At 67.6% G+C, this 112,735-nt stretch carries 108 protein-coding genes and 2 pseudogenes (1 of these 110 cut by a window edge); 55 read left to right on the top strand and 55 right to left on the bottom strand.

Annotation, left to right across the window (positions count from 1 at the left end; all coding sequences use genetic code 11):
* From A3ES_RS0125440 to A3ES_RS0125430, 3 genes are all read left to right on the top strand, one after another.
* Positions 1-1,641, top strand: the 3' portion of a protein-coding gene (locus A3ES_RS0125440) for a heavy metal translocating P-type ATPase (RefSeq protein ID WP_020389665.1). Its footprint begins 636 nt before the window's first position; the window shows 1,641 of its 2,277 coding nt (coding positions 637-2,277); its start codon lies beyond the left edge, outside the window; its stop codon occupies positions 1,639-1,641.
* A gap of 36 nt (positions 1,642-1,677) precedes the next feature.
* Positions 1,678-1,926: an SHOCT domain-containing protein gene (locus A3ES_RS0125435; RefSeq protein ID WP_020389664.1), complete on the top strand. Its 249-nt coding sequence runs from the start codon at positions 1,678-1,680 to the stop codon at positions 1,924-1,926.
* Between the two features lie 104 nt (positions 1,927-2,030).
* The gene (locus A3ES_RS0125430; protein ID WP_020389663.1) at positions 2,031-3,263 is read left to right on the top strand and encodes an MFS transporter; all 1,233 of its coding nucleotides are present in this window, start codon (positions 2,031-2,033) and stop codon (positions 3,261-3,263) included.
* 213 nt (positions 3,264-3,476) lie between these two features.
* On the opposite strand, the gene A3ES_RS48370 is transcribed toward A3ES_RS0125430, so the two are convergent.
* From A3ES_RS48370 to A3ES_RS0125405, 4 genes are read right to left on the bottom strand one after another with little or no spacing between them, the layout of a single operon-like run.
* On the bottom strand, positions 3,477-3,818 hold the full coding sequence (locus A3ES_RS48370; RefSeq protein WP_020389661.1) for a hypothetical protein: 342 nt from the start codon (positions 3,816-3,818) through the stop codon (positions 3,477-3,479).
* Positions 3,815-4,351, bottom strand: a complete 537-nt coding sequence (locus tag A3ES_RS0125415; protein WP_020389660.1) for a signal peptidase II — start codon at positions 4,349-4,351, stop codon at positions 3,815-3,817. Before A3ES_RS0125415 ends, A3ES_RS48370 begins: the two co-directional genes overlap by 4 nt.
* Positions 4,351-6,312 carry a heavy metal translocating P-type ATPase gene (locus tag A3ES_RS0125410; RefSeq protein WP_020389659.1) on the bottom strand — a complete coding sequence of 654 codons (1,962 nt, stop codon included), beginning with the start codon at positions 6,310-6,312 and terminating at the stop codon, positions 4,351-4,353. Before A3ES_RS0125410 ends, A3ES_RS0125415 begins: the two co-directional genes overlap by 1 nt.
* Positions 6,309-6,713 (bottom strand): ArsR/SmtB family transcription factor, encoded by a 405-nt coding sequence (locus A3ES_RS0125405; RefSeq protein ID WP_051084804.1) that lies wholly within the window; start codon positions 6,711-6,713, stop codon positions 6,309-6,311. The genes A3ES_RS0125410 and A3ES_RS0125405 overlap by 4 nt, the downstream gene beginning before the upstream one ends.
* A 150-nt stretch (positions 6,714-6,863) precedes the next feature.
* On the opposite strand from A3ES_RS0125405, the gene A3ES_RS48365 reads away from it, so the two are divergent.
* Positions 6,864-8,114 (top strand): heavy-metal-associated domain-containing protein, encoded by a 1,251-nt coding sequence (locus A3ES_RS48365; protein WP_157630743.1) that lies wholly within the window; start codon positions 6,864-6,866, stop codon positions 8,112-8,114.
* Between the two features lie 239 nt (positions 8,115-8,353).
* Positions 8,354-9,202, top strand: coding sequence for a VldE C-terminal domain-containing protein (locus tag A3ES_RS0125395; protein WP_083933681.1), 849 nt, complete (start codon positions 8,354-8,356; stop codon positions 9,200-9,202).
* An 80-nt stretch (positions 9,203-9,282) separates the two neighbouring features.
* Here the strand turns inward: A3ES_RS0125395 and A3ES_RS0125390 are convergent, their stop codons facing one another.
* The 16 genes from A3ES_RS0125390 to A3ES_RS55115 all read right to left on the bottom strand — a co-directional run bounded on the left by A3ES_RS0125390 (position 9,283) and on the right by A3ES_RS55115 (position 19,821).
* A complete protein-coding gene (locus A3ES_RS0125390; RefSeq protein WP_020389655.1) occupies positions 9,283-9,513 on the bottom strand; it encodes an MMPL family transporter in 231 nt (76 codons plus the stop codon).
* Positions 9,510-10,115, bottom strand: a complete 606-nt coding sequence (locus A3ES_RS0125385) for a methyltransferase family protein (RefSeq protein WP_020389654.1) — start codon at positions 10,113-10,115, stop codon at positions 9,510-9,512. The genes A3ES_RS0125390 and A3ES_RS0125385 overlap by 4 nt, the downstream gene beginning before the upstream one ends.
* A gap of 28 nt (positions 10,116-10,143) precedes the next feature.
* Positions 10,144-11,061, bottom strand: coding sequence for a cation diffusion facilitator family transporter (locus tag A3ES_RS0125380; RefSeq protein WP_020389653.1), 918 nt, complete (start codon positions 11,059-11,061; stop codon positions 10,144-10,146).
* Positions 11,058-11,384 carry an ArsR/SmtB family transcription factor gene (locus tag A3ES_RS0125375; protein ID WP_020389652.1) on the bottom strand — a complete coding sequence of 109 codons (327 nt, stop codon included), beginning with the start codon at positions 11,382-11,384 and terminating at the stop codon, positions 11,058-11,060. Before A3ES_RS0125375 ends, A3ES_RS0125380 begins: the two co-directional genes overlap by 4 nt.
* Positions 11,385-11,537: 153 nt before the next feature.
* A complete protein-coding gene (locus A3ES_RS0125370) occupies positions 11,538-12,365 on the bottom strand; it encodes a cytochrome c biogenesis CcdA family protein (RefSeq protein WP_020389651.1) in 828 nt (275 codons plus the stop codon).
* A complete protein-coding gene (locus A3ES_RS48360) occupies positions 12,362-13,039 on the bottom strand; it encodes a TlpA family protein disulfide reductase (protein WP_020389650.1) in 678 nt (225 codons plus the stop codon). The genes A3ES_RS0125370 and A3ES_RS48360 overlap by 4 nt, the downstream gene beginning before the upstream one ends.
* A complete protein-coding gene (locus tag A3ES_RS0125360; protein WP_020389649.1) occupies positions 13,036-13,689 on the bottom strand; it encodes a vitamin K epoxide reductase family protein in 654 nt (217 codons plus the stop codon). The genes A3ES_RS48360 and A3ES_RS0125360 overlap by 4 nt, the downstream gene beginning before the upstream one ends.
* Positions 13,673-14,347, bottom strand: a complete 675-nt coding sequence (locus A3ES_RS0125355) for a DsbA family protein (protein WP_020389648.1) — start codon at positions 14,345-14,347, stop codon at positions 13,673-13,675. The genes A3ES_RS0125360 and A3ES_RS0125355 overlap by 17 nt, the downstream gene beginning before the upstream one ends.
* A 43-nt stretch (positions 14,348-14,390) precedes the next feature.
* Positions 14,391-15,731: a hypothetical protein gene (locus A3ES_RS0125350; RefSeq protein ID WP_020389647.1), complete on the bottom strand. Its 1,341-nt coding sequence runs from the start codon at positions 15,729-15,731 to the stop codon at positions 14,391-14,393.
* Entirely contained in the window at positions 15,728-16,222 is a 495-nt protein-coding gene (locus A3ES_RS0125345) for a cupredoxin domain-containing protein (RefSeq protein ID WP_020389646.1), read from the bottom strand. The genes A3ES_RS0125350 and A3ES_RS0125345 overlap by 4 nt, the downstream gene beginning before the upstream one ends.
* 109 nt (positions 16,223-16,331) lie before the next feature.
* Positions 16,332-16,997, bottom strand: coding sequence for a DUF305 domain-containing protein (locus A3ES_RS0125340; RefSeq protein ID WP_040455445.1), 666 nt, complete (start codon positions 16,995-16,997; stop codon positions 16,332-16,334).
* An 86-nt stretch (positions 16,998-17,083) separates the two neighbouring features.
* Positions 17,084-17,557, bottom strand: coding sequence for a hypothetical protein (locus A3ES_RS0125335; protein WP_020389644.1), 474 nt, complete (start codon positions 17,555-17,557; stop codon positions 17,084-17,086).
* A 58-nt stretch (positions 17,558-17,615) separates the two neighbouring features.
* A complete protein-coding gene (locus A3ES_RS54275; protein ID WP_020389643.1) occupies positions 17,616-17,768 on the bottom strand; it encodes a hypothetical protein in 153 nt (50 codons plus the stop codon).
* A 58-nt stretch (positions 17,769-17,826) separates the two neighbouring features.
* Entirely contained in the window at positions 17,827-18,354 is a 528-nt protein-coding gene (locus tag A3ES_RS51530; RefSeq protein ID WP_157630741.1) for a hypothetical protein, read from the bottom strand.
* Between the two features lie 10 nt (positions 18,355-18,364).
* Positions 18,365-19,084, bottom strand: a complete 720-nt coding sequence (locus A3ES_RS0125320; protein ID WP_020389641.1) for a DUF3105 domain-containing protein — start codon at positions 19,082-19,084, stop codon at positions 18,365-18,367.
* Positions 19,085-19,506: 422 nt separating this feature from the next.
* Positions 19,507-19,821 carry a hypothetical protein gene (locus A3ES_RS55115; RefSeq protein WP_020389640.1) on the bottom strand — a complete coding sequence of 105 codons (315 nt, stop codon included), beginning with the start codon at positions 19,819-19,821 and terminating at the stop codon, positions 19,507-19,509.
* 388 nt (positions 19,822-20,209) lie between these two features.
* Between A3ES_RS55115 and A3ES_RS0125310 the strand changes: the two genes are divergently transcribed.
* Positions 20,210-20,464 carry a hypothetical protein gene (locus A3ES_RS0125310; RefSeq protein WP_202806586.1) on the top strand — a complete coding sequence of 85 codons (255 nt, stop codon included), beginning with the start codon at positions 20,210-20,212 and terminating at the stop codon, positions 20,462-20,464.
* 89 nt (positions 20,465-20,553) lie between these two features.
* On the opposite strand, the gene A3ES_RS0125305 is transcribed toward A3ES_RS0125310, so the two are convergent.
* Entirely contained in the window at positions 20,554-20,766 is a 213-nt protein-coding gene (locus A3ES_RS0125305; RefSeq protein ID WP_157630740.1) for a hypothetical protein, read from the bottom strand.
* Between the two features lie 289 nt (positions 20,767-21,055).
* Here A3ES_RS0125305 and A3ES_RS0125300 point away from each other — a divergent pair, with 289 nt between their 5' ends.
* Together A3ES_RS0125300 and merB are read left to right on the top strand one after the other, a co-directional pair.
* Positions 21,056-22,642: a M20/M25/M40 family metallo-hydrolase gene (locus A3ES_RS0125300; RefSeq protein ID WP_020389637.1), complete on the top strand. Its 1,587-nt coding sequence runs from the start codon at positions 21,056-21,058 to the stop codon at positions 22,640-22,642.
* 13 nt (positions 22,643-22,655) lie between these two features.
* Complete coding sequence (gene merB, locus A3ES_RS56235) at positions 22,656-23,039, top strand: organomercurial lyase (RefSeq protein ID WP_083933679.1); 384 nt, start codon at positions 22,656-22,658, stop codon at positions 23,037-23,039.
* A 553-nt stretch (positions 23,040-23,592) separates the two neighbouring features.
* Here the strand turns inward: merB and A3ES_RS48345 are convergent.
* Complete coding sequence (locus A3ES_RS48345) at positions 23,593-24,135, bottom strand: type IV toxin-antitoxin system AbiEi family antitoxin domain-containing protein (protein WP_020389633.1); 543 nt, start codon at positions 24,133-24,135, stop codon at positions 23,593-23,595.
* 567 nt (positions 24,136-24,702) lie between these two features.
* A complete protein-coding gene (locus A3ES_RS0125270; protein ID WP_020389631.1) occupies positions 24,703-25,104 on the bottom strand; it encodes a proton-conducting transporter transmembrane domain-containing protein in 402 nt (133 codons plus the stop codon).
* Between the two features lie 626 nt (positions 25,105-25,730).
* On the opposite strand from A3ES_RS0125270, the gene A3ES_RS48340 reads away from it, so the two are divergent.
* The 3 genes from A3ES_RS48340 to A3ES_RS51525 all read left to right on the top strand — a co-directional run bounded on the left by A3ES_RS48340 (position 25,731) and on the right by A3ES_RS51525 (position 32,926).
* Positions 25,731-28,964, top strand: a complete 3,234-nt coding sequence (locus tag A3ES_RS48340) for an ATP-binding protein (protein ID WP_169501803.1) — start codon at positions 25,731-25,733, stop codon at positions 28,962-28,964.
* A 228-nt stretch (positions 28,965-29,192) separates the two neighbouring features.
* On the top strand, positions 29,193-29,456 hold the full coding sequence (locus A3ES_RS0125260) for a hypothetical protein (RefSeq protein WP_157630739.1): 264 nt from the start codon (positions 29,193-29,195) through the stop codon (positions 29,454-29,456).
* Positions 29,453-32,926 (top strand): S8 family peptidase, encoded by a 3,474-nt coding sequence (locus A3ES_RS51525; protein ID WP_020389629.1) that lies wholly within the window; start codon positions 29,453-29,455, stop codon positions 32,924-32,926. Before A3ES_RS0125260 ends, A3ES_RS51525 begins: the two co-directional genes overlap by 4 nt.
* Before the next feature lie 96 nt (positions 32,927-33,022).
* Here A3ES_RS51525 and A3ES_RS0125250 read toward each other — a convergent pair whose 3' ends face one another.
* Entirely contained in the window at positions 33,023-33,334 is a 312-nt protein-coding gene (locus A3ES_RS0125250) for a hypothetical protein (RefSeq protein ID WP_202806585.1), read from the bottom strand.
* A 247-nt stretch (positions 33,335-33,581) separates the two neighbouring features.
* On the opposite strand from A3ES_RS0125250, the gene A3ES_RS0125245 reads away from it, so the two are divergent.
* Genes A3ES_RS0125245 through A3ES_RS0125155 form a run of 19 tightly spaced genes read left to right on the top strand, consistent with a single transcriptional unit; the run spans position 33,582 to position 51,169 of the window.
* Positions 33,582-34,268: an HD domain-containing protein gene (locus A3ES_RS0125245; protein ID WP_157630738.1), complete on the top strand. Its 687-nt coding sequence runs from the start codon at positions 33,582-33,584 to the stop codon at positions 34,266-34,268.
* 13 nt (positions 34,269-34,281) lie between these two features.
* The gene (locus tag A3ES_RS0125240) at positions 34,282-35,055 is read left to right on the top strand and encodes an IclR family transcriptional regulator (RefSeq protein WP_040455443.1); all 774 of its coding nucleotides are present in this window, start codon (positions 34,282-34,284) and stop codon (positions 35,053-35,055) included.
* A gap of 50 nt (positions 35,056-35,105) precedes the next feature.
* A complete protein-coding gene (locus A3ES_RS0125235; RefSeq protein WP_020389625.1) occupies positions 35,106-36,368 on the top strand; it encodes a cytochrome P450 in 1,263 nt (420 codons plus the stop codon).
* Between the two features lie 3 nt (positions 36,369-36,371).
* Complete coding sequence (locus tag A3ES_RS0125230) at positions 36,372-37,457, top strand: PEP/pyruvate-binding domain-containing protein (RefSeq protein WP_020389624.1); 1,086 nt, start codon at positions 36,372-36,374, stop codon at positions 37,455-37,457.
* On the top strand, positions 37,454-39,283 hold the full coding sequence (locus A3ES_RS0125225; protein ID WP_020389623.1) for a PEP-utilizing enzyme: 1,830 nt from the start codon (positions 37,454-37,456) through the stop codon (positions 39,281-39,283). Before A3ES_RS0125230 ends, A3ES_RS0125225 begins: the two co-directional genes overlap by 4 nt.
* A 5-nt stretch (positions 39,284-39,288) precedes the next feature.
* The gene (locus tag A3ES_RS0125220; RefSeq protein ID WP_020389622.1) at positions 39,289-40,065 is read left to right on the top strand and encodes an SDR family NAD(P)-dependent oxidoreductase; all 777 of its coding nucleotides are present in this window, start codon (positions 39,289-39,291) and stop codon (positions 40,063-40,065) included.
* Positions 40,066-40,078: 13 nt separating this feature from the next.
* On the top strand, positions 40,079-40,399 hold the full coding sequence (locus A3ES_RS0125215) for a 2Fe-2S iron-sulfur cluster-binding protein (RefSeq protein WP_020389621.1): 321 nt from the start codon (positions 40,079-40,081) through the stop codon (positions 40,397-40,399).
* Position 40,400: 1 nt separating this feature from the next.
* Positions 40,401-41,654 (top strand): NAD(P)/FAD-dependent oxidoreductase, encoded by a 1,254-nt coding sequence (locus A3ES_RS0125210; RefSeq protein ID WP_020389620.1) that lies wholly within the window; start codon positions 40,401-40,403, stop codon positions 41,652-41,654.
* The gene (locus tag A3ES_RS0125205) at positions 41,651-42,319 is read left to right on the top strand and encodes an HD domain-containing protein (protein WP_020389619.1); all 669 of its coding nucleotides are present in this window, start codon (positions 41,651-41,653) and stop codon (positions 42,317-42,319) included. The genes A3ES_RS0125210 and A3ES_RS0125205 overlap by 4 nt, the downstream gene beginning before the upstream one ends.
* Positions 42,316-43,791 carry an aldehyde dehydrogenase family protein gene (locus tag A3ES_RS0125200; protein ID WP_020389618.1) on the top strand — a complete coding sequence of 492 codons (1,476 nt, stop codon included), beginning with the start codon at positions 42,316-42,318 and terminating at the stop codon, positions 43,789-43,791. Before A3ES_RS0125205 ends, A3ES_RS0125200 begins: the two co-directional genes overlap by 4 nt.
* Positions 43,791-44,537: a protocatechuate 3,4-dioxygenase subunit beta gene (pcaH, locus tag A3ES_RS0125195; protein WP_020389617.1), complete on the top strand. Its 747-nt coding sequence runs from the start codon at positions 43,791-43,793 to the stop codon at positions 44,535-44,537. Before A3ES_RS0125200 ends, pcaH begins: the two co-directional genes overlap by 1 nt.
* Positions 44,530-45,093, top strand: coding sequence for a protocatechuate 3,4-dioxygenase subunit alpha (gene pcaG / locus A3ES_RS0125190; protein WP_020389616.1), 564 nt, complete (start codon positions 44,530-44,532; stop codon positions 45,091-45,093). The genes pcaH and pcaG overlap by 8 nt, the downstream gene beginning before the upstream one ends.
* The gene (locus A3ES_RS0125185) at positions 45,090-46,277 is read left to right on the top strand and encodes a lyase family protein (RefSeq protein ID WP_020389615.1); all 1,188 of its coding nucleotides are present in this window, start codon (positions 45,090-45,092) and stop codon (positions 46,275-46,277) included. The genes pcaG and A3ES_RS0125185 overlap by 4 nt, the downstream gene beginning before the upstream one ends.
* Complete coding sequence (locus A3ES_RS48330; protein ID WP_020389614.1) at positions 46,270-47,058, top strand: alpha/beta fold hydrolase; 789 nt, start codon at positions 46,270-46,272, stop codon at positions 47,056-47,058. The genes A3ES_RS0125185 and A3ES_RS48330 overlap by 8 nt, the downstream gene beginning before the upstream one ends.
* On the top strand, positions 47,055-47,441 hold the full coding sequence (gene pcaC / locus A3ES_RS56230; protein WP_020389613.1) for a 4-carboxymuconolactone decarboxylase: 387 nt from the start codon (positions 47,055-47,057) through the stop codon (positions 47,439-47,441). Before A3ES_RS48330 ends, pcaC begins: the two co-directional genes overlap by 4 nt.
* Positions 47,434-48,609 (top strand): thiolase family protein, encoded by a 1,176-nt coding sequence (locus tag A3ES_RS0125170; RefSeq protein WP_020389612.1) that lies wholly within the window; start codon positions 47,434-47,436, stop codon positions 48,607-48,609. Before pcaC ends, A3ES_RS0125170 begins: the two co-directional genes overlap by 8 nt.
* Position 48,610: 1 nt before the next feature.
* Positions 48,611-49,303, top strand: a complete 693-nt coding sequence (locus A3ES_RS0125165) for a 3-oxoacid CoA-transferase subunit A (RefSeq protein ID WP_020389611.1) — start codon at positions 48,611-48,613, stop codon at positions 49,301-49,303.
* Complete coding sequence (locus A3ES_RS0125160; RefSeq protein ID WP_020389610.1) at positions 49,300-49,956, top strand: 3-oxoacid CoA-transferase subunit B; 657 nt, start codon at positions 49,300-49,302, stop codon at positions 49,954-49,956. Before A3ES_RS0125165 ends, A3ES_RS0125160 begins: the two co-directional genes overlap by 4 nt.
* 16 nt (positions 49,957-49,972) lie before the next feature.
* Positions 49,973-51,169 (top strand): 4-hydroxybenzoate 3-monooxygenase, encoded by a 1,197-nt coding sequence (locus A3ES_RS0125155; protein WP_020389609.1) that lies wholly within the window; start codon positions 49,973-49,975, stop codon positions 51,167-51,169.
* Positions 51,170-51,315: 146 nt separating this feature from the next.
* Here A3ES_RS0125155 and A3ES_RS57165 read toward each other — a convergent pair whose 3' ends face one another.
* Positions 51,316-51,579 carry a GNAT family N-acetyltransferase gene (locus A3ES_RS57165; RefSeq protein WP_420323152.1) on the bottom strand — a complete coding sequence of 88 codons (264 nt, stop codon included), beginning with the start codon at positions 51,577-51,579 and terminating at the stop codon, positions 51,316-51,318.
* A gap of 125 nt (positions 51,580-51,704) precedes the next feature.
* On the opposite strand from A3ES_RS57165, the gene A3ES_RS0125145 reads away from it, so the two are divergent.
* Genes A3ES_RS0125145 through A3ES_RS0125135 form a run of 3 tightly spaced genes read left to right on the top strand, consistent with a single transcriptional unit; the run spans position 51,705 to position 53,321 of the window.
* On the top strand, positions 51,705-51,980 hold the full coding sequence (locus A3ES_RS0125145) for a YggT family protein (RefSeq protein WP_020389607.1): 276 nt from the start codon (positions 51,705-51,707) through the stop codon (positions 51,978-51,980).
* A 50-nt stretch (positions 51,981-52,030) separates the two neighbouring features.
* The gene (locus A3ES_RS0125140) at positions 52,031-52,528 is read left to right on the top strand and encodes a VOC family protein (RefSeq protein WP_020389606.1); all 498 of its coding nucleotides are present in this window, start codon (positions 52,031-52,033) and stop codon (positions 52,526-52,528) included.
* Between the two features lie 4 nt (positions 52,529-52,532).
* Positions 52,533-53,321 (top strand): MerR family transcriptional regulator, encoded by a 789-nt coding sequence (locus tag A3ES_RS0125135; protein WP_202806583.1) that lies wholly within the window; start codon positions 52,533-52,535, stop codon positions 53,319-53,321.
* Here the strand turns inward: A3ES_RS0125135 and A3ES_RS0125130 are convergent.
* The gene (locus tag A3ES_RS0125130) at positions 53,304-54,089 is read right to left on the bottom strand and encodes an endonuclease/exonuclease/phosphatase family protein (protein WP_020389604.1); all 786 of its coding nucleotides are present in this window, start codon (positions 54,087-54,089) and stop codon (positions 53,304-53,306) included. The genes A3ES_RS0125135 and A3ES_RS0125130 overlap by 18 nt on opposite strands.
* A 103-nt stretch (positions 54,090-54,192) precedes the next feature.
* On the opposite strand from A3ES_RS0125130, the gene A3ES_RS55110 reads away from it, so the two are divergent.
* Positions 54,193-54,366, top strand: coding sequence for a hypothetical protein (locus A3ES_RS55110; RefSeq protein WP_020389603.1), 174 nt, complete (start codon positions 54,193-54,195; stop codon positions 54,364-54,366).
* Between the two features lie 4 nt (positions 54,367-54,370).
* On the opposite strand, the gene A3ES_RS54270 is transcribed toward A3ES_RS55110, so the two are convergent.
* From A3ES_RS54270 to A3ES_RS0125110, 3 genes are all read right to left on the bottom strand, one after another.
* Positions 54,371-54,748 (bottom strand): DUF1304 family protein, encoded by a 378-nt coding sequence (locus A3ES_RS54270; RefSeq protein ID WP_157630737.1) that lies wholly within the window; start codon positions 54,746-54,748, stop codon positions 54,371-54,373.
* A 46-nt stretch (positions 54,749-54,794) separates the two neighbouring features.
* On the bottom strand, positions 54,795-57,236 hold the full coding sequence (locus A3ES_RS0125115) for an FUSC family protein (protein WP_020389601.1): 2,442 nt from the start codon (positions 57,234-57,236) through the stop codon (positions 54,795-54,797).
* A gap of 648 nt (positions 57,237-57,884) precedes the next feature.
* Positions 57,885-58,385 carry a P-loop nucleotide/nucleoside kinase family protein gene (locus A3ES_RS0125110; RefSeq protein ID WP_020389600.1) on the bottom strand — a complete coding sequence of 167 codons (501 nt, stop codon included), beginning with the start codon at positions 58,383-58,385 and terminating at the stop codon, positions 57,885-57,887.
* Positions 58,386-58,468: 83 nt separating this feature from the next.
* Between A3ES_RS0125110 and A3ES_RS54265 the strand changes: the two genes are divergently transcribed.
* From A3ES_RS54265 to A3ES_RS55560, 3 genes are all read left to right on the top strand, one after another.
* Positions 58,469-59,005: a hypothetical protein gene (locus A3ES_RS54265; RefSeq protein WP_040455440.1), complete on the top strand. Its 537-nt coding sequence runs from the start codon at positions 58,469-58,471 to the stop codon at positions 59,003-59,005.
* Positions 59,006-59,039: 34 nt separating this feature from the next.
* Positions 59,040-59,465 (top strand): SgcJ/EcaC family oxidoreductase, encoded by a 426-nt coding sequence (locus tag A3ES_RS0125100; RefSeq protein WP_020389599.1) that lies wholly within the window; start codon positions 59,040-59,042, stop codon positions 59,463-59,465.
* Between the two features lie 167 nt (positions 59,466-59,632).
* Positions 59,633-60,088 (top strand): excalibur calcium-binding domain-containing protein, encoded by a 456-nt coding sequence (locus tag A3ES_RS55560; protein WP_020389598.1) that lies wholly within the window; start codon positions 59,633-59,635, stop codon positions 60,086-60,088.
* A 66-nt stretch (positions 60,089-60,154) separates the two neighbouring features.
* On the opposite strand, the gene A3ES_RS0125090 is transcribed toward A3ES_RS55560, so the two are convergent.
* The 4 genes from A3ES_RS0125090 to A3ES_RS0125075 all read right to left on the bottom strand — a co-directional run bounded on the left by A3ES_RS0125090 (position 60,155) and on the right by A3ES_RS0125075 (position 63,081).
* Positions 60,155-60,484, bottom strand: a complete 330-nt coding sequence (locus A3ES_RS0125090; protein ID WP_020389597.1) for a putative quinol monooxygenase — start codon at positions 60,482-60,484, stop codon at positions 60,155-60,157.
* 131 nt (positions 60,485-60,615) lie between these two features.
* Positions 60,616-61,611, bottom strand: coding sequence for a proline racemase family protein (locus tag A3ES_RS0125085; RefSeq protein WP_020389596.1), 996 nt, complete (start codon positions 61,609-61,611; stop codon positions 60,616-60,618).
* Positions 61,611-62,498 (bottom strand): MurR/RpiR family transcriptional regulator, encoded by an 888-nt coding sequence (locus A3ES_RS0125080; RefSeq protein ID WP_020389595.1) that lies wholly within the window; start codon positions 62,496-62,498, stop codon positions 61,611-61,613. Before A3ES_RS0125080 ends, A3ES_RS0125085 begins: the two co-directional genes overlap by 1 nt.
* A 388-nt stretch (positions 62,499-62,886) precedes the next feature.
* Positions 62,887-63,081 carry a hypothetical protein gene (locus tag A3ES_RS0125075; RefSeq protein ID WP_020389594.1) on the bottom strand — a complete coding sequence of 65 codons (195 nt, stop codon included), beginning with the start codon at positions 63,079-63,081 and terminating at the stop codon, positions 62,887-62,889.
* Between the two features lie 111 nt (positions 63,082-63,192).
* Here A3ES_RS0125075 and A3ES_RS0125070 point away from each other — a divergent pair, with 111 nt between their 5' ends.
* Entirely contained in the window at positions 63,193-64,359 is a 1,167-nt protein-coding gene (locus A3ES_RS0125070) for a cytochrome P450 family protein (protein WP_040455469.1), read from the top strand.
* A 246-nt stretch (positions 64,360-64,605) separates the two neighbouring features.
* Here A3ES_RS0125070 and A3ES_RS0125065 read toward each other — a convergent pair whose 3' ends face one another.
* On the bottom strand, positions 64,606-65,382 hold the full coding sequence (locus A3ES_RS0125065; RefSeq protein WP_020389592.1) for an ABC transporter permease: 777 nt from the start codon (positions 65,380-65,382) through the stop codon (positions 64,606-64,608).
* A gap of 11 nt (positions 65,383-65,393) precedes the next feature.
* Positions 65,394-66,446, bottom strand: a complete 1,053-nt coding sequence (locus A3ES_RS0125060) for an ATP-binding cassette domain-containing protein (protein WP_020389591.1) — start codon at positions 66,444-66,446, stop codon at positions 65,394-65,396.
* Between the two features lie 80 nt (positions 66,447-66,526).
* Here A3ES_RS0125060 and A3ES_RS0125055 point away from each other — a divergent pair, with 80 nt between their 5' ends.
* The gene (locus A3ES_RS0125055) at positions 66,527-67,282 is read left to right on the top strand and encodes a TetR/AcrR family transcriptional regulator (RefSeq protein WP_020389590.1); all 756 of its coding nucleotides are present in this window, start codon (positions 66,527-66,529) and stop codon (positions 67,280-67,282) included.
* Between the two features lie 113 nt (positions 67,283-67,395).
* On the opposite strand, the gene A3ES_RS0125050 is transcribed toward A3ES_RS0125055, so the two are convergent.
* The 9 genes from A3ES_RS0125050 to A3ES_RS54260 all read right to left on the bottom strand — a co-directional run bounded on the left by A3ES_RS0125050 (position 67,396) and on the right by A3ES_RS54260 (position 74,969).
* Positions 67,396-68,025, bottom strand: a complete 630-nt coding sequence (locus A3ES_RS0125050; RefSeq protein ID WP_020389589.1) for a nucleoside/nucleotide kinase family protein — start codon at positions 68,023-68,025, stop codon at positions 67,396-67,398.
* Entirely contained in the window at positions 68,016-69,242 is a 1,227-nt protein-coding gene (locus A3ES_RS51520) for an urease accessory protein UreD (RefSeq protein ID WP_020389588.1), read from the bottom strand. The genes A3ES_RS0125050 and A3ES_RS51520 overlap by 10 nt, the downstream gene beginning before the upstream one ends.
* Positions 69,226-69,942 carry an urease accessory protein UreG gene (ureG, locus tag A3ES_RS0125040; protein ID WP_020389587.1) on the bottom strand — a complete coding sequence of 239 codons (717 nt, stop codon included), beginning with the start codon at positions 69,940-69,942 and terminating at the stop codon, positions 69,226-69,228. Before ureG ends, A3ES_RS51520 begins: the two co-directional genes overlap by 17 nt.
* Entirely contained in the window at positions 69,935-70,609 is a 675-nt protein-coding gene (locus tag A3ES_RS0125035) for an urease accessory protein UreF (RefSeq protein WP_020389586.1), read from the bottom strand. Before A3ES_RS0125035 ends, ureG begins: the two co-directional genes overlap by 8 nt.
* A complete protein-coding gene (locus A3ES_RS0125030) occupies positions 70,609-72,312 on the bottom strand; it encodes an urease subunit alpha (protein ID WP_020389585.1) in 1,704 nt (567 codons plus the stop codon). The genes A3ES_RS0125035 and A3ES_RS0125030 overlap by 1 nt, the downstream gene beginning before the upstream one ends.
* Complete coding sequence (ureB, locus tag A3ES_RS0125025) at positions 72,305-72,583, bottom strand: urease subunit beta (RefSeq protein ID WP_020389584.1); 279 nt, start codon at positions 72,581-72,583, stop codon at positions 72,305-72,307. Before ureB ends, A3ES_RS0125030 begins: the two co-directional genes overlap by 8 nt.
* A 101-nt stretch (positions 72,584-72,684) precedes the next feature.
* Positions 72,685-72,987, bottom strand: coding sequence for an urease subunit gamma (locus tag A3ES_RS0125020; protein ID WP_020389583.1), 303 nt, complete (start codon positions 72,985-72,987; stop codon positions 72,685-72,687).
* Positions 72,984-74,636, bottom strand: a complete 1,653-nt coding sequence (locus tag A3ES_RS0125015) for a purine-cytosine permease family protein (RefSeq protein WP_020389582.1) — start codon at positions 74,634-74,636, stop codon at positions 72,984-72,986. The genes A3ES_RS0125020 and A3ES_RS0125015 overlap by 4 nt, the downstream gene beginning before the upstream one ends.
* Before the next feature lie 180 nt (positions 74,637-74,816).
* The gene (locus A3ES_RS54260; RefSeq protein WP_157630736.1) at positions 74,817-74,969 is read right to left on the bottom strand and encodes a hypothetical protein; all 153 of its coding nucleotides are present in this window, start codon (positions 74,967-74,969) and stop codon (positions 74,817-74,819) included.
* Positions 74,970-75,104: 135 nt separating this feature from the next.
* On the opposite strand from A3ES_RS54260, the gene A3ES_RS0125010 reads away from it, so the two are divergent.
* Complete coding sequence (locus A3ES_RS0125010; RefSeq protein ID WP_051084801.1) at positions 75,105-78,404, top strand: S8 family serine peptidase; 3,300 nt, start codon at positions 75,105-75,107, stop codon at positions 78,402-78,404.
* 90 nt (positions 78,405-78,494) lie between these two features.
* Here A3ES_RS0125010 and A3ES_RS48310 read toward each other — a convergent pair whose 3' ends face one another.
* Positions 78,495-78,902 (bottom strand): MarR family winged helix-turn-helix transcriptional regulator, encoded by a 408-nt coding sequence (locus tag A3ES_RS48310; protein ID WP_020389580.1) that lies wholly within the window; start codon positions 78,900-78,902, stop codon positions 78,495-78,497.
* Between the two features lie 77 nt (positions 78,903-78,979).
* On the opposite strand from A3ES_RS48310, the gene A3ES_RS0125000 reads away from it, so the two are divergent.
* The 3 genes from A3ES_RS0125000 (at position 78,980) to A3ES_RS48305 (ending at position 81,299) form a co-directional block, all read left to right on the top strand.
* A complete protein-coding gene (locus A3ES_RS0125000) occupies positions 78,980-80,056 on the top strand; it encodes a substrate-binding domain-containing protein (RefSeq protein WP_040455438.1) in 1,077 nt (358 codons plus the stop codon).
* A gap of 41 nt (positions 80,057-80,097) precedes the next feature.
* Positions 80,098-80,484: a hypothetical protein gene (locus tag A3ES_RS0124995; RefSeq protein ID WP_020389578.1), complete on the top strand. Its 387-nt coding sequence runs from the start codon at positions 80,098-80,100 to the stop codon at positions 80,482-80,484.
* A gap of 215 nt (positions 80,485-80,699) precedes the next feature.
* Entirely contained in the window at positions 80,700-81,299 is a 600-nt protein-coding gene (locus A3ES_RS48305) for a DNA gyrase subunit B family protein (RefSeq protein WP_020389577.1), read from the top strand.
* Positions 81,300-81,620: 321 nt separating this feature from the next.
* Here A3ES_RS48305 and ligD read toward each other — a convergent pair whose 3' ends face one another.
* From ligD to A3ES_RS0124975, 3 genes are all read right to left on the bottom strand, one after another.
* Entirely contained in the window at positions 81,621-82,592 is a 972-nt protein-coding gene (gene ligD, locus A3ES_RS0124985; protein WP_020389576.1) for a non-homologous end-joining DNA ligase, read from the bottom strand.
* Positions 82,593-82,743: 151 nt separating this feature from the next.
* On the bottom strand, positions 82,744-84,120 hold the full coding sequence (locus A3ES_RS0124980) for a hypothetical protein (protein WP_026163176.1): 1,377 nt from the start codon (positions 84,118-84,120) through the stop codon (positions 82,744-82,746).
* Positions 84,121-84,377: 257 nt separating this feature from the next.
* Positions 84,378-85,118 (bottom strand): IclR family transcriptional regulator, encoded by a 741-nt coding sequence (locus A3ES_RS0124975; RefSeq protein WP_020389574.1) that lies wholly within the window; start codon positions 85,116-85,118, stop codon positions 84,378-84,380.
* A 158-nt stretch (positions 85,119-85,276) separates the two neighbouring features.
* Here A3ES_RS0124975 and A3ES_RS0124970 point away from each other — a divergent pair, with 158 nt between their 5' ends.
* Genes A3ES_RS0124970 through A3ES_RS0124955 form a run of 4 tightly spaced genes read left to right on the top strand, consistent with a single transcriptional unit; the run spans position 85,277 to position 90,573 of the window.
* Positions 85,277-86,620 carry an alkaline phosphatase family protein gene (locus A3ES_RS0124970; protein ID WP_020389573.1) on the top strand — a complete coding sequence of 448 codons (1,344 nt, stop codon included), beginning with the start codon at positions 85,277-85,279 and terminating at the stop codon, positions 86,618-86,620.
* A gap of 46 nt (positions 86,621-86,666) precedes the next feature.
* The gene (locus tag A3ES_RS0124965) at positions 86,667-87,968 is read left to right on the top strand and encodes an MFS transporter (protein ID WP_020389572.1); all 1,302 of its coding nucleotides are present in this window, start codon (positions 86,667-86,669) and stop codon (positions 87,966-87,968) included.
* Positions 87,969-88,004: 36 nt separating this feature from the next.
* Positions 88,005-89,084: a zinc-binding dehydrogenase gene (locus A3ES_RS0124960; RefSeq protein ID WP_020389571.1), complete on the top strand. Its 1,080-nt coding sequence runs from the start codon at positions 88,005-88,007 to the stop codon at positions 89,082-89,084.
* Positions 89,085-89,118: 34 nt separating this feature from the next.
* Positions 89,119-90,573 carry an aldehyde dehydrogenase family protein gene (locus A3ES_RS0124955; RefSeq protein WP_020389570.1) on the top strand — a complete coding sequence of 485 codons (1,455 nt, stop codon included), beginning with the start codon at positions 89,119-89,121 and terminating at the stop codon, positions 90,571-90,573.
* A 15-nt stretch (positions 90,574-90,588) separates the two neighbouring features.
* Here A3ES_RS0124955 and A3ES_RS0124950 read toward each other — a convergent pair whose 3' ends face one another.
* A complete protein-coding gene (locus A3ES_RS0124950) occupies positions 90,589-91,482 on the bottom strand; it encodes a LysR family transcriptional regulator (protein WP_020389569.1) in 894 nt (297 codons plus the stop codon).
* 115 nt (positions 91,483-91,597) lie between these two features.
* Here A3ES_RS0124950 and A3ES_RS54255 point away from each other — a divergent pair, with 115 nt between their 5' ends.
* From A3ES_RS54255 to A3ES_RS0124935, 3 genes are all read left to right on the top strand, one after another.
* Complete coding sequence (locus tag A3ES_RS54255) at positions 91,598-91,753, top strand: hypothetical protein (protein WP_020389568.1); 156 nt, start codon at positions 91,598-91,600, stop codon at positions 91,751-91,753.
* 163 nt (positions 91,754-91,916) lie between these two features.
* On the top strand, positions 91,917-94,055 hold the full coding sequence (locus A3ES_RS0124940; RefSeq protein WP_157630735.1) for a hypothetical protein: 2,139 nt from the start codon (positions 91,917-91,919) through the stop codon (positions 94,053-94,055).
* 69 nt (positions 94,056-94,124) lie between these two features.
* Positions 94,125-94,331, top strand: a complete 207-nt coding sequence (locus tag A3ES_RS0124935; RefSeq protein ID WP_020389567.1) for a LacI family DNA-binding transcriptional regulator — start codon at positions 94,125-94,127, stop codon at positions 94,329-94,331.
* 318 nt (positions 94,332-94,649) lie between these two features.
* On the opposite strand, the pseudogene A3ES_RS57160 reads toward A3ES_RS0124935, so the two are convergent.
* The 4 genes and pseudogenes from A3ES_RS57160 to A3ES_RS48295 form a co-directional block, all read right to left on the bottom strand.
* Positions 94,650-94,874 (bottom strand): annotated as a pseudogene (locus A3ES_RS57160) (LysR substrate-binding domain-containing protein); the annotation flags it as partial.
* Between the two features lie 169 nt (positions 94,875-95,043).
* A pseudogene (locus A3ES_RS57155) lies at positions 95,044-95,328 on the bottom strand (helix-turn-helix domain-containing protein); the annotation flags it as partial.
* A complete protein-coding gene (locus A3ES_RS48300) occupies positions 95,240-99,073 on the bottom strand; it encodes an endo-alpha-N-acetylgalactosaminidase family protein (RefSeq protein WP_020389565.1) in 3,834 nt (1,277 codons plus the stop codon). The gene A3ES_RS48300 and the pseudogene A3ES_RS57155, both read right to left, overlap by 89 nt.
* A 250-nt stretch (positions 99,074-99,323) precedes the next feature.
* The gene (locus A3ES_RS48295) at positions 99,324-100,616 is read right to left on the bottom strand and encodes a phosphodiester glycosidase family protein (RefSeq protein WP_020389564.1); all 1,293 of its coding nucleotides are present in this window, start codon (positions 100,614-100,616) and stop codon (positions 99,324-99,326) included.
* Between the two features lie 269 nt (positions 100,617-100,885).
* On the opposite strand from A3ES_RS48295, the gene A3ES_RS51515 reads away from it, so the two are divergent.
* Positions 100,886-103,726 (top strand): family 20 glycosylhydrolase, encoded by a 2,841-nt coding sequence (locus tag A3ES_RS51515; RefSeq protein ID WP_020389563.1) that lies wholly within the window; start codon positions 100,886-100,888, stop codon positions 103,724-103,726.
* 21 nt (positions 103,727-103,747) lie between these two features.
* Here the strand turns inward: A3ES_RS51515 and A3ES_RS48285 are convergent, their stop codons facing one another.
* Positions 103,748-104,968, bottom strand: coding sequence for an ROK family transcriptional regulator (locus tag A3ES_RS48285; protein ID WP_020389562.1), 1,221 nt, complete (start codon positions 104,966-104,968; stop codon positions 103,748-103,750).
* A gap of 196 nt (positions 104,969-105,164) precedes the next feature.
* Here A3ES_RS48285 and A3ES_RS0124905 point away from each other — a divergent pair, with 196 nt between their 5' ends.
* From A3ES_RS0124905 to A3ES_RS0124895, 3 genes are all read left to right on the top strand, one after another.
* Positions 105,165-106,673: a hypothetical protein gene (locus tag A3ES_RS0124905; protein WP_020389561.1), complete on the top strand. Its 1,509-nt coding sequence runs from the start codon at positions 105,165-105,167 to the stop codon at positions 106,671-106,673.
* A gap of 2 nt (positions 106,674-106,675) precedes the next feature.
* The gene (locus A3ES_RS0124900) at positions 106,676-108,109 is read left to right on the top strand and encodes a sulfatase family protein (RefSeq protein ID WP_020389560.1); all 1,434 of its coding nucleotides are present in this window, start codon (positions 106,676-106,678) and stop codon (positions 108,107-108,109) included.
* A 278-nt stretch (positions 108,110-108,387) separates the two neighbouring features.
* On the top strand, positions 108,388-110,490 hold the full coding sequence (locus A3ES_RS0124895; RefSeq protein WP_020389559.1) for an alkaline phosphatase D family protein: 2,103 nt from the start codon (positions 108,388-108,390) through the stop codon (positions 110,488-110,490).
* A gap of 147 nt (positions 110,491-110,637) precedes the next feature.
* On the opposite strand, the gene A3ES_RS0124890 is transcribed toward A3ES_RS0124895, so the two are convergent.
* Entirely contained in the window at positions 110,638-111,816 is a 1,179-nt protein-coding gene (locus A3ES_RS0124890; protein ID WP_020389558.1) for an ROK family protein, read from the bottom strand.
* 232 nt (positions 111,817-112,048) lie between these two features.
* Between A3ES_RS0124890 and A3ES_RS0124885 the strand changes: the two genes are divergently transcribed.
* On the top strand, positions 112,049-112,735 hold a 687-nt coding region (locus A3ES_RS0124885; RefSeq protein ID WP_020389557.1), incomplete at its 3' end, for an alpha-L-fucosidase.

Here is a 112,735-nt window from a genome sequence, read left to right as displayed (position 1 = left end):
AACATCTACCTCGAGGTGGCCACCGGTCTGACCGCGGCCATCCTGTCCGGGAGATTCTTCGAGGCCCGCTCGAAGCGCCGTGCCGGCGCCGCACTGAGGGCGCTGCTGGAACTCGGCGCCAAGGACGTCGCCGTACTGCGCGACGGTCGCGAGCAGCGGATCCCGGTAGAGGAGCTGGCCGTGGGCGACCTGTTCGTCGTCCGCCCGGGCGAGAAGATCGCCACCGACGGCGTCATCGAACAGGGAACATCCGCCATCGACGCCAGCATGCTCACCGGCGAACCGGTCCCGGTCGAGGTCGAGGCAGGCGACGCGGTAGCCGGCGCCTGCGTCAACGCCGGCGGCCGGCTGATAGTGCGCGCCACCCGGATCGGCTCCGACACCCAGCTGGCCCAGATGGCCCAGCTGGTCGAGGAGGCCCAGAGCGGCAAGGCCGAGATCCAGCGCCTGGCCGACCGGGTCTCGGCCGTATTCGTGCCGATCGTCATCGTGCTGGCCGTGGTGACACTCGGGTTCTGGCTGGGAGCAGGCGCCGGGGCGGCCGCTGCCTTCAGCTCAGCCGTAGCGGTGCTCATCATCGCCTGCCCCTGCGGGCTCGGCCTCGCAACCCCGACAGCGCTACTGGTCGGCACCGGCCGCGGCGCCCAGCTCGGCATCCTGATCAAGGGCCCGGAAGTGCTGGAGTCCACCCGCCGGGTCGACACCGTCGTACTGGACAAGACCGGCACCGTCACCACCGGCAAGATGAGCCTGATCAGCGTGCACCCCAGTCAGGGCATCGACGAGACCGAGGTGCTGCGCGTCGCCGGCGCCCTTGAGCACGCCTCCGAACACCCCATCGCGAAGGCCATCGCGACCACCGCCCAGGACCGCGTCGGCGAGCTCCCTCCCGTCGAGCACTTCGCAAATCTCGAAGGCCTCGGGGTACAGGGGACGGTCGAAGGCCACGCGGTGCTGGTCGGGCGCACGACGCTGCTGAACAATGCGGATCTCCCTCTGCCAGAAGAGCTGCAGCTCGCCACCAAGGAAGCCGAGTCGCAAGGCCGGACCGTCGTCGGTGTGGCCTGGGACGGCCGCTCCCGCGGCGTGCTCGTGGTCGCCGACACGGTCAAATCCAGCTCGGCCGAGGCGATCCGGGGGCTGCGGTCGCTCGGGCTGCGGCCCGTACTGCTCACCGGCGACAACGAAACGGCCGCGCGTGCGGTGGCCGCCGAGGTCGGCATCGACGAGGTGTACGCCGAGGTGCTGCCAAAAGACAAGGTCGACGTGGTCAAGCGGCTGCAGGACGAGGGTCGAGTGGTGGCGATGGTCGGCGATGGCGTCAACGACGCCGCCGCGCTCGCGCAGGCCGACCTCGGACTGGCGATGGGCACCGGTACCGACGTGGCCATCGAGGCCAGCGACCTCACCCTGGTCCGTGGCGATCTGCGCGCCGCGGTCGACGCGATCCGGCTCGCGCGGCGCACGCTGCACACCATCAAGGGCAATCTGTTCTGGGCGTTCGCCTACAACATCGCCGCATTGCCCCTGGCTGCGCTGGGCCTGCTCAACCCGCTCATCGCCGGAGCGGCAATGGCCTTCTCCAGCGTCTTCGTCGTCTCCAACAGCCTGCGCCTGCGCCGCTTCCGCAGCGAACCCTAAAACGGAATGCCAGCTATGGAACGGAGCTGTACAGAAATGATGGACATGATGAACGGCGGCATGGCGGCCTGGATGCTTGTCTGGATCCTCCTCGCCATTGGCCTGCTGGCGCTCGGAGTCGGCCTACTGGTACGACGCGGACTCGAACCCGCGAAGAACCATCAGCAGTCTGCGCCAGCGAGCACAGCACACGACGCGCCCCTGGAACTCTTGCGCCACCGCTACGCCGCCGGCGAGATCGACGAGGACGAGTACCTGATCCGCCGATCGGGCCTGTCCCAATAGTGAGGAACCACCCCACCACGAACTGGGATGCCTGAATGACAAGCGGCGGCACCAGCCTGGGCCTGGGGCAACATTTCGGCTGCCTTCGCCAGCCAAGCTGATGGGTGCCCAAGTTGGATGATGTCGCCGATGCCCGGCCCTCCCTCCGCGGACTGCTGCGCCAACCGTCGTACCGGCGGCTGTGGGCCGCGCGGACCGTGTCGCAGTGGGGCGATGCGTTCAACACCGTGGCGCTGGCGCTCCTGGTCTACTCACTGACCGGGTCCGCCCTCGGAGTATCGGGCATCGTGGTCGCCGAGATCATCCCCGTGTTGCTGCTGGCGCCATTCGCCGGCGCCTTGGCGGACCGGCTGCCACGGGTGCGGGTGATGATCAGCGCCGACCTGGCCCGCGCCGCGCTCGCGTTCGCGTTGGCGTTGCCGTTCGTGGACAGCTCGGTCGCAGCCGTGTACGCGGTGGCGGTGGGCCTGTCCGCCGGAGCGGTCTTCTTCAACCCCGCAGCCCAATCCGTCCTTCCGGCGATCGTGCGGGAACGCGACCTGGTCGCGGCCAACAGCGGGCTGTGGACGGCGGCGGTGGTCTCCCAGGTCGCCTTGGCGCCGCTGGCCGGCGTGGTGGTCGCCGCATCTGGGTATCGCTGGGCGTTCTGGATCAACGCCGCCAGCTATCTGATTTCGGCGGCAATCCTGCACCGACTGGTAGTGCCGACGGTCCCAAGAGAGGGCGATAGGCGGTCGTCGTGGCCCGCCGACCTGCGCGAGGGCATCGCCGTCCTGACCCGAGACCGCCTGCTGCGGGCACTCGCGACAGGGCAGTTCCTCGCCGCGCTGTCGGCCGGCGCCACCGGAGCCCTGCTCGTCGTCCTCGCCCGCGAACACCTCCAACTCGGTGCCAGTGACTACGGGCTGATGCTCGGCGCCATCGGCCTCGGCGCCGCCACCGGACCTCTCCTGTTGACCAGGCTCACCGACAACCCGCGGCAACCCGGGTACGTCTTCGGACCCTTTGTTCTACGTGCCGCCGTCGACGCCGTGCTCGCCACAGTCACCGGACTCGTCTCCTCGCTGGCCGCCCTCATCGCCTACGGGATCGGCACCTCCACCGGCGCAGTCACCTTCAACTCCCTGCTCCAAGCCGAGACACCCGAACGGCTCCGCGGCCGGATCTTCGCCAGCTTCGACATGCTCTGGCAGACCGGGCGACTCCTGTCCCTGCTCCTCGGTGGGCTACTCGCCGACACCCTCGGCATCCGCGCCGTCTACTACCTCGGCGCCGGGCTACTCCTCGCCGCAGCCGCCGTCGGCTGGTCCGGGATCCGCGCCAACCGCCATAGGTGAGGCGAAGGTGGCCTTGTTATCGGGCGCGGTACCGAGCTTGTGGCTGCGGGACCGCACCAGCCGTTCATGCCTGTCGCTGTCAGTGGCCGCTGCGCCGCCCGCCGCCGAAGGCTCAGAGTCGTTGCCGGCTTCGTTGACGGGCCAGCAAGATCGCGACCACTACGGCGAAGGCCGCGGCGATCCCGATCGAGATCTGGGCGTTGGCGTTGAGCTTCATCTGTTACGTACCTCGCGACTTGTTCGGATGTGCGCCGGCGTTGGGACCAGGTCACGGATCGCCTCGAAGGTGACGTAGGCGGCCAGTACGAAGAATGTGCCCGAGATCGCCTTCAGCGCGGGGCGTTGCCGTGCGGTCGATCCACCGCGCAGCTGCCAGATGACGACGGAGGCGGCGAAGACCTCGATCGCCGAGTCGATGCCGAATCCGACCAGGGCGATGGAGCCGGACGCGAGCCCGGCGGTGACGGCCACGGCGCCCTCGATGACGTCCCACACGACGATGAGCCACGCCAGCTGCAGGCCGCGCCGGGTCAGTGCGGCCCGGTCGGTGCTCACCACGGGTTCAATAGTCGTGGCTCGTCGGCGGCCTTGCCGGAGTCCGCACCAGGTTCCGGCGCTGATGGTTTGGCTGGACGCTGGTCGCGGAAGGTGGTGAGGGTGAAGATGAGCAGGCCGACGACGGGGAAGGTGTCGGCCAGGTTGAAGGTGGGCCACCAGCCGGTATGGAGGTAGTCGGTGACGACACCGTCCGGCAGCCGGTCGATCACATTGGCCGCTGCGCCACCGATCACAGCACCACCGGCCAGCCGCTGCACCCAGCCGGCACCAGGCGCGTGCCGCCAGCCATACACGATCATCGCGACGGTGACCGCTGCGGTGAACGCCACCACAACCCAGGACGGCAGCGCGTCACCGAGCCCGAACGCGACCCCGTCGTTGAACAACAGCCGCAGCTGCAGCACCCCGAGATCGACCGACGCGTCGCCCAGGCGGGTTTCGGCGAGGGCCTTCGCGGCCAGGTCCACTCCTGCGAACCCGGCCGCGGTCAACAACAGCCCGCGGCGACGGCCGGCTCCGACGCTGCTCATCAGGCACCGGCCGTGGCGGTGGCTGGCGCGGTCGCAGGCTGGGACGCCGGGGCGGGAGGCAGGGGCCGGGCGCGGCCGGCGCGGACGCCGTTGCCGATGACGATGATCTCGGCGAGCTCGTGCACCAGTACTACCGCGGCCAGACCCAGCACACCGAACGCGGCCAGCGGGATCAGTACGGTGATCAGACCCAGGGACAACCCGACGTTTTGCAGCATGATCGTCCTGGAACGGCGCGCGTGGTTCATCGTGTGCGGCAGGTGCCGCAGGTCTTCACCCATCAGCGCGACGTCGGCCGTCTCGATCGCGACATCGGTGCCCATGGCACCCATTGCGATCCCGACGTCTGCGGTCGCCAGTGCAGGGGCGTCGTTGACGCCGTCACCGACCATCGCGGTCGGTGACTTCTCCCGCAGCCGGGTGATGATGGCTGACTTGTCCTCGGGAAGCAGGTCGGCGTACACGTCGGTGATGCCGGCCTGGGCGGCGAGCGCGGACGCGGTGCGCTGATTGTCACCGGTCAGCATCGCCACGGTGTAGCCGTCGGCGCGCAGCCGGGCGACCACCTCGACCGCTTCGGGTCGCAGGTCGTCGCGAACCGCGACCGCACCGATCAGCTGGCCGTCGTGCTCGACCAGGACCGCGGTGGCACCGGCCTCCTGCATCCCGGTCACCCGATCGGCCAGGTCACCTGCCTCGATCCAGCCCGGACGACCCAGGCGGGCCGGGCGGCCGTTGACGGTGCCGCTCAGACCGGCGCCGGTGATCGCCTCGACACCGGTCGCGGAACTGTGGCCGTCGACGGCGGCCAGGATGGCCCGGGCGAGGGGGTGCTCGCTTTGCGATTCCAGCGCGGCGGCGATGTCGAGTACCTCGTCGCGGGTGTGCCCGTCGGTGGTGGCGACGTCGACCACGGTCGGCTGGTTGCGGGTCAGGGTGCCGGTCTTGTCCAGCGCGACTGCGCGGATCCGGCCCAGTGCTTCGAGCGCGGCGCCGCCCTTGACCAGGGCGCCGATGCGGCTGGCCGCGCCGATCGCGGCGACGACGGTGACCGGCACCGCGATCGCCAAGGCACACGGCGACGCGGCGACCAGGACAACAAGAGCACGCTCGATCCAGACGCGCGGATCGTCCAGCAGGCTGCCGGCGATGGCGATCGCGGCGGCCAGGATCATGATGCCGGGCACCAGTGGTTTCGCGATCCGGTCGGCCAGCCGCTGGGCGTTGCCCTTGCGGGACTGTTCGGCCTCGACGATCTTCACGATCCTTGCGAGGGAGTTGTCCTGGGCGGTGGTGGTGACCTCGATCTCGAGAACACCGGTTCCGTTGATCGACCCCGCATACACCGCATCACCGGGGCTGCTCTCGACCGGCAGCGATTCACCGGTCAGCGCCGACACGTCCAGCGCGGACCGGCCGGTGCGGATCACGCCGTCGGTCGCGACCCGCTCACCAGGACGCACCAACAGCAGGTCCCCGACCCGCAGCTGAGCGGGCTCGACGGTGACCTGCCGACCGTCGCGCAGCACGGTGGCCTCGGTCGGCACCAGCGACAGCAGCGCCCGCAGTCCGCGGCGGGTCCGCGCGACGGCGTACTCCTCCAGGCCCTCGCTGATCGAGTAGAGGAACGCCAGCATCGCGGCCTCGGCGACCTCGCCCAGAATCACCGCGCCCACGGCGGCGATCGTCATCAGCGTCCCGACGCCGATCTTGCCCTTGACCAGCCGCTTCAAAGTGCCCGGAACGAAGGTCCACGCGCCCAGCAGCAACGCCACCGAGTTCAGGGCGGTGACCACCGACCCGGCCGCGCCTTGCAGGTCGGCGATCCAGGCGGCCAGCAAGAAAACGCCCGCGGCGGCGGCGAGACGCAGTTCGCTGACCTCCCACAGCCGTTCCGGTTCGTGCTCTTCCAGTTCCTCGCCGCGGGGCTCGTCGTCCCCGCAGCCGCAGGCGTCCGTCACTTCGCGCCGCGCTTCTGTGCGGCAGGCGCCACGTCGAGCGAGGAGTCAGTGTCGGTGTCGCAGCCGTAATTGGGGCACAGCGCGACCGCATCACCGGTCAGCGCGAGCAGCTGCTCCGCGGCGGCGAGCAGGTCCATCAACTCGGGGTGGGCCAGCGAGTAGAACATCTGTCGTCCCTCGGGCCGGGCAACGACCAGGCCGCAGTCGCGCAGGCAGGCCAGGTGTCCCGACACTGTGCCCTGGGCCAGTCCGAGGGTGTTGGTCAGGTCGACCACGCGCCGCTCGCCTCCGGCCAGCTGCGCCACGATCGCCAGCCGGGTCCGATCCGCCAACCCATGGAACAAGGCGGCCCCGCGCAAGAGGTCGGCCGCCGACGGAGTATCCACCGCTATCATCGCCATACGCCGATGATAGCGGCCCGAATCGGTTGGCGTCGAGCCGACTCTGGTGACGCGCTGTAGCGCGCCAACTGCAGCAGGTCTTCCTAGACTTGAGCTGCTCGGTTGGGCGGTCCGGCTGTGGTCGTGTACGTCGTTCAGGAGGTCAGCCGAGTGTCTGTCGATGCGAATGCTCCTACGGATCGGTACGACCGTGCGGCGGCTGCGGCAGTGCTGGCCGCCGTCGCCGGTCCCGGTTTGTTCGGTTCGGGTGTCGACGAGCGATTCCTGGGCGGTCCTCGGCGGATCGACCCTGAGCTGGTGCCGATGGTCAGCGAGCCCGGCAGTCATCTGAACGCGGCGCAGCTGGACTATCTGCGTTCACGGATGCGGCCCTGCGGGCCCGAGATGGTGACGAGTGCCACCCACCGCGTGAGGTGGCATGACAGCGATGGCATCGTGAATGTGGCGCACTGCGGTCCGAGCGACCTTGGACCGGTGGTGCTAGTGGTGGCCCGGGAGACGACCTTGGCGTTGTGGCGGGCGTTGGCCGCTGACAAGCGCCTGGTGGCTGGGGTGGCTGCGGTCAGCACTGAGGGCCGTGTGGCGATGACGTCGACAACCACGGATCGGGAGCCGGTGGAGATTCTCCGGGTGGGGCTCGACACCACGGCACGTGCTCTGGTGCAGCACGCCTGGCTGGCTGACCAGACGCCGTACCGCGACGCCGCGGTTTTCGCTCGTGGGCTGCGGGATTCCGGGATCTTCGCGATGGTTGCGAACACCTGGTTCTGGGGTTTGCAGTCGTCCACGTTTCGTCGCGGCATGATCCCGGCCTCGTTGATGAGCCACGCCGACAGCACGGTCCGCTACACCAGCGACTCTGCCGCGATGTTGAGGGCGATGAAGGACGCCGCGATCTCTGACGCGAAGGCTGTGATGCGTCGCGCCACGGCCGAGGAAGGTCTGTCGATCGAGCAAGCGCTGCGTAAGTACGACCGCGAACTTGGCGTGATCTCGAAGCAGTACGCGCTGTTACCGACAGGGGAGCATCCGCGCTGCCTCGCCAACATGACGGCCGTAGTCGACGGGCGGCGGTTCACTGTCTTGCCCGGCGTGGTCGACACCTTCGTCGAGACCTTCGTTCGTTTGCTCGAGCTGGTGGAAGTAGTTGGCGCCCCGGATCAACGAGAGGAAACCGGTATGGACACGACAGACCAGGTCTTCGAGGTGCCCGATATGACGTGCTCGCACTGCACGAACACCACCACTGCTGTGCTCGAGTCACACGGCATCGTCGTGAACGGCATAGATCTGGACACGAAGCAGGTGGTGGCCGCTTTCCCCAACGCCGAAGTCCGCGACCAGTGCTTCGAGGCCATCCGTGGCCGCGGCTACACCGTGATTCCGCCCGACGGCTGCTAAGCCGCCCAGAGCACATGCTGTGCGTGATGTTCGTACTTCGTTAAAACTCCTGGTCAGGTCGGGGACCTGCCAGGAAGTGTGCTTGACTCCACCGGTCGACAGCGTCTCGATCGCGTCAGATGGGCGGAGCTTCAGTGGCTGAAGGACGGCACAGGCAGGCGCAGCACCGTCAACCGCGCCCGAAGGTGATCCGCCCCAGCATTGTGAAGGTTGCTGTCCCGGGTGCGGCGGTGGCTCTGATGGCCACTGGTTCGGCGGTCGCCTTCATCGACCTGGCTCCCTCGGCGACGGATGCGGTTGCCGCCAGCTCGCCCCTGCAGTTGAAGCGTGAGGCGCCGACGAGCCGCGATGCTCTCCGCCCCCCACCGGACATCACCACCCAGGCGCAGAAGGCTTCGCCGGTCGCGAAGCACCTGAAGAAGCAAGCTCCGATTCCCAAGCCCGCCGGGGCGAAGATCAGGGCGGCCGACGGCGTAAAGAACCTTCCGCCGGCGAAGATCGCGGGCAGCAAGTACACCACCACCGATGTGAACGTCTGGTCCGCGGCCGCTGGTACCGGCAGCCTGCTGACTGTTCTGGAGAAAGGCAGCAAGGTCGCAGTCACGGGCGAGGTCGATGGCGTCTGGGCCCAGATCGTCCGCGATGGCGTGGTCCGCTGGGTCAAGGCGCAGTACCTGTCCGCCACCAAGCCGGTGGCCGGTGGTATCTCCCAGGAAGCCTGCAAGTCGGGGTCCTCGGTCGAGAACGGCCTCACAGCCGATGCTGTCCGTGTCCACCGGGCGATCTGCAACAAGTTCCCCAACATCACCTCCTACGGTGGTCTGCGCTCGGGCGACTCCGGCAGCGAGCACTCCAGCGGCCGAGGGCTGGATGTGATGGTCAGCGGTTCCGAAGGCCAAAGAGTTGCCGACTGGCTGCGCGCCAACCGCAAGAAGCTCGGCATCAGCGAACTGATCTACAGCCGGCAGATCTGGACGGTCCAGCGCAGTAGCGATGGCTGGCGCTCGATGGAGGACCGCGGCGGCGCCACGGCCAACCACGAGGATCACGTCCACGTCTCCGTGTACGGCAACTCCGGCACCGCCTGAGCAGCGATTCGACGTACGGACGAAAGCAAACGGCCGCGATCCCTTCTGTGCCGGTGATCGCCGCGCCGCTCTAGGTGTGCTCAATCGTTGAGTCCAAGTCTCTGATGAAGTCGCCGCAGCGGGGCGGGAGCCCACCAGTTGGCCTGGCCGGCCAGTCGCATGACCGCGGGCACGAGAAGACTGCGGATGATGGTCGCGTCGAGTATGACCGCGAGGGTGAGGCCGACGCCGATCACCTTCAGAGCAGTCAGGTTGGACGCCGCCAGAGCGAGGAGACGCCCAGGCGCCCGCCCGGCCCAGCGGCCAGTCAATTGCTGATCCGGCCGACCGCTGGGACGAAGCGGCCGACCTGGGCCGCGTAGCGGCTGTAGGCGTCGCCATGAACCTTTGACAGGTACGGTTCCTCAACCACGCGGACCTGCAGCTGAATGGCGATGATCAACGCAGCCACCCCCACGAGGCCGACCGCGTTCGATGCCATCAGCGCCAGTCCGGAGGCGGTGAGGATCATGGCAGTGAAGACAGGGTTGCGTACCCACGCGAACGCGCCGGAGGTCACCAGTCCGGTTCGTTCGGCGGCGTCGACACCGACACGCCACGATGCGCCCATGGCGACCTGGCTGGCGCTCGTGGCCCCCATCCCAGCTAGGGCAACAACCAGGCCGGTGAGCTGTACCCATTGGGCGTTGAGGCCCGGTACCGGCTCGAGGCCGAGCAGTGCCGCGATAGGGGCACACAGCCCGGTGAGAATCGCTAGCGCGAACAGAACCCCGGCCAACCATGGCGCGGAGCCAGGCCGGCCGGACAGGCCGCGGAAGCCGGTGTCGCCGGTACGGCGCCGCTGCATGATCGAGCGGACGCCGAAGGCGATGGTGAACCATCCGACGTACAGCACCAGTGCGGTGACAGCCACTTTGCAGTCCTTCCTTGCCTCAGGTGCCTCAGGTGTGGGTGGGGTGTTCATGGTCGGTGTGGCCGACGGGTTCGAGTTGGAAGGTGGAGTGTTCGACGTCGAAGTGGCCGGCTAGGCAGGTTTGCAGCTTGTCGAGGAGCTGGGGTGCGTGGCCGTCGTGGAAGCAGTCGGGGTCGACGACGACATGTGCGGTGAGGACTGGCAGGCCGGAGGTGACGGTGTAGACGTGCAGGTCGTGGACGTCTTGGATGTGATCGAGTTCGAGGATGTGTTCACGGATATTGTCCAGGTCGACGTCATCTGGTGCGGCCTCGAGCAGGATGTTGGCGGCCTCGCGGAGCAGTTTGAGGGCGCGGGGAATGATGATCGCACCGATGAGCAGGGACACGATGGCGTCGGCGCGGGTGAACCCGGTCAGCGCGATCACCAATGCGGCGACCAGGACGCCTACCGAGGTGGCGGAGTCGGTGGCGACTTCCAGGAAGGCGCCGCGCATGTTGAGGCTGGCGGTCCGGGCGCGGTAGAGCAGCGCGACGCCGATCAGATTGCCGATCAGGCCGATGGCGCCGAAGATCGCCATGCCGCCGGCTTCGATCTCGCCAGGCTCGATCAGGCGGCGGATGCCCTGAATCAGGATGTAGCCGCCCATGCCCGTCAGGATCAGGCCGTTGATCGCGGCCGCGAGGATCTCGGCCCGGGCCCAGCCGAAGGTGCGGCGTCCGGCGGCTGGCCGGGCCGCGAGCAGGGTGGCGCCGAGTGCCATGGCGACGCCGCCGGAGTCAGCCAGGACATGGCCTGCATCGGCGAGTAGTGCGAGGCTGCCGGTGATGACGGCGCCGAAGATCTGGACGGCCGCGATGGTCAGTGAGATCGCGAGTGTGCCGGCGAGGATGCCGCGGTGCTGGCCGGTGGCAGTCGCATGCCCGTGTCCGTGGCCTGCGCTCATCGGGCTGTCTCCGTGTGGTGTTCGGGGTGGATGGCGTCGGTGTGTTCGGTGTGGGCCACCGCGAGATCGACGAGCATGCGGACGTGGGCGTCGTCGAGGCGGTAGTAGGCCATCCGCCCGTCGCGCCGTACCGACACGACCCGGTGAGCGCGCAGCAGCCGCAAGGCGTGCGAGGTGGCCGACTCCGTCATGCCGGTGACCGCGGCGAGGTCGCAGACACACAGTTCGCCGTCGAGCAGCGCAACCAGGAGCTTCAATCGACGAGGGTCGCCGAGGAGCCCGAACACGTCCGCGGTGTCGACGACGTCGTCTTCGGATGGCATGCGCGCATTGACCGCTGCGACCCGGTCCGGGTCGACCAGCCGGAGATTGCAACTATCAAAAGCCGCAATCTTATGCACATCTGAAGAACTGTTCATATGTCTACCGTAGGGCCTGAGGCCAGCCTTGTCGAGCCGGCGTTTGGATCGGGTGGGTCATAGCGGTGGTTGCCAGTTGGCGATCAGGACTTGGAGCCGGGCGATCAGCTGACCCCAGATGCCGGTCACCTGGAGAAGTCCGACGGCGATCAGCAGTACGCCCCCAAGGCGCATGACGGTCTGGGCGTGCCGACGGGCGGCTGCATAGGCGCGGAAGGCGTGCTGGATGCCGAGCGCGGCCAGAATGAAGGGAATGCCGAGGCCGAGGCTGTAGGCGAACGACAGCAGGGCGCCGCGCTGGGCGCCGCCGGTGCTGACCGACAAGGTGAGTACGGCGGCCAGGGTCGGCCCGATGCACGGTGTCCAGCCGATGCCGAACAGCACTCCGAGCAGGGGTGCACCGGCGAGGCCAGCCCTGGGCCGGTAGCGGGGGCGCAGGGTCCAGCCGGTGAACGGGATCCGGGACAGTGTGCCGGCGAAGATCAGCCCGAGCACGATGGTGACGGCGCCGAGGATCCGGATGACGGTGTCCTGGTGGGTCAGCAGAGTTGTACCGGCAGCACCGAAAGCGGCTCCGTAGCTGGTGAAGACCGCGGCGAAACCGAGGACGAACAAGACGGTACCTGCCACGGTGCGTCCCTTGGCGGGGGCCTGGGTCGCCTCCACGGTGCGGGTTGTGATGGTGGCGGGCTCGGCCGGTGAAGCGGGGGAGTTGGTGGCGGCGTCGGCGCCAGCGCTGCCCGTGACGTAGGCGAGGTAGCCGGGCAGCAACGGCAGGCAGCAAGGGCTGAGGAACGACACCAGCCCGGCGGCCGCTGCTATCGGGAGGGCCAGCAGCAGCGGACCGGAGATGATGAGGTCGCCGGGACTGGCCGCAGCGATCATCGTTGCCCGCTCGGCTTGGTACCGAGAGATGTGGCGGCTGTTTCGGCTTGGAGGTCAGCGATGAGCCCGGTCAGGGTGGTGTAGTCGATCCGGCCGATGACGCGGGCGGCGATCGCGCCAGAGCGGTCGACCACGACGGTGCTGGGCACCGCACTGAACGGCACGATGCCGTTGAACCCGAGCAAGACCTGCCCATCCCGGTCGATGATGCTCGGATACGGCATCTTGAACGCCTTGACGAACGCGCGGGCAGCGGCGAGGTTGTCGCGGGTGTCGATACCGACGAAGGCGACACCCTGCCCGCTGGTCTCGGTGGCGGCTTTGACGAGCTCGGGGGTTTCGGCGCGGCAGGGGTTGCACCACGATCCCCAGACGTTGATGACGACGATCTTTCCGCTCAGCTCGGTCAGATCGAGTTGGCTGCCGGTGAGGGTTTCGCCGCGAACGACCGGCGGCGCGGGCCGTTCACCGGGTGGGTATCGCGTCAGGCCGGTGGGGTTGTCGCCGGTCTGCTGCCCGGCACGCGACTCCGGGGAGGTCTCGAAGACGCCGCCGGCCCACAGCCCGATCAGGACGATCGCCGTGACTGTGGCCGCGGCGACGATCAGCCGTCGACGGCGTGGGACTCCCGGTGGACGGCCGGTTTCGAATGAGGGAGTGGCAGGTTGGGTCATGGCAGCGTTCTCCAGTAGGACCAGAATTGCTCCGTGATCAAGGTCAGGATGAGCACGGCCCAGGCCGTGAGGACGATTGCGTGGTAGGGGGTTGCCGCAGCCGCGCCGCGCTGGGCGATCCGCGGCAGGTGCAGGTCTGGCCGGTTGAGGTTGTGCAAGGTGACGTACCAGAAGATCGGGATGGTCACCGCCCACACGGCCATGCAGTAGGGACACAGCGCCTGGATCCGGTACAGGCTCTGGAAGATCAGCCAGTGCACGAACACGACACCGAAGAGGGCGCCGGCCTGCAGGCCGAGCCAGAACCAGCGGTGGAACCCGGCGCCGGCCAGCAGGGCCGCGCCGATGGTGGCGACGATGGCAAACCCGGCGATGCCGAGCAGCGGGTTAGGGAACCCGAACGCCTCGGCCTGGGGTTTGGTCATCACCGACCCGCACGACAGCACCGGGTTGATGCTGCAGGACGGGACGTAGGCCGGATCGCGCAGGATGGCGATCTTCTCCACCGTCAGCACCGCCGCCGCGAGCAGGCCGATGGCGCCGCCGATCAGCAGCAGCCAAGGCAGCAGCCGCGGGAACGGCCCAGCCGCGGCTGAGGGCTGGGCGCTGGATCGTTCCGTCTGGGTTGGGGACTTACTTGAGGGCGGCATCGATGCTCGCCGTCAGGTCTTGCAGCGACTCGGGCTGGATCTTCTGGCCGTTGAGGAAGAACGTCGGGGTTCCGCTCACGCCGAGCGCTTCACCGTCGGCGACGTCTCGCTTGATGCGCTCCAGGGTCGCGGGGTCGTTGTAGGCCTTGTCCCAGGCGGCGAGGTTCAGACCCAGGTCTTTGGCGAAGCCACGGAACCGGTCGTCGGCGGGGACCTTCTTCTCGCCCCACTCGGTCTGGGTTTCGTACATCTTCTGGTACATCTGCTCGAATTTGCCCTGCTGGGAGGCGGCCTCGACGGCGCGGGCGGCGCGTTCGGCGTTGAAGTGCGACGGGATCGGGAAGTACCGCACGACGAAGGTGACCTTGCCGGCGTAGTCCTTGCGCAGTTGTTCGATCGCGGGGAACGCGGCGCGGCAGGACTCGCATTCGAAGTCGAGGAACTCGACGAAGGTGGCCTTGCCGTCGGGTGCGACGTTGAGTTTGTGGCTGTCGGGCCGCACCAGACGTTCATGCCGGTCGACATCGGCTGATGCTCCGGCCGCCGGGGCCGGGTCGGGATCGTTGCCTGCGGCATTGACTGCCAGCAGGATCGCGACCACGAGGGCGAAGGCTGCCGCGATCCCGATGGAGATCCGGGCATTGGTGTTGAGCTTCATCTATCTACCTCGTAACTGATCGGTTCTGGTTTTGGTAAGCAGGTCAGGCGGAGAACAGCAGCAGGAGACCTCCGACGGTGTAGGCGACCATGACCACTAGCAGTGGGATCTGCCCGACGAGTGCTCGCCCGCGGGGGAACAGGGCAACGGCCCGGTCGTGTGCAGACACCACGCCCAGCAGGTGACCGGCGACCACGGCGCCGACCTGCACCGTCGACACGGCCGTGGAGTGGTTGGTGATGCCGGCGTTCACTCCGAGCAGGCCGGTGCCGAAAACGTTCCAGCCGTTGCTGAGCGGATCGCTCAGCAAGATCAACGTGCGCTGCCCTTCTAGTACCAGCAGGGTGAAGTAGTGCGCGATGACGTAACCGAGCACGATCGGCACCACCGAGTGCGCGAACAGGCCAGGTAGCGCGGTACGGGAGCTGTCCGACAGTCGCCCGGCCAGCACGGTCGCGGCCGAGTACGTGATCAGTACGAACAGCACGAAAGCTGCCAGCGCGAGTGTGCCGAGCAACGCCTCGGAGTACCCGGTGTTCTGTGCCCAGGTGATCCAGTAGCTCGATCGGGAGAATCCGTCGTAGGCCGTCGACCCGAGCAGCGCCGCGACCAGACCGACCAGCCCAGGCCTCGGGGTGAGGCTGTCGAGGTTTTCCAACGGTCGCCGGACGACGATCGCACCGTCGCTGCGGCGGCCCCACGGTGACAGCTTGGCCATCAAGGTCGCGTAGGCCTCGAACGGGTCCGCGGCGGCGAACCACCGCTGACCGAACAGCAACGCACCGAACAGGCCGAACACCACATACAACGATAGCCACGCCTGCAACACCGTGAGCGTCGCCCGGTCCGGGGCGACCAGTTCCAGCCAGGCGAACGCGAAGATCCCTGCCGCTGCCGGCCACAACCCGACGCGCGGAGACAGTTGCAGTAGTCCTACGTCCGGGTTGTGCCGCAACACGCGGCAGGCAAGCAGGTGCAGCGTGCGTAGTGGGTTCAGTGTCCGCCACACCGGGCCGAGCAGCAGCGACAACGGCACCAGACCGACCCAGACCAAGATGTAGACGAACCCGAAGATCGGGTTCGTCAGCCGGTCAGCCCCGGCCAGTAGCGCCATCCCTGTATAGAAGAACACCGCCAATCCGAACAGCCGCACCGTCCACCGTAGCCACGCAGAATCCAGCGCCGCGGTCACAGGCGGAGGCAGCGTCCTGCCCGAGGCGGCACCGCGGTACTTCGGTGAGCGCCACGCCAGGCCCAGGATGACGAACGACAACGCGATCGCCACCGCCGCGCCGGTGACCGCGAATTCCAGCGGTACCGGTAGGTCCTGGCGGCCGCCGATCCCATGCAGCGGAAGCACGGCCGGGATGCTCTGGGCGGTCACGACACCTGCAGCTTGAACACGAGCTTGCCGCTCTCATGGCTCTCGACCTCGAAGGTGCCCTTGGCATCGGTCTTGAATTCCAGGGACGCCGGCTTGCCCGGCTTCAGCTCAACGGTCTTGTCATAGCCGTGTACGTGCAGCGATTCGGCGACATCGCTGACGCCATTGATGCGGACGGTCTGGCCGCTGTTGGCCTTGATCACGGTCTTTCCGCCGGCCGAAATCTTCCCGCCGGCGATCGAGACGTCCACCGTCACGTCGGCCGTACTCGCCGGGGTACTCGAGGCCGGCTTCGACGGCGGCGATGGTGGAGCCGTCGGGGTGGACGGGACGGCCGTCGGCGTGGCACTAGGGGTGTTGGAGGTGACGGGCGTGGACGTGGCGTCGCCGCCGGCCGGTGTGTCGTCGCTGCCGCACCCGCTCAAGGCCAGCGTGCCGACCGCGGCGAGGACGGTGACAGCAAGACCACCGGTTCTGGGGAGGTTTCTCACGGACTTTCCCTTCGGACATTCACAAACTGGTAGCAGGATGCGGGGCTACACCAAGCGGTGATGCTCCACGCACCATCGCGGAGGACGACATTTCTGAAGGACGGCTGGGTCAGGACCCGGTCAGCTTCGCCAAAGCCAACTTCAGCGTTGTGAGTTCACGCGCATGCGTGGTGCTCACTGTCGCGGCTAGCGCCTTCACCGACGGGTTGCGGCCAGTTCTCTGTTCGTCGCTTGCGAGAGCGAGGACGCCTCGGTGGTGCGTGATCACCGTCGACAGCCACTGGCGGTCGAACAGGGTCGCGCTCACCTCGGCCAGATTCGCCAGCTGCGGTGCCGGAATCATTCCTGGCCGGTTGTGCGGGTCGCCTTCATCCCACTGCGCCCGACCGGGCACCGGTTGGTCCCAGCCGCGCAACCACTTCGCCATCGCCAGCGACTGCTCCTTGCGCCCGCTGAGAATCGCCGCCGCCTGCTGGCGTATCTCGGCGCTGCCTGAACGCCTAGAGGCCAATTCCACGAGCATCACCATCTGCTGATGGTGCTGCAGCAACTGGGTGACGAACGCGATGTCGCGGGCAGTGTGCGCTCCCGGCGGAGCGCTAGGCGAGACCGATGGCTGCGGGATAGCCGGGCTGGCTGACCTCGCCGTCGCCGGTACTGGAGACGGCGCCGGTGTTGCGGCCTCGCCGGTACAGCCAGACAGCAGCAGTACGGCTGCCACGGTCACCGCGTGGGTGGCCTTGGACAGTGGCATGCGGCCATCAGCGCGGATCATGAGGACAGTCCCTCTCGAAGCCTCAGCCGATGCGACACCGCGACCGGCACAGCCGGAGCGGCGAGAACTGGAGCGTCAGGCGCTGATCACGTTCGCAGCACGCACAGCTGTGCCAGCTGAGGAGCAGCCATTGCCGATCGATGCAATCGACGGCTGGTTGGCCGAGCGGTGGTCTGTGGCTGATCGCCGAAACGTTGGCGGCGGAGGCCAGCCCAAGCCGACAACAGCAGCAGCAGAGAACCGGACAGGAACGCCAGGCAGGGCAACAACTGGTGGCGATGGTCCGTGGTGCCCGGTGCCAGCACGCTCGGTGCCAGCATCGTGGCCTGTTCCAGTCTCTCGATCACCTTGTGCGGATCGACGTACAGGGGGAACGCCTGCGTCAACGACGCCGACGAGACCACGGACGCGGGAGCCGGCAGCGGGTCATGATCAGCGCTCAAGCTGTGGAGCGCGAACACGCCAAGGAGAGCGCCCAGGATCACCAGGGAGCGAATTAGCCTCGACCGGCCGGTCCAGCGCGCAAGCCTCGACCGGCCGATCCGCCGTGACGTGTTCATCAGCAACAGGATAGCGGGCCGTCACATCCTGCTCGGTCGGGTCTTCCGGACGCCGGCATCATGTCCGTCCGTACCGGAAGATCAGCATCAGGATGGTGAGCCCGGCGCCCAGGATGATGCCCGTCGGCAGCAGGAATTCGCTGCCGAGCAAGCGATCGAGTCCGAATCCGAGACCGCCGTAGACGAGAATCCCGCCGATCAAGTAAGACATGACCCGCCAGCCGTCGCCCGAGGTATCACGCGGCGGCTTCGGAGGAGGCACGGGCCTGTCAGTGCGCATCGGTCACCACAAGTTTGGCGACCAGCTTGCGATTGGTGTGGGTCTCGATCTCGAACGTGCCTTTCGTATCAGCGGTGAAAACGAGGTCGGCTGGGATGCCTGGCTTCATCTCGACGGTCTTGTCGTAGCCGTGGAGATGTAAGGACTCGTTCGCGTCACTGATGCCCTCGAGCCTGACTTGCTGCCCGACGGTTGCGTACACAGGCAGCGCGTTGGGCTCAACAGTGCCGCCTGCAATGCGTACCCAGAGCCCTACCTCGGTCAGATCATCGGCCTTGTGCGTCGGAGCGGCCTTCGTTCTGCCAGGGCCGGTGGCTGCACGGGGCGGGGCGGTGGCCGCCGGCGTGGTGGCAGGACCGTTCGTCGATGCCGCTGCCGGGCTCTTCGGACGTTCGGTTGCAACGTCGTTCGGGCCGCCACACGCGTTCAGCGCCAACAGCGCGACCGCGGCAAGGGCGCACCTCAAGGTGAAGGTATGCATTGACCAGGGGTTTTCATGTGAGATCAACCGAAGCACGCGTCGATCCTCATCCGGCGTTCGGTTCGGGAGAGTCGCTGGCGGGATACCGGTCAGTGAAGTCCTTGACCGCCGCACCGCTGATATCGCCGCAGAACTGCCGATAACCCTTCTGGGTGGCTGGTTCCCCACCACCCCAATGCGACAGCGCGAAGTTCTTCCCTTCTGGCCAGGCCGGTCCGCCGTCGTCAGCCTTGTAGGGCGCGGCGACGAACTTTCCGGTCAGATCGGACGCGCTGTAGGTCTTGGCGATCCGCTCGATCGTGTCGATCTTCGCCTTGTCGCCGGCCACCGATTCGCGGTACCACAAGATGGTGTAGCCGTGCTCCAGGTTGTGTACGAGGTTCCCCATATTCGGCCGGTCCTCAGCGGTGTAGAACTTTCTCTGGAACGGTGCCGGGACCTGGTAGTGCGGGCCTGACGACGGTGGCGACACAGCAAACTTCAGCGGCGTACCGTCGGGTTTGTGATCGAGGTTGCCTGCCGTCTTGTCCTCGATCACCGGATCGCAGGATGCCGCCTGCGCCGCGACGCCAAGGTCAGCGGCCGAGGCGTCTTTTGCCCGGCTCTCCTGGATGATGCGGATCGCCGGATACGCGATGATCGCCAGTCCGACGACCACGGAGGCCACCACGACCATGATGGTCCGGCGACGGTCGGCCTGTGCCTGGCTGCGCTGCATCTGCTCAATGAGTTGCCGCCGGTCGCGGCTGCTTTTGGATTTGCTCATGATGCCTTCCGGGGTGATCGCCGTTCAGCGCAATGCCTTGGGGTGTGTGCGCTGAACGGCGTGCTTAGTGGGGCGTTGTCAGTAAGAGGTGTGGCGGGGTAACCAGCCGCCGTGAGGGCGGCGACAACCTCAGACACGGTGGTGTAGGTCAGGTCGATCTCTACCACCGTCCGTCCCTCGGAGCCGGTGCGGCTGCTCAGAACGCCCGGGACGTCGCGAAGCGCGGCGTCAACTCGGGTGGTGAGTTCCTCGTGGTATACGTTGATCTTCAGAATGTGAACGCTGATGGCCAAGGCCATCACCGCGCAGCAAGAAGCGTGGAATGCATGGCGCTCTCCGGAGTCGAGCAGGGATAGGGCGAGCTTGAACTCGTCGAAGCCCTCACAGCAGGCGTAGATCCTGGCGTGAGAGCCGCGTAGGCCCTATATGCGGGAGACGCTGAGGAGACCTGGATCCAGTCCAGGCAGATGACTCGGCAGTGGCGCGGCCAAAACTGGGCGCGGCTCTGTCGCTGAGCGGGGTATCCGCACGAACCGCACCCGCAAAACAGCCACGGTCGTGAGGACAGTGGCGATCACGAACGAAACGCAGACGAGCAACAGGCCATGGTCGCTGTCGTCGTCGTGATCGCCGACTGGCACGTTGCTGACGGAAATGGTCACCCATTCGGGTGCAGCCACCTGTTTGGCCGACGTCACCACGTCCGCCTGCTCGCCACTCGGCTGGATGCTCGCCATAGAGTTTCCAGCCCGAGGGGACGCAAGAGAAACTGCTTGGGCTTCCGCGCAATGCGGGCCCAGCACCACCACCGCCGCTGTGAGAAGCGCACCAACGAGCCGCGCGAGGGACTGCCGCGCTGGAGCTCGCCGGACGTAGATCACGCTCAAAGAGTACGGCTTCTTGAATTCGGAGCACGGAACACGCAGCGATCAAGGACATCCCCAACACCGGCGGCATACCCCTTGCCGGGTCAAGGTATCCACGATGCAGTGTCAGCGCCGCAGCAGTCCGCAGCCACGCCGACCCGACTTACGGACATCAACCCCATCTGCACCCGACTGCTCAGCTCGGCGCTGCCAGCGCGGCGGGCAGCTGACTTACCGCCTCCGCACTTTGCTGCCGCAGGTGTCACTGGCCCGGGCAAAGCGCCGCGTCGGCGAACAACTCGGCGGCGAGAAGCTGATCCTGGCCGATGCCGCCGAGACCAAGATCTGCGTGTTGCTGTCCATCTCCACTCTGGCCGGCCTAGCCCTCTTCAGCCTTACCGGCGCAGCCTGGCTCGACCCGGCCGCCGGTTCGTCATCGCCGTCTTCGCGATTCCACGAAGGCCGAGAGGCATGGGAGGCGAACTCGTCGAAGACAACGAGCGACGAGGGATAAGCGCACGACCAAGAATGACCCCCGACAGGAACCACGGAGTGGGTTCCACTCGCGGCTATTGACCGTGGCTTGCTGGGGTATCGCGGCGCTCAGTGCGGCGGTGCCGCATCGGATCGGGGCTGGTCCTGGAACCTCCCGCCCCAGCGACGGATAGCCCGGCGAATTCTGCTGATCAGCTCCTTCATCTGCCAGGCCAGCAGCGCCAACATCGGTAGGGCAGCTGCGACACCGGCGAGAAGGAGTTCCTCGATCGGGAGCCCTGCAATGTGCTGCGCGACGAGCCCGGCAAGCATCGGGCTCATGGCCGCCTCCCTTCTCGAGCAGGCTGCCATGTCGCCTCCACCAATGATCGGCGATCTAACAAGCCGCACACCTAGCGTAATTGCGGCGATGCGCGGCGTGCATCGCTAGCGGTGTCGCGGTGCCGGATCTGCCGATCGTTTAATACCACCCTGCTCAGTGGTCTATGCGCCAGCGAGGGGCGGCACTACGGTGATTGCATCGGTCATCCGTTGATGCGCAGTCATCCACGAGGTGACCTGGTCGCGGCTGTGGGGGGCCGAACCGTGTTGCGGGAGGGGAGTTCTGAAGATGCGCAAATCTCATCGAATCACCACGCTCGCGGTGGCGGTCGCCACCGCATTGGCCACCGTCGGCGGAGCCGCTAGCGCCGCGGTGCCCACCGACACCTCGGGGCTGCGGAACGCTGTCAGCGCCGAAGGTGCCCTCAAACACGCCCAGGTCTTCCAGGACATCGCCGACGCCAACGGGGACACCCGCGCCAGCGGCACCCCCGGCTACGACGCGTCGGCCGACTACGTCGCCGACGCTCTCGCCGACGCCGGGTACCTGGTCAGGCGTCAGACGTTCGCCTACGAGCTGTTCATCGAGACCGCGGATCCGGTCCTGGACATCACCAGCCCCGACCAGCCGGCCTACACCCCGGGCGAGGACTTCCTCACCATGGAGTACTCCGGCGCCGGGGACGTCACCGCGGCGGTGACCGCGGTCGACATCACCATCCCGCCGGCGGCGACGCCATCGTCGACCAGCGGTTGCGAGGCCGCCGACTTCGCCGGCTTCCCCGCGGGCAATATCGCACTGATCCAGCGCGGCACCTGCACCTTCCGCGAGAAGGTGGACAACGCCGCGGCCGCCGGCGCGGTCGGCGTCATCATCTTCAATGAGGGTCAGCCGGGACGTACCGACGTCTTGTCCGGAACGTTGGGCCCGCCCCAGGCTGCGATTCCGGCGGTCGGGACAAGCTTCGCGGTCGGTCAGGAGTTCTACACGCTGCTGCAGTCCGGGCCGGTGACCGCGCGGCTCGCGGTGTCGGCGGAGGTCCAGCTGAAGGACACCGAGAACATCATCGCCGACACCACCTCGGGGCGCACCGACCGCACAGTGGTAGCGGGCGCGCACCTGGACTCGGTGCTGGAAGGGCCCGGCATCAACGACAACGGCTCCGGCTCCGCGACGGTCCTCGAGATCGCGTTGCAGATGGCAGCCCTCGATGTGCAGCCGACCAACCGTGTGCGGTTCACGTTCTGGGGAGCGGAGGAGTCCGGGCTGATCGGGTCGCAGTTCTACGTCGACTCGTTGACCCAGCGGGAGCGCAAGGACATCGCTCTCTACCTGAACTTCGACATGGTCGGTTCGCCGAACTACGTACGGTTCGTCTACGACGGTGACGGGTCGGCATTCGGGATCAAAGGCCCAACCGGGTCGGCGCGCATCGAGCAGGTCTTCACCCAGCACTTCGCTTCGGAGGGCCTGGCGTCTGCGCCAACGGCGTTCGACGGGCGTTCGGACTACGACGCATTCATCAGCGTCGGCATCCCCGCCGGCGGGCTGTTCACCGGGGCCGAAGGCATCAAGACCCCAGCCCAGGCCGCCGTCTACGGCGGTGTCGCCGGCGCGGCCTACGACCCGTGCTACCACCAGGCCTGCGACAGCATGACCCCGGTCGCCGACGGTGCCGACGCCGCGCTCTACGCGCAGTTGGCCGCTGCCTACGACCTCGAAGGCAACCTCAACATGGAAGCCCTCGAAGAGATGGCCGACGCTGCCGCCCACGCCACGCTGACATTCGCGATGACCACCTCCGCGGTCAGCGGCACCGCACGGTCGTCCAGCGAATCCACCAGCCTGTTCAAGGGAACACACCTACAGCGCTAGCCAATCCACCCCGATCGCGAGGGGGCCAACCGGACCGGAATACGGCCCCCTCACCCGACACCACAGGAACGCGGACTCGTTCTCACAACCGATAGGAGATCGAGGTTGCTGCTCGATCACCGTCACCACCACCAGCGGCCACCCCCACTGGGAACCCGCAGCAGCTGTGGTGTTCATCGGCGCCGACGCCGGCGACGGCCCGTCAGCCGACTGCTGCTGCGACTACCGCAACTTGTTCGCCGACCACGCTGCCGCCATGTCGTGGATGGCGGCGCACCCCCAGGTTCCGGGCCAGTTGCTCGACCAGGCCGAAGCCGAACAGCTCGGCGCCAGCTTGTTCGGGCCGATCCTGGCTCTCACGACTGTTCCGTTGGCTGCCCAGCGGGGCCTAGCGTGAGGGAATCCCACCAAGGAGGTTGGTCATCGTGTTGACACGAGCAACACGCCTACGCCTCTCGGGGCATGGCGAGCGACTCCGGCTCCGACTCCACGACCGTCGGCAGCCAGTACCGCTGGAGACCCTGCGCGAGTGCTGTCGAGCATCGACCGCCGTCGACAAGGCAATCGGCGAAGCAATCCGCGGCGCCCGCGCGGCAGGCGCCTCATGGCAAGACATCGGCCGCGCTCTCGGTGCCACCGAGACTGCCCAGACACAACAAGAAGTCATCGATGCGCTCGCGGATCAGAAGCGCTCAGTCTGGCGACGATTCTGGACCTAGCGGCGCTTCCGCTCGACCTCGTCCGCTACGGCGTACTCGACCCCCACACCGCAAACCAGGAAGGAACTGAGCATGCCCAGCCGGCAGGCACGCCAGCGACCAAACAAGCAGCCACGCCGCGGGCTACCGCGTCGGATGCCCATCACCTCGCCGCGCTGATCCGGGACCAATTCAAGCTCCACGAACTAGTGCTTCACTGAACCAGCCAAGTCGGGTCGAGAACTTCGGCTGCTACTGGCCATGGTTGGCGGAGAGTAGACCTAGCGGGGTGAGATTCCCGACCCCGTCCGGCCCACTGGTCCGCAGATAGCGGCCGAGCGCCGCCAGGGCCAGTGTGTGGCCGATGCGGTTGCGGTGGCGCATGGCGTCGACCACGCGCCGGGCTGCGTCGTAGATCGGCACGAACTCGCCTGGTGCCGCCTCGTACTGCACGATGTTGAGGTCGAAGGTCTTGGCCGCGTACTGCGCGACGAAGATGGGTGGGTAGGAGATCGCCGGACGGCGGGTGCCACGTGGGACGGCGATGTGTACGGCGGCTGGTATGTCGTCGATCAGATCGTAAAGTGCGAGTGCGGACTCGCCGCAGACGACTGCGTGGGGTGCTCGTGTGTGTACGGCCAGCAGATCGAGGTGTGCAGTCTCGGGGGCGTCGGACCGCCGGTAGACACCGCGCGAAAGTTCAAGTGCTGCCCCTTCGCTGACCAGCGTGGCCAGATCTCGCGATGGCAGGCCAACGCTGCGCGCCTGCGCCGTGGTGAAAGTGAATGGAAGCATCGTCAGCCGTTAACGCGCACGAGCCGGCTCCACAGAGGACATGTATCGAATCGCACCCTCTGAGGATCCTGGTGGGTGCGATTTGATACTCGTGGATCGCTGTCCCAACTCTGTCGTGACGCCCCGGGCCCTTGCTTGTCATTCGAGCACGAAAGCGACTTCCGCGCCGACGTCCGTTATGAGTGCTGGCCCAGGTCGGACTTCGTCAGTGCCGGCCCGGGATGTATGTCAGCGTCGTTCAACCGGTTGCGTGCTCCTGCTTCGAAGAAGCGCATTTGACTGCACCGCCGGAGTTGAGTTCGAATCCACGGCTAAGGCTACGGTCTAGAGCGGGAATTTCGGCCACGAGCGGGTGAACCGCTGAGCATGAAAACTGCCTGTGACCAGGCGAAACGTGGTCCACCGCAGGCAGCGGATTTCACCCTAGATCCCCCAGAGGTCGCAGGTTCAAATCCTGCCCCCGCTACCAAAGAAGGCCCTCTGACCAGGTGCAACACCGGTCAGAGGGCCTTCGTGATTCGCGGCAAATCCGAGTGGCTACGGTCTAGGCTACGGTCAGCGATCGCATTACTGGTCCTCACTGGGGCTGGTCTCCGGTGACATGCTCGCCGTTGCTCCGCTCCGATCGGTCGCGAAGCCGAGCACGAGCAACGCGTACGCCGCATCACGGGTGCCGCTCGACGGCAGTGAGGCGAAAGCCAGCAGCGCGAAGCTGTCGGCCTTGGCTGCAAGGAGCAGCATGCCGATGAGCAGCGCCGCTCCGCTGATCTTGCCGAACATGACCGTGACGATCGCGGCCTCGGTGCGGCCGCCGTGGGCGGTGAGAAGGTAGAACCCGATCGTCAGTCCTTCCCAGGCAAGCAGGAAGCTGAACACATTGTCCGCCGCGAGGATGGCCGCAACCGGGGCCAGCGTCAACCCGTACGCCGGGATCCGCGCGCGAGCCCCGGTTCCCGCATCCAGCTCCACGCCACGCGGCGCAACCGAGTGAGACCGGAACGGCGACCCCGAAACAGACCACCAGGAACAAAGCGGACAGGCGATCGACGACCAGCTTGCTGCGCTCGAATCCGAGGAACTCGTCGAGCCCGATGCGGGCCTCGTGGCCAGGCGGACGGGTCGGGCGCCGATCGGTGGTTCTGTCTCGGCGAGCGAAGTCCCTGGACGTGAATGCCGGCGGGATGGATCCTGCTCGGCGAAAGCGTGTACCGGCGACGCATATCCAGCCAGCCCGTGCCGATGCGTTGGCGGCATCCGGCGCTGTCTGCCGACAATCCGATCACCTGCGAGAAGTCACTATCTCCGGGCTCAGGAACGGGCCGCTTCCTTCAGGCGCGTGCCCGCATACGCGAACACCCCGGCCGTGCGGCCGCGACTGCGTCGCGGACCTGCCGGTCGACGGCCAGTCCGGCACGATCAGGACGAAGCACTCCGCCATCCAGGCGCACAGCAGCAACGTCCCCCGCGGCACTAGAATTCTGCCTACCATGCCCAGCGAGCAACGACTCAACCGAGCTCCAGCGGAGGTCGCCGCACCGATACTCACCATCCGGCTCCTCGGCGGCTTCTCGGTCGTTCGAGAGCACCCAGGAGCGGTGTCTGACAAGTGGCGTCGTCCGAGTGCGCGCACCATCGTCAAGCTGCTCGCGCTCGCCCGTGGGCACCGGATGACCCGGGACGAGGTCATGCACATCTGCTGGCCGGACGTTGACCCCGAGGCGGCCCGCAGCAGCTTGCGCGTCGCGCTGCACGCGGTACGGCATGCCCTGGAGCCGGAGCGGCGTCCGCGGGCCCCGTCGTCGTACCTGCTCGGTGACGGTGACCTGCTCCTGCTGAGCCCGGACACGGTCGAGGTCGACGTCGAGTGCGTGGAGCGGGAGGCCGCGGCCGCCCTCGATGCCGAGGACGCCGACGGGTTGTCACGGGTGTCGGAAGCCCTGACGGCAGAACTGCTACCCGAGGATCGGTACACCGAGTGGGTCGAGCCACACCGTCGCGAGCTGGCCCGGTTACGCCGCCAGCTCGGACTGAAGCTTGCCGAGGTGCAGATGGCGTCCGGCCAGCCCGGCGCCGCGACCATACCGCTGGAACGGCTGCTCGCCGGAGACGAGAGCGACGAGGAGCTGAGCCGCGCCCTGATCGGCGCGTACGCAGCGGCGGGGCAACCGCGACGTGCCGCCGAGCGCTACCGGCGCCTGCGCACGGTCCTGAGCGAGGAGCTCGGGACGACGCCGGCCGCTGAGACGGACGAGCTGTACCGAACGCTGCTGGGGGAGGGCCGCAGTGGTGTCTCTGGCCTGGTCGCCGGTGGCCCGGCACCGAGTCCGGCCCTGCCCGTCTCGATCCGCCGTGCCCCTGACACCCCGCTGCGCGGTCGGGATCGGGCACTCGCCGATCTCCTGGAGGGTCTGCCCGGCGAGGATGCCGACCTCGGGGCGGAGTCGTCGGGGCTGCTGACGCTCGTGAGCGGAGAGATCGGCATCGGCAAGACGCGTCTGGTCGCCGAGGCTGCACGCAAGGTCGCGGCCGGGGGGTCCGTTATCTTGTGGGGCGCCGCCTATGAAGCCGAGGGGCCGCTCCCGTACGGGCCTTTCGCAGATGCCCTTGCGAGCTGGTTTGCCGGCCGAGATCCCGGGGAGCGCGCCGCCGCGGTCGCCAGCCATCCCGAGCTCGCTGACCTGTTGCCGGGCTCTGGCGCGGCACCTGCTGTCTCTCCGGCCACTGACGAGGAGCGGGCGAGGCTCTTCCGCGCTTTTCGCTCGCTGCTGATCGACATCGCCGGGCCTTTCCCGATGCTCGTTGTCCTCGACGACCTGCATTTCGCGGACCTCGGGACCCTGCGGCTGTTGCACCATCTTGTCCGCACGGCCCACGACGCACGGGTGCAGTTCGTCGCGACCTACCGCGAGGACGACGTTGCCACCACCGGTGTGCCGGAGTGGCGTACTCTGCTGGCTGCCCTCACCCGGCAAGGCAGGTCACGCCGGGTCGAGCTGATGCGGCTGCCCCGCGCCGACTGTGACCGAGTGGTCTTGGACATCGCGCGAACCGAGGCATACCGCTCTCATGGTGGCCCGCGCCCGTTCAAGCAAGAGACACTCACGAACGTCTATGAGTTGTCGCGTGGAAACCCCTTGTTCGCTGTGGAGATCGTCCGATCGCTCCAGCAGCAGAGCCCGGACCTGCGCGAACACGAGATCGCCCCACCTGAGACGGTCCGTGAGCTGGTCGCCGCCCGACTCGCCCTGGCATCGCCCCCCGCTCAGGGCCTGCTCGGGGTGCTCGCCGCGGCGGGCGGCGCCATCTCGACGGTGGAGGTGGCCGATGTCGCGGCAGACGGACTGAATCCAGGGCTGAGGGAGCCCGCGCTGAGCGACGAGATCGATGATCTCGTGGCGAGCCATGACGTCGAGGAGTGCGACGTCGTGCTGGCCGGCCGCCGCGTTCCCGGCCTCACGTTCCGGCACCCAGTCATCGGGTTGGCCGTGTACGACCAGCTCGGGAGCTCCCGGCGGCGTCGACTCCATCAGGCCTTGGCGGGCGCCGTGCGACAGCACCGTCCGGAGGCGGTGGATGCATTGGCGCACCACCTGGACCGTGCCGGTGACCCCGCGGCTGCGCTCTGGCTGCGCCGCGCCGCGGAGCGGGCGGCCGCTCTGCACGCGGATGACAGTGCCGATCGGTACTACGCCGCGCTTGTGTCCCGGCTCGACGCCGATGGGGTCGGTTTCGAGCAGACGGTGACGCCGCGCATCGCCTGGGCGCAGGTGCTCATCCGCAGAACGAGGTATGCCGCTGCCGACCGGCTGCTCCGGCAGGTTCTCGACCAGGTGCACGTCGACCATCCTGATCGTGGCCGCGCTGCCATCGTGCTCGCGGAGGTGCTCGGTCGCGAGGGGCATCCCCAGGAGGGCATCGACCTGCTGGACGCGGAGGTCGAACTGGCCGACGCTCCGGTGTCGGTGCTCGCGGCCGACGGGTACCTAGCCCGAGCCGTGCTGCGTTTCGCGCTCGGCCAGTACGACGAGGGTCTTGGCGCGGCCGACAAGGCGATCGCGGCTGCGGCGGGAATCGATGAGGCCGCGCGTGTCGGTGTGGTCGGTCAGGCTGAGCAGGTGCGCGCAGCTTGCCTGCTGCTTGGTCACCGGCACGCGGACGCGCGGCTGGCAGCAGAGCGGGCACTCGACGCCGGCGAGCAGTCGGGCGACCTGGCGTTGCAGACCAAGGCCCTGTCGACCCTCCGTGAGATCGCCATGCTCGCGGGACGACTCGCAGATGCCATGGTCTTTGCCCGCCGCTCACACGCGGTTGCGGAGCATCTCGGCGACCCGGCTGGGCTCTCCTTCGAGCGCGCGAACCTCGGGATGTTGCAGCTGACCCTCGGCGACTCCGAGAGTGCTCGGCGGACCGCTCGCTCAGCCCTGGCGACCGCGCGAGCGTACGACGCCGCCTGGTGTCTGCCCTACGCGTTGCTCTGTCTCGGCGAGGTCGAGCTGTGGACCGGATCCCTCGAGCGGCCCGACCTGGCCGAGCGCCTACTCACCGAGGCTGAGGAGGTCGCGGCGGGACAGGGCAACACCCCTGCTGCGGCGGCGGCCCGGATCCTGTTAGCCAGGCTCGACGTGCAGCGCGGACACCCCCGGGTCGCCCTCGCCCGGCTGTCCGATCCACCGGGACTCGAGCAGGAGGCACCCTCGACGGTTCCCGCGGTCCGCGCGAGCGCCCTTCTGGCGACGGTGAGGCCGCGGCCGCCCGCGAGGTCGCCCGAACCGCGCTGTCGGCGGCTCGCGCCGCTGAAGACCGGCCGCGCGAAACCGAGGCTCGGCTGATCCTTGCGTTGGCACTGGCGAAGACCGGCGATCGGCACGACGCGCAGCGACAGCTGGCTGAGTCCTTGCGAATGGCGAGAGCGATGGGTGATGTCCTGGCCGAGCAGCACGCGGTGGCGGCACAGCCTCGGGTGGCCCGACCGGCAGGGAACGTTGTGGTCACACCTCGGTAACGGGCGCCGCCTAACGTCCCCGACGAATGCCGCTGCCGTCGTGAGGAGACACCTGATGAAACACCGACCGCATCCACCGATGGTGATGGTGGAGGCCGGCGCCGAGCCGTGGTCGCGGGTTGAACCGCTCCTGGACCGCCGCGTCAACGAGATCGCCGGGAGCGGTGAGATCGAGATCATCAGCGCGGATCCGGACGTGCTCCGGGCACTGCCTGACTGGTGCGCCAGCCGACAGATCCGCATCGAGTCGATGCCCGAGCAGAACGGCGCCCGCGGCTTTCGCCTGCACTGCACCCGCACCTCATCGGAGGAACTGTGAAAACCATCCCACGCGTCGCCTTGTCGGCGCTGTCCGCGGCGGCACTCGCGTTGACACTTCCCGCGGCCCCGGCTGCGTTGGCGGACAGCAGCGGTTCCGCTGCCGACACCGCCTTCGTACGATCGTCGGCTGCGGCCGGAGCGCAGAGTACGCCGAAGAGCGCAGTCGTCACTCTGATCACCGGCGACCGGGTGACCGTCCAATCGGCGGTCAAGGGCCCGCCGGCGTACACGGTCACGCCGGCTCCCGGCGCGGAACGCACCGGCATCACGTTCAGCATCTCCACCGAGGGCGGCGCGACGTACATCGTCCCGTCCGACGTCGCCGACCTGGTGGGGGCGGAGTCGGTGCTGGACCGTGAGCTCTTCAATGTCACGCGTCTGGTGGCAGAACGGCTGGACGACTCCCACAGCGCGAGTCTGCCGCTCATCGTGCAACGCATCGACGCACAGCGAGTCCGGGGCGTGGAGGGCCTGGTGCAGGGCCCGGCCCTCAAGGTGCTCGGGGCGCACGCGGTCGACATCGCGAAGAACGCGACCGACTCGCTCGGCGACGAGATCACCGACGCCACAGCCATGGCCGTCCCAGCGTCCGCTGTCCGCGCCGCCGAGGCCCGCGGGTCCGTCCCGCCGCATCGCCAGCTAGACGCGCGAGCCGGCGAACTCGCGGGGGTCAGCCGGATCTGGCTCGACCGCACCATGACCGCGGCGGACTGGGACGTCAACCTGACCCAGGTCGGCGCGCCTGCCTCCTGGGACTCCGGCGTCACTGGTCAAGGCGTCAAGGTCGCCGTTCTGGACACCGGAATCGACACCCAGCACCCCGACCTGCTCGGTCAGGTGGTGGGGAGCGCCAACTTCACCCCGTCGCCAACGCTGATGGACAAGGTCGGCCACGGCACCCATGTTGCCGGCACGATCGCCGGCACCGGCGCAAAGGCGCCAGGCGCTCGTCGCGGCGTGGCATTCGACGCGGACCTGCTGATCGGCAAGGTGCTCGGCGACGACGGCCGGGGCGACATGTCCGCGGCCATCGAGGGCATGGAGTGGGCAGTCGAGAACGGAGCGGACATCGTCAACATGTCGCTCGGGTCCGGACCGACCGACGGCACCGACCCGGCGAGCCGGGCGCTCAACCAGCTCAGCGAAGAGCACGGGACCCTCTTCGTCGTCTCCGCCGGCAACTCCGGTCCTGGGGCGAACACAGTCAGTGCCCCCTCGACGGCCGACGCGGCCCTGTCGGTGGCGGCCGTGGACTCCGCGGGCACCGTCGCCGGGTTCTCCAGTCGCGGCCCACGAGTGGGCGACAGCGCCCTCAAGCCGGAGATCGCAGCCCCAGGTGTCGCGATCGCTGCACCGCGGTCCTCGGCGATGCCGGGTACGCCGGCCGACCCGTACTACGCGACCTTCAGCGGCACGTCGATGGCGGCCCCCCATGTGGCTGGTGTCGCGGCGCTGCTGGCGCAGCGTCACCCGGACTGGACCGGGGAGCGGCTCAAGGCGGTCCTGATGGGCACCGCCGCAAGCGCCAAGGGCGACATCTTCGCGGTAGGAGCCGGTCAGGCGAACGCCCCTGCGGCGCTGGGTGCCGAGCTGGTGCCGTCGGTTGGCAAGCTCGGGTACGCGCTCACCGAGGCAGATAGCCTGGTGGACCGCCAGATCAGCTTCACCAATACCGGGACGAGCCCGATCTCGGCGAACCTGGAGACTGCGTCGAACAACCCGTCAGATCCGGCCGGCGTGATCACCGTCAGCCCGGCCACGCTTGACATCGCGCCGGGCGAAACGGCCACCGCAACCGTGACCGCCGACGCGTCGAAGGTCAGCCGCGCCGCCGCCTTCACCGGCGCGGTCACGATCACTCCCGACCGCGGCACCGCACTCCGTCTGCCCGTGACCGCCACCCGCGTGCGTTGGCTCACCGTCACACCGATCCGGAACGACGGCAAGCCTGCGGTGGGTGCGTTCGTCACGGTGCTGAACCACGAAGACGGGTCGTACGCCTCCGGCACCGTCGGCGGCTCCGGAACCCTGCGGCTGCAGGTGTTGCCCGGCCCCCTCGCGGTGGGCGCGACGATCCAGGAATGGGCCCCCGATGGCTCGCCGATCGCCAGCCTGCTCACCACTGAGGTGCCGTCCGACGCCGCCGCGGTGACCCTCGACGCCGCAACCGCGGTGCCGGTGGGTGCCCAGGTGCGGAACTCGACGCGCGAGGAGATGGCCCTGGTCAGGCTGACCCGGGTCAACGAGGACGCCAAGACGATCACCTCCCACGGCATCCTTGCCGGTGGAGCGTATGGCCCGATCGTGCGTGGCCAGCTACGTATCTCCCCCAGCACGGCAGCCACCCCCGAAGGCACACTGCGGCTGGACGAGCACTGGGTGCTGGCCAACAAGGGCAGCGACAACCGCCTGGGCGATGCGACCACGCTCTACGACCTGGTGTACTCCGGCGACTCGGTGCCGCCGGTTCCTGTGCATCAGGTCAGCCGTCACGAGGAACGGAACCTCGCAAGGATCGAGCACAACTACTACGCGCCTGGAACGCCGCACCTGAGTCAGGACGCCAGCACCGCAATCGGTGAGGCCTACCTCGGACTGAATGTCGCGACTCCGTCGTTCGTGCAGACGCCGCTGAAAACCGTTCGGTACGCCACCGCGGATGGCGTTATCTGGGGCCGGAGCCTGTTCCGCAACATGACCGTTCCGAACGGCTCGCTGTCGATGAATCTACGGTTCGTCTTTCGCGAGTACCTGAACGGCCAACGCTACGAGGAGAGTTACTGGGGCGGACCCCTCGGCGGCGGGGCCACCGGGACCCTGCGTGCCGGTTCGAACGGGGCCACCATGGCCGTGACCTTCGATGACTCGGTCGACAGCGACGGACACATCGGACGATATGCCGAATTCACCAACCCGCAGCGTGGCAGCGGAGGCAGCGCCCTCTACCGCAACGACAAGCTGGTGAGAACCGGCGGCTCGACGTTGACAGCCACCGTCGACCCCTCGACGGCCAACTACCGACTGGAGCGCTCGTACGACGGAAAGGACATCTTCCCGATCGGCGGCCAGATCTCCACGGTCTGGGTCACCGAGCCGGTCGCGGCCACCGAAGCCGAGCCGCTCTCGCTGCCGTTGGCAAGCCTGCGGTGGAGCGGCAAGGACCTCGACCTGTCGAACAGGGCTCGTGCCCAGCGCGACACGACGATCCAGGTACAGGCCACGAGTGCCGCCCTGGACCAGCACGACCGCCGGTTCAGCTCGGCCTCGGCGTGGTACACCACCGACGGAGGCCAGACCTGGCAGCCGGCCGAGGCGCAGTCCAAGCGCGACGGCACGGGAGACTACCGGTTCACCGTCCCTGGGCGCTCGCTGGACACCGGCGACTGGGTCGGCCTGCGGTTCGCGGCCGTTGACAAGGCCGGGAACAGCGTCCAGCAGACTCTCCTCAGGGCGTTTCCCGTCGGCTGATCCGGCACGGTTCCAACCGCCACCGTGAAGGGGAGGCGACCGCAGCAAGCCTGCCGCGGTCGCCTCCCCAGCACGCGGTTGCGATTTGAGCCCCAGTCAGGCCCAGATGTACTCTTCGGCGATCGCGCCGTCGCGCCATTTGGCCACCGTGACCATGCGGCTGCCGTCCTCGAACTCGCCGATGACACATGTCCACTCGCCGGACCCGAACCCGATGGGGTGGGACGTGATCCGCGGCGGCGTGCCGCCCACCGAATCGACGTAGGCCTTCATGGCGTCGATGTGCTCCTGGATCCCGTGAGTCGGTTCCTGACCCTTCCAGTCCACCAGCACGTCCTCGGTGTGGTGGTGGGCGAAGACGCCGTTCCAGTCGGCGTTGTTCCAGCCCGTGAAGTCAAGGTCATCCATACCCTTGAGGTTCCTGTCGACCTGCATGGGATCCCTCTTTCCGGAGACGAATGGGTTCGTCCGGGCGCGGGAGCCTGGTGCGGGCTGGCGCCCTGGCGCGTCGATTTTAGCAGCGGGACGGCGCTGACTCCATCGTGGCTTGGTCATCACGAGCGTGACCGCGTTGGCTTGGGCGGGGGCGACGCCGACTTCCGTTCAGCGGAAGTTATGGATTGCCAATTCTCGCGTTCGGCGCTGCAATGGAGTGGTGCTACCTCTCTTGACGCCGACGCGGAACGACTACGGGTATGACGTGACAGGACTCGTCCCGGGCTGGGAATCCGTGCTCGGCGCGGGCGACCTCGGCTCGGAGCAGCAGGCGATCTGGGACCGAGCCGTGGGCTACCTGAAGGTCCGCAGCAACGACGTCCACACGATCTACTCCTACGGCATCGCCCAGGCGCTTGCCGACCTGCACCCGGAGGCCCACCCCGAGGTCGTGCTGCCGGCGATCCTCCTCCACGACATCGGCTGGTCTCAGGCGCCGGAGGGCGAGATCCTCGATGCGATCGCACCCGGCGGCGACCGCCGGGATCTCATCGTCCTTCACGAGAAGGAGGGTGCGCGGCTGGCACGGGGCATTCTGCAGGAGCTCGGGGTCGAGCCCAGCCGGGTCGAGGCGATCCTGGCGATCATCGACGGGCACGACACGAGGCGGGAGGCGATCTCGCTCGACGACGCGCTGGTGAAGGACGCCGACAAGCTCTGGCGGCTGACACCGCACGGCATCGACACGGTGATGGGCTGGTTCGGGCTCACGCGGGACGAGGCGCACCGGCTGATCGGCAGCCGGGTGCACCACCACCTGCTGACCGACGCCGGGCGCACGATGGCGCGCGCCCTGGCGGCCGTCGCGTGGGTCGACTCCAGCCCCCAGCGCGTGGCGCTCGGCTAGGTTCGGCGGCGCGGTGGCGGGTAGGGAAGGCGGGCGCTCGGTCACCTCGAAGGTGCTCCTGCTGCTCGAGGCGTTCGAGTCGAGTGGGTCGCCGATGACGCTCACCCAGATCGCCGCGCACGCGGACGTTCCGTTGCCGACGGCCCATCGGCTCGTCGGGGAGCTGGTCGACTGGGGAGCCTTGGAGCGTGACGAGAACGGCAGGTACGTCGTCGGCCTGCGGCTCTGGGAGGTGGCGCAGAACGCTGGCCGCCAGCTGAGGGAGACCGCCCGGCCCTACCTCCAGGATTTGTTCTCCCTGACCCAGGAGACCTCCCACCTGGCTATCCGGGAGGGGCACGAGGCCCTTTACATCGACCGGGTGTACAGCTCGAAGCGGGTGCCCCGGGCTTCTCGGGTGGGAGGCCGGCTCCCCTTGCACGCCACCGCCGTGGGAAAGATCCTGCTCGCCTTCGAGGATCCTTGGCTGCGCGAAGCGTACGTCGCACGCGACCTCGAGGCACCGACCCGGCACACCCACGTCAACCCGGCCCGGTTGCTGCTCGAGCTGGACTCGATTCGCGAGCAGGGCTATGCCACCACGTACGAAGAGGTGCGCCCGGGGTCGTGCTCGATCGCGGTGCCGGTGCAGCGCGAGCCCGGCCATGCGGTGGCTGCCATCGGCCTGGTGATGCTCTCCACACAGGCAGCTCAGATGGAGCGGTATCTGCCGGCGCTCCAGGGCATCGCCCGGCGCATCGAGCCTGCCGTCGCCCGCTGGCCGCTGCCGGGAAGTCACTTCCGCTGAATGGAAGTCGGGCGTTGTGGGCCAGGTCTCCCTGATCGCAAGATGGGGCCATGGCGAACGCGACTGAAGCTAAAGCAGCAGGGCTGGGGGGTTGCCCGGTCCACCACGGTTTCGAACCCTTCTCGCAGGCCGACCCGTTCCCGTCGTACGCCGAGCTGCGCGCCGAGGAACCGGTCATGTACGACGAGCGCATCGGTTACTGGGTCGTCACCCGGTACGACGACGTCAAGGCGGTCTTCGACGACTGGGAGACCTTCAGCAGCGAGAACGCGCAGGCCCCGGTGCGTGAGCGGGGACCCCAGGCCACGCGGATCATGGCCGACGGCGGGTTCACGGCGTACTCCGGGTTGTCCGCCCGCATCCCGCCCGACCACACCCGGATCCGCAAGGTGGTCGCCAAGGCCTTCACCCCCCGGCGCTACAAGGCATTGGAACCCGCCATCAGGGCAAACGTCGTCGCCCAACTCGAGGGCCTGCTGGCGAACCCCGGTCGGCGCGGCGACCTCGTCAAGGAGCTCGCGTACCAGGTCCCGACGATCACGATCCTCACCCTGATCGGTGCGGACACGTCCCAGGTCGACACCTACAAGCGTTGGTCGGACTCTCGTGCGGCGATGACGTGGGGCGATCTGACCGACGAGGAGCAGGTGCCGCACGCGCACAACCTGGTGGAGTACTGGACCGAGTGCCGGCGTCTCGTCGCGGAGGCGCACGAGACCGACCCGGACAGTCTGGTGGGTGACCTGGTGCGGGCTCAGCGCGACGGCGACCCGATCACCGACCACGAGATCGCCTCGGTCTGCTACAGCCTGTTGTTCGCCGGCCACGAGACCACCACCACCTTGATTTCCAACACGCTGCGCGTCCTGCTCGCGCACCCGGACCAGTGGCGGCACATCGTCGACGACCCGACGAAGATCGCCGGTGCGGTCGACGAGGTGCTGCGGTTCAGCCCGTCGATCGTGGCCTGGCGACGCAGGGCCACCAAGGACGCGAGTATCGGTGGCGTCTCGGTCCCCGCTGGTGCGGACGTGCTGCTGGTGATGGGTTCGGCGAACCGCGACGACGCGAAGTTCGACGACCCGGACACGTTCGATATCGAGCGGCCCAACGCCCGCGAGCACCTCGCGTTCGGGTTCGGGATCCACTACTGCCTGGGCAACCTGCTCGCCAAGCTGCAGGCCAAGATCGCCGTCGAGGAGGTGGCCCGCCGCGCTCCCGGTCTCGAGCTCGTCGACGGCGACGCCATCGAGTTCGGCGACAACCTCTCGTTCCGCGGCCCGGTCGCGGTTCCCGTCACGTGGGAGGGCTGAGCCGTGGACAACAAGCCTTACGTCCAGTTCTTCGACAGCGGCAGCGCATCGGAGCATGACCTTCTCGGCGGCAAATGTGCCTCCCTGGTCACGATGACCGCCGCGGGCATGCCTGTACCCCCCGGGTTCGCGGTCACCACAGCGGCGTACGACGCGTTCGTCGACGCCGCCGGGCTACGCGACGAGATCAGTGCGAAGCTGGGCACGCTCGACCCGGACGACCTGGTCGCCGTCGACTCGGTGTCGGCCGGCATTCGCGACGCGATCTGCTCGCGGCCCGTTCCGGATGCGGTCAGGTCGGAGGTGGTCGCGGCGTACGACGCGTTCCAGGCCAGGTTCGCCACCGAGGTCCCGGTCGCGGTGCGCTCTTCGGCGACAGCCGAGGACCTGCCAGGTGCGAGCTTCGCCGGCCAGCAGGACACCTACCTCTGGCTGATCGGCCTCGACAGCGTGCTCAAGCACGTGCGCGCCTGCTGGGCGTCGCTCTACACCAGCCGCGCGATCCTGTACCGCCTCAAGAACGCCATCCCCGACGAGGGGCTGTCGATGGCGGTCGCGGTGCAGAAGATGGTCAACTCCCGGGTCTCCGGGGTGGCGATCACGATGAACCCGACGAACGGCGACCGGTCCAAGATCGCCATCGACGCGTCGTACGGCGTGGGTGAGATGGTCGTGTCGGGGCAGGTCACCCCCGACAACCTGCTGCTCGACAAGGTGATGCTCACTGTCGTGTCGCAGACCATCGGCGCCAAGCACGCCGAACTGGTCCCCGACTTCGGCGAAGGCCGCCTGGTCGAGCGGGAGGTACCCCCTGAGCGCCGAGTCGTGTGCAGCCTGTCCGCCGACGAGGTCACCGAGGTCGCCTCGATGGCCAAGCGGGCGGAGAAGCACTACGGCTGCCCGCAGGACGTCGAGTGGGCACTGGACTCCGACCTTCCCGCAGGGGAGAGCCTGCTTCTTCTCCAGTCCCGCCCCGAGACCGTCCACTCGGGCAAGGCAGCGCCGCCGGCCAAGTCGGCAACTCCCACCACTCCGGGCTTCAGCATGGCCGGCATCACAGCCACTCTCACGAACAGGAAACCGTCATGACCGTCACGTCCTCCGCGATGAAGTCGTTCCCGAAGCCGTCGGCCTTGACTGTGCCGCCTGGTGCCGAGGGGTGGGAGAAGCTGTACCCGTACAACCTGGTCTTCCAGAACCTCAGCGGCGCCGAGGACGAGAAGTTCTGGTTCTGCGACAGCCAGCACTGGCCGACGGTGTTCAAGCCTTTCGAGACCATCGGCGGCGAGTTCGCAGTCAAGTGCCTGGGGCAGTACAACACCCGCCATCTGTTGATCCCGCCGGCCAACGGCATCGAGTTCAAGATCCACCTGGGCTACCTCTACATGAGCCCGGTACCGGTTCCCGAGGCCGAGATCCCCGCGCGGGTCCCCGAGTTCGAGCGACGCGCCGGGCACTACTTCCAGAACTGGGACACGCTGCTGGAGTCCTGGCGGACGAAGGTCCGCGCCACCATCGACGAGATGGAGGCGTTGTCGTTCGACGCGCTGCCAGAGATGGTGCCGTTCGAGGACATCGTGTCGGGGAAGGCCAAGGACGGCTCCGAGAAGCTGATGGAGAACTACGATCGGCTGATCCAGTTGCTGTACCAGAACTGGCAGTACCACTTCGAGTTCCTCAACCTCGGCTACGTCGCGTACCTCGACTTCTTCGGCTACTGCAAGGAACTCTTCCCGGGCATCCCCGACCAGTCCATCGCCAAGATGGTGCAGGGCGTGGACATGGAGCTGTTCCGTCCCGACGACGAGCTGAAGAAGCTGGCGTCGCTGGCCGTCGAGCTCGGGCTGCAGACCGCGTTCGAGGACACCGACGACGTGGCAGGGACCCTGGAGCGCGTCGGCGCCCGCGAGGGCGGCGGGCAGTGGGTCGACGCGTACACCGCGGCGCAGGACCCCTGGTTCAACTTCACCGTCGGGAACGGCTTCTACGGTCATGACAAGTACTGGATCGAGCACCAGGAGCTCCCGCTCGGCTACATCAAGGACTACATCCGCCGAATCGACGAGGGCCACCAGATCATGCGCCCGGTCGACGAGCTGGTAGCCGAGCGTGATCGCGTCATCGCGGAGTACCGCGAACTCGTCGACGGTGACAACCTGGCCCTCTTCGACGCCAAGCGCGGGCTGGCCGCGACGGCGTATCCGTATGTCGAGAACCACAACTTCTACATCGAGCACTGGACGATGGGCGTCTTCTGGCGCAAGGTGCGGGCGCTCGGACAGGTCTTCGCCGACGCCGGCTTCTGGCCGCACCGCGACGACATGCTGTACCTGACCCGTGGCGAGGTACGGGACGCGATCTTCGATCTCGTCACTGGGTGGGCCGTCGGCAGCGAGGCGACCGGTCCGCACTACTGGCCGGCCGAGATCGACCGCCGCCGCGGCATCGTCGAGGCGCTGTCCAGCGCCCGTCCACAGCCGGCCCTCAACACTCCTCCCGCCGAGATCACCGAGCCGTTCACGATGATGCTCTACGGCATCACCACGGAGCAGGTGCAGCAGTGGCTGGCGGGCGACGAGTCCGGCGCCGATGGCGTCATCACCGGCATGGCGGCCTCACCCGGCGTGGTCGAGGGCATTGCCCGTGTCGTGCACAGCGCAGACCAGCTCGGCGAGGTCCAAGAGGGCGACATCCTGGTGGCGACCATCACCGCTCCGTCGTGGGGGCCGATCTTCGGCAAGATCAAGGCAACCGTCACCGACATCGGCGGGATGATGAGTCACGCCGCGATCGTGTGCCGTGAGTACGGCCTGCCGGCGGTCACCGGCACCGGGAGCGGGTCCACCACGATCAAGAGCGGCCAGCTCGTGCGCGTCGACGGCAACACCGGCCGCGTCGAGATCCTCAAGGGCTGAGTCCGATGAGCACTCCGTCCGACACGTACATCCCGGAGGGCGCCGACCGCACCGTGCTGGTCACGGGAGCGGCCGGCGGGCTCGGCCGCAGCTTCGCCATCGGCTTCGCCCGGCGCGGCTACCGAGTCGCCGTTGCTGACATCGATGCGAACGGCGCCGAGGAGACCGCGCGGCTGGTCAAGGACACCGGGGCAGCGGCGTGGCACGGCGCGGTCGACGTGACGTCGGGTGAGTCCACCGCGGCCATGGCCGCGGCGGTCGCGGAGTTCGGGGCCGGGCGCATTGAGGTGCTGGTCAACAACGCGGCGATCTACGGGACTGTGACCCGATCAGCTCTGGAGGATATCGACCCGGCCGAGTGGGACCGCGTGATGGAGGTCAACCTCAAGGGCCCCTGGCTCGTCGTCCGTGCCTGCAGCCCGCACCTCCCCGAGGGCGCACGCATCGTCAACCTGTCCTCGGCCACCGTCTACAGCGGATCCGAGAACTGGCTGCACTACGTGGCCTCCAAGGGCGGCGTCATCGCCCTGACCAGGGTGATGGCCAAGGAGTTGGGCCGCCGGTCGATCACGGTCAACGCGATCGCGCCGGGCTTCACGCTCACCGAGGCCAGCTACGGACTCATCGACAACGCGGCGGAGTACGGCGTGGAGCGCGGCGCACTGCGCCGCGCCGGCCGACCCGAGGACATCGTCGGGGCCGCGCTCTTCCTCGCCGGACCCGACAGCGCCTACGTCACCGGTCAGACCCTCGTGGTCGACGGCGGCCGCCAGTTCAACTGAGTTGGAGAACGAGATGCCCACGATCACCTACACCGACGCCGAGGGCGAGAGCCGGTCGGTCGAGGCCAACGTCGGGGACTCCGTCATGGAGACCGCCGTACGCAACGGCGTACCTGGAATCGTCGCCGAGTGTGGTGGCTCGCTCTCGTGCGCCACCTGTCATGTCTTCGTCGACCCGAGCGACTTCGCGTCGCTTCCGCCGATGGAGGAGATGGAGGACGAGATGCTCTACGGCGCAGCCGTGGACCGTGAGGAGTTCTCCAGGCTCTGCTGCCAGATCAAGGTCACCGACGGCATGGACCTGCAGGTGACCACGCCGAAGACGCAGGTGTGATGTGAGCGCCAACGGGCTCCTCATCATCGGCTCCTCACAGGCCGGTGTGCAGCTCGCGGTCTCGCTCCGCGCACTCGGCCATGCGGGTGGCATCACCCTGCTCGGCGACGAGAACCACCGCCCCTACCAGCGGCCGGCGCTCTCCAAGGAGTTCCTGCAGGGCATCATCACCAAGGAGTCCCTGATCTACCGGACCCAGGCGTACTGGGACGAGCACCGCATCAAGGTCGTGAAGAACGAGCGCGTCGTGCGCATCGACAAGCACTCCGACGGATCGGGAGTGGCGCACGCCCGGTCAGGCGAGGTCTTCGGTTTCGACCGGCTGGCGCTCGCCCTCGGAGCGCGGGCCCGCAGGCTCCAGGTCGAGGGTGCCGATCTTCCTGGAGTGCTGTACCTGCGGAACGCCGATGACGCGCTGGAGCTCAAGGCGCGCGTGCCCGTCGTCCACGACGTGGTCGTCATCGGCGGCGGCTTCATCGGGATCGAGGCGGCGACGAGTCTGCGCAAGCTGGGCAAGAACGTCACGCTCGTCGAAGCCGGGCCCCGCCTGGTCGCCCGCGCCGTGGGACCCGAGACCTCGGAGTACCTCGCCAAGCACCACGCCGAGAATGGGATCGAGATCGTGGTCGGCGCCCAGGTCACGCGCATTGTCGCGAACGGTGACGCGGTGGGTGGGGTCGAGGTCAACGGCCGGGTCGTGCCTGCCGACCTCGTGCTCATCGGGGTCGGGGTGGTGCCCAACACCGAGCTCGCCCAATCCATCGGGCTTGCGTGTGAGAACGGCATTCGGGTGGACAGGTACGCGGTCGCGTCCGACGGCATGACGATCGCCGTCGGCGACGTGGCCAACCTGCCCAACCCCGTGCCGGGTGCGCCCGAGGGAGACCGGGTCCGTTTCGAAAGCGTGAACAACGCGATCGAGCAGGCCAAGGTCGCGGCCTATGCGATCACCGGTCGGCGGGAGGAGTACGCCGGCATCCCGTGGTTCTGGTCCAACCAAGGCGACCTCAAGCTCCAGATCGCAGGCCTCTCCACAGGGCACGACCGCACCCTGGTGCGCCGCGACGAGGAGAAGGGGAGGTTCTCCGTCCTCTACTACCGAGGCGATCGCATCATCGCGGCCGACTGCGTCAACACACCGCTCGACTTCATGGCGGTCAAGGCCGCACTCGCACAACGTGCGTCGATCCCGTACGACGAGGCCACTGATCCCTCGATTCCACTGAAGTCCATCACCAGGAGTGAGACCGCATGACCACCCCGCTGCCGGCGACCCCGGTCCCGACGCCGTACGACGTCGATACGTCGCCGATTTCGCTGACCCCGTCGTCGGGTGCCGACGTCGACCCGATCTGGGCAGCCGTTGTCCGCGAGACCCGGACCCGGGGCAACGACATCCACCTGCCGATCTCCCTCGCGTACGCCGAGCGGTTGTGTCACGCGTACCCCGCGGCCGAGCGGCTGCTGGTTCGGGTGGCGATCCTGCTGCACGACACGGGCTGGGCCCGGGTCGACGAGGACCGGATCATCTCCGAGGGTTTCAGCGGTGACTGGCGTACGTCGGCGATCAGGTACGAGCACGAGAAGCAGGGGTGCCTGATCGCCCGCGAGGTGCTGCCGCCCCTCGGCTTCGCCGATGCGTTCGTCGACGACGTGTGCGCGATCGTCGACGGCCACGACACGCGCGAGGAGGCCAAGTCCCTGGAGGATGCGTTGGTGCGGGACGCCGACCGGTTGTGGCGGTTCGACCACGCCGGGATCGCACTGGCCTCCGGCTGGTTCCGGATGGACCCGGCGACCTACACCGACCGGCTCGAGCACGAGATCGTGCCGGAGTTGCTCACCGAGGCAGGTATCGCGATCGCGACCGCCGAGCTGGAGCGCTCGAGGGCGCTGCTGAAGACGGCGGTGCTCCGATGACCGTGCGCGACCGAATCGACCTGCGGTGGACCCACGTCGACGACCTGTACGTCGACGGGGCCTGGGTACCGTCCACGGGTAGCGCTCGGATCGACGTGGTCGACCCCGCCACGGAGGAGGTCTGGGGATCGGTTCCCGACGCGACGGCTGAGGACATCGAGGCGGCGATGGCCGCCGCCGACCGCGCGTTCCGCACCGGGCCATGGCCCCGGCTGAGCCCCTCGGAGCGCGCGGACTATCTCCTGCGGATCGCCGACGAGGTCGAGAAGCGCGCCGACGAGCTGGCCTGGACGAACTCGCGGGAGAACGGCACTCCGATCTTGGAGACGATGGGTGCCGCGGCCAACGCTGCCGGGATCTTCCGCTACTTCGCCGGCTTGGCCGGCTACCTCGAGTCGGACGACGTGCGGGCCTTTCCGTCCGGGGCCGCCGAGTCCGTTGTACGCCGTGACCCTGTCGGTGTCTGCGTGCTCATCGCGCCCTGGAACTTCCCCATCAACCTCGTCGTGATCAAGCTGGCCCCGGCCCTGCTCGCCGGCTGCCCAGCCGTCGTCAAGCCTGCTTCGCCGACGCCACTCTCGATCCGCTTTGTGCTCGACGCTGTCGAGGCCGCCGGGGTGCCGGCCGGTGTGGTCAACCTCGTGACCGGCTCGGGCGCGGTGGGTGATGCGCTGGTGCGGCACCCACTGACCGCGAAGGTGGCATTCACTGGCTCCACGCCGGTGGGTCGCAAGATCGCGGGAGCGTGCGGTGAGTTGCTCCGGCCGGTCACGCTCGAGCTCGGCGGCAAGTCGTCCGCGATCGTGCTGCCCGACGCTGACCTGGAGCAGATGGCGTCGGTGCTGATCCGGTCGAGTATGCGCAACACAGGGCAGACCTGCTACATCTCCACCCGCATCCTCGCGCCCGCGGAGAGGTACGACGAGGTGGTCGAGATGGTGACCGACACCGTCGCGGCAGCCAAGCAGGGCGATCCGTTCGACCCCGAGAGCGTCTTCGGGCCCGTCGCGACCAGGGCGCAGTACGACACCGTGCTCGGCTACCTGCGGTCGGCCGAGGAGGAGGGCGCTCGCGCCACCACGGGTGGCCGCGCCAGGGACGGGGTCGGCTACTTCGTCGAGCCGACCGTGCTGGCCGACGTCACGCCGGACATGCGGGTCTCACGTGAGGAGATCTTCGGTCCGGTGATCACGATCCTGCGCTACGACACCGTCGACGAAGCCGTCGAGCTCGCCAACAACACCGAGTTCGGTCTCGGCGGCCTGGTCTTCTCCGCCGACCAGACCGCTGCCCAGGCAGTCGCGGAGCGGATGGACACGGGCTCGGTGGGTCTCAACTTCTTCGCGTCCAACCACAGCGCGCCGTTCGGAGGCCGGCACGACTCCGGCCTGGGCGTCGAGTACGGCGTCGAAGGGCTAGCTGCCTACCTCACCTACAAGTCGATCCACCGCCGCCCGAAGGGTTCGGAATGATGAGCAACCTGGACAGCCAGGAGGTGGTCTCCAAGGAGATCGCGGACCTGCACGCCGGCGCCGAGGGGGAGACTCAGCCGCGGTTGGACTTCGCGCCGTACCGCAGTTCGCTGCTGCGCCATCCGACCAAGGACCTGCGCCACGCCGACCCGGAAGGCGCGGAGCTGGTGGCCCCGGTGTTCGGCCATTCCGACATCGACCCCGTCGAGGCCGACCTGACCATCCAGGCCGGTGGCGAGCCGATCGGAGAACGCATCGTCGTGCGCGGACGCGTGCTCGACGGTGACGGCCGACCAGTGCGAGGTCAGCTCGTCGAGATCTGGCAGGCCAACGCCGCCGGTCGCTACATCCACAAGGGCGACCAGCACCCGGCGCCGATTGACCGGCACTTCACCGGCGTCGGACGCTGCTTGACCGGCGACGACGGCAGCTACGCGTTCACCACGATCAAGCCCGGGCCCTACCCCTGGCGCAACCACCACAACGCCTGGCGACCGGCGCACATCCACTTCTCGCTGTTCGGCACCGAGTTCACCCAGCGGATGATCACCCAGATGTACTTCCCGGGCGATCCGTTGTTCGCCCTCGACCCGATCTACCAGGCGATCACCGACCAGAAGGCGCGCGACCGGCTCGTGGCGACGTACGACCACGATCTGTCCGAGCACGAGTGGCTCCTCGGATATCGCTGGGACATAGTGCTGACCGGCACCCACGGGACCTGGATGGAGGCCGACGATGCCTGATCTCGTCGCGACCCCCGGACAGACGATCGGTCCGTTCTTCCACTATGCGCTGCCCTTCGACCGCGACCGCGAGCTGGTGCCGCCCGGCCGTCCGGACGCCGTTCGGCTGCACGGAACTGTGTACGACGGTGCAGGCAAACCGATTCCCGACGCACTGCTCGAGATCCGCCAGGCCGACGCAACCGGACAGGTGCCCGCTGTCGAAGGGTCGCTGCGGCGCGACGGGACCGTCTTCACTGGCTGGGGGCGATGCGCAGTCGACTCCGTAGGGCGGTACTCCTTTACGACCGTGGTCCCCGGCCCGTCGAGTCCCGGCGGCGCGGCCTTCTACGCCGTCACGGTCTTCGCCCGAGGGCTGCTCAACCGGCTGTTCACTCGCGCCTATATCCCCGGCGACGCCGACGCGCTCGAGGCCGACCCACTCCTCGCCGGCCTCGACCCCGAGGCGCGCGATGGCCTGGTGGCGGTTCGCGAGGAAGACGGCAGCCTGCGCTTCGACGTGCACCTGCAAGGTGGTCGAGAGACAGTCTTTCTCGCCTTCCCGAGGCACGCATGAGCAGCCTGCTCGAACCCGGCTCCTACCGCGGGGAGCGACTCGTCGACGATCAGGCGCTCGTGCGGGCCATGCTGCGCGTGGAGGTGGCCTGGCTTCAGGTCCTCGCTGACGCGGGCGCCGCCAAGGCCGATCACGTCGACGCCGTCTCCGTCGCGGCGACCGGCCTGTCGGCCGACCTCGATCCGGTCGAGGTCGAAGCGGCGGGTAATCCGGTGCTGCCGTTGGTGCGAGCCCTGCAGCAGGCCGTCGGCGACGAGGAAGCGATGACCGTCGTCCACTGTGGGCTTACCAGCCAGGACGTTCTCGATACCGCACTGATGCTCCTGGCGCGGGACACCCTCGACCACGTCGACGGGTCGCTCGTCGCGGCGGCTGGTCACCTGGCCCGTCTCGCCGCCGTGCACCGCGGAGCGGTGATGGTGGGCCGCACGCTCACGCAGTACGCCGTCCCGGTCACGTTCGGCCTCAAGGCCGCGCAGTGGCTGGAGGGTGTTCTCGACGCGGCCGAAGCCGCCCGCGACGTACGCCGGTCGCTGCCCGTGCAGCTCGGCGGCGCGGCCGGGACGCTGGCCCTGGCGGGCGAGTTGGTCGCCGACGCGCTGGCGGTGGGGCCGATGCTGGCCGACCAGCTCGGTCTCTCCGCCCCGACCCTGCCCTGGCACACGCGGCGCACCCCGGTGACGCGGGTGGCTGACGCGCTCGTCCAGGCCTGCGACGCGGTCGGGGTGCTCGCCGCGGACGTAGCCCTGCTCGGGCGACCCGAGATCGCGGAGGTCCGTGAGGGCAGAGCAGCGGGGAGGGGTGTTTCGTCGACGATGCCGCACAAACGCAACCCGGTGCTCGCCGTACTCATCAAGAGTGCGGCGCTACAGGCTCCGCAGCTCGGCGCCCAGCTGCACCTGTCGGCCGGTCAGGCTGTGGACGAGCGCCCGGACGGCGCCTGGCACGCCGAGTGGCCGGCGTACCGCCGACTCCTCGGGCTCGCGGCGACCGCCACGTCCCAGGCCGCCGAGCTGGTCAGCGGTCTCGAGGTCGATGTCGCGGCGATGGCCGCGCGAGTGCGTGTCGCTGGTGGTGACCTCCTCGCCGAACGAGGTGGCGGCACCGACCCGGCCGGCTACCTCGGTGCCTCCACCGCACTGGTCGACCGGGTCCTGGCCCGCTGGGAGGCAACGCATGCTTGACCTCACCGCCACCCGGCTGGCCGGCACCTCCGGTGACCTCCTCGTCGTGGGCCCGTCGCTCGGCACGTCGGTCGAGGCCCTCTGGGGTCGCTGCTCGCGGCTGCTCGGTCACCGATTCGAGGTGGTCGGCTGGGACCTGCCCGGGCACGGGCGCAGCAGACCCGCGGCCGTGTTCGGCGTCTCCGACCTGGCCGACGGGGTGCGGGGCATCGCCAGCCGGCTGGCCGACGGACGGAGGGCCTGGTATGCCGGTGACTCCCTCGGCGGTGCCGTCGGCCTGGCGCTCGCGGTCGACCCCGGTCCGTTCGCGGGCGTGGTGGTCATCGCCGGCGCGGCGAGGATCGGCGAAGCGTGGGCCTGGCGCGAGCGCGCCGAGCTCGTCCGCAGCGCCGGCACAGCGGTGATGGTGGCGGGATCCGCGGTGCGTTGGTTCGCTCCCGGCTTCGTCGACCGCGAACCCGAGGTCGCGGCGGCGCTGCTCGACGCGCTGGCCGACACCGACACGACGTCGTACGCGGGCGCCTGCGATGCGCTGGCCGGCTTCGACCTGCGCAGCCGGCTCGGGGAGACGAGCGTGCCCGTGCTGGTCGCCGCCGGTGAGTACGACGACGTCGTCACCCCCGCGCTGGCCGACCTGACAGCCGAGGCGATCCCCGACGTACGGCGGCACCTGTTCCGCGGGTGCGGGCACCTGCCGCCCGCCGAGGACCCGGTCGCGGTGGCCGAGGTCCTGACCGTCTTCCTGGCCGACCTCGTGGCCCGGCAGGAGGCGACGCGATGACCGGCGACCCGGCCTACGACGCAGGCATGGTGGTGCGCCGCGAGGTCCTCGGTGATGCCCACGTCAATCGTGCCGAGGCCGGCAAAACGGCGTTCACCGAGGACTTCCAAGCGCTGATCACGCGCTACGCGTGGGGCTCGGTGTGGACCCGGCCCGGCCTCGACCGCCGGATTCGCAGCGCGATCACCTTGACCGCGCTCACCGCCGGCGGACACTGGGACGAGTTCGCTCTGCACGTCCGCGCCGCGGTCCGCAACGGCCTCAGCGCCGACGAGATCGGCGAGATCGTCCTGCAGTGCGCGATCTACTGCGGCGTGCCGGCAGCCAACCACGCCTTCGCCCTCGCGGATGCCGTCCTCTCGAAAGCAGAATCCGATGACTGACGTTTTCGTCTACGACGCGGTCCGCACTCCCTTCGGTAGGTACGGCGGTGCGCTCGCCGGCTGCCGTCCCGACGACCTGGCCGCGCTCGTCGTACGCGCCGTGGTCGAGCGCGCCGCCGGCCTCGATCCCGCGTCGGTCGACGAGATCGTGCTCGGCAACGCCAACGGCGCCGGTGAGGACAACCGCAACGTCGCGCGGATGGCCGGACTGCTGGCCGGTCTTCCGCCGTCCGTCCCTGCCGTCACCATCAACCGACTGTGCGGGTCCAGCCTCGACGCGGTCATGGTCGCGTCGCGGCTGATCGCACTCGGCGAGGCGGACGTCGTCGTCGCCGGAGGTGTCGAGTCGATGAGCCGTTCCCCTTGGGTGCTGCCCAAGGCAGAGAAGCCCTACCCGCCGGGCGACGTCACGCTGGTATCGACCGCCCTGGGCTGGAGGCTGGTCAACCCGGCCATGCCGGCCGCGTGGACGGTCTCGCTCGGTGAGGCCACCGAGCTGCTGCGTGAGCGAGAGGGTGTCACCCGCGACGAGCAGGACGAGTTCGCGCTCCGGTCGCACCGGGCAGCGGCCGCCGCCTGGGACAGCGGCTTCTACGACGACCTCGTGGTCGCCGTACCGGGCGTGGAGCTGGTTCGCGACGAGTCGATCCGCCCGGACACGACGCTGGAGCGGCTGGCCGGGCTCAAGCCCGTGTTCCGCGTCGGCGGCACGGTGACCGCCGGCAACGCGTCGCCGCTCAACGACGGTGCTTCGGCGGTGCTGCTGGGCAACGCGTCGTCGGGACTCGGTGAGCCGGTCGCTCGCATCGCAGGACGGGGTGTGGCCGCGAACGAGCCGCAGTTCTTCGGCTTCGCTCCGGTCGAGGCCGCCAACCTCGCCCTCAAGCGGGCCGGGATCGGCTGGGGTGACGTGGGTGCGGTCGAACTCAACGAGGCGTTCGCCGCCCAGTCGGTAGCCTGCGTCAAGGCGTGGGACGTCGACCCGGCGATCGTCAACCAGTACGGCGGCGCCCTCGCGATCGGACACCCGCTCGGCGCCTCGGGCACCCGGATCCTGGGCACCTTGGCCCGGACGCTCCAGACCACTGGTAAGCGCTGGGGCGTGGCGGCTATCTGCATCGGCGTCGGTCAGGGCCTCGCCGTCGTACTCGAGAACGCGCAGGTCTGAGATGGCGCAGGTCTTCCAGACCCCGGCTGAGGCGGTGGCAGGCATCGCGGACGGGGCCACGGTCATGATCGGAGGCTTCGGTTCGGCGGGGCAGCCGGTCGAGCTCATCGAGGCCCTGATCGAAGGTGGGGCGAGCGAACTGACCGTGGTGAACAACAACGCCGGCAACGGCGACCGGGGGCTCGCCGCCCTCATCCGCGAGGGCCGCGTACGCCGGATCGTCTGCTCGTTCCCGCGTCAGTCCGACTCTTGGTGCTTCGACGAGAAGTACCGCGCGGGCGAGATCGAGCTGGAGCTCGTGGCGCAGGGCAACCTCGCCGAACGCATCAGAGCCGCCGGCGCTGGCATCGGTGCTTTCTTCACGCCGACCGGCTACGGCACCCCCCTTGCCGAGGGCAAGGAGGTGCGCGAGATCGACGGCCGCCACTACGTGCTGGAATATCCGATCCGAGCGGACTTCGCGCTGGTCTCGGCCGACGTTGCCGACGAGCTGGGGAACCTGGTCTATCGCAAGACGGCGCGCAACTTCGGGCCGATCATGGCGGCCGCCGCGACGACGACCGTCGTACAGGTGAGGCGGATCGTCGCGGTGGGTGGCCTCGACCCTGAGCACATCGTGACACCTTGCCTCTACGTCAACCGGGTCGTGCGGGTCGAGGCGCGCACACCTGCACTCGCAGGGGAGAGGCAGTGACCGCCATCGCCACCGGTCTCGACCGCGATGCCCTCGCCGCGCTGGTCGCCCGAGACGTCCCTGCCGGCTCCGTCGTCAACCTCGGCATCGGGCTCCCCACGAAGGTTTCCAACCACCTCGACCCAGCAACCGGCGTAATGCTGCACACCGAAAACGGAATGCTCGGTATGGGCCCGGAGGCCCACGGCGACGAGGTGGACCCCGACCTCATCAACGCCGGCAAGGTGCCGGTGACCGAGCTGCCCGGGGCGTCGTACTTCCACCACGCCGACTCGTTCGCGATGATGCGGGGCGGGCACCTGGACATCTGCGTGCTCGGCGCATACCAGGTGTCGGCCACCGGCGATCTGGCCAACTGGCACACCGGCAGACCGGAGGACATCCCGGCCGTCGGCGGTGCCATGGATCTGGCCCTCGGGGCCAAGCAGACCTTCGTGATGATGAGCCTGTTCTCCCGAGACGGGGCCGCCAAGATCGTCCCGTCCTGCACCTACCCGCTCACCGGCGTCGCCTGCGTGAGCCGCGTCTACACAGACCTCGGTGTCTTCCTCATCGACGAGGAGGGCGTCGTCGTACGAGAACTCTTCGGTCTCGACTTCGCCCAGGTCTGCGATCTCGTCGAAGTGCCACTCATCGACGGCACCCATCACTGACGCCCAGGAGCCGACCATGCCCCAGCGCAACCTCACCACCACGACGGTCGGCATCGTCGGCGGCGGACCCGCCGGACTGATGCTGTCGCACCTGCTGTCGGCAGCCGGGATCGACTCCGCTGTCGTCGACAACCGCACTCGCACGGAGATCGAGAACACCGTGCGGGCCGGCATCCTCGAGGCAGACAGCGTGCGGCTGCTCGTCGACACCGGGGTGTCGGACCGCGTCCTGCGCGACGGGCACGCCCACGACGGCATCGAGCTCAGGTTCGGCGGGGTCAGCCATCGCGTCGACTTCAAGGGGCTCGTCGGCGAGTCCGCCTGGCTCTACCCGCAGACCGACGTTTTCATCGACCTCGCGAACGCGCGTCAGCGCGACGCGGCCGACGTGCGCTTCGGTGTCACGGACACCGCCGTCGTCGACATCACCTCCGACCGCCCCGGGATCCTGTTCACCGACGCCGACGGAGCTCTTCAGGAGATCCGCTGCGACTACCTGGTCGGCGCAGACGGCTCACGGAGTATGTGCCGCCACGAGATCCCCGAGGCACAGCGGCGGCAGTTCTTCCGGGAGTACCCGTTCGCCTGGTTCGGCATCCTGTGCGAGGCCCCGCACAGCGCGCCGGAGCTCGTCTACAACCATTCCGCGCGTGGCTTCGCACTCATCAGCCAGCGGACCGAGACGATGCAGCGGATGTACTTCCAGTGCGACCCCGACGAGGACGTCGGCGCATGGTCGGAGGGCCGCATCTGGGACGAGCTGCAGACGCGCGTAGCCGGCGAGGACGGATTCACCCTCAAGGAGGGCCGGATCACCGACAAGACCGTACTGCGCTTCCGGAGCTTCGTCTGCGAGCCGATGCGCTACGGCAACCTCTTCCTCGCGGGCGACGCCGCACACACCGTGCCGCCCACCGGCGCCAAGGGGCTCAACCTCGCGCTGGCCGACGTACGTGTTCTGGCCGAGGTGCTCGAGCGCGCCGTGCTCGGCCACGATCGCGCCGCGCTCGACGAGTACAGCCCCCGTGCGCAGCAGCGGATCTGGAGAGCCCAGCACTTCTCGTACTGGATGACCAGCATGCTGCACCGTCTTCCCGGCGCGAGCGACTTCGACGTACGACGTCAGCTCGGCGAGCTCGACCTGGTGGTGAGTTCGGCTGCCGGGTCGACCTACCTGGCCGAGGCCTACACCGGCTGGCCACGACCCCGCTAGGACTTCGGTCAGCTAGCTAGGTCCGGGCCTTCGCATCTGCCTTCCAGGCTGCAACGGCAAGACGTCTTCGCTTGCCAAGTACGGGAAGTGTTGAACTTCTGACCGCCTCGTAAATGCGGCTGGCCCAGCGGCGCGGTGTTACTTCCTCAACTGCTGAGCTGGATCCAATACCGCAGTACAGAGCTGTGGTCGGGCTGTCCGGCTTCCTCAAGGACGCCGCCATTGTGTTCGATGGTCTTGGCGGAGGCTGGGTTGTCGGCTGCGCACACGAGCATAACGCGGTCGAGGTGCAGAGCGCGGGCCTCCAAGAGGATCTGCGCCAGCACCCACGTCGCCAGGCCTTGGTCGCGAGCGGAGGGGCGGATGCCATAGCCGATGTGGCCGGTTTGCTCGTTGTACTGGTGTCGCAGCGCGATGGCGCCCCCACAGGCCGGGAACGCGGCGGCTCCTGATAGTCCGCTAAGAATTCGCCGGTCCGGACATCACCGGGCCGGCGAATTCGTTGAGATACTGACAACGGATAGAGGAGTTGCTCATGAGCTTGATCGGAGCCCTTGTCGGGTTCGCCCTGACAGCGTTCATCTTGGTGTTGATCGCGCGCATGTTGCTGGACTGGGGTGGCGTGGTGGCACGCGGTCCCGCTTGGGCGACTCGTGCTCGGACCCTGACGCATGCCTGGACCGAGCCCGTGCTCGAGCCGGTACGGCGTCGGGTGCGGCCCGTGCGTGCGGGCGGACTGTCGATCGACCTGGCCTTCACGGTGGTGTTCGTGGCGGCGCTGATCCTTCGGTCGATCGCCTTCAGCCTGTAGCCGCGAGGCGAGTTTGACCCTGACGCGGCGTGAGGGTCAATCGTCGGGACATGAACGAATTCATAGGACCAGTTCCGCTGCCGGCTCTCGATGCGGTCGCGCCCGAGGTCTATCGCGGGTTCTACGGCATGCCGATGTTCGTCATCGTGCCCACCGCGGATCTGGAGACGTCTAAGGACTTCTGGATCCGGGGACTGGGCTTCATCGACCTGTTCTCCGTGCCCGGTCAGTTGGTGCACTTGCGGCGATGGGCGTTCCAAGACGTGCTCCTGGTACCAGCGGAGCAAGTCGACGAAACCGCGATGAGCGTCAGTTTCGCCTGCGTGCTCAGCCAGATCGACGAGCTCGCCGCGCAATGCGAAGAGCTCGCGCCAGGAAGTACCAGCGAGCCACGCGTCATGCCGTGGAACTCGCTCGAGATGGTGGTCACCACGCCGGAGAACACCCGCGTCGTGATGACAGCAGCCCGGCCCCTCGATCCGGCGAGTCCGGAGGCGGCCAACTTGCGGGCCATGGGCATCGAAGTACCGGAAGGTGCGCAAGACTGACCTGGTGAGCGAGGACCTGACCGTAGGACGAGCAGCCGAGCTGGTGGGGGTCAGCGTGCGGACTCTGCATCACTGGGACGCGATCGGGTTGATCCGCCCGAGTGAGCGCACGTGGTCCGGCTACCGCGTGTACTCCGCTAACGACATCGCCAGGACCCACCGGGTACTCGTCTATCGCGAACTCGGCTTCCCGCTCGCCGAGATCGCGAAGCTGCTCGACGACCCGGACGTGAACGCGCGCAGCCATCTGCGCCGGCAACGCTCCGAACTCGCCGGCCAGATCTCCCGGCTGCAGACGATGGTCTCCGCGGTCGATCGCATGCTGGAGGCAACAACCACCGGCTTGCGATTGACCCCGGAGCAACAGGTCGAGATCTTCGGCGCGGACTGGAAGCCCGCCTGGGTCGACGAGGCCGAGGAACGCTGGGGCACCACGCCGCAGTGGGCGCAGTACGCCGAACGCGCCGCGGCCCGGAGCCCAGAGGACTGGAAGGCGATCGCGGCGACGACCAGCACCCTGGAATCCGACCTCGCCGCCGCAATGCGCGCGGGCGTTGCACCCGGCTCGCTCGAAGCGAACGCCCTCGCCGAGCGGCACCGCACCCTGCTCTCGACGTACTTCGACTGCACGCATTCCATGCACGTCTGCATCGGTCGGAGGTACGTCGATGACCCTGGCTACGCCGAGTACTACGATGCGGCCGCGCCAGGTCTGGCCGTCTGGCTCCGCGACACGATCTTCGCCAACGCCGATGCGCAGGGCGTCGACCCCGACTCAGCCACCTGGGAGTGATTTCACGAGTTGCGCCTGGAGCCCGAGGTGATCGGAGACATAGCCCAGCCGCGGCATCTCGTTCTCGAAGAGCACTTCGGCAGACTCGGCCGCCAGCCCAGCGATCAGGATGAAATCGATGCACTGCGAATGCATCCCAGCCGGGAGAAACGCCAACTGAAAGGTCGGCGGACAATCGCCTCCGAACGCGTCGGCCAATCCCGTGGAGGCGAGAAAGTCCTGAAACAAGGGCTTGTGCCGCGGAATGTTGAAGTCCCCGGTCACAACGCAAGGGCTCTCGACGAGTCGTGCAAGCGCCGTCAGCTGCGAACGATGAATCGCGTGAAACCTGTTGGCTTCCGACCAATCGCCATCAGTGTTGGCGAGCAAATGCGCGTTCACGACGGACAGCCCGGCGATCCGCGTCACCAACGCGCCCTTCAGGAAACCCCGGAACCGAAGCGACAATTCCGTACTCCGCGGAGCCGGCAACCGCTGATACCGAGCCGACTCCACCGGCAGCCGCGAGAAGGTCACCACCCCACCGGCCGGCCCGACCATCGACCTCCGATAGCTAGCTCGAAACGACGGCAGTCCTCGCACCAGCAATCGCAGGTGCCAGAACGTCAACACCTCCTGGAAATTCACGACCTCGACCTCGGACGCCTCGAAGGCGGCAGCGATCGCGGCGTACCGGGCCGGAAGCTGTGACGCTGCGAGCGGCATCCCTCTCGTGTTGAGCGACGCGACGGCAACCCGTCCGTGGTTCCCCTGCTGTTCTGGTCGCATTCCTCGATCCTGATTCGTTTTCCCGATGGCTTCGACCTTGTGCGTTGCGGGTACCGGGAGTTGGCTTACTCCCACTCATCCGGTACTTCGATAGGAGTGCACGATGTTCGCCATCCTTGCCGCTGTGATTTTCGGACTGGCACTCATTCTCGACTGGGCCAACGCAACCGTCAGCGACGCGTTCACCCCGCAGACCCTGCTGATGGCAGGCCTGCTCTGCGTCGCCCTTCATCTGGCCGGCATCGGCACCTCCACCAGATGGGGACGCCGCCGCTGACGACTCAGGTCGTAGCCGCCACGACAAGCAGCACGAGGTTCGGAACTGCTTCCATCACTGAGTTCAGCCAGAGTTTCGGCTGGGTCACGAGCATGACGACGGCCAGGAAGACATGCTGGCATGCGGTGAAGAGGATCAGCGCCTGGCCGGCGTCCGGATGGTTCGTCTCGAGCAAGTAGGCGCCGATGAAGAGCGCGGCGGCTGTAGTGAGATTGAAGTAGGCGATGGAGATCCGCCAGAGCCGGACGGCGTCGTAGTCGTCCGGCTTGATCAGGAACATGAAGTAGAGCCGCCGGTGGCGGTAGAAGAACAGTTCCATCGCCCACACCGTCACCAGAATCACCCCGATGACGACGGCAAGTACCTGCACGCCAGTGCCCATGATGACCACCCCCTGAGACTCAATATGGTACGAGTCTCTGACTAAATCAAGTCCTCCCTCGAGCAGGCGCCGCGATCGCGGACTGGAGCCGGCGGAGCCCGTCGAGATGGTCTGCTGTCCACAGCATCCGTACTGCGGTCGCCGTCCACCGCCCGCCTTCCCCAGTGAGGTCTTGCCGTACTGCGTCGACCAACCGCCCCTCGGCATTACTGTCACGCTCAACCGGAGCCGGTACCTCGCCAGCGCCCGTCAATGCCAGAGCTGTCTGCTGGTACCAATCCACTAGTACCCCTGTCGCGTCCACGAGTTCCGCGCGAGCAGCAGTCCGGTCGCCGATGGGGGAGTGGTCGCCGCGACTCCACAGTTCAAGGATCGCGTCGGCAGTGATCCGCAGTACTGCGACACCCGTGACCAGAGTCGCCACCTCGGCCAGCGGCCGGTCCTTGCTGCCACGCTCGGCCAGGAAGGTCCGGAACGCATCATCAAGCCGACGCGCAGCCGCAGCAGCCCGCCGCCCCTCCTCACCCGGTACTGCGACCGCCGTCGCCTGCCCGCCGTCAGCCGGTACTGCGGCAGGTGCCCGCCCGCCGTCAGCCGGTACTGCGGCAGGTGCCTGCCCGTCGACAGCTGGTGCTGCGACTGGCGTTGCCTGCCCGTCGACAGCTGGTGCTGCGACTGGCGTTGCCTGCCCGTCGACAGCTGGTGCTGCGACTGGCGTTGCCTGCCCGTCGTCAGCCGGTACTGCCGGCCCGTCGCATTGGGACACTGCATAGGCGACTGCTTGGCGCAGGTAGCGCGCGCTGTCGTAGTAGCCCTCGGCAAGCGCCTGCTGCAAGGCAGCGCTCGCACCATGCGGCCAGAGGAGCAGCCCGACGAGCAGACTCACCCCTGACCCGATGGCGACATCCTCGATCCGGACGAGCCCGATCTCCCACCCCGCGGGCGAGATGATATCGAACAGGATCAGCAGAACGCCCGTGAAAGCAGCCTGGCCCGCAGCGAAGGAGAAGGCCGCCGGCGCCAGCCCAGCGAGTGCTACCGCCACTGGTAACGACAACCAGGCGACAGTGGTGTTGGGTCCGATGGCCATCACTACAGCGCCGCCGATGACGATGCCGGCCACTGTCCCGGCGAGTCCGCGGAGTGCGTTCTGGCCTGTGCTCAGCGCGTTAGAACGCAGTACGGCGAGTGTGCCGAACACAACCCAGAACGAGTGCTGTACTCCCGCCAGGTCTGCCACCAGCACGGCCAACGCGAGACCCGCCGCTCCCCGGATGCTGTTGTGCAGCCAGACCGAGTGCCGCTCGACATGTGCGCCCGCACGTTCCCGCACTGACGACAGGGGGGAGTCGACCCCAGCCGGGCGCCGCCCGAGCACGTGGTCCCACCAACTGCGACCGCGAGCTGCCACAGCCAGCTGGATGTTCTCGGCGATCGCTGTGACCGCGAAGCTCATCTCCTGCGCCCGGAACGTCGGTTCGAACGAACTGACAAAGGCTTGAACCAAGTCGTCCTCAGCCCGCCGCGAACTCGGCAGCGCGGTGACCGTCTGCTCCAACGCCAGGCGCGCTCGGCGCAGTTCCTTCACGTCTTCGTCAAAAGCCTTGAACTCGCCATCGTGACCGCGGCCGACACGTACATCCTCGCCACCGCCACCGCCACCGCGACCGCGACCGCGGCCGACAGGCTCCTCGCTATCGTCGTCCAGCAGATCGGCGGCTCGCTCGAGGAGTGCCGCGGCTGCTGAATAAACCGCGATGAGTTGCGGCGCAACGGATCCCGGCGGAGGCATTCGCGGGTGAGGCTCTAGCGCGGCGTTCAGCCAGATCACTTCATCCACCACTCGAACTAAGGTCCGCGCGGAAGTGGACAGGCCGGTCGGCCGATACGGCGTACCGAGGAAGGACTTGCGGAGGTCGGCCACTGCTGCGGATGCCTCGCCGGCTTGATAGATCAGGGCGGCGGTCAGTTCGGTGTCGGGGCCGTCTCGCAGACAGTCGAGCCCGGCGCGGAGCCGTCTCGCGAGCAACGTGCAGGCATGAGCGGTCGGCCCGCGGAGTGGCTCGCGAGTGGGAGCCGGCCAGAGATAGGTGATGGCCACAAGCGAGGCGACGCCGGCGAGCAGCCAGCCGAGCAGGCGGTCCGGCAGCGTCGCCATCCCACCCGGCAGACTCACCGGGAGGATAAAGCTGGCGAGGAGCGCCGTCGTCGCACTGGCAAGCACCGAACTGATCACGCCGGCGAAGAGAACGACTAAGGAAACGACCAAAGTCACCGCAGCTGCTGCCCACACAGAGACGGACGCAGCGGTGCCGATCGAGATCAGAACCAGCCCGGCCACGATGAGACTCGCTTGCGCCTGCAGCCGTTCGAGCCTGCTGCCGCTGAAGTCCACGAAAAGAATCGTCGACATCGACCCGAACGACGCGAAGATCGCGACCACCGGACTGTCGAGCACCAGCACCCCAAAGGCAAACACCAACGGCATCACAACCGCCGCCCGCCCAGCCCGTCGCGTAGCCGAAAGCCCCGCATCCCTACCCCGAAGCCACTCGACACCCCTCACCGAGCACCCCACCGACCTGGCACCCTCCAGAGCGTACGCTGAGCCTGCCCACCCCGCAGCACGCCGCCAGCACCTGCCGGTACGTCGCTTCGGAGCATGCCGCCAGCACCCTGCCGGTGCGTCGCTTCGCAGCATGCCGCCAGCACCTGCCGGTGCGTCGCTTCGGAGCATGCCGCCAGCACCTGCCGGTGCGTCGCTTCGCAGTACGTTCGCAGGCCACCACCTGCGGCACCTTGCGAGTCCGCCGATACGCTCCCTCGCCCCCGGGGCAGTACGCCGCCGGTGTGCCGCCTGCGGTGCTATCACCCGCGATACCCCGCTGGCCGCAGCGCAGTACGGCGCTGGGGCGTCGCCTGCGGTAGGCCGTCGGGTGCGTCACCGCTGTGTCCCGCCCACCAGCTGCTCAGTGGAGCGCTCACGCATCGCCGATGCCCTCGGTCTCCGCCAAGGCCAGGTGAGTTCCGCGCTGACATCACCACCATGGACCCGCGCGGGCCAGCAGTTGCCGAGGGCTCCTATGTCTCAGTACGTCTTGAAGCAAGGGGAATCGACTGGCGGCGACGAACTAGGTCAGATCGTCAAGTACCTCAGGTCCTCGGCAGACTCCACTCGTACCGCACCCTCATCCGCCTGAGGTGCTTCGAAGTCGGCCAGATGCTGATCCAGTACGCCGTCCGCCACGTCGCGCCGACTCGGCTTGCTCTGATTCTCAGCTCGGCGTCGGCGGATCGTGTCGTGGTCGACGTCCACATAAATCAGCGTGAACCTCGCCCCGGCATCGATGGCCAGCGACCGCCAGTTGTCGCGAAGGAATCGCGGCGAACTCGTATCGTCGACGACCGCGGAAATCCCGGCGGCAAGGAGTCCGCGGACCTCGGCAGAGGCCATCTCGTGGGTCCTGACCCATTCCTCGACAGGGATTCCGTCGCCGCCCCACAACCCGCGACGCTCGTTGATCTCATCGAGACTGACGATCACCGCGGCCAGCTTCGGCGCGAGTACCCGTGCCACTGTGCTCTTGCCGGAGAAGGACGTTCCACACATCAGTACCAGCCGAACGTCACCTGCCATCCACCCATCCAAGCGAAAAGTCGGTGCATCAGGCAACGGGTTTGGCAGTATCGTCAAAGGCATCGGCGAGCAGTGGAGGGTTTGTGGCGCAGGGATTCGTGATCAGGGTGCAAGGGTCCGGCACCGATGAGGTCTTGAAGGAGCGGATCGCGCGATTGCTCTGCCCGGTCGAGGATCACGACCCACCGTGCCAGGTGCCGTGGGGATTCACCCTCGCCGACAGCACCGACAGCACCGACAGCACCGACCTCGGTCAGCCCGGTCGTTCCGAAGATCCCGGCGAGCCGGCCGCCTCCGACCGTTCCGGCGAGCCCGCCGCCTCCGACCGTTCCGGCGAGCCCGCCGCCTCCGACCATTCCGGCGAGCCGGCCGCCTCCGACCATTCCGGCGAGCCGGCCGCCTCCGACCATCCCGACGACCCCGACCATCCCGACGACCCCGACGACCCCGACGACTCCGACGTCGCCGACCTGCTGCTCGCGATCTACACGACATCCGACAAGGCGGCCGGCGTCGCCGCCCGGGTGAAGACCGCCATCGGTCGCCCCGTCGAGCTCAGCGTGGGCGACCCGGCCGACTTCGAGGACCTCGCCACGCAGTACCGGATCGAGAACGGTTGACTTCAAGTTCGGTTTAACTAGCAGGATCCTCGGCATGGACATCACCGGACAGATCCCCAGCGCAGCCGACGTCGACCTGATCCTGGCTCTGGTAGCCAAGGTGGAACATGCCCAGCGCACCGAAGACGCCGACGCATTCCTGGCCCTCTTCCGCGAGGACGCCGTCTGGGTCACCGGTCACGGCAAGCGGCTCTACGGCCGCGACACCATCGCCGAGTTCACTCGTCGCGTACTTCCCGGCGCCACCAAGGATTCCTACGCCACCTACTCCGCCGACCACCTGCTCTTCGTACGACCTGACATCGCCGTCGTCAACGTGAACCAGAAGTACGCGCTCCTCCCCGGCTCCACCATCGAGCTCCCGGTCGAAACCGGCAGCCCCGTCTACTTCCTCGCCAAAGACGCCGGCGAATGGCGTATCGCGGCGGCGCAGAACACGGTCGTAGTACCAGAAGCCTGATCGCACTAGGTCACGAAACAGGGACGACTGGCCAGTAGAACCCGCCGAACCATCGCGGACCGTCACGAAGCACGGTAGGGATGGGATCGCTCGGACCGAGGGGGCCCGGGCAACAACGATCCCGTCCCGGGGGGAAAACCGAGGGCGGGTTGGGGGGAACCAACTCAATGAAGCGAACCCGTGCTGCGCTCAAAGCCGGCATCGGCATCGTCGCGACGGGCCTGCTGGCCGTCGGATGCGCCGCCGAAACCGACACTGGCAAAGCGTCATCGCAGAGCAGCGCCACCACGACAGCGACGGCCACGCCGAGCGCTACACAATCAAAACCCGCAGGCCTGGTATCGATCCCACCTGTCAAGAAGGCAACCAAGGCGCCGCTCAAGCCAACCATCAAGCCGACACTCAAGGCGACCAAGAAGCCGACCCGGAAGCCAACCGTCCGCGTCACCACGAAGCCGACGCCGAAGCCGACCAAACCGAAGCCCACCAAGACGGCCGAAGACGTCTACTACGCCAACTGCTCCGAGGTCCGAGCCGCCGGCGCCGCACCCATCCACCGCGGCGAGCCCGGCTACTCCTCGAAACTAGACCGAGACAACGACGGCGTCGCCTGCGAGAACTGACGATTGCAGTCAGGTCGTCGCTGGAACACGTGGTCGCGGCTGTGCGTGCGATCGGGGAAGGGGCTGCTAGTCGTGGGTGACGGCTAGTTCGCCTAGTTCTGACCAGGTGGACTGGTCGAGTTTGAAGTTGACGATGCGCGGGGTTTCCACCAGGTGGGGCGGGAGGGTTTGCTGCGCGCTTTTGAAGTGGGGTGAGTTGACGTGGGCGCCGGCCGCGTCGTCGTCGGTGAAGGCTTCCGCCAGGACGTACTCGGTCGGGTCGTCGATGCTGCGGGACCAGTCGAACCACAGGCAGCCTGGTTCGGCGCGGGTGGCTGCGGTGAAGTCGGCGGTGATGGCGGGCCAGTTGTCGGCGTGTTCGGGCTGCACCTTGAACTTCGCGGTGATGAAGATCATTTGACGGCTCCCTGGAGCTGAGGACGAGTCGGGTCGATGCTATCGGCGGCCATCGCCGCGACTGAGCCAGCCCGAGCCGGCGCCAGTGGAGTCAACGCAGGGTGAAGGCGGTACCGCCGCAGTGCGTGGGGTCAGCGCAGGGTGAAGCCGGTGCCGACAGGGTCGCGGGGATCCAGGGTGAACGTGGCTTGGCCGGTGAGATAGGCGTTGCCCTGTACCTCGGTGATCACACCGGCGTCGGTCTCCGAGACCACCCGGCCGAGGAACGTTGTGCCGACGATCGAGTCGTGCCGCAGTACCTGGCCAGGGCCGAGCTGACCTGAGTCGGCGAGTAGCGCCAACCGGGCCGAAGTACCGGAACCGCAAGGCGAGCGATCTGCCTCGCCGTCCGCGAACACAGCGAGGTTGCGCTGATGCGGACCAGTAGCGAGCTGGCCGAGATCGTCGTACAGGATCGTGCCGTAGATGCCGCTCAGGCGGTTGTCCGACGGGTGCTGAGCCCACGGGGTGTCGTTCAGGGCCCACTTGATCTCTCGGCCGAGGGCGACCAGTTCGGCGTACTCCGAGGGCGTGACGGCGAGGCCGGCCGAAGACGCGTCGACCGATGCGTAGAAGGCGCCGCCGAAGCTGATGTCTGCGCGCAGCATGCCTCGCCGCGTCGCCACCTCCACGTCACGAGCCACCACGTACGACGGAACGTTGCGGAAGGCAACGTGTTGCACCGAGCCCGCAATACAGGTGACTCGGGCAACGACCCGTCCGGACGGTACGTCGATCACCACGTCGGTCGTGCCGTCCGGTGACGCCGGGACCAAGCCGGTCTCGACGGCCCACGTGCCAAGGGCGATCGTGCCATGTCCACATGCGGTGGAGTAGCCGTCCTTGTGCCAGAAGAGCACACCGAAGTCCGCGCCATCGTCATTGCCTGGGACAACAAACCCGCCGTACATGTCGGCGTGCCCGCGCGGTTCGTTGACGAGTAACTGCCGGACCCGATCCACCGACTCGGTGGCCATCGCGTAAGAGCGCCGCTCGGGCACGGTCGCGCCGTCGATAGGAGGGAAGCCGTCGGTGACGATCCGGAACGGTTCGCCGGCGGTGTGATAGTCGGTGACGGAGATCTTCATCAGAATCCAAGCTGCTGGCGCAAGGTCTCCAGCGTGTGGGCTGATTCGAGGGTGTGCTCGGTGTCGGCGGCCGCGACCGCCTGGGCGAGTGCGTCGACGGTGACGATGATGGTGAGGACCTCCGGCGTGATGCCCGTTACCGTGTTCGGCACATGGATGGTGACGGTGACGTCGCCGGCCAGTCGCTCTCCGACCGCCTGCTTGCACAGAAGGATGATGCCGGCGCCGACCGCGCGGGCGCGATCGATCACGACCTCGGCGTCGACGAGCAGCCGGCCGGGTGCGATCACGATCACGACGTCCTCGCGCTCGATCGCCATCAGGTCGTCGGCGAGCCGGAAACCGGCCGTCTGGATGCAGCGGCTGCGGCGGCCGAGACGGCGCAGCTTCAGGGTCAGGTGTTCGGCCGCGACATAATTCGCGCCAAAGCCATAAGTCGTGATCTCCCGCGCCTCGAGCATCAACCGGACGGCCTCCTTGTAGGAGTCCATCGACAGATCTGCGTTGAGGAGTTCGATCCGCTCGATCGACTCGGCGATCACCCGGTCCCAGACGTGCTTGGGATCTCCGCCAGTGGACTCGATCCGGTTGCGCAGCCGTTCCTCGCGCGGGCTGGAGCTGAATGGTGTCGCGACGAGATCCTTCAGCTCCGCCAACCCGGCGTACCCGAGTGCTTGGAGTGTCCGGATGACGGTCGCGTTGCTGGTCTTGCTCGCGACGCCGAGCTCCTGGGCCGACAGATAGAGCAGTCGCTCGGGCGTACTCTCCGACAGCGACCGGCACACCGACCGGCCGGCGGGCGTGAACTCGTCCCAGTGATCCCGAATCCGGGCCCGCAGCTCGACGATGGCCGGATTCCGTCGCACCCCAGCTACGTCCTCGGTCATCTGTGCATCATCCGATCCACTCGACTCCGTAACGAACGGTCCACCCGTGTCTGTCACTGCCACACAACCGTCCAGAAGTTCCGGGCGGGGCAGCTGACGGGTCATCGAAGTATGCGGTACGACGGTCCACGGCCTGCAGCCCCTCTTTTTTCGGAGCTTCGATAAAAGTCGCGAACGGCCGCCAGGCGCTGCGCGCTGGGCAAGGTTGGTGCGGGCTTCGAGCGGCGGAGCGGCGGGCGCTGCGCGGTGCCGGGTGATCCTGACCTTGTGCGGCGCCGCGCTGGACCTCGGCCAGCTCGAAGTGCCCGGTCCGGTCCAGACCTGGACATGGACGCCGACTTCGTTCGCAGAGGTTTCGGTTGGCGGGATGCTGAGCGGGCTTGCTGGGTCAGGCGGCCAGGCGTTGGGTTTGCTGCTGGGACCAGACCGCGCGGCGCAGCTTGAACTTGTCGGGGTAGCCGGCGGCTCTGCCGATCATGTACACGTCATGGCTGCGCATGTTGACCATTCCGGCTACGAACCAGACCGGGTTTCCCTCGGCCAGCATGGTGATGATCATCTGCTGCGTAGTGTTCTCGGACATCCTGACCCTCTCCTCGGTCTGTGGTTCCTGCTTTCACTGATACGTCGGACCAGAGACCGCGAAATTGACACCTCCGGAGAACTTTTTTGGAGGAAGTTAGATTTGCTCTCGATGATCACGCCCAGCAACCCCTCGGACGCGTACGCCGGACTGCGCGCGGCCGGACCGGTCCACCGCATCTCCGGCTCGGACGGGAAGCCCGCCTGGCTCGTCACCCGGTACGACGATGTCCGCCAGGCGCTCGCGGATCCCCGGCTGTCGCTCGACAAGCGCAACGGCCTGCCCGGCAACTACCGCGGTATGGCGCTGCCGCCCGCGCTCGACGCCAACCTGCTCAACCTGGACCCGCCGGACCACACCCGCATCCGCCGGCTGGTCAGCCAGGCCTTCACCACTCGCCGGGTCGACGCGTTGCGGGCACCAATTCGCAGTACTGCGGAAGCGTTGCTCGACGAGGTGATCGCGGCAGGAACGGCCGACCTGCTGTCGGCGTACGCGGCGCCTTTGCCGATCGCGGTGATCTGCGACCTGCTGGGCGTACCGGAGGAGGCGCGGACGGATTTCCGGCAATGGACGGACGTGCTGGTGGCGCCCGATCCGTCCCGGCCCGATGAGGCGCGGCAGGCGATCGGTGCGATGCTCGCATTCTTCGCTGAGCTGATCAGTAGCAAGCGGGCGGCGCCGGGCGACGACCTCGTCAGCGACATGATCGCGGCTCAGGACGAGGGCGATCGGCTCAGCGACGATGAGTTGACCTCACTCGTGTTCCTCATCCTGTTCGCCGGCTACGAGAATGTCGTGCACCTGATCGGCAACGCCACCATCGCGCTGCTCGACGACCCGGAACAGTGGAAGCGTCTGCAGGCCGACCGGTCGCTGATCCCGGCCGCCGTCGAGGAGTTCCTCCGGTACGACGGCCCGGCGCCGCTCGCGATCCGGCGGTTCCCGCTGGTGGATGTGACGATCGGCGGCGAACTGATCCCGGCCGGCGAGACCGTACTACTCGGAATCGCGTCCGCGAACCGCGATGCCACCCGCTTCCCTGACGCGGACCGGCTGGACTTCGATCGTGTGACCGCTGGGCATCTCGCCCTCGGTCATGGCATCCACTACTGCCTCGGCGCGCCGTTGGCCCGGCTCGAGACTGCCATCGCGTTGGACGTGTTGCTGGATCGCGCGCCGCGGTTGCGGCTCGCAGTACCGCGAGAAGAACTCGAGTGGCGGCCGTCGATCCGCACTCGGGGGCTGACGGCGCTGCCGATCGCGGTGCGACCGTAAGACGCTGGTAAAAACGAGTGCCCCGATCGATGATCGGGGCACTCGTCCGTGCGGGTCCCGGGGGGAGTGGGACCTCCACACGTGGGGGGATTTCGAATTTATCCCCGATCGGGGGTCAGGGTCGCAGCATTTCAGCGATTCTTTTAATGACGTCCGCTGAGCGGTTCGAATCATGCGCCCAACGGTCGGTTCTAAGGGCCGCCTAACGGGCCGATCTCAGGGCGCTTCGAGGTCGTGGTCCGAGGGTCACCGAGTTGTGCGGCGCCGGAAGAGTACCGTCGCGAGACTTATCGAGAAGATGAGCAGACCGGCGCACCAGGCGAGTGCGATCCAGCCGTTCGAACCGAGCGGCGTACCGGTCAGGAAGCTGCGGACGGATTCGATCACCGACGTGATCGGCTGGTGCCTGCTGATCGGCCGCAGGAAGGCCGGCATCGTCTCGGTGCGGACGAACGCGCTGCTCAGGTAGGGCAGGAACAACATGAAGAAACTCAGCGTGCTCGCTGACTCGACCGACCTCGCGATCACGCCGAGCGCGGCGGCGAGCCAAGACATCGCGATCACGTAGAGCAGCAGCAGACCGATCGCCGCGAGCCAGTCGACCGGGCCGGCGTTCGGGCGGAAGCCCATCGCGAGCGCGGCGAGGATGACGATCGCGGTGGAGACCGCGTTGCGCGCGACACTCGCGGCGACATGTCCGGTCAACACGGCGAAACTGCGAATCGGGAGCGAACGCAACCGGTCGATCATCCCGGTCGTCATGTCGTCGGCCACGGCCATCGCGGTATTCGCGGCGCCGTACCCGGTGGTCAGCAGCAGGATGCCGGGCACGACATAGTTGATGTACTGCGTACCGGTGTTGATCGCGCCGCCGAAGACATAGACGAACAGCGCCATCATCAACAGCGGCAACAGAATCGACACGAACAAGGTGTCGACGTTGCGCCGGGTCAACCGGACGCTCCGGTCGATCATCGTCGTCACGTCGCTGACGGCCGCGCCGAATCCCTGGTGAGTGGTCATCTGTCGTACTCCTAGGCGGTCGGTACTGCGGTCTGGGATGACGCGCTCTCGGAAGCCGCGTTCTCGGGGGACGCGTTCTCGGGAGACGCGCTCTCGCGAGACGCGCCTTCGCGAGACGCGCCTTCGCGAGACGAGGTCTGGGGAGACGTGGTCTTGGATGGAGGAGACGCGGTCAAGGTGAGGAAGACGTCGTCGAGCGTCGGCCGGTGGGACGAGACGCGGGCCGGTGTCAGGGCTTTGTCGCGCAGTTCGTCCAAGACGTGAAGTAAGTGACCGGCGGAACCGTCGGACGGCAGATTCAGCAACTGGCTGTCGGTGTGTCCGCCGAGGAGTTCGAACGCATTGCGCGCGGTGAGGTCGTCGGCGAAGTACAGCTCGATCCGTTCGCCGCCGACCTGGGACTTCAAGGCATCGGCGGTACCCGACGCAGTGATCCGGCCGTCGTCGAGCAGCACAATCCGGTCGGCGAGACGGTCGGCCTCCTCGAGGTACTGAGTGGTGAGCAGAATCGTCGTCCCATCGCGCACTAGTTCGCCGATCGCGTCCCACATGGTCAGCCGGCTGGACGGGTCGAGCCCGGTGGTCGGCTCGTCCAGGAAGATCACCCGCGGCCGGGCGACCAGGCTCATCGCGAGATCGAGGCGGCGCATCATGCCGCCCGAGTAGGTCTTGGCGCGCCGGTTCATCGCCGCGGTCAGATCGAACCGCTCTAGCAACTCGTCTGCGCGCCGGTTCGCCGCGGCCCGGCCCAGATGCATCAGCTTGCCGACCATGACGAGGTTCTCCCGGCCGGTCTGGTTGTCGTCGACCGCGGCGTACTGGCCGGTCAGGCTGATCACGCCGCGGACCTTCGTGGGTTCGCGGACCACGTCGTACCCGGCAATCGTCACCACGCCGGCATCCGGGCGGGTCAGCGTCGTCAGGATCCGGACGATGGTGGTCTTGCCCGCGCCATTGGGCCCGAGCAACGCGAGCACGGACCCTTCTTTCACGGCTAGGTCTATGCCTCGCAGTACCTCGACGGCCCCGTACGACTTCCGCAGGCCGGTCGCTTCGACGATCATGATCTCCCCTTACTGCGTATGAGTTACGCTAATTAGCGTAGCAGGTACGCAGTATGGGTTTCTAGACTGAGGTGGTGGAGATGAGTAAGCAGCCCGAACTGCCGGCCGACGTCGCGCTGATGTGGGGGCTGCGAGACGTCACCAAGCGCGGGCCGAAGCCGTCGCTGTCGGTCGAGGACATCGTCCGGGCGGCGATCGAGCTCGCCGACGCCGAAGGAATTACGGCGGTGTCGATGGCCCGGGTGGCCGAGCGCCTCGGCAACTCGACGATGGCGCTCTACCGGCACGTGAAGAGCAAGGACGACCTGCTCGTACTGATGTCCGATGCCGCGCTCGAGCGACCAGACCCGTTGCCCGATGGAGTCGACTGGCGAACCGGGCTGACCTTCTGGACAGCCGGGGTGTTGACGGCGGTGCGCAAACACCGCTGGTACTCCAAGCTCCCGATCTCAGGGCCGCCCGCCGGACCGAATAACCTCGCCTGGCTCGATTCCGCCCTCGGCGCGCTGAAGGACACCGGCCTGAGCGAGGAGGGCAAGGTCGGCGTCGTGATGGGGTTGATGACTTACGTACAAGGCGAGATCCGCCTGAGCATGGACCTGGCAGCGGGCTTCGCCGACAACCCAGACGCCTTCAGTCGATACGGCGCGACGCTGGCGCGCGTCGTCGACCCACGCCAGCTACCCGCCCTGGCAGAGGTGCTCGCAGCGGGTGTCTTCGACGAGGTGGAGTCCTTCGACGAAACAGACGAAGCCGACTTCGACTTCGGCCTACAGCTCTACCTGGACGGCGTAGCCGGCTTCATCGAGCGGACCTGCCAACCTGATGTGACATAGGTGCGCGTCGCACTCTGGTGATCCTCCTCGGACCTCACCATGCAGCGCGAGCGAGGTCTTCGCGATAGATCTGCCCGACAATGCATCGGCCAGCCTGTTTCTGGATGGCTCTCTCAGGTCAGGGTGACGATTGCGTCGGCGGAGGGTTTGGTGGCGGCGATCAGTTTTGCGTTGGCTTCATCGGTGCCGTAGGTGCGTTCGTGGGCCTCCTGCGGCGAGCGGCCGAAGCGCCGGTGGCGCGCTTCCAGGCGTTCGTGCCTCAGGTCGTCCTCAAGGTCGATGTACCAGCATTCGTCGAGCAGTGCGCGACCGGTTGCCCATGGCACCTGATCGAAGAGCAGATAGTTGCCTTCGGTTACCACCAGCGTGGTCTCCGGCGGTACCGGGATGCTGGCCGCGATGGAATCCTCGATCGACCGGTCGAACCTCGGCGCCCAGATCGTCTCGTCCGGCGACTCCTTCAGTCGCTTGAGCAAGGCAACAAACCCGTACCCGTCGAACGTCTGCGGCGCCCCCTTTACGGCGGCCAGCCCGAACTGCTCCAGAGACGCCTGGGCCAGGTGGTAGCCATCCATCGGGACCAGCGTCACCTGGTAGCCGTCGGCAACCAGTTCCGCCGCGAGCTGCTCGGCGTACGTCGACTTGCCGGCGGCGGGCGCCCCGGTGATTCCGAGGATCGCACGGCGCCCCCGGCTCGCGAGGGCAACGGCCCGGGTCAGCGCGGACTCTCGATTCAGCTGCACCCAGAGATCTTGTCAGGCTCCCGCAATGCTGCCCAGGTTTGCGCAAGATCACTCTCATGCTGCTCCCCAACCAACCGCCGAACCACCGACCCACCCCCTTCAAGCTGAAGAACTCCTACTAACCCCGGCACCTCCCACACCCGCGGCAGTCCCGGTACTCCCGGCGCCCAGGCTGATCCCCGCAGCTCCGGCGACCCGAGTGGGTCCCGCAGTACCGGCGCCCGCGGCACCTCCAGCACCCCCGACACCTCCAGCACCCCCGACACCCCTCGCAATTCCCGCGCCCCGGACGCGTCCCGCACTCCCGACACCTCTGGCAGCCCAGTCCTCTGCCGCAGTTCCGGCGCCCCTGCTCCCGACTCCGCCAGCGCATCTTGCGCGCCCGGCGTTGCCGGCCGCAGTTCCGGTACCTCGTGCGCTTCCAGCGCCCACGGCGCATCCTCCGCCTCCGTCGCCACTCGCGGTTCCGGGGCCTCCCGCCCGCAGGTCGCTTCCAGCGGCCCCGGCACGTCTCGCGCACTCGGCATTTCTCGCACTCCGGGCGCCTCCGGCAGCCCAGTCGTCTGCCGCAGTTCCGGCGCCTCTGCTCCCGACTCCGCCAGCGCTTCGGGTGCGCCCCGCGTCCCCGGCGCCTTCTGTGCTTCTTTTAGGCGTCGGCCGAGAGTGGTTACCGAGTCGAGGCAGCGTGCAGTGCCGAGGATTGCCCAGCCCTGTCTTGCTTCTGGTGCAAGGTCGAGGTCTTCAGCCAGCAGGAGTTCGCCGTCCTGCCAGGCTCGCTGCGACGACCGCAAGGTGCCGCCGACCTCGCCGTGGCGCCCGAGCACCAGCGACTCCCGGATCGCAGCCGAGCAACCTGATTCCAGGTTGACCTGCATGGTTCTCGTCACGTCCGCGCCCTCGGCGACAACGAACGGCTCGCCGTGCCAGGTGAGCTGAGCTCTTTCGGTCAGCGTGATCGTCAGGTCCCACCTCGCCGACCCGCCACGCATCGCATACGCAACCGTCCCGGCGGTCTCAACAATCTCCAGTTTCACCGGACCTTTGATCACGACTTGAATCTCGACATGGTCACCGGCGAGCAACAACGCGGATGCCGCAATCAGCGCGACCCGGACGACCCCACCCGGAGCCGGCAGCCGCCTAGGCGACAGGAGACCGGTAGTCAGCAGACACCGATCGCGAACCGGATCCGCGACAACCTCAATGCGCGTGAGCATGCGTGTGCGTGATGAGTTCCCCGTCGTCGCCGACATGCGAGTGCGGAGCCATCGGACCGGGATCGACCGGCGTATGCGACCCACTCCGCACCACCGCTGTCATCTCGAGCACCCATTCCTTCAGGCGAAGTACCGAGTCCGCGTCCGTTCGCGACAACGCCAGTACAGGCTTGCCGCCACGAGCCGCCTCGGCATCGGCGACCATCTGCGGTACGTCGACGCCGACGTACGGCGCGAGGTCGGTCTTGTTGACCACGAGCAGATCGGCGCGCGCGATCCCGGGCCCGCCCTTGCGCGCGACGTCGCCACCACCCGCGACATCGAGCACGAAGATCTGCGCATCCACCAACGCTGGGGAGAAGGTCGCGGTCAGGTTGTCGCCGCCCGACTCGACGAGGACGACGTCGAGCGGGGCGAAGTCGCGTTCGAGATCCTCTACCGCGATCAGGTTCGGGGTGACGTCGTCGCGGATCGCCGTATGCGGGCAGGCGCCGGTCTCGACGGCGCGGATCCGCTCGGGATCGAGCACGCCGGCCGACCGCAGCAGCCGAGCGTCCTCGTCGGTGTAGATGTCGTTGGTGATCACGCCCAACTGGAGTTCGGACGCTAGTTCGCGACAGAGCATCGCGATCAGCGAACTCTTACCGGTACCGACCGGCCCGGCGACGCCCAAGCGGAACGAACGGTTGTTTTTAGGCATGAAATAACCTCATTCTCTCGACAGCATGAGCTTGCGCGAACACGTCAACCAGCGGAGCGCCGTACGCCGGTATCTCGGCGAGCGTCGTGATCCGGCTGACGGCGGTGACGAGTTCCTCGATGTCAGGATGGAGTTTCAGCAACCAGCCCGCGGCGTCGGCCGGATCCACGGGCAGCAACTTGAGGGAGGCGGCCACCACGGTTTGCGCGTCGTCGTACCCGATCAGCCGGGCAGTCTGCTCGGCCGACAGTCCCGTCACGGCAGCGACAACGCCGACCACAACCGGGCGCGCGATCTCCGCATCTGCTTTCAAGAACTCGGTCGTCGCGGGCCACACCCGCGAAGCCAATCGCAAATACGCACGCCCCTGACGCCGTGACGCCGCGCGCAACGCCTGACTCGGAGTCCGCGCCGCCCAGGCAGCCTCAGCTTGCTCGACCAGTTCCCCGTCGAGCGTGAGCCGCCGCGCGACCACCGCGGTTGCAGCCTCAACCCGAACGATCGTCCGCAACCGATCGGCCGCATAACTCGCCACATCGGCAAGCCGCGCTCCATCAGCTCCCAGCCCCGCGCGGACGGCCGGCTCCAAACCCGCCGACTGCGTATGCCCGCCTGTGGGCAATCGCGCGTCCGCGAGCATCAACGCAACCAGCTCCGGCGATCCCATCAGAACAGGTTGTAGAGCTGGGCGAGTGGGAGTTCTTCGGCGGGGGAGGGTTCGATGAGCTCGCCGTCGACCTTGATGGCGAACGTCTCCGGATCGATGTCGATGCTCGGCAACGCGTCGTTGTTCTTCATCTGTGCCTTGCCGATCTCGCGCGTCGCCCGGACGCCTTCGAGCCGTCGCCTGAGTCGCAACCGGTCGGCCAGCCCGTCGTCGAGAGCGGCGGGTGAGACGAAAGTGATGGAGAGATCCGCCCCGATCGCGTCGCCGAACGCGGGCCGCATCAGCACCGGCTGCGGCGTCGGGATGGACGCGTTCGGATCACCGAGCGCCGCCCACGCGATCGCCCCGCCCTTGATCACCAGCCGCGGCCGCACGCCGAAGTACGCCGGATCCCAGAGCACGAGATCCGCCAGCTTGCCGGCTTCCACCGACCCGACCGCGTGATCGATGCCATGGGCAACGGCCGGGTTGATCGTGTACTTCGCGACGTACCGCCGGGCACGTTCGTTGTCCGCCGGCAAACTTCCGCCGAGCGAACCGCGTCGCGCCTTCATCACGTGCGCAACCTGCCACGTACGCGTGATCACCTCACCGATTCGGCCCATCGCCTGCGCGTCCGACGACGTCACGGACAACGCGCCCAGGTCGTGCAGGATGTCCTCGGCTGCGATCGTGGTCGCCCGAATCCGCGACTCGGCGAACGCGAGGTCCTCCGGTACGTCGGGGCTCAGGTGATGACAGACCATCAACATGTCTAGGTGCTCGGCAACGGTGTTCACCGTGTGCGGCAAGGTCGGGTTCGTCGACCCCGGGACGACGTGCGGATGACTCGCGATCGAGAGAATGTCCGGCGCGTGCCCACCGCCGGCCCCTTCGACGTGGAACGCGTGGATCGACCGGCCCGCTATCGCGTTCAGCGTCGACTCGACGAACCCGGCCTCGTTCAAGCTGTCCGCATGCAGCGCGACTTGTAGCCCCCACGCGTCGGCCGCCTTCAACGCAGCATCGATCGCCGCGGGCGTAGAACCCCAGTCTTCGTGCACCTTGTATCCGGCTGCACCCGCAAGCGCCTGTTCAGCCAGTCCTTCGGCGCTGACCGTGTTTCCCTTGCCCAGCAACAACACATTGAGCGGAAGGTCATCGAGGCTCCGGTGCATCTGCTCCAGATGCCAGGCTCCCGGCGTGACAGTGGTTGCCTTCGACCCCTCACTTGGCCCGGTCCCACCACCGACGATCGTCGTGATCCCCGTCGCGGACGCCTCGTGCAGCTGCGACGGCGACAGCAGATGCACATGCGAGTCGATCGCCCCCGCCGTCAGAATCCGCCCTTCCCCAGCGATCACGTCGGTCGAGGGCCCGATCCGCAGCTCCGGGTGCACCCCATCGGCGATGTCCGGATTCCCCGCCTTGCCGAGTGCCACGATCCGGCCGTCGCGGATACCGACATCAGCCCGCACGATTCCCCACCAGTCGAGCACGAGCACGTTGGTGATGACGGTGTCCGGCGCCCCCTCCGCCCGAGTCGTCGTTCCCTGCGCCATCGACTCCCGGATGGACTTCCCCCCACCGAAGATCGTCTCCTCACCCCCGATCGTGCGATCTTCCTCCACCTCGATCCACAGATCGGTGTCACCCAGCCGAACCTGATCACCAACGGTCGGCCCGTACAGCGCCGCATACGCAGCGCGCGAAATCTCAACCATCGTTCTTCACCTGGATTCCGGGCACCAGGCGACGACCAGCCAACGCCACCGCGACCACTTCTCGCGAGGCTCCGGGTTCGAAGCGTTGCGACGTACCGGAGGGGATGTCCAGGCGGAAGCCGTGGGCTGCTTCGCGGTCGAAGGCGAGGGCGGTGTTCGCGTCCGGCAGGTGCAGGTGCGAGCCGATCTGTACCGGGCGGTCGCCGGTGTTGACGATCACCAGCGTCAGCTTCTCGCGGCCGGCGTTGAGTTCGATCGAGCCGGGCGCCACTCGTATTGCCCCAGGGCCCCAGTGCCCCTCGCCTGGGCCCGAGTGCCCCGCCCCCTGTCCTTCATTGCTAAGTCTACTGCTGCCGCTCATGGGGATCCCGTTCAAATGATGGGGCTGTGGATAGTGACAAGCTTTCGGCCGTCTGGGAACGTCGCTTCGACCTGAACGTCGACCAGCAGGTCCGCCACGCCGTCCATTACCTGGTCTCGGGTGAGCACCGTGCGGCCGCGCTCCATCAGGTCGGACACGAGCGCGCCTTCGCGGGCGCGCTCGATCACCCAGGTGCTCAGCAACGCGACCGCCTCGGGATGGTTGAGGCGGACTCCCCGCGCCAGGCGGTCGCGGGCGACCATCCCGGCCACGGAGAGCAGCAGCTTCTCGATCTCGGACGGCGTGAAGTTCACGGCTGCGCCGCCAGTACGTGGTCAGCCACCTTGTCCGTACTCAGGCAGAGCGAGCACACGTAGGCGTCATGCGTCTCGCAAGCAGTCATGTCCGGCCGCTCGTAGTCCTGCCGGCACACGTGACAGCTCAGTACTTCGCCCGACGGGTTCCCGTGCTCGTCGTACATCGGCAGGTCGATCCCATCGTCCGTACGCCGAAGGTAGTACTTCCCGCGAGTCACGATCGCTAGCACCGGCGGAAGTACCAGCGCGAGGACGATCGCCACCAGCGGTGAGTACGGCTTGATGCCATCGCCGAGGCCACCGAAGAACACCAGGATCGAGACGCCGGCGGCGACTGCCATCGACACGAAGCCGACTGGATTCACGGCATAAAGCATCCCGCGACGGAACTCCGGCTCCTTCGGCGACAGCTTCAGCAGGTACTTGTTGAAGACGATGTCGGAGGCGACCACCACGATCCAGGCGATCCCGCAGTTCGCATAGAAGCCAAGGATGGTGTTGAGGAAGTCGAACATGTTGGCTTCCATCAGCACTAGTGCGATCACCAGGTTGAAGCCGAGGAACACGAGCCGCCCGGGGTAGTGCCGGGTCAGCCGGGTGTACGAGTTGGTCCACGCCAGCGAACCGGAGTACGCGTTCGTCACGTTGATCTTCACCTGGCTGATCACGACCAGTACTACGGCCAGCGTCATCGCGAGCCAGCCGGGCAGGAAGCCCTGGTAGATCTCCAGGAACTGATGCACCGGCTCGTTGGCCACCGAAGCGCCGTCGGTCACGTTGGCGATGAGGTAGACGGCCAGGAAGAGTCCGATCACCTGCTTGATCGCACCGAAGATCACCCAGCCCGGACCGGCCAGCAGCATGTGCGTCCACCAGCGTCGCGAGTTCTCGGGCGTCTTCGGCGGCATGAAGCGCAGGTAGTCGATCTGCTCGGCGATCTGCGCGATCAGCGAGAGGCAGACGCCGGCGGCGAGCAGCATCGAGCCGACATCCGTCGCGCCCTTGCCGTCCTCGCCCTGGTAGTCGAAGAACGACGAGACCGACTCGGGATGCGAGACGACCAGGTAGACGAACGGCAGCACCATCAGCAGCAACCACAGCGGCGTCGTCCACACCTGCAGCGTCGACAGTACTTTCATGCCATAAATCACCAGCGGAAAGATCACCACGGTCGATACGGCGTACCCGAGGCCGAGCGGGATGTGCAGACCTAATTTCAAGCCTTGGGCCATGATCGAGCCCTCGAGCGCGAAGAAGATGAAGGTGAACGACGCGAAGATCACGTTCGTCACCACCGACCCGTAGTACCCGAAGCCGCTGCCGCGGGTGATCAGGTCGAGATCGATGTTGTACCGCGCGGCGTAGTACGCGAGGGGGAGTCCGGTCGCGAAGATGACGACGGCGAAGATCGCGATGCCCCACAGCGCGTTCGTGGTGCCGTAGGAGATGCCGATGTTGGCGCCGATCGCGAAGTCGGCGAGGTAGGCGATACCGCCCAGTGCCGAGACGGCGACGACGCCGGACGACCACTTGCGGTAGGAGCGCGGCGCGAACCGCAGGGTGTAGTCCTCGAGCGTCTCGCGGGTGGCGGTGGTGGGTTCCGGCGGGGCTGCGTGGCGATGGTCGATCGAGGGTTCAACGGTCATGGCGAACTCCTGCGGCACCTTCGGGCGGGAGGGTGCAAGACGCCCGGCGACGCTGCCGGAACTGATGCACCCGAATGGAAGGAACCTAGGAACGGCGCGTTACGTGGGTGTTTCCAACTCACTAAGGTCGTGTATTTCCATCTGGAAGCATCTAGGCGGAAGCGCAGTCAGTACGGCGAGCTAGGCGCCTCTGTGCTCGTCGCCCAGCCTCCGGGTGAGTGGTGAGTGGTCGCCGTGCTCGATGCCATTGGCAACGACCCGGGCGCGGCGGTGCACCTGCTGGGCGAGGAGACGAGCTGATCGACGGCACCCACGGATGGTTGCCGTCGTCATTCTGTGACGGTCGGGGCACACAGGGTGAGGTGCTCAACGGCTGCGGAGGGTCAGCAGGGCCACGCTATTGCGCTACCTGGCCGGAACGGAGTGCACTGCTCCTAGCTCAATCGGGGCCAGGGGAGGGACCGGATCATGACTCTGTCGGATACGCCTGCGCGTCGCACCAAACATGGCGCCGGACATCGCACCAAGGGGCGGCCTGTTGCCGTGTTCGCCGCCGTACTCGGGCTGGCAACTGCAACTCTCGCCGCGCCTCCAGGGGCGGCCGCTCAACCCGGGGGAATCGACCGTGTCGGCGCGGCAGCGAGGCCGGATCCGAAGTCCGACAAAGGCATCGGCGAGGCGGACCGGGCGAGGATCGCTGCGGCCCAGTCCGCCGGGAAGAAGACGGTGACCCTGTTGGTCGCCGCGGAGCCCGGCAAGCTGTCGACTGCCGCCGGTCAGTTGCGCGCCCTCGGTGGCGTAGTGCTGAAGTCCGATAGCGCCGTTGACTATCTCAAGGTGGAGATCCCGACCGGCAAAGCCGAGCAGGCAGGGCGGCTGAGCTCGATCGAGGCGGTGGACGTCGACGGGTTGGTCCCGATCGACGACCCGCAGCCGGAGGGCGCCCAACAGCCGACCCCGCAGACACCGCCCGACGCGAACACCCCGCGGATCAACCCGTACCTGCCGACAGGCGACACCCAGGCTGCACAGTTCGCCCTGGCCAACCCGCAGTGGGATGGCCGCGGCACCACCATCGCGATCCTGGATTCGGGTGTCGACCTCGACGTACCGGCGCTGCAGACCACGACGACGGGCCTGCCGAAGATCGTCGACTGGTACAACGCGAACTCTCCGACCTCCGGTGATGCCACCTGGATCAGCACCAGCGGACGATTCACCGGCACCTTCACCGCTGTCAGCCGTACCTGGACCGCCCCCGCGACCGGTGGGCCGTACGCGTTCGGTCTGCTCCGCGAGGCGGCCGGCGAACTCGCCGGGGGCGAGCTCGGTGGCGACATCGACCGCGACGGCGTGGCCGCCGAGTCGATCGGCGTACTGCAGAACCGCACCACCAAGCAGGTGTACGTCGACCTCGACCAGGACGGCGACTTCACCGACCAGACCCCGATGATCGACTTCAAGGTCAATCGGGACGCCCAGTTCTTCGGCACCGACAATCCGGCGACCGCGGTCAGGGAGCGAGTCCCGTTCGTCGTGGTGACCGACCGGTCGACCTACAACCCGACCTCGGATGCTGGCTCGGTCGTCAACCTGGGGATCGCCGGCGCGCAGCACGGCACCCACGTCGCCGGTATCACCTCCGCCAATGGCCTGTTCGGCGGAGCAATGAGCGGTGCGGCTCCGGGTGCGCAGCTGATGGCGGTCAAGGTCTGCCTGACCACCACGTCCTGCACCAGCAGCGGCCTGATCGACGGCGTCCTGTACGCCGCCCACAACGGCGCCGACGTGGTCAACATCTCGATCGGCGGCCTGCCTGGCCTGAACGACGGCAACAACGCCCGTGCGCTGCTGTACAACCGCACGATCGACGAGTTCAACATGCAGATCTTCATCTCGGCCGGCAACAGCGGCGCCGGCGCGAACACCGTCGGCGACCCGTCGGTGGCGACCAACTCGATCAGCGTCGGGTCGTACATCACCCGGGCGACCTGGTTGTCGAACTATGGCTCCGACCCGTTGAACGACAAGGGACTGCACCCGTTCTCCTCGCGCGGCCCGCGTGAGGACGGCGGCTTCAAGCCCGACATCGTCGCGCCGGGCGCGGCGATCTCTACCACGCCGCTCTGGCAAGCAGGTGGTCCGGTGGCCGGCACCTACACGCTGCCGCCCGGCTACTCGATGCTGAACGGCACCTCGATGGCCGCCCCGCAAGCCGCTGGCGCCGGTGCATTGCTGGTCAGCGCGTACAAGGCGACCTTTGGCAGCCGGCCGACCGCTGCCGCGCTGCGTAGCGCGATCCGTTCGAGCGCTACCTATCAGCCGCAGCTCGGCGCGTACGAGCAGGGCACCGGCCTGTTCGCGGTGACGGCGGCCTGGGATCAGCTTCGCGCCGGACAGCGGCCGAACGCGATCACCGCGACCGTGCCGGTGAGCACGGTGCTCAGTGGCCAACTGGCGACGCCGAACGTCGGTGTAGGCATTCACGATCGCGAGGGCGTCACACTCGGGGTGAAGTACAACCGTACGTACACCCTGACCCGGACCAGTGGGCCGGCCAAGCCGGTGCCGCATGTGGTGCGATGGGTCGGGAACGACGGCGCGTTCAACTCGCGGACGAAGGTCAATCTGCCGTTGAACGAGCCGGTCGACTTCGCCGTACAGGTCAATCCGTTCAGTCCCGGCGCGCACTCCGCCGTACTGCAGCTCGACGACCCGACCACACCCGGCGTCGACCTGATCACGATGAACGCAGTGTTCGTGCCGAACGACCTCATCGCCGCCAATGCGTACACAGTGCAGGTAAGCGGCACGGTCGGCCGCAACGCCACTCGCCACTACTTCGTCCGTGTGCCGGTCGGCGCCAGCGCGCTCAAGGTTGACCTGACCGGTGGCGGGGACGGCGCGGGCGCCGGTCAGATCCGGTTCCTGCGGTACACCCCACAGGGCCTGCCGCTGGACAGCACCTCGAGCCTGAGCTGCTACGACCCGAACGCGGGTGCGGGCTGCGCCAACGGCACAGCGCACAGTCGCACGGTGGTGAACCCGCAGCCGGGCGTCTGGGAGCTCGTGGTCGAGGCACGCCGTACCTCCGACGCACAGTCGGCGCCGTTCGGGCTGACCGCAACTGTTCTCGGTACGGCGATCTCGCCGAACCCGGACGTGGTGCCGTCCGCGACCCTCGGTACGCCGCAGGTCCGCAACTACACGGTCACCAACCAGCTCGCCGCATTCACCGGCCGCCTCGTCGGCGGTGGCGCGTTGGCCAGTACGCAGACCCAGCGTCCGACGATTGCGCACCTGGCGTCGCAGACCTTCGACGTCACCCTGCCGGCTGGTGTCACGTCGTACACGATCCGGACCGGGAACGCGTCCGATCTGCGGGCGGACATCGACCTGGTCGTCTTCCGCTGCGCGCCCACGTGCGTGGTCGTTGGATCCAGTGGCGGCGCGACGGCTGTTGAGCAGGTGACGCTCGTCAACCCGGCGGCCGGGCTGTACCGGATAGAGGTCGACGGCTTCTCGGTGCCGAGCGGCAGTACGGCGTACGACCTCGTCGACTCCTACGTGTCGCCGGCGCTCGGCACACTGACCAGCAACGACGCCAACGCCAGCCACCCATCTGGCTCGTCATGGACGCCGACCGCGACTCTGACCGTCACTGGGCAACCGGGTGTGGGCCGCAAGATCACCGGCACCCTGACCGTGCAAACCGACGCCGGCGTGGTCGTCGGCGCAGGCTCACTGATCGTCGACACGGTGAACTAGCAGTTATTGGTGAGGATCTCCTGGCGCATCTCCGGCGCCAGGAGGTCCATCCGTGCGGGATCCGGCGCGGTGGGGGTCAGCGCGGTGGGGTCAGAGGGAGCGCTGGAGCTGCCTGAGTCCGCCGGCGAGGCCCTGCAACCGGTCGTCGCCGAGTTCGGCGGCGATTGCGGCCTCGATCCGTTGCTCCTCCGCACGCAGTCGCTCGGCCACCGTGGTCCCGACCGGCGACAACGCGGTGACCACGCGCCGACGGTCGTCGGGGTGGATTCGCCGTACGACGAGACCGCGCTCGACGAGCTTGTCGACGTGCCGGGTCAGGCTCGCGTTCGGCAGTACTGCGGTCGTGGCGAGCGTGGACATCGGCAGGCCGGGCTCATCCGCAAGCGCCGACATCACCCGCCACTGCTCCAGCGACAGGTCGAACTCGGCCAGGATCGGCAGCATCTGGTGCTCGATCCGGCGTTCGGCCTGCTTCAGCAGCAGGAGCAAGCTGGACATCGTCCTCCTGTCTCACGTTGTGGCGAATATAGCTCAGCACTCGGAGATCAGCCCCGGGCTGAGCCACACTGATCTGGATGAGGAGTCCCGGCGCGCGCGAGATGCTGTCGATCGCGTTCGTGGTGCCTTTGCAAGGACCGACGGGGATCTACGGCCCGTCCTGCCTGGCCTGCGCGCAGCTCGCGGTCGAGCAACTCAACGCCGGCCGCGGCATCGCCGGCCGCCAGGTCGAACTGGTCCAGGTCGATGCGGGCCGACCGCCGGCGATCGTGGCGGAGGAGGTCGGCCGGCTGGTGGACAGCGGTCGCGTCAATGCGGTCGCGGGCTGGCACATCTCGGCGGTCAGGGTCGCCCTCACCCAGCGGACCGGCGGCAAGGTGGTCTACGCATTCGCCGCGATGCACGAAGGCAGCGACGACACACCCGGCGTCTTCATGCTGGGGGAGCGCCCGGTCAATCAGTTGCTCCCGGCAACACACTGGATCCGCGAACAGCACGGCGTACGCCGTTGGGCCGTGGTCGGCAACGACTACATCTATCCGCGGGTGACGGCGTCGACCACGACGGATGCCTTAAAGGATTCAGGTTCCTCGGTAGTCCGAACCGATTTCGTCCCCCTCGGAACCGCCGATTTCCGCAGTGTCCTCAACGGCCTCGAGCGTGCCGACATCGACGGCGTGATCATGCTCCTGATGGGCCAGGACGCCGTCCACTTCAACCGCCAGTTCGCCAAAGCCGGCCTGAGCGAACGACTCCTGCGCCTGAGCCCAGCCATCGAGGAGAACACCTTGCTGGCCGCCGGATCCTCAGCAAACAAGGGCTTGTTTGCCGCCGCCGCGTACTTCGACGGCCTGGCCACCATCGAGAGCGGCGAGTTCGCCCGGGACTATTACGCCCGCTTCGGCGCCTGGGCCCCGGCCCTGAACGCGGTCGGCGAATCCTGCTACGAAGCCATCCGCTTTCTCGCCCGCCTCGGCGAAATCGCCGGCTCGATCACCATCGACGCCGTCTCCGTGATGTCGTCCGGCCACTTCTACGACAGCCCTCGCGGCCTGATGCGCCTCGACGGCAACCTGGTCGACCAGGACGTCTACCTGGCCGCCGCCAACGGCCTCGAATTCACCATCGAAGACCAGATCGCGCAGTGCGGCTGAGGGGCCGGCTGAGCCATCCACAACTCACTGGATCTCGGCTAATGTCGATCGACATGCTGCAAGTACTCGCCAACTTGCTGATCCCGGCACCCGAGTTCTCCGTCCGCCCGAACAAGCTGCACGGCGACGAGATCATCCACCAGGGACAGCCCTTCACCGAGGACGATGATGAGTGGCTCGATCGCTCCGTCGTCGAGGGTCTGCTGCGTGATCCTGAAGTCCAGCCGGTGCTGATCGGCCGGTTCGAGGAAAGGGGCGCCGGGGCTCATCGCTTCGACGGCCGGAGCAGGGTATGGCGGTCCTTCGTCCTGGCCAACTACATCCGGGACGACGGGTATCCGCCCACGGGCTCCGACCTCTGTTTCGTCGCCTATCGCTGGACCGCTCCGACCGGCAAAGCCCTGCTGGTCTTCGAACTCGACTGCTGATTTGGTGTCGCCCAGGAACCTGGAGCTAAGCCGAGGTGCCCGTCCGGCCTGATCAGGACCTCGTCGCTATCCTTTGCGTGGTAGAAGGTGTGCGCGTCGGGCGACGTGTAGGGCACCTGGCTGGTCGTCAACCCAGCCTCCGGCCAGACGATCACCGACGACGCGGCGATCGACCTCCTCACCAACCTCCTCCACCACGGATTGGCCGGGCGCCGATGAGCAACCTCCCACCGATCACCACGCACGAATGGACCCACGCGCCCGACGCCGCCCACATCGCGGCGATCCGCGCCGACCCCGCCCGCTACTCCCGGGGCGGTCTCGCCCACCTCGTCCTCGAGGTCGTCGCCTACCCGGTCGACGAAGCAGAAGCCGGTACTACGAACCGCGTGCTCGTCACCCTGCACGGCGACGGCTCGATCTCGGTCGAGGACAACGGCCGCGGTACCAACGTCTTCTTCGACGAGAACGGCAAGCCGATCATGGCGACCCGAGACATCCGCTTCTTCGACAACCCCGAAGCAGAACTACTCCCCGACGGCCTGCCGCGTTCGGGGATGTCGGTCGTCGCCGCCCTGAGCTCCTGGCTAATCCACGAAAACCGCCGCCTCGACGGAGCCTGGACCCGCCGCTACGAACACGGCCTCCCGGAGAGCGCCTTGACGGAAGTCGCCGCCGGCCCGCACACCGGCACGGTCGTCCACTTCCACCCCGACCCCGAAGTCTTCGGCGACCAGTCGCTAAGCCCAGAAGACCTGCGCCCACACCTTGACCGCTACCTCACCGAAGCGATCCTCGAAATCCGAGTCGACTGACCCACAGTCTCCGCCGGGCTGGACTGCAGGTTGCGCACGGCGACCAGGTGCTGATGGGTTAGTCCCAAAGCCAGTTAGTTGAGCGGTTCGGGGACGTACGTCGCCGAGGCCGACCCCGCAGGCAGGCGCACGGAAGGCGAAGGCGCGGACCGTTACGCACGCACGACCCAGCCCCGATACCCCGACACGCCGAGGGAAGCGTTTGCTGGCCGGAGACGGGTATGCACGGGCGCCCGCCCCTCCCAGCTTGCGCCTCGCCGGACCCGGCCGCCGCCCACCATGTTCCTGACGAAGTGACGCTCCACCTAACCGGCTTTGGACTTACTCCTCCGGCGGCGGTGGTTCTTCGGCGCCTTCTGCTTCGTCGCGGGCGGCCCACTCGAGGAGGGTGTCGAGGGAGTAGGCGGTGTCGTCGATGGTGGCGTGGAGGTCGCCTAGTTCGGCGAAGCGGGCTGGGACGGTGGCGATGGTGAAGGCCTTCGGGTCGACGTCGTCGAACTCGTCCCAGCGGATCGGGGTGGAGACGGTGCCTTCCGGGTTGCCGCGGACGGAGTACGCGCTGGCGATCGTGTGGTCGCGGGCGTTCTGGTTGTAGTCGACGAAGAGCTTCTTCGGATCGCGGTCCTTGCGCCACCAGGTCGTCGTGACGTCGTCGGGCGCGCGCCGCTCGACCTCCCGCGCGAAGGCGAGCGCGGCCCGGCGTACGTCGGAGAAGCCGTGCTCGGGCTTGATCCGCACATAGATGTGGATGCCGGAGCCGCCAGAGGTCTTCGGATATCCGGTCGCGCCCAGATCATCCAGTACTTCGTGCGCCGCGTGCGCGACCCGGCGTACCCGGTCGAACGGGCAGTCGGGCATCGGGTCGAGGTCGATGCGCCATTCGTCGGGCTTCTCGGTGTCGGCGCGACGCGAGTTCCAGGGGTGGAACTCGACCGTCGACATCTGCACTGCCCAGGCGACGTGCGCGATCTCGGTGACGCAGAGCTCGTCGGCCGTCCGGTTGTACCGCGGGAAGTGCACGCGGACGGTCTCCATCCACGGAGGCGCCCCGTTCGGCAGCCGCTTCTGGTGCACCTTGTCGCCGGCCACGCCCGACGGGAACCGGTGCATCATGCAAGGCCGCTCGCGCAACGCCCGCACGATCCCGTCCTCGACGGACAGGTAATACTTCACCAGATCCAGCTTGGTCTCACCGCGCGCAGGGAAATAGACGCGATCCGGATTGGAGATCCGCACCGTCCGTTCCCCGATCTCCAGCTCAACCGCGGGCGTCTTGCTCTTGGACTCCGCCATACCGCCAACCTAACCGCCCCGGGGGACATCCGGCAGCAACCACGGACCGCCACCACATGCCAACCCCGCCATCAGTTGCCAACCCAGGCTCAGCCAAGGCGCCCCGACCGCCTAGCCAGCTACTTGGTGTGTGACGGAGGTCCGGGCCCGGTCAGGTGTAGATGAACTGGGCAGTCGCCTCGCACCTGGCCGAGGGGACGAGGCGGACCCAGTGGGCGCTGAAGCCGCTGGGAAACGTGAATGCTTCGTAGCCGGCCGGGCCCACGGTGATGGTCTGGTAGCGCCGGAAGACGCCGGTGCCCTGGAAGTCGACCTCCACGTGGAAGTCGACGGCAGTGTCGGCGTCGTGGCTCAGGTGCAGACACTTGTGCTCGAACCCGGTCATCAAATAGGGATCCGACGGTACTCCGGCCTCGACGCGTGTCTCCCACCACGGCCCGCCCCAGCCCTGCGGTTTGCCCCACTGCCACAGATCGTCCGTCTTGCCGAACCAGAGGTTCGCCTGCGGTTGCCCGGCGACCGGGTTCGCGTCGCCGATCGGCGTCGTCTGGTCGCCGGCCAGGACAAGCAGGCCGTTCCAGGAGCAGAAGTCGCCGACGATCCGCAGGTGCGAGGCGATCGGGCGGATGCCCCAGACGGAGTTCGCGTAGGTGAGCGACGGTAGCTCGTAGAACATGCCGCTGGCGTCCATCAGTAGACGTTCGGACTCCACCTCGCGGATCCGTGGCCACTCGGTGGTGAACGCGTGGTCCTGGGTGTGGGTGGACTTGGGTAGCCGGTAGACCTTCCACCCGGTGTCGGGCAGGAATACGTGGAACAAGGCGGAGGCGCGGTCCTGGCCGACGGCGTACAGGCCTGGTCCCATGCCGTTCGCGCTGCCGAGGGTGTTGAACTGCGTCCTGGCCAGGATGTTCCAGGTCTGGCCGTCCCACTCAGCCAGCCGGCCGTCACTGTGCCCGGCCAGGAAATCCTTGTCGTAGTAAGAGTTGTTGACGACGACGACCCGGCCGTGGCGGGTGTACATGTCCTTGAAGTGCGGGTAGTCGTGGACGTCCAGTTCCTCGAGCAGGTCATACAGGTGGGTGACCTCGAGGGTTTGCACGTCGACCTCGAAGAACTCGCCTTCCATCCCGAGGAAGTAGACCTTCCCCGCCTCGTCGGTGAGATGCCGGGCGGTCGCGGTGAGCCGTACGTCGACGAGGGCGTCGATGGTCTTGACGTTGCCTTCGACATCGATCACGTGCGGCCCGATGAACAGCTGGTTGCTCTCCTTGTGCACCAGGCGGTTCGCATACGTCCCGACGACGCTGGCCGGATGTTTGCTGAGCTGGAGATCATCGTCGATCGTGAACAGCCCGGTGCCGCCGCCGGTGTTCCGCGTGTGAGCGACGTAGGTCACCATCCACAGCCGGTCCGCCCACGGCATCAGTGCGCCGATACCGGTCTCGCTGCGCGGGATGTGCTCCGCCTTCACCGCGAGGCGCGGGATCACTCCGCTGATAGCTCCCGGAATGCCTGTCTGGTTCATTTCGTCCTTCCGATGGTGTCCCGCGTCGCCGAGGGCGCTGTGCGGTTTGCGCCCGGCGGACCGTCCTCGTGCCGCGAATAATGCTTTGGTAGCACCAATTTGGTGCTACATTAGCATCATCAGCGCGGCGCGCAAGAGCTCGCGACCGAGAAGTTTCCTTGCGCTGCTGGGATTTGGGCACGCGAGCGCCGTCCGCCGTCCGGTACGACGTGCTGTGGCCGGACCGGCTGCGATGGCCTCAGCTCGAAGCCGCGTCGTCAGCCCTCGATGAGAGCGGCGACTTCCTCGACCCGGCGGCGAAGGCCGGAGACTTCCCGGTCGCTGAACTTTCCCGCCACCCCGATGGCGGCCTGGTCGTTCTTGAGTGCCACCCCGAGCGTCCGGAAATCACCGGACTCCAGCGTCCAGGTCAGGGCGAAGCCTTGCTCGCGCACCTGGGCCAGTTGAGTCAGCAGCCCGGCCTCTCCATCCAGCGCGACCGGCTCACGGGGTGGCGCCACCGGATGCCGGCGACTTGCGTCGGCGTACAGCTCCCGGATCGATTCCTCCGGCCAGGTTGCGAGCAGCGCCTGACCGAGACCGGACGACGCGGCCGGGTACAACGGCTCCCGGCCCAGTCCCTGACTCGCGCTCTCCCCAGGACTGTGGTGGTACAGGTAGCAGACCTGGTCCTCCCAGAGAACGCCCATCGCCACCTGGAGGTCCAGATCGAACAGTGACTCGAGGGGACCGAGCGCGCGCCGGATCAAGCCCGACCCACGCATGCTCTGCGCCGCCAGCACGTGGATGGCCGGCCCCGGCAGATACTTTCGCTGGTCGTTCTGCTGGGCCAGCCCGACGAATGCCAGTGTCTTCAGCAACCGGTTCACCCGGGTCGGCTCCAGCCCGAGCATCCGGCCGAGTTCCCGCGACCCAATCGGCTGAGCGTGCGATGCCAGAGCCTGCAGGCAAGCCAGGCCGTCGATCAGCGATTGATTGGGCTGAGCGGCAGGCTTCATGGTGCTAATTTAGCACTCGGCTGCGGTCTGAAGGTCCCAGCACCGATGCGGCGGTTATCGGGGTCATAACCAGATTTCGGGTTCCCGGAGGTGGCCTTCGGCAATCAGGCTAGCGAGTGCCATCCAGCGATCTGCAGCCTGTTTGCAAGGAGTTTCTCGTGACCGCACGGACCTTCAGCGTCAACAACCGGACGTACACCATGCCCGGTCGTCCCGTGGTGGTGATCTGCATCGACGGCAGCGAGCCCGACTACCACCTCCGGGCGATGTCGGCCGGCCGGATGCCGTGGCTGAGCAAGGTTCTCGAGAGCGGTGGCAGTTCGTGGCCCGCTCACTGTGCGATGCCGGCGCTCACCAACCCGAACAACCTGAGCATCGCCACCGGGTGGCCGCCGAGCGTGCACGGGATCAGCGGCAACTACATCCTCGATCCGGACACCGGCGAGGAAGTACTGATGAACGACAAGCGCTTCCTGCGGGCGCCGACGATCTTCGCCGCGGCCAACGAGGCCGGGCTCGACGTCGTCGTGGTGACCGCGAAGGACAAGCTACGCCGGCTGCTCGGCGCCGGAGTGGTGGAAGAAGGCCCCAGCCTCACCGAGCCCGGAGGTGGCTTCGTGGCGCCGTCGCGACGGGGTATCTGCTTCTCCGCGGAGAAGGCGGATCAGGCGACCGAGGCCGAGAACGGTATCGGGGACGTGCTGGACCTGGTCGGCAGGCCACTGCCGGGCGTGTACTCCGCGGACCTCAGCGAGTTCGTCCTCGCTGCCGGTGTGGAGATCCTGGCGACACGCGGTGCCGATCTGATGTACCTCTCGCTGACCGACTACATCCAGCACAAGCACGCACCCGGTACCGAGACCGCTGACGCCTTCTACGAAATGATCGACACGTACGCGGCGCGGCTGGACGAGCTCGGAGCAGTGGTGGTCCTCACCGCCGACCACGGCATGAGCGCCAAGTCCGACGGTGCCGGAGCGCCCCGCGTCTTGTATGTCGAGGACGAGATGAAGCGGATCCTCGGCGACCAGGAGCTCGAAGGACTGCGGGTGATCCTGCCGATCACCGACCCGTACACGGTGCACCACGGCGCCCTGGGGTCTTTCGCGAGCGTGTACCTGCCGACCGGTGCCGATCGCGCGCACGTCATCAACGCACTCCGGACGCTCGACGGTATCCAGGCCGTGCACGACCGGGAGGACGCTGCCGCGCGGTACGACCTGCCCGCCGACCGGATCGGCGACGTCGTCGTCCTCGCCGAGGCCCGTACTGCGCTGGGCCGGTTCGCGGAGTGGCACGACCTGACCCAGCTCGACGCACCGCTGCGGTCGCACGGCGCGCTGGGGGAGCTGGGGATTCCGTTCCTGATCAACCGGGACCTACCGCGGCCCGACTTGCTGGACAACCCGTTCGAACCCGCCGCTTGCGTTCACAACTACGACGCGTTCTGGGTGGCGACCACCATGCTCGCCGAGCACGAGAAGCACGCCGAGACCCACTGAACCACCGGCCGCAAAGCCGCGGCCGCCTCCAGATTGGCGGAGAGCCATGAGCACCACCGGAAAGGCAGACTCGGGGACCCAGATCGTCGCACCGGCACCGGAGGACGCCTTCCGGCGGCTCAAGTGGCGGATGTTGCTTGCGGCAATGTTTTGTTACTTCTTCTTCTACACCGGCCGGCAGACCTTCGGGTTCGCCATCCCGGGCATCCAGGAGGACCTCGGCCTGAGCAAGACGACGCTCGGGGCGATCAGCGGCATCCTGCTGTGGTCGTACGCCGCCGGGCAGTTCGTCAACGGCAATCTCGCCGACAAGTTCGGCGGCCGCAAGATGATGGCCGGCGGCGCGATCCTGTCGACCATCCTGAACTGGTTCACCAGCTTCTCCACCGGCCCGAAGACCCTCGGCCTGTTCTGGGGCGCCAACGGCTACGCCCAGTCCCTCGGCTGGCCCTCGGGCGGCCGGGTGATCTCGAACTGGTGGACGCCGCACGAGCGCGGCCGCAGTTTCGGCTTCTACACGTTCGCCGCCGGGATGGCCTCGGTGCTCGCGTTCGTCACGTCCACGATCGTGGTGGACACCCTGGACCTGGACTGGCAGTGGATCTTCCGGGTACCCGTGCTGCTGATGCTGGTCGGCGGCGTCACCTTCTATCTGGTTGCCCGAGACACCCCGGCCAAGGCCGGCGTCACCCCGCCCGCGTCGTACGCCGGGGACGAGGAACACGCCGAGGTCAGCACAGCCGCTCAGGAGAGCTCGCTGGGTCGCTACCGGGCCGTGCTCGGCAAGCCGAAGATCTGGTCCACCGGCATCGCGATCGGCTTCCAGAACGCGGCCCGGTACGGCCTGCTGATCTGGGTCCCGGTGTACTTCCTCGGCAAGGACTGGAAGACCGGCGCCGGCGGCATCAGCCCGGTCTGGATCTCGGTCGCGCTTCCGGTCGGGATGGCTGTCGGGGCGCTGGTCAACGGTCAGATCTCCGACCGGCTGTTCGGCGCTCGCAGGGACCGGCCGATTATCCTGTTCATGCTGCTCGGTGCGGCAGCGGCGCTGGCGATGTACCTGGCGCCGTTTGGCACGGCGGCCGGTATCGCGCTCCTGTTCCTCACCGGGTTCTTCGTGTACGGGCCGCAGTCCTCGTTCTGGGCGTTGTGCCCGGACATCGCCGGCAAGCGGATGGCTGGTACCGCGACCGGCGTAGTCAACTTCTTCGCGTACCTGTTCGCCGGAACGGCCGAACCGCTGATCGGACACCTGATGGACAGCACCGGAGACACTGGCCTGATCTTCCCGGTCGTCGCCGGCTCCTGCCTGTGTAGCGCCCTGGTCGCGCTGACCATCCGGCGGTAGGACCATGACCATGACGACCTCGACAGTGAGACGACTATGACCCAGGCACCATCAGCACAGGAACCGTCGTCGGCAGTATGGGCTGGACCGGACGAGGGGTTCTCGGTCGGACCCACGCCGATCCCCGACCTGAGCCCCGGCGAGGTGCTGGTCCGGATCGAGCTGGTCACCATCTGTGGCAGCGACCTGCACACCATCGCCGGTGACCGGCCCACCCCGGTGCCGACAGTGCTCGGTCATGAGGCGGTCGGCACGGTCCAGGAGGTAGCGGGCACCGTGCTGGCATCCGACGGCGATCGGGTGCGCCCGGGGCAACGGATCACGTGGACCATCGGTACCTCCTGTGGTAGCTGCCGGCGCTGTCTGCGCGGCGTACCGCAGAAGTGCGTCAGCGTGCGGAAGTACGGCCATGAGGCGATCACCGACGAGTGGCGGCTGAATGGTGGGCTGGCGACGCACTGCCAACTGGTAGCCGGCACCGGCCTCGTCCGGGTGCCGGATTCGCTGCCGGCAGCGGTCGCGGCGCCGGCGAACTGCGCAACGGCCACGATCGTCGCGGCAGCGCGTCGCGCGGGTCTCGCTGCCGGCGACTCGGTTGTGGTGATCGGCTGCGGGATGCTCGGCCTGTCCGCGATCGCTTACGCCGTCGATCGCGGTGCCGCCGCTGTGGTCGCCTGTGACGTCGACCCGCAGCGACGGGCGCTCGCGCTGGAGTTCGGCGCCACAGTGGCGTGTTCGCCGGACGAGCTCGCGGACGCAGCGCAGGTGTTCGGCGCAGATGTCGTGCTCGAACTGTCCGGCAACAGCCGGGCGGTGCAGTCCGCCCTGGACATCGCCGGCCTGAACGGCTGTGTCGCGCTCGTCGGTTCGGTCTCGCCGGGGCCCGAGGTGCGGTTCGAGCCGAACGCGTTCGTCCGCAATCTGACCCGGGTGGTCGGCAGCCACAACTACCGGGTGTCCGACCTCGCCGACGCGGTCGCCTTCCTGGCCCGCACGCCACTGCGCGACCGCTTCGCCGGCCTCGTCCCAGAGCCGTTCCCCCTCGAGGAGATCGAGGCTGCGGTCGCGGCAGCCCGTACCGGCGCGGCGCCGCGGATCGCCGTACGGATGGCCTGACATCAACCGCCAAGCAAGCCACCTAGGAGTTCTGATGGTCCAGCCCGACGCCCGGCATCTTCTCAACCACATCGGCGGTCAGTGGGTCGCCGCCGGCAGCGGTGAGACGAGGCCGAACCTCAATCCGGCGAACACCGGCGATGTGATCGGCCGGTTCAGCGAGGCCGGTGCGAAGGACGCGGCCCTCGCGGTCGACGCCGCCGTCGCAGCGCAGCCCGCCTGGGACGCGAAGGGGCCGATCGACCGCGCCGCCGTACTGGCCGCGGCCGGTCGCCTGATCGAGGAACGGCTGGAGGATTTCGCCGCGGCGATCACCCGCGAGCAGGGCAAGCGGCTGGCCGAAGCCCGGGGAGAGGTACGGCGCGCGCTGGCGATCCTGGACTTCACTGTCGGCGAGGCGCGCCGGCTGAACGGCGTCACCACCCCGGCGGAGGAGCCACGCACGATCGCGATGACGTTCCGTCGTCCGCTGGGCGTCGTCGGCCTGATCACGCCGTGGAACTTCCCAGTGGCGATCCCGATGTGGAAGGTCGCGCCGGCGCTGCTGGCAGGGTGCGCGGCGGTGCTCAAGCCGTCGCCGCTGACCCCGTGGACCTCCGCGCTGCTGGTACAGGCTTTCGCTGACGCCGGTCTGCCGCCGGGCGTACTGAACCTGATCCAGGGTGACCGCGACCCCGGCGAGGCCCTGGTCACCGACCCCCGGGTGGCTGGGATCTCCTTCACCGGTTCGCTCCCGGTCGGCCAGGCGATCAACCGTGCCGGCGCCGGCCGGCTGCTGCGAACACAGCTCGAGCTGGGCGGCAAGAACGCGTTGATCGTGCTGGCCGACGCCGACCTCGAGGCAGCCACCGACGCGATCGTGCACGGCGCGTTCGGTCAGAGCGGGCAGCGTTGCAGTGCGACCAGCCGGGTGATCGTGGACCGCACTGTCCGCGATGACCTCCTTCGCCTGTTGGTACCGCGGGTCGAGGCAATGCGGATCGGCCCCGGCGACGAGGACTGGGCCGACATCGGACCGGTGGTCAACGACGAGCGGCAGCTTGCGTGTCTGACGGCGGTCCGGACCGCGCGAGCTGCCGGGGCCCAGGTCGTCTGCGGCGGCGAGGCGGCCGAGCTCGATACCCCGGGGTACTTCGTCCAGCCGACGGTACTCACCGATGTCGCCTGGGACAGCGCGATCGCCCAGGAGGAGGTGTTCGGCCCGGTGTTGTCGGTGATCGACTGCGAAGGCTACGACGACGCGATGCGGATCTCGAACTCTGTCCAGTACGGCATGTCCGGCACCATCTTCACCCAGGACCCGGCACTGATGTTCCAGGCGCTACAGGACTTCCAGGCTGGCATGCTGCACGTCAACCGGCCCGGCGTCGGCGCGTACGCCCACCTGCCACACATGGGCGCCAAGGCATCCCAGCTCGGAGCCCCAGAGTGCTCACCGGACGTCTGGAACTTCTACACCGACCTCCGCTCCGCCTGCATCAGGTACTGAGTCGGCGGCGACAGCTCAGGTAGGCCACACGGCGACGGCCCGGGCCAGCGCGACGAACGCCTCCTCCGGAGGAGTGAGTACCCGGTCGGCACGTCGAACCAGCGACACCGTCCGGGTCGGCGGCATCGGCTCGATCGCCAGCGCGGCGAGGATCCCGGCGTCGAGTTCGCGGCTGATGGCGTGCTCGGACAGAATCGCCAGCCCGAGTCCTTGGCAGGCCGCTTCCTTGATGGTGTCCACTCCCCACAGGTCCCAACGTTCAGCTGCGTCGAGCCCCCAGGAGCTCAGTGCGCGCTCCTGCAGCCGCCTGGTCGCCGAGCCGGTCTCGCGCATCAGGAAGCGCTGGCCGGCCAGGTCCTCCGGTACCAGTTCGCGCCCGGCCAGTGGCGATCCGGCGGCAGCCACCAGTACGGTCACATCCTGCAGCAGCCCCTCGGCCGTCAGTTGCTCGTCGCGCGGGGTGTCGATGCATAGTCCGAGTGCTACTTCGCCGCGCATCAGCCAGGTCTCCACCTGGTCTTCGTTGCCGACCCGGATCTGGCAGCTGACCTTCGGCGCCCGGGCCGCGAAGTCCGACAGCAGCCGGGGGAGCAGGTACGGGCCGAGGGTCGCTGTCCCGGCCAGGACCAGCCGGCCGCCGCCGAGACCACGAAAGTCCGCCACCGCGTGCTCCAGGGAGTCCATCAGCTCGAACATCCGCCGAGCGTGCTCCACCACAACCTCGCCCGCTTGCGTCGGCCGGGCGCCCTGACTCGTGCGGTGGACCAACTGGACGCCGAACGAGTTCTCCAGGTTGCGGATGTGGTTGGAGACGGCCGGCTGGCTCATGTACAGCGCCTTCGCGGCACCGGAGAACCCCGCGGCGTCCACCACCTTCACTAGCACCTCGAGCTGATTCAAGCTCACCATGCCGACAGCCTCCCACAGACTGCTGCCCGGCTGAGCCTGCCGACGTACTCGGGTTATGGCTCCCATAACCGATTGCCAGGTTCTCGCTACTCGGGCACGACGGAACACTTCCACCGTGACCGACCAACCGAAACCCGGCGCCGAGGCGCCGATCCCCGACCGGCCGGGCCCGGAGGACGTTCCGGACGGGATCAGTTCCGCCAAAGTGCTGTACCTCGATTTCGACGGGATCCGCTACGACAAGTTGCTGCAGGCATCGACCCCGCGCTGATCCAGCCCCTGTTGCCTCCTCGATCGGGGAGGGCAATGGGGGTATCACCGAACGCGCATGTCCAGCATCTTGCCGGTGCTGAAGGTGCGCCCTAGCTTCTCTCAATCGATTAAGCGCCTTATCTCAAAGGCCTTTCGACCAGTTCCCAGGAAGGAACATGCCCATGGACAGGTCACACCCGCTCGGTGGCCGACGGCGCATCCGAGAAATAGGGGCGCTGATCGTGACAGCGCTCGCGATCACCCTCGTGCCACAGCTCGGCCAAGCGGCACCACCGGCAGCAGTTGAGGCGCCCCAGGAGGGTTGCACACTCGCACCTCCGGCCAACAGGCTGGATGAGTCTCCCATCCGCTGCGTCAGCGCCGCTGTGTCGCTCGACCGCGTGCCGGCTGTGGGCGAGAGCGCCACGGTGACGGTCGCGCTCGACTCGGAGGTCGACATCGACCGCGCCGGTCTCGACATCCGTCTCCCGCGGGGCCTGCGGATCACTTCCGAGGGCTTCTCGGCGCCGCAGGCTCGCGGCCTCGACACCGTGGCGACGAGGACGCTGTCCCTGGACAAGTCCGGCCGGACGGTGACCTTCAGCGTGACGGCGGATACCGCGGGACCCGCGCAGATCCAGGCCGACCTGACCGACCTGTCAGCACCGGACGAAGTACGCAGCGCCCACGCGACCGAGGAGATCACCGTCGGCGCGAGTGCCGCGACCTCGAAGGCGGACGTCGCGGGCACGAAGTCTCCTGCCCGCCGCAAGGACGGCTCGCTCGTCTCCCCGCGCACGGCTGCGCAGACGGACAGGGCCGGTTCCGCTCCGGACGAGATCTGCGCGACCGGCGCGTTGACCTACGCGACGTACGACGGCGCCTGGCACCCCGGTCGGCGCGTCGCCGTGAGCGTGGTCGGCCGCACCACTGCGGACGCGGAGCCGACCACCCTCACCACCGGCCTGACCGGTGCGACCGACGGCGGCTATTCGCTCTGTTTCAAGCACTCCGGCTCTCCGCTGGCGGCGATGTGGGTGCAGTTCGCCACCCGCACGAGCTGGTGGGAGGTCACCGACATGACCGGGACGAACCCGTACGTCGTGGAGGTCGCGCCGCTGACGAACGTCCCAGTCGGCACCACCCAGTCCTTCGGTACAACGTCGCCCAGCGCACTCCATATGCCGGCGTTCGACGCGTTCGACGTCATCAACAACGTCTACGAGATGCGTGGCTCGGGCAACCAGTGCTGGACCAGCGAGGAGACGAGCAACTGTTCCAGGCTCAAGAACCGGTGGGCGCCCGGCAACACCAACGGTGGCTACTACTCCACCGACCCGGCGGTGCGCTCGGTGTTCCTCACCGATGCCATGCCCGATGCGCGTCACCCGATCGCCCACGAGGCGGGACACAACCTCCAGCACCTGCTCTACAACTGGTACTGGCCGAGGTTCGACTGCCCGTCGCCGCACTCCCTGCACCGCGTCACAGGCCCGATGTGCGCGTGGACCGAGGGCTTCGCCAATGCGATCACCGGCTACGCCATGGGTGACGGCCGGTACTACTACAACGTCACCGACTGGATGGACCTGATGCAGACCGGGTTCCAGGACGGCACCCTGCCGCCCGCCCGGACCAACCCCGACAACGGTGACGATGTCGAGGGCAGGGTCGCGGGCGCGATGATCGCCCTGTGGCGCGGGACCGACGGGGGCCCGCGGCGCACGCTCGACAACATGGACCGGTACGCGTCCGACACGTTCGACGAGTGGTTCAACGTCGACCGCCCCAGGTCCGGTCTCGCAGTGGACCGGAAGGCCCGAGACGTCCTGTACCGGCACACGATCGACTACCGGGACATCAAGCGGCGTGAGTCAGTCGTCAACGGCGGTCTGGAGGACCAGGGCGCAGGCTGGACCTGGACCGGTGGCGTCGTCGGAACGTACGGCTTCTACCCGGCTCGCAGTGGTCGGTACTACGCCTGGATGGGCGGCAACGGGGTACCCAACGAGGACACCCTGAGCCAAACCGTCAAGATCCCGGCCAAGGGCACCAGCCTGCTCGACTTCTACCTGCGGATCAGCAGCGCGGAACCGAGGAGCGCCAAGCCGGACAGCCTCCAGCTCCAGGTCGTCGCGGGCGCGCAGACGACGACGGTCTACACCTGGTACAACACCGACGCCGTGCCGTCCTACGCCCAACGGGTGATCGATCTCAGCCGGTTCGCCGGGCAGACGGTCACGCTGCGGTTCGTCAGTACCGAGGACCAGGGCGAGCAGACCGACTTCCTCCTGGACGACATCTCCTTGAAGACGTCCTGATCGATGCCTGGGTGGCCTGCTCTGGCGGGCGGGCCACCCGGGGGCCATTCCGAACGGAGGCCATAACCCATGGCGCCGAAGGCGACTCGGCGGACCACCTTGCGAGAGGTCGCCGAGGCGGCCGGTGTATCGTCCGCCACCGCGTCGTACGTGCTCACCGGCCGGAGCAAGGTCGACGAGCGGGCCCGGGTCAGCGAAGCGACCGAACTGCGCGTCCGCGAAACGGCGCGCCGGTTGCACTACCGGGTGGCTCCGGTGGCGGGCCCAGTCGCGTAGGTGCTCAATGAGCGCCCTCGCGGCCGGGCTGAGGTAACGCTGAGCGGAGTACACCAAGAGGTAGTCGTGCTTCGGGATGGCGTCGGAGAGTCGCCTGGTGTCACTAGGCCGGTGTCGACCCACGCCTTGACAGTGCTCAGCGGAGCCACGGTGACGCCGAGGCTGGCGGCGACCGCTTCGCATACCGCGGGACTGCCGGTGAGCTGTGCCGCCACGGTCGTGTCGTATGACCTCAGCAGTTCCTGCATCCGGCCCTGAGGTGTGCGAACCCTCCTCCCTGGTGACCAGGCGTAGGCCGGCCAGCTCCGCCACTGTCATCAGGTCGGGCAGCTCCGAACTCGCTGCGGCGACCAGTACCAGGTCGTCGGCGACGAACGGCTCGCAGGTCAGCTCGCCTGACGACTGGGGCTGCAGAGGGGTGATCGCCAGGTCGACCTCGGTGCCGTCGACCAGGTTCCCGACCTCCTCGCTGTTGCCGATCTGCACGGAGATCGTGATCTCGGGGTGAGCGCACTGGAAGTCCGCGATCAGCGCCGGGAGCACATGGTTGCCGACACTCGACGTCGCCGCCAGTCGCACCGAACCACGCTGGAGCCCGCGGAACTCCTGGACGACGTGTTCGGCCTCCTCGAGGTCGGTCAGGATCTGACTGATCCGCTTGTACAAGGCACTGCCGGCCTCGGTCAGCCTGCCCCCCCGGTCGGGATCGCACGAACAGTGGGATTCGGTAATGCTCCTCCAGCTTCCGAATCTGGTTGGAGACGTGCGGCTGAGATGAGTACAGCTCGCGGGCGGCGACAGAGAACGACAGGTGGCGGGCGACCGCGGAGAAGATCTCCAGTTGCTGCAGGGTGACGGCCACGAATTTCTCCTCTGTCCAGCGTTGACAAGGTTGGTCAATGCTTCGCTTACGGTGCCGGTGTGCCCCAGACGCCCACTTCGTCGGCGCCGCCGAAGGGGGAGTTCGTGGCCGACGTGAGTCCGGCCAGCTTGACATAGCGGCCGCGGCGAACTGGCAGCTCTAGATGCTGGACGTCTCCGGTGGTGGCCAGACTGCCGGTCCTGATCGGCTCGCCCCACGACTGGCCGTCGGTGCTCACAGAGATCTCGTAGTCCTTGAAGGAGCGGTTCCCGACCCTGTTCTGGTAGTCGAAGCCGCGGATCTCGTAGTTGGCGCCGAGGTCGATGCTCACCCAATGTGGGTAGGGCGCCGGGCCCGCGATCTTGGTGTGCCACCCCGTGCCCGCATCGCCGTCCAGGATCCGGCTCGCCGGGCTGGCCGCTTCCTCAGAGCTCGTCGCGGCGATCCGCAGTCGGCTCTGCGGGATCTTGCCGGCCTGAACTGTGGTCACAGTTGCCGTGGCGCGGATCGCCTTTTCCACACCACGGTGCGCGTACGTCGACGAGGCGGCCAGTCCGAACGAGCCGGGCTGGGTGCCCTCGGGCGGAGTGACCAGCCAGCCGGTTGTGACCTTCGCCCCTGGCGCGACCGACGCGAATCCGGTGGCGCTGTCGGGGGCGACGGTCCATCCAGCCGGCATCTCCAGGCTCTGCCGGACATTGGTTACCGCGTCGGACTCGAGGTTGGTAAAGGTGGTCGTCACCCGATTCTGCTCGCCGGGAACGAGCCCACCGCTGGGCGTGGCGATCTCCTGGGTAGCGCAGGCCGTCGGCCCCTCGCTCAGGCCGACGTCCTCCACTTGGAAGTTGTCCATGATGAAGTCGGTCTCGGCGCCGGCGCCGGTGAGCTTGCGCAGCCCGACCCAGGTGTCACCGCAGGCGCCGGCGTCGAACTCCTGGCTGAACCGCGCCGTCTCGCGTTTCTCCGGTATCGGGGTCGCCGAGAGCTGCGTCGTACTCGGTTTGCCGCCGGCGATGCTGTCAAAGCCGATCGCCCACGAGTACCAGCCGGCCTTACTGTTCTGGTAGTCGAACGAAACGCGGTAGCGGCGTCCCGCCTCGAAGCGGGCGGTCTGGGGCACAGTGCGGTAGACGAGTCCCACCCGCTCCTCGTGGGCCTTCAGCGACTCCTCGCCATCGATCACGTCGTCGACCAGCTTGCCGTTCCACCCCTTCTGCGTGTACGGCGCGTTCTTCTGAGCTATGTGCGTGCGCGGACCGGCGATGCCACCGGTGTCCCCCTTGACGAATGGGTACCAGCCCTGGGTGACGTCCTCGAAGTCCTCCTTGGCGACGACGCCGGTGGGGCGTGGGCCCTTGGTCGGCACGACTCGCACGTTGTCCAGCTCGACTCGGGCCTCGCCCTCGACCGCCTGGACCGAGAGCGTCGCCGTCGAGGCGCCCGGGGGGACTGTGAAGCGCACCTCCAGGTTCTGGGTGTACGTGCCCTGCTTCTCGTCGGCGTTGAGATAGTTGTACGCCGCGGACCGCTCGACATGATTCTGCGTGGTCACCCCGCCGCTCGTCGTGCGCAACTCCACCTTGCGGGACATTCCGGGCTGAACCTCGACCTGGATGTTCGCGGCGTACGAGCCGGGTGCCAGCCCAGTGAGTCGCTGGCTGATCGACGCGCGAGCACCGGGCTTGAGTACCGTCTCGTACTGCCCCTTGGCGTCGCGTTCGACAGCGACCTCACCCGTCGTCGTCCAGGAGTCCAGTTTGCCGGAGTTGAAACCCGGGTCGTCGACGTTGCTTGCCTCGCCCCACGACACGCGGCGGGCCAGGCCCGAGCCGGCGCCGATGGCGAGGATGTAGGCCGTTTTGGCCTCGGCCTCGATGGTCACCGCGCCGGCCTTGACCGGCACGTTGCGCACGAATGTGCGTCCCTGGTCGGTGAGCTTGAACAGGGCGAGCTGCTTCGCCGGCGCGAACCGGTCCGTCAGCTGCCAGGAGGTCGTGCCACCGTCGGCGTTGTAGTGATACATCTTCGGCCCGCCCTTGTCCGTCTTCCACGGCAGCAGGTAGGCGTCATCCTGGAGGACCACGGCATCGCCGACGAGGATTTTGCGGCCACCGGTATCCGTGGCTCGCACCCCATCCGTGAAGCGGATGTCGTTCTGCTCCCAGTCCACGATCTCGTGTTGCTGGAGGAACTTCGTCGGCAGATTGCGCTGCCAGACGTTGTCGTAGAAGAAGTTCCAGTCGACCTCCGAGGTCCAGCCCTCGAAGTCGCGCAGTTCGGCGTTGCCGAGGATCGGATGCGGGTTCCAGGTGTCCTTCTGGGTGTTCCGGACGAAGCGGATGATGTCGGAGTTGAGCCCCTTGTTGGTCGCCCCGCCGTAGGACTCGTCATTGGCCCAGTGAGTCCACACCGCCTGCCGGTCGAAGGCGTACGACCATTCGGTCGCGATGTTCCAGCCCTGGTTGGTCAGCTCCTTCGCAAGACGGTCCTGCTTCCAGCCGAAGGAGGCGTAGACGTCGAGGTAGAGGAGGGCGAGATTCTTGTCGGTCTCGGCGCGGAGCTGAGCGAAGCGCCGCTGGACGTCCCCGCTCGTGAGGTCACGACGCTGGTCGATGTAGTACGACTGGTCGAGCCAGTTCCACCCCTTGGCGTTCGCGTTGACGAGTTCGTCCTTGAAGGTCTTGGCGACCGGGTAGGCCTCGGTGGCATTGACGTGGACGCCGAACTCAGCGCCCCACTTGGCGCCCTGCTTGAGCAGCGTGTTGAGCTCGGTGAGCCCGCCCGCCCGCTTGTTGATGTTGCCCCCGTAGTCGGGGTGAGCCGAGTCGTGACCCTCCGACTGGTAGCCCTTGAGGATCGCCATTTGGCCCAGTCCGTCGGTCGCCAGCGAGATCCGCTTGACGTCGTCGAGGGTGCGCAGGAACGGATGGGTGGCCATCGAGCCGAAGTTGTACGGGATGTGCGCGATGACGCGATCGGGGGTTTCCTTGGCGCCGTTGCCGCTGATCGCGATGTCGCGCAGCGCGATCGCCCCGTCCTGCCAGTCGACCTCGCCATCGGCGTTCGCGTCCGGCGTCACGGTGACCTTGGCCCAGGGCAGTTCCTCGGTGAACGGCGCGCCGGCGGCACGGTAGGTCCACTGTCCGCTCCAGAAGCCGACTCGTGTCCGTTGACCGTCTTTGACCGACTGTCGCCAGATCCGGCGGTTGTTACTGCCCAGATCCTGGTCGTAGACGGAGTTGGTCTCGAGGGCCGCTGCCAGGGCACTCGTGCTGACGATGGCGTACGCCGAGCCGACGGGCGCGGCGTCGGGCGAGGTGGCGGCTGTCACCGCCGTGACCGTGTCCCCGGCGGTCGTCCGGTTGGCCGAGATGACGGCTGTCGCTGTTGTCGCGCGGGCGTCGGTCGAGTCGACGGACATCAGATCGTGGCCAGGGATGTCGATCGTGCCGACCCGGTGCTCGGCGGTGTCCTCGATCCCTGTGATGGCGAAGGTCGTGACCCGGCCTGTGAGGTGGAGGCTGGCCGTCATCATGACGCCGTCGAGCCCGGGAAAGGAGAGCTTGTAGCCGATCGTGTTCTGGTCGACCTGAGCCGCATCGACCTTGACCTCGTGCGTTGCGCCATTGATCTTGACGGACGTGAGGGGCGTCGCCGAGCCGTCGATCCACGCGCCGGTGCTGCGTTCGGCGTACCGGATCACCTGAGGGAACGCCTTGCTCACGGTGACAGTGAGCTGGTCCGACGTTAGCAGCGCCGTGCCGTCCGATATCGAGGGTGGCGGTGCCGCGAGCGGCTGGGCCGCGTTGCTGCCGAGCAGGGCGACCCCGGCGGCGAAGGTGGTGACCGCTGCGAGTATTCGTCTGTGGCTTCGACGCATTCTGACGGACCCTTCCTGGGCAAGTGAGGGTGGCGGCGGCGCCGGGACAAGGTGGCGGCACCACTCCGCAAGCGATGCTGTGATAGCACCAATTGAGCGGCAACAGTAAGCACCGCGCACCCTGAGCGCAAGGGCACAGCGCAGGTGAGCGACGGCGCGGGACGCGCGCGGCTACCCCTGGGGGCATGCGACGAGCGCCCGACGGATTCCGCCGGGCGCTCGTGGGTCGGTCAGGAGGTGTGGGCGATCCTCAGCGCACGTAGATCATGTCGCCGATGGTGCGCTCTCTGCCGTCGGATGGGCTGGTGACCACCTGGTCGTTCAGCACCATCGCCGTCGATCCACCGCCGTCGAGGTTGATTCCGTTGCTCAGGCCCAGGGTCAGGGCCAGCTCAGCGGTTTCGTCGATGGACAGCCCGAGTTCACCGGTTTGGCGGCCGTCCACGGTGATGAGGAGGGTCCGGCCGTGCCCGTCGACGCCGGCGAACGTGCGGGGGTTGCGCTGCAAAGCCCAGCCGTAGGCGAAGGAGGGGTCGTTGTCGCGCACCATCCCGTCGGCCCGCTGCGTAACGTGCTTGCGCCCGCCGCGGACCAGCTCAGGGCCGCCGTTCACCACCGAGACGTTCTTGCGGACCAGCGACTTGCCGCCGGCGGTCAGGTCGGTCGCGATCGTGAGCCGGTCGCCGACGACGACCTCCGCGAGCTGATCGGAAGCGCTGCCGGTGGCCTGGACGGAGCGTTCGCCGGCGTGGAGTGAGGTACCTCGCTGACCTGCCACGTGCACGACGCGGTCCTTGCGGTCGACCACGACCTCCCGTCCCGGCCCGGCCGGCGTCTGCGTGTCGAAGGCGGTCGTGAACGCGACCAACTCGTCGGGGTCGGTGCAGGTCACGTCGTGCAAGGGGGCGTCCGTCGGCAGGTCGCCCGTGCCGCCGCAGTTGCGGATGAGACCCGGGAAGCGGTTGATCCCGTCCAGTGAGTGCACCTGCTTGCCTCGGGATTGATGGCCGCTCTCGACCGTGATGGTTCCGTGCCACGCGGGCCGGACGACATTGGTTCCGCGACCAGTGTGCGGGAGCACGAGCACCGGTCGGTCGCCGACCGGCTCGGACTCCAGCACGCCGTCGTACACGGCTGCTCCGGCGGGGTCACCTGGAGCGCCGCTGGCGGAGCTGAAGACGAAGAAACCGGCGTTGATCGCCGCGGTCGCATCCAGGCCGGCGCTCATCGTCGAGACGAGTTCACGGTCGTAGAGGTCGGCGCCGTAGGAGGCCCCGAGCTCACCCGCGAATGTGCGTGGGTCGATGGTGAGGACGTTCACCGTCCACTTGCCGCGGTCCTGGCTTGCGCCGTCCCAGCCCCGGTACCAGGTACGGGAGGAGAAGCCGGCGGCACGCAGCGCGGTGACTTTGGCCGATGCGGCCGACGATGAAGCGAACGTCTGCGTCAGGCGCACGCGGTACCCGATGACACCGGCTGGCACGTCCGCAGCCGCCGGCTGCTCGACTGGCTGAGCCTCCGCAGCGAAGCCGCTCGTCGCCATCCGGTCGACGATCCGCTGGGCGCTCGCGCGGTCCTGGATCGCCTTGGCCGGGGCATCCGGGTCGGGATCGTTGAGATGCGCGACATGGTCGACTTCCTTAAGGTGGTTTCGTAAATCTCGCTACAGATATTCCGTGCGAGCTGGAGCGATGTCAAGGGTGAATCTGGAAATTCATGCTCGTAAGTGCTTGCCCAATGCGGCGAGCGTGCAGGAGACTCCAAACTTCTGTTTCGCAGACCGGCCCCGATGCAATCCGCTAGGAGTCCGCCATGACGTCGCACGTGCCCCCTCGCACTGTCCTCCTCGCTCTGCTCGCCCTGATCGCCACCTGCCTGGTCGGCGTCCCGCTCGCCTCCGCTGGGACCGCCGCGGTATCGGACGGCGCGGCGATCAGCTCCGCCAGTCAATCCGCCGCCGGCTCCGGCCGGCCACTGATCCCGCTGCCGGTGGTCGCCGAGGACGTCGCCGGCGACCCATTCACACTTAGGCCGTCGCTGGTGGTGGTCGCACCCGGTAGCGCCGCGCCGCTCGGTGCCCAGCTCGCCGCGCACCTGCGCAAGTCCACTGGGTTCAAGGTGCCGCTCGTATCGCGTGGCGGCAGCCAGGCGATCCGGATCACTGTCGATCCGGCCGCGGCGTATACCGTCGATGGCCGCGCGCCGACGGCCGAGTCCTACGTGCTCGACGTGACCGGCGCCGGCGTGACGATCACCGCGCGCACCGCGCACGGCGCGTTCAACGGTGTGCAGACGCTGCGCCAGTTGCTCCCGGCCTGGGCCGAGTCGGCGACCCCGGTCCGCACCGGCTGGCAGGTCCGGCCCATTCACATCGAGGATGCGCCCCGGTTCTCGTACCGCGGCGTGATGCTGGACGTCGCCCGGTCGTTCCAGGAGGTCGATGAGGTAAAGCACTACATCGACGTGCTGTCGGCCATGAAGATGAACGTGCTGCACCTGCACCTGGCCGACGACCAGGGCTGGCGGATCGAGATCACCAACAACGGCAAGGCCGCCGGTGACCCGATCGACTACAGCGCCCTGACCCGCGAGTCAGGGATCACCGCGATGAACCAGCAGGGCTACCGCCAGGAGCTGGGCCGGACCGGCTACTACACCCAGGCGCAGTACCGCGACATCGTCGCCTACGCGCAGAAGCGGCACGTCACGGTGGTGCCGGAGGTCGACATCCCGGGTCACACCAATGCCGCGCTGCACGCGATCCCGCAACTCAACACCGACCGCTCGCTGCCTGCACGGAACCCGCAGACCGGAGTCGTCGACTGGAACGGCACCGGCAATGTCGGCTACTCCGCGCTGGACGAGAAGCACGAGCTCAGCTACACGTTCGTCGCGCACGTGTTCAAGCAACTGGCCGCGATGACCGGCGGTCCGTACGTGCACCTGGGCGGCGACGAGTCGCACGCGATGGGCCACACCCGGTACGTCGAGTTCGTCAGGCGGGCGGTGCCAGTGCTGCAGCGGGCCACCGGTGTCGGCACGATGGGCTGGACCGAGTACGCCGAGGCTGGGCTCGCGCAGGGACCGGGGTACTGGAACGGCTCGGTGGTGCAGTACTGGGTTGGTTCCGGTGACTGGGTGCGCGACTTTGTCAGCAAGGGCGGCAAGGCGGTGGTGTCGGCGGCCGGCGGCTCGTACCTGGACCAGAAGTACAACTCGGCGACGCCGATAGGTCTGACCTGGGCGTGCTCGGGTACCTGTGACTTCCAGAAGTACTACAGCTGGGACCCGACCACGACGATCTCCGGCGGGGTTCCGGAGTCCGGCATCCTCGGCGTCGAGGGACCGCTGTGGTCGGAGACGGTGCGCGGCGGCGACCAGGCAGGGTTCCTGACCATGCCGCGCGCGGCGGCGATCCTGGAGACCGGCTGGACCCCGGCCGCGAAGAAGGATGTCACCGGTTTCGCCGCCCGGCTCGGCCTGCTCGGCCCGCACCTGACGGTTGCCGGTAGCAACTACTACGAGAGCGCCGGAGCGACCTGGGCGGCGTCCGTCGCGGGTACAGACGTCGCCGCGCGGCCGGGGAGCACCGGCCCGCACCGCGTTGGGCTGGTCGTCGCACCGGGCACGAAGGCGTCCGCCGACGGCACGCAGATCGTGCCGGACACCGTGAGCACGGACGGCGACCCCGCCTCGAAGAGCGCGCTGACCGGGCCGCTCACTGCCACCCTGACCTGCGGGACCGCCGCCCTGCCGGTCCGGTTCGGCCAACAGCAGGCCCGCGACAACCTGCACGGCGCAGGCACCTACACCGCCACCGTGCAGGCCGCGTTCAGCACGGACACCGACTGCATGCTCACCCCGTCGACCGGTGAAGCGGTACCTATCCGGGTCAGAGCCACCGACCGGGCCCCGGTCGCCAGTGACGCTCCCGCCGGCACCCCGGCGCTATCCGTCGGCAGGTCCGGCAAGCAGGTGCACGCCGGGACCTGGGTGCCGCTCGACCTGACCGGGTTCGCCCCCGGCTACGTCGACATCCGGATCGACGGCAGGACCGTCTACACCGTCCGGCCCGGCGCGAACGGCGAGTTCCACCGCACCGGCGTGGTGCCGCACACGCTGTACGACGGCAAGCGAACCTTCAGCGCCGTCCAGGGCGAGCGGTCCGCGAGCGTCGTGGTCGACGTCGAGTCCGACCTCAAGCCGCTGCCGAATCTGATCGACCAGACCACGCTGAAGGTGCATGACGTCGACAGCGCGGAGACCGTCGGCGAGAACGGCGCGGCCGGCAACGCGATCGACGGCAACCCGAACTCGATCTGGCACACACAATGGCTGAACGGTGCCCCGGGCTTCCCGCACCACATCACTCTCGACCTGGGCAAGGCGCACGACGTCACCGGGCTGCAGTACCTGCAGCGGCAGAATGCCCGCAACGGCCGGATCAAGGACTACCGGATCGCGGTCTCCGCCGATGGCACCGCCTGGACCGACGTGGCAACTGGGTCGTTCGCCGAGGTTCTGACCCCGCAGAACGTGACGTTCGGAGCCGTCCGCGGCCGCTACGTCCGGTTGACCGGTCTGAACACCCACCCGGGCAACGCGTTCGGCGGCGCGGCCGAGATCAACATCGGCGGCGTGCCGGCTCCCTAGGCCGGATGGACGGCCAGTGCGTTAGGCCGTGTGGGCAGCACGATCGGGACCTCTGCCCCAGAGCAGAAGGCGGCCCTGCTCCTTGGCGACGCGCAGACCGCCGGCGAGAGCGGCGTCGCGCCAGTCGGTGAACCGTGGTGCGACGACTCGCGTGTCGAGCGGTGAGCAGACGCGCAACTGCCTCTCGACCCGCGCGGCGAGATGGGCGCCGCCGGCCACGCCGGTCTCGCCGTGCAGGACGAACAGGCCCGGGTCCATGACCGCGGAGATCGCCGCCAGACCGACCGCGATGCGTCGTGCGACCTCGTCGAGGAAGGCCTCGGCTTCCGGGGTCTGTCCGCGAGTTGCCTGGGTGATCATCGTCTTGACCGAACGGCCGGCGAGTCCGTACTGCGTGCGGCCGAGGTCACGGAGAGCGCGGGAGCCGACCAGGGTCTGGAAGTCGCCACGGAAACCGTCTCGCGCGGACGGGGTTCGGTCGACCGGTGGCACCGGGGCCCCTGGAACGGGCATGTAGCCGATCTGGCCGGCAGCGCCGCTCGCACCGAGATACGGCCGGCCGTTGTCGATCACGGTTAAGCCGACCCCGACTCCCAGCCAGATCAGGGCGTACTGGGTGTCCGGTGGAACGTCCAGGAACTGTCGCTCCGCGAGTGCGACGAGTCGGACCCCGGTGACCAGTTCGACCGGACCGCCGACCAGTTCCTGTAAGGGGATCAGCATGCCGGAGCGCCATTCCGGCAGGTCCCAGGAGAAGCCGAGATCACCGGTGGCACGATCGACGATGCCTGGCAGGCCGACGACCGTGTGGACCGGGGTCTCGCCGGACCGTCCGGCTGCGATGGTGACGTCACGGATGAGGCCGGAAATCTGTTCAGGGAGCGGAGTGTCGTCCTGTGGGCGGCTGAGGGTGTGCCGTGGACCGCCCGCGACGTCGCTGACTGTCGCCCACAACTCGTTGTCCCGGAAATCCGCCGCGGCAACCAGATGGTCGCCGGTGCGCAATCCGTACAGCACCGGTCGTGGCCCGGGTCGAACCGCCTCGGCCTGCCCGACTTCCTGGATCAGGCCGCGGTCGGTGAGACGGCGGACGAGATCGATGACGGTCGGCTGAGCCAGCCCGGTGATCTCGCGCAATTGGGTGCGAGTGAGCGGTCCCTGATCGGCGAGCAGGTCGAGTGCGACCCGGTCGTTGATCTGCCGCGCCATCCGCGGATCGCCGCGGCCTGCGGTTCTGGTCATCGTTCCCGTCCTTCGGTCTTGATGACACCCTACGCAACAACTGCCCAAAGCTGGACCCGTGGTGGACACACAGTGCTTGTCTTACAGGCCGCTCTGCCATTGACTAGTAGGGAACCGACTGATTAACGTCCGTCATGACTTATCGCCATGCAGCAACGACCTGCCAGGGAGGACTGCCATGCCGCCACCGAGTGCCATGAGTCGTCGAACGCTTCTTCAGGTTGCCGGCGCCGGTGCCGCAGCCGCGGCGACTGGCGTGACACCCGTACGGGCCGCCGCCCGGCGGGTTCGTGATCCGCTGACGCATGCCGACCGGGTGTTCCTCACGGATGGCCTGCACCACGGATCCTGGAACCGTTCGGGTCCCAGCGACGGCTGGGACCCGACGCCTCAGCGGTACATCGACTCCGGCTTCACCGCCCCGACGTTCTACAATCCTCCGGGTTTTGCGTCCGACCTGATGGCCGGCCTGCCCGGGTACCGCTGGTCGAGCGCACAGGACCCGGTTGACGGTGGTGCGCTGAACGAGCCGCCGCCCGCCGGTACGCCGATCCTGACCGGCGACCGCGCCGCGAACGCCGACCGGCTGTTCAGCATCTGCGTCGGTGACGAGAACACCTACACCGCAGAGCATCTGTCGTGGTGGACCGAGTACTTCGCCCGCCTACGAGTCGAAGCCCCCAACGCGATCCTGCACAACAACCAGTGGGGTGGGCAGTGGACCGATGCTCAACTGCGGACCTACATCCAGACCTGCCACCCGGACCTGCTGACGTTCGACACCTATTACTTCTGGGGGAATCCGCAGTTCGCGGGTGGCAGCGTCACGCCGCTCTACAACCACACTGCGCGTTATCGGAGTCTTGCGCTGGAGGGTCAGGACGGCGCGGGGAGGGCTCCGCTCGCCTTCGGCCAGTACACCTGTGGATTCCGGCTGCCGTTGACTTCCTCGTCGCCGGGCTACGAACGCAAGTACATCACGTCGGAGTCGCAGCTCAAGGTGGTGTCCGGGGTGACCTGGGCGATGGGTGGGCGTTGGCAGACGCTGTTCCGCTGGGAGCTCGACGCCACCGCCCCGGGGTGGCCGGAGTCCGACGGCCTGTTCCTGAACTACGCGGACACCACCCCGACGCCGCAGTTCTACCAGTTCCAGAAGCTGAACGCGGAGATGCGCGCCTTCTCCCCGTACCTGGTCCGGCTGCGCACGAAGGCGATCGCGGTGCGACGCGGCAAGACAGCTACCGGTGCGACAAATCCGGCATCGGCCGTGGGCGACTTCACCGCCGCGACCGACACGGGCAGCTGGGTCAGCGACATCACGTCGGTGAACACCGGGATCGCGAACAATCACCAGCCGGGTGATGTGTTCTTCGGTTCGTTCCGCACGGTCCCCGGGCTGACGAGCGCGGAGATCGGAAGCTATCTGCCGGGTCCGCATACCCGGGCGTTCATGCTGGTCAACGCGCTGACCGCCAGCAACACCGACGGCACCAGCCATACCGGCACGGGCGGACGTGGTGTCGACTGCTCGCAGCGAATCACCGTCACGCTGAACACCTCGAACGCCGGCAACCACGTACTCAAGCGCGTCAATCGCCTCGACGGAACGCTCGTCACGGTCCCGTTGACGCAGGTCAGAAGCGGCGTACACACGTTCGACATCGACGTCCTGGGTGGCGACGCCCACCTGTTCATCTGGAGCTGACCATGCCTGCCTCATCGCGGCAGCACCCGAACATCGTGCTTGTGATGACCGACGACCAAGGTGCCTGGGCGCTCGGAGCGTCGGGCAACCACGAGATTGTTACGCCCCATCTCGATCGCCTCGCGGCGGAGGGGACCAGATTCGAGCGGTTCTTTTGCGCTTCGCCGGTCTGCTCGCCGGCGCGGGCCAGTTTCTACACCGGGTTGATGCCGTCGGCTCACGGCGTACACGACTGGATCTCGGCCCGTCACATCGGTCCGCAGGGACAGGACTTCCTCGACGGGCACGAACTCCTGACCGACGTACTCGCGAAGAACGGCTACCGCTGTGGGCTGGCCGGCAAGTGGCATCTCGGGGCGAACGATGTGCCGCGACCGGGGTTCGTCCACTGGTTCGCGCACCAGAGCGGAAGCAGCGCGTACACGAACGCGCCGATCGTTCGTGACGGTGCGCTGGTCGATCAGCCCGGCTATGTGACGGATGCCTTCACCGATGAAGCCTGTGCTTTCATCCGTCGAGAGGTGGAGCGCGACCGGGAGGCACCCTTCTTCCTCGCTCTGAACTACACCGCGCCGCACTCGCCGTGGAAGGATCAGCATCCGCGCCGCCTGCTCGAGTTGTACGACGACTGCGCGTTCGAGACCGCCCCGCAGGCGCCCCCTCATCCGTGGGCGCGGCACACAGCGACCGGCAGCCCTGCCGAAGGCGAACCGGATCTGCGCGCCGCGCTCGTCGGGTACTACGCATCGATCACCGGTGCCGACGAGGGGGTCGGGCGAGTACTCGCGGAGCTCGACCGGCTCGGTGTTCGCGACGACACGCTCGTTGTTTTCACCAGCGACAACGGTTTCAGCTGCGGCCAGCACGGCTTCTGGGGCAAGGGCAACGGGACGAACCCACAGAATTTGTACGACAGCTCGATTCTGGTGCCGTTCATCGTGAATCAGCCGGGCCGCGTGCCAGCAGGTCGCCTGGTGTCCGCCCTTGTTTCGGCGTACGACGTGAAGACGACACTGCTGGAGCACGCCGGTATCGATCATCCGGTCGAGCCTCGGTCACCCGGCCGCAGCTTCCTGGATCTCATCGAGGGCCGCGACCCGGACGAAGTCCGCGAGCGGGTAGTGGTTGCCGACGAGTACGGTGCCGCCCGAATGATCAGGACTGCCGGCTGGAAGTACATCCGGCGCTATCCACTGGGGCCGGACGAGTTGTACGACCTGGTCAACGACCCGTGGGAGCGGGACAACCTCGTGGACGACCCGGTGTACGCCGCACGGGTCACGCAACTGGCCGAGGAACTGGCGCTCTGGTTCGCCGAGTACACCGATCCTCTGCATGACGCCCGCGCGGTATCGGTCAGCGGCTTGGGCCAGGTGGAGTACGACCACCTCCCCGGAGCCTTCAACCAGGCGCTGAACCAGCGCGTCAAGTCCTGAAGCCGTCGATCGAGACCGCGGCCAGGCCGTGCGGCTTAGCGGTCGACGAAAGTCCAAGTCTCGCTCCCTCAGAGTCCATTCCGCCGACATCCGATGCATGTATTTCACACAACCCGATGAGCGCACTTGTCAAGGCCTGATGCCGGACGTCTTGGCTATCGCCGCGATAGCCAAGACGTCGCTACGCCGCAGGGCAGTTGGTGTGCAAGGTTGGCATTCGTTCCTGGTTCCTCCGTTTCTCGGATTCGCGCCGCCCGACAGCGACCGGAAGGATGTTCATGAACGATCAGCCACCCGCGGAGACGCGCGAAGGCCTCGCACGACGATCGCTTCTCGGAGGTGGCGTCGCAGCGGCCATGTCGCTCGCGGCCACGCCGGCCTCCGCAGCCGACAGACCACGAGCCGCCGGACCGATCCGAGCGGCAGTCCTCGAGTACGTCGACCAATGGACCCACGGCAAAGGGCTGGCGGCCCTGCTGGCCCAGGCCGGCGTCGAGGTGATGACCCTTGATGTGGGTAAGCCCGCGAGCGGTCAGCTGATCGACGGACAGCGGGTCGACCTGATCGCGTTCGGCAGCTTCACCAACAACGATGCCGCCTACACCGCCTATGTCGCCGAGGAGGCGCGGTCGATCCAGGACTTCGTCGCCCGGGGCGGCGTCGTACTCGACCTGGCCCAGTCGGACCAGCTCGGCGCGAGTGTCGCCTATCTGCCCGAGGGCATGAGTGCTCGGAGGGCGGATCCGGATCACGACACGGTGTTCCCGATGGCCGGCGAGCATCCGCTTGTCGCCGGTCTGCGGACTGTCGACGGGCAGTTGTTCACCGGCCGCAGTACGGCTACCCGCGTCAGCTGGGAGACACTGGTGTCCGGGCTGTCGATGCGTGTGCTGATGGCGACGGCCTCGACCGGCCTGCCGCCGTGCCTGCTCGAAGGCGCGTACGGCCGTGGCCGGTTCCTGGTCAGCAGCCTGACCATCGACAAGGTGTACGACGCGTCGGGTCGGGCGCCGATCCAGCCCGACGCGGCGTTCGCCGACAGCGCCGCGTTCTTCACCGCCGTCGCACGGTACGCCGGGATGGTTCGAGCAGGCACCGCACCGAAAGTGGTGCCGACCCCGATGCCCACAGAGCCTGCTACCGGGCCGCTCGTCGGTCATGTCGATACCGAGAGGGCGAGGATCTGGTTCCGTCCAGGTGCCGACCACCAGACACTGACGCGATGGCGATGCACGGTCCGCAAGGGATCCGGTGTGGTGACGGTGGCGAGTGCCGACTTGTCCGCGTTCAACGACAACACCGCGCTGTTCGACGTTCGGGGGCTGAGCGCCGGTCGCACCTACACCTTCACGATCACACCGAAGCGGTTCGACGGCGACTTCGCGCCGCTGACCGGATCGTTCACCACCGCCCCGCAACCCGGCCGCCCCACCGTGGTTACGATGGGACTCGGGTCCTGCGCCCCGTCGGACTCGAACACGATCTGGACACGGGTCGCCGACGAGGGCTGCGACAGCTTCGTGATGCTCGGTGACACGCCGTACATCGACTCCGGCGACCTGGAAGTTGCCAGGAGCAAGCATCGGTCCTTCCTCAAAGTGCCAGAGCTGGCGGCGCTGGTCCGCTCGCGGCCGGTCTGGGGGACCTGGGACGACCACGACTTCGGCGGCAACGACCAGCACGGCGACTTCCCGGCCAAGGCGAACTCCCGGCGCGCGTTCGTCGACTACCGTGCGAACGTCACCTTCGGCCACAACGCGGCCGGCGAGCAGCTTGCCGACCGGTCGGTCGGCAGCGGGGTGTATACCTCGTTCCGGCGGGGGCCGATCGAGGTGTTCCTGCTGGATCCGCGCTGGTTCAGCCGGACCGAGCCGAGCTGGGCCGACCCGGCGCAGACGACGTGTCTCGGCGGGATCCAGTGGCAGTGGTTCCGGGATCGGGTGCGTCGGAGTACGGCGACCTTCAAGGCCATCACGACCGGGATGATCTGGGACGACAAGCAGAACAGCGAGAAGGACGACTGGGCGACGTACTCCTATGAGCGCGAGGCGATCTTCGACTTCATCAAGACCGAGAAGGTCCCCGGCTGCTTCCTGCTCAGCGGCGATATCCACGTGTCGCGGGCACTGAACTACGGGCCCCGGGTGGGGTACGACCTGTGGCAGTACGTCGTCAGTCCGATGCACGGCAGCACGATTCCGAGCCTGAACGACCCGAATCCGGCCCTGGTCCACAGTGCGGTCGAGCCCTACGTGTTCCTGAAGCTCGTCGCCGACACGACGGTCAGTCCGGCCACGCTGACCGCTACCTGGATCAACCGCGACGGCCGCCGCATCTTCGAGGTGCGACGCACCAGCACGGACATGGGCTACCTGAGTTAGCACGATCGGAGCCGGTGTCCCAAAATGATCGGCCGCAGCGTCGACACCCGGCAGCGGATCCAGGTAACGCTGGACCTCTCCGCTCAGTCTGGCGCTAACTCGATCGTGCAGTCGGTCCGGCCGGGCCGCCTGCCCGCCCCAGACCCGTCACTGCAAGCCGCGGAGAGATGCTCCTTGGAGATCCGGAACGCCGAACGCTGCATCCCGAAGCAGGCGAGATGCCTCATGCACAGCGCCGGCGAGGACTGCACTGTCGCCAAGCCGCGACACCCGAAGGTCGACTCCCCATGGCAGATGATCCGTCAGTACAGAGGTCAGTGGCTGGACCAGCGCGCTGCCCAGCAGCTTCGACACCTCACCGGCGAGGACGATGCACTCGGGATCGACGACGGTGACCATCGCGAGCAGTCCGACGGCTATCTGCTCCGCGACCGCCCGCCATTCCGGAGCGGTGGACGGCTTGGACACCAGGTTCGTGGTCCACGCGTACGCCGGATCGTGCTTCGTCCCCGCGGCGGCGGCGAGAGCGACCGCGCCGGCGAGCGTCTGGTAGCTCGCGACCCTTCTTTCCAGCCGGCGCATCGGGACCGGCTCGGCGCTGGCCGGGAGGAAGCCGATCTCGCCCGCGGCACCGTGCTCGCCCCGCAGGATCCGCCCCTTGAGCATCAGGGCCGAGCCGACGCCCACGCCCAAGGACAGCAAGAGAAACGAGTCGACGTCCTGCGCGATGCCCACGCGATGCTCGGCGACGGCGCGAAGGTTGACCTCGTTCTCGAAGGCGGTGTCGTGACCTAGACGCCGGCGAATTCGCGCGGCCGCGCCGGCGGGCCAGTCGGGCCGGTCCCAGGCGAAGACGATGTCGCCGGTGGCCGGGTCGACCGAACCAGGAAGCCCGACAACGGTGCAGAGATACTTGAACCGCCGGTCCTGCTCCGTCTGGCCGACGGCATCGACGATCTGGTCGACCAGATCCACGCCCGGAACAATCGGCGTACTGGTGTCGCCACGGCGTGAGCTGCCGAGAACCACGCGGCGGACGCGGATCTCGTCCACGGCGATGTCGACTCCGATGCACAGTCCGAGATCCGGCGGCAGCCCGTACAACGTGGCCTTCCGTCCGCGTTGCGCGCTCTCCCTCAGGCCATGCTGTGCGACCAGTCCGCGCGCTGCGAGCCGCTCGGTCAGTTCGAGCACGTAGGGCCGGGAGAACTGCGCCGCCTGAGCGATCTGGCCACGGGTCAGCGGCCCATAGTCGGCCAGCAACTCCAGGAACGCCCTGTCGTTGATGGCCCGGACGGCCTCGACCGAGAGTTGGGGCACCTTCATCCGCGGCTCCTGACCGAAAAGTGGGTAGACCGATTGAAACATCGCGAGCCCGCCTCGGCGTCACACCCGCGTCAGCCACGGCCGAGAGGCGCAGGCGGCGATTCCCTTGCAGTGATCGGATTCTATGCCTTGACGGATCCGTGTTATTAGATAAGTCTTGCTACTAAATTCTTCCCGGTCGCCCGTTCGCCGGATCAGGGCGGCCGAGGATGCGGGACAGGGAGTCGCGTAGATGCGAACGCAGGACAGCAGGACACCGCCGGCAGTCTGCCGCGACGAAGGCCGGCGAACGACGGCACCGGAGCCGAGCGAGCTCGCCTGGGCGGAGGTCCAGGAACGGTTCACGTGTCCGTCGTGGTTTGCTGAGGCGAGGTTCGGTGTCTGGGTGCACTGGGGAGCGCAGACTCAGCCGGCCGAAGGGGGTGGTTGGTATGGCCGTCACATGTACATGGCGGACGTTGGCGACCAGAGGTGGGGAGCCGGTGCGTATTCGTACCACTTGAAGACCTATGGTCATCCGTCGGAGAAGGGATTCAAGGATGTTATCCGTGAGTGGAAGGCGGCCGAGTTCGACGCGGACGCGTTGCTGGAGTACTTCGCCGGGCTCGGAGCGAGGTACTTCGTGGCCCTCGCCAATCATCATGACCACTTCGACAACTTCGATTCCAGCCATCAGCCGTGGAACTCGGTGAACGTTGGCCCGCGGCGGGATCTGATCGGCGAGTTCGCTGCTGCTAGTCGCCGTGTCGGGATGCCGTTCGGGGTCAGCTCGCATGACGACCGGATGCTGATGTTCTACGAGCATGCCTTTGGAGCTGACGTCTCGGGTCCGAAGGCCGGTGTGCCGTACGACGGGAACCTCACGGCGGCCGATGGTGAGGGAACTTGGTGGGAGGGGCTCGATCCGGCCGGTCTCTAC

This window comes from Kribbella catacumbae DSM 19601, assembly GCF_000372465.1.
GTDB lineage: Bacteria > Actinomycetota > Actinomycetes > Propionibacteriales > Kribbellaceae > Kribbella > Kribbella catacumbae.
The sequence above is the reverse complement of the archived record's forward strand: the minus strand, read 5'-3'. Positions and strand labels throughout refer to the sequence as shown.

What these genes read in the sequence shown, in the direction of transcription:
- A3ES_RS0125435 (WP_020389664.1), top strand. Translation starts at nt 1,678, where the DNA reads ATGATGGACATGATGAACGGCGGCATGGCGGCCTGGATGCTTGTCTGG.
- A3ES_RS0125415 (WP_020389660.1), bottom strand. Translation starts at nt 4,351, where the DNA reads ATGAGCAGCGTCGGAGCCGGCCGTCGCCGCGGGCTGTTGTTGACCGCG.
- A3ES_RS0125405 (WP_051084804.1), bottom strand. Translation starts at nt 6,713, where the DNA reads ATGGCGATGATAGCGGTGGATACTCCGTCGGCGGCCGACCTCTTGCGC.
- A3ES_RS0125395 (WP_083933681.1), top strand. Translation starts at nt 8,354, where the DNA reads ATGGCCACTGGTTCGGCGGTCGCCTTCATCGACCTGGCTCCCTCGGCG.
- A3ES_RS0125380 (WP_020389653.1), bottom strand. Translation starts at nt 11,061, where the DNA reads ATGAGCGCAGGCCACGGACACGGGCATGCGACTGCCACCGGCCAGCAC.
- A3ES_RS0125375 (WP_020389652.1), bottom strand. Translation starts at nt 11,384, where the DNA reads ATGCCATCCGAAGACGACGTCGTCGACACCGCGGACGTGTTCGGGCTC.
- A3ES_RS0125370 (WP_020389651.1), bottom strand. Translation starts at nt 12,365, where the DNA reads ATGATCGCTGCGGCCAGTCCCGGCGACCTCATCATCTCCGGTCCGCTG.
- A3ES_RS48360 (WP_020389650.1), bottom strand. Translation starts at nt 13,039, where the DNA reads ATGACCCAACCTGCCACTCCCTCATTCGAAACCGGCCGTCCACCGGGA.
- A3ES_RS0125360 (WP_020389649.1), bottom strand. Translation starts at nt 13,689, where the DNA reads ATGCCGCCCTCAAGTAAGTCCCCAACCCAGACGGAACGATCCAGCGCC.
- A3ES_RS0125355 (WP_020389648.1), bottom strand. Translation starts at nt 14,347, where the DNA reads ATGAAGCTCAACACCAATGCCCGGATCTCCATCGGGATCGCGGCAGCC.
- A3ES_RS0125340 (WP_040455445.1), bottom strand. Translation starts at nt 16,997, where the DNA reads ATGATCCGCGCTGATGGCCGCATGCCACTGTCCAAGGCCACCCACGCG.
- A3ES_RS0125335 (WP_020389644.1), bottom strand. Translation starts at nt 17,557, where the DNA reads ATGAACACGTCACGGCGGATCGGCCGGTCGAGGCTTGCGCGCTGGACC.
- A3ES_RS54275 (WP_020389643.1), bottom strand. Translation starts at nt 17,768, where the DNA reads ATGTCTTACTTGATCGGCGGGATTCTCGTCTACGGCGGTCTCGGATTC.
- A3ES_RS0125320 (WP_020389641.1), bottom strand. Translation starts at nt 19,084, where the DNA reads ATGAGCAAATCCAAAAGCAGCCGCGACCGGCGGCAACTCATTGAGCAG.
- A3ES_RS55115 (WP_020389640.1), bottom strand. Translation starts at nt 19,821, where the DNA reads ATGGCGAGCATCCAGCCGAGTGGCGAGCAGGCGGACGTGGTGACGTCG.
- A3ES_RS0125305 (WP_157630740.1), bottom strand. Translation starts at nt 20,766, where the DNA reads ATGAGCCCGATGCTTGCCGGGCTCGTCGCGCAGCACATTGCAGGGCTC.
- A3ES_RS0125300 (WP_020389637.1), top strand. Translation starts at nt 21,056, where the DNA reads ATGCGCAAATCTCATCGAATCACCACGCTCGCGGTGGCGGTCGCCACC.
- A3ES_RS48345 (WP_020389633.1), bottom strand. Translation starts at nt 24,135, where the DNA reads ATGCTTCCATTCACTTTCACCACGGCGCAGGCGCGCAGCGTTGGCCTG.
- A3ES_RS0125260 (WP_157630739.1), top strand. Translation starts at nt 29,193, where the DNA reads ATGAAACACCGACCGCATCCACCGATGGTGATGGTGGAGGCCGGCGCC.
- A3ES_RS0125250 (WP_202806585.1), bottom strand. Translation starts at nt 33,334, where the DNA reads ATGGATGACCTTGACTTCACGGGCTGGAACAACGCCGACTGGAACGGC.
- A3ES_RS0125235 (WP_020389625.1), top strand. Translation starts at nt 35,106, where the DNA reads ATGGCGAACGCGACTGAAGCTAAAGCAGCAGGGCTGGGGGGTTGCCCG.
- A3ES_RS0125225 (WP_020389623.1), top strand. Translation starts at nt 37,454, where the DNA reads ATGACCGTCACGTCCTCCGCGATGAAGTCGTTCCCGAAGCCGTCGGCC.
- A3ES_RS0125220 (WP_020389622.1), top strand. Translation starts at nt 39,289, where the DNA reads ATGAGCACTCCGTCCGACACGTACATCCCGGAGGGCGCCGACCGCACC.
- A3ES_RS0125215 (WP_020389621.1), top strand. Translation starts at nt 40,079, where the DNA reads ATGCCCACGATCACCTACACCGACGCCGAGGGCGAGAGCCGGTCGGTC.
- A3ES_RS0125205 (WP_020389619.1), top strand. Translation starts at nt 41,651, where the DNA reads ATGACCACCCCGCTGCCGGCGACCCCGGTCCCGACGCCGTACGACGTC.
- A3ES_RS0125200 (WP_020389618.1), top strand. Translation starts at nt 42,316, where the DNA reads ATGACCGTGCGCGACCGAATCGACCTGCGGTGGACCCACGTCGACGAC.
- pcaH (WP_020389617.1), top strand. Translation starts at nt 43,791, where the DNA reads ATGAGCAACCTGGACAGCCAGGAGGTGGTCTCCAAGGAGATCGCGGAC.
- pcaG (WP_020389616.1), top strand. Translation starts at nt 44,530, where the DNA reads ATGCCTGATCTCGTCGCGACCCCCGGACAGACGATCGGTCCGTTCTTC.
- A3ES_RS0125185 (WP_020389615.1), top strand. Translation starts at nt 45,090, where the DNA reads ATGAGCAGCCTGCTCGAACCCGGCTCCTACCGCGGGGAGCGACTCGTC.
- A3ES_RS48330 (WP_020389614.1), top strand. Translation starts at nt 46,270, where the DNA reads ATGCTTGACCTCACCGCCACCCGGCTGGCCGGCACCTCCGGTGACCTC.
- pcaC (WP_020389613.1), top strand. Translation starts at nt 47,055, where the DNA reads ATGACCGGCGACCCGGCCTACGACGCAGGCATGGTGGTGCGCCGCGAG.
- A3ES_RS0125170 (WP_020389612.1), top strand. Translation starts at nt 47,434, where the DNA reads ATGACTGACGTTTTCGTCTACGACGCGGTCCGCACTCCCTTCGGTAGG.
- A3ES_RS0125165 (WP_020389611.1), top strand. Translation starts at nt 48,611, where the DNA reads ATGGCGCAGGTCTTCCAGACCCCGGCTGAGGCGGTGGCAGGCATCGCG.
- A3ES_RS0125155 (WP_020389609.1), top strand. Translation starts at nt 49,973, where the DNA reads ATGCCCCAGCGCAACCTCACCACCACGACGGTCGGCATCGTCGGCGGC.
- A3ES_RS0125145 (WP_020389607.1), top strand. Translation starts at nt 51,705, where the DNA reads ATGAGCTTGATCGGAGCCCTTGTCGGGTTCGCCCTGACAGCGTTCATC.
- A3ES_RS0125140 (WP_020389606.1), top strand. Translation starts at nt 52,031, where the DNA reads ATGAACGAATTCATAGGACCAGTTCCGCTGCCGGCTCTCGATGCGGTC.
- A3ES_RS0125130 (WP_020389604.1), bottom strand. Translation starts at nt 54,089, where the DNA reads ATGCGACCAGAACAGCAGGGGAACCACGGACGGGTTGCCGTCGCGTCG.
- A3ES_RS55110 (WP_020389603.1), top strand. Translation starts at nt 54,193, where the DNA reads ATGTTCGCCATCCTTGCCGCTGTGATTTTCGGACTGGCACTCATTCTC.
- A3ES_RS54270 (WP_157630737.1), bottom strand. Translation starts at nt 54,748, where the DNA reads ATGGGCACTGGCGTGCAGGTACTTGCCGTCGTCATCGGGGTGATTCTG.
- A3ES_RS0125115 (WP_020389601.1), bottom strand. Translation starts at nt 57,236, where the DNA reads ATGCCGTTGGTGTTTGCCTTTGGGGTGCTGGTGCTCGACAGTCCGGTG.
- A3ES_RS0125110 (WP_020389600.1), bottom strand. Translation starts at nt 58,385, where the DNA reads ATGGCAGGTGACGTTCGGCTGGTACTGATGTGTGGAACGTCCTTCTCC.
- A3ES_RS0125100 (WP_020389599.1), top strand. Translation starts at nt 59,040, where the DNA reads ATGGACATCACCGGACAGATCCCCAGCGCAGCCGACGTCGACCTGATC.
- A3ES_RS55560 (WP_020389598.1), top strand. Translation starts at nt 59,633, where the DNA reads ATGAAGCGAACCCGTGCTGCGCTCAAAGCCGGCATCGGCATCGTCGCG.
- A3ES_RS0125090 (WP_020389597.1), bottom strand. Translation starts at nt 60,484, where the DNA reads ATGATCTTCATCACCGCGAAGTTCAAGGTGCAGCCCGAACACGCCGAC.
- A3ES_RS0125085 (WP_020389596.1), bottom strand. Translation starts at nt 61,611, where the DNA reads ATGAAGATCTCCGTCACCGACTATCACACCGCCGGCGAACCGTTCCGG.
- A3ES_RS0125080 (WP_020389595.1), bottom strand. Translation starts at nt 62,498, where the DNA reads ATGACCGAGGACGTAGCTGGGGTGCGACGGAATCCGGCCATCGTCGAG.
- A3ES_RS0125075 (WP_020389594.1), bottom strand. Translation starts at nt 63,081, where the DNA reads ATGTCCGAGAACACTACGCAGCAGATGATCATCACCATGCTGGCCGAG.
- A3ES_RS0125070 (WP_040455469.1), top strand. Translation starts at nt 63,193, where the DNA reads ATGATCACGCCCAGCAACCCCTCGGACGCGTACGCCGGACTGCGCGCG.
- A3ES_RS0125065 (WP_020389592.1), bottom strand. Translation starts at nt 65,382, where the DNA reads ATGACCACTCACCAGGGATTCGGCGCGGCCGTCAGCGACGTGACGACG.
- A3ES_RS0125060 (WP_020389591.1), bottom strand. Translation starts at nt 66,446, where the DNA reads ATGATCGTCGAAGCGACCGGCCTGCGGAAGTCGTACGGGGCCGTCGAG.
- A3ES_RS0125055 (WP_020389590.1), top strand. Translation starts at nt 66,527, where the DNA reads ATGAGTAAGCAGCCCGAACTGCCGGCCGACGTCGCGCTGATGTGGGGG.
- A3ES_RS51520 (WP_020389588.1), bottom strand. Translation starts at nt 69,242, where the DNA reads ATGCTCACGCGCATTGAGGTTGTCGCGGATCCGGTTCGCGATCGGTGT.
- ureG (WP_020389587.1), bottom strand. Translation starts at nt 69,942, where the DNA reads ATGCCTAAAAACAACCGTTCGTTCCGCTTGGGCGTCGCCGGGCCGGTC.
- A3ES_RS0125035 (WP_020389586.1), bottom strand. Translation starts at nt 70,609, where the DNA reads ATGGGATCGCCGGAGCTGGTTGCGTTGATGCTCGCGGACGCGCGATTG.
- A3ES_RS0125030 (WP_020389585.1), bottom strand. Translation starts at nt 72,312, where the DNA reads ATGGTTGAGATTTCGCGCGCTGCGTATGCGGCGCTGTACGGGCCGACC.
- A3ES_RS0125015 (WP_020389582.1), bottom strand. Translation starts at nt 74,636, where the DNA reads ATGACCGTTGAACCCTCGATCGACCATCGCCACGCAGCCCCGCCGGAA.
- A3ES_RS54260 (WP_157630736.1), bottom strand. Translation starts at nt 74,969, where the DNA reads ATGACGACGGCAACCATCCGTGGGTGCCGTCGATCAGCTCGTCTCCTC.
- A3ES_RS0125010 (WP_051084801.1), top strand. Translation starts at nt 75,105, where the DNA reads ATGACTCTGTCGGATACGCCTGCGCGTCGCACCAAACATGGCGCCGGA.
- A3ES_RS48310 (WP_020389580.1), bottom strand. Translation starts at nt 78,902, where the DNA reads ATGTCCAGCTTGCTCCTGCTGCTGAAGCAGGCCGAACGCCGGATCGAG.
- A3ES_RS0125000 (WP_040455438.1), top strand. Translation starts at nt 78,980, where the DNA reads ATGAGGAGTCCCGGCGCGCGCGAGATGCTGTCGATCGCGTTCGTGGTG.
- A3ES_RS0124995 (WP_020389578.1), top strand. Translation starts at nt 80,098, where the DNA reads ATGTCGATCGACATGCTGCAAGTACTCGCCAACTTGCTGATCCCGGCA.
- A3ES_RS48305 (WP_020389577.1), top strand. Translation starts at nt 80,700, where the DNA reads ATGAGCAACCTCCCACCGATCACCACGCACGAATGGACCCACGCGCCC.
- ligD (WP_020389576.1), bottom strand. Translation starts at nt 82,592, where the DNA reads ATGGCGGAGTCCAAGAGCAAGACGCCCGCGGTTGAGCTGGAGATCGGG.
- A3ES_RS0124980 (WP_026163176.1), bottom strand. Translation starts at nt 84,120, where the DNA reads ATGAACCAGACAGGCATTCCGGGAGCTATCAGCGGAGTGATCCCGCGC.
- A3ES_RS0124975 (WP_020389574.1), bottom strand. Translation starts at nt 85,118, where the DNA reads ATGAAGCCTGCCGCTCAGCCCAATCAATCGCTGATCGACGGCCTGGCT.
- A3ES_RS0124965 (WP_020389572.1), top strand. Translation starts at nt 86,667, where the DNA reads ATGAGCACCACCGGAAAGGCAGACTCGGGGACCCAGATCGTCGCACCG.
- A3ES_RS0124960 (WP_020389571.1), top strand. Translation starts at nt 88,005, where the DNA reads ATGACCCAGGCACCATCAGCACAGGAACCGTCGTCGGCAGTATGGGCT.
- A3ES_RS0124955 (WP_020389570.1), top strand. Translation starts at nt 89,119, where the DNA reads ATGGTCCAGCCCGACGCCCGGCATCTTCTCAACCACATCGGCGGTCAG.
- A3ES_RS0124950 (WP_020389569.1), bottom strand. Translation starts at nt 91,482, where the DNA reads ATGGTGAGCTTGAATCAGCTCGAGGTGCTAGTGAAGGTGGTGGACGCC.
- A3ES_RS0124940 (WP_157630735.1), top strand. Translation starts at nt 91,917, where the DNA reads ATGGACAGGTCACACCCGCTCGGTGGCCGACGGCGCATCCGAGAAATA.
- A3ES_RS0124935 (WP_020389567.1), top strand. Translation starts at nt 94,125, where the DNA reads ATGGCGCCGAAGGCGACTCGGCGGACCACCTTGCGAGAGGTCGCCGAG.
- A3ES_RS48300 (WP_020389565.1), bottom strand. Translation starts at nt 99,073, where the DNA reads ATGCGTCGAAGCCACAGACGAATACTCGCAGCGGTCACCACCTTCGCC.
- A3ES_RS48295 (WP_020389564.1), bottom strand. Translation starts at nt 100,616, where the DNA reads ATGGCGACGAGCGGCTTCGCTGCGGAGGCTCAGCCAGTCGAGCAGCCG.
- A3ES_RS51515 (WP_020389563.1), top strand. Translation starts at nt 100,886, where the DNA reads ATGACGTCGCACGTGCCCCCTCGCACTGTCCTCCTCGCTCTGCTCGCC.
- A3ES_RS48285 (WP_020389562.1), bottom strand. Translation starts at nt 104,968, where the DNA reads ATGACCAGAACCGCAGGCCGCGGCGATCCGCGGATGGCGCGGCAGATC.
- A3ES_RS0124905 (WP_020389561.1), top strand. Translation starts at nt 105,165, where the DNA reads ATGAGTCGTCGAACGCTTCTTCAGGTTGCCGGCGCCGGTGCCGCAGCC.
- A3ES_RS0124900 (WP_020389560.1), top strand. Translation starts at nt 106,676, where the DNA reads ATGCCTGCCTCATCGCGGCAGCACCCGAACATCGTGCTTGTGATGACC.
- A3ES_RS0124895 (WP_020389559.1), top strand. Translation starts at nt 108,388, where the DNA reads ATGAACGATCAGCCACCCGCGGAGACGCGCGAAGGCCTCGCACGACGA.
- A3ES_RS0124890 (WP_020389558.1), bottom strand. Translation starts at nt 111,816, where the DNA reads ATGAAGGTGCCCCAACTCTCGGTCGAGGCCGTCCGGGCCATCAACGAC.